The following is a 115,343-nucleotide window of genomic DNA, read 5'->3' as shown; positions in this document are numbered from 1 at the left end:
TTTTATTCCTCCTTAAGTTAAATGAAATTCATAAATAATGGCTAACTTAAATATTAGATTTCTTTAATACATTAAGTTAACTTTTATTTTGTTTTAAGTTATTATATATCTACTTTTAAATAACTACAAAGGATTTTTATTCCAAAAAATGCATATTTATTTTTATATTCTATTTATATTAAATAAATATACTTTATTTAATATTATTTGAACGACTTTCCTTTCATTTATCCCCTTATATATTTACTTTCCTTTAATAAGTAAAATATATATTAATGTATATTTATTATATACATTAATATAATTTATTTTTAATACTATTTCATTAAAACTATAAATATTTATACAATTTTTATAGATATATTCATAATTTATATTAGGAATTTTAGTAACAAAAATATTTAATATTATATATAATGTATTGTTTTTAATATTAAATTGCTTAAAAGAAGGTGTATTATGAATAAGATAAAAAATCGACATATGTTCCTTGGTAATAATACTTCAGAAGGTTTTTACTCTCTTTTTAAATATATTATTTCTCAAGAAGATGCAAATAGAGTAATTTGCTTAAAGGGTGGTCCTGGAACTGGCAAGTCCTCTTTAATGAAAAAGTTATCTTTTTATTTTTCAACTAACTCTTATACAGTAGAGGAATATCATTGCTCTTCTGACGATCAATCCCTTGATGGAATCTTAATTAAAGATTTAAATGTTGCAATATTAGATGGTACATCTCCCCATATGACAGATCCTCTAACTCCTGGAGCAGTTGACAAAATAATAGACTTAGCAACAGCTCTTAATCATAAAAATCTAGTTCCTCATAAAAAAGAAATAATAGAAATAAGCAATGAAATAAGTACTTGCTTTAATAGAGCCTATACATTTTTTAATTGTGCAAGTAAAGTATATTTAGATTGGATTAATATTAATAGAAACTGCATAAATAAAAATTTACTTTCTAAATTTGAAAGTACTTTTAAAGGGATAGTTCTTCAAAAGGAATCTTCATCTACCATTCTTGGAAAGGAAAGACATCTTTTTGCAACAGCCTTCACACCAAATGGAATAGTTTCTTTTGGTAAAGACTTATCTACTTTTACTAAAAACTTATTTGTCCTTAAAGGAGAACCTGGTCTTTATAAAAGTGAAATATTAAAATCTATTGGAAAATCTGCTACAAGGTCAGGTTTATATGTTGAATATTATCATCATCCATTACTTCCAAATGAAATTGAGCACATAATTATTCCAGAGGCTGATTTAGGAGTATTTACTGAAAATGAAATTTCAAAGCTTAACTTTAATGGAACTTTATTTGATATGTCTTCCCTTTGCTATAATAAAAGGCTAAATGATTATAAAGATGAATTGGATTTTAATCGATGTGAATTTGATATTTTATTAAATAAAGGACTTTCATTAATTACACAAGCTAAACTACTTCATGACAAACTTGAAAAATATTATGTAGATAATATGGACTTTAATGTTGTTAATAAAGTTTATGATGAAATAATTTTAGATTTTGAACAATTTAAAAATTAAACTTAAATCACATATAAAAAAAGACTAACTTAAAGTAAACTTTAAATTACTTTAGTTAGTCCTTTTTATTTTAACTTTTATTTTTGTTTTATTACTGATAACCTATGAAGGGCTCTAGTTGCCATAATATACTTAACAAGATTTGGAATCTCTTCCTCATCTTCTAATATTATTACTCCATCAAATTCTAATCCCTTTGCAAAATATGCTGGAATTAAAACTTTTCCACCTTTATAAAGTATATCATTTCTATCAAAGGTAAGTATTTTAACCTTCTCTTTTAAGTTGTGAGAAATATCTTTAAGATCTTCCTTTTTCTTAGTAATAACAGCTATACTTTCAAGTCCTTCTTCTTCATAATCTTCTATTATTGAAGTTATAGTATCTATAGTTTCTTCAATATTTTCAGTTTCTTCTAAAAGAACTTTTTCTCCATTTCTAACTAATGGAATAATTCTTTCTTCATTTAAGAATTTACTTGCATATTCCATTATCTCTTGAGTTGATCTATAACTTTTATTTAATGAGAAATTAATTACCTTATCTCCAAAAACTTCTTCTAAATGAAGCATTGCAGGAGTTTCCTTTGTATCTATAAGTCTTTGGTTGCTATCTCCAACTATTGTTAAACTGTTACAACCTGTTAACTCCTTTAATACAACAAATTGTATATAGCTATAATCTTGGGCTTCATCTATTACAATATGTTTATATTCTTTCTTTGTTTGCTTACCATTTAATTTAATCATTAAATAAAGAACTCCAGCAAGATCCATATGTCCTAACACTTCAGTATTAGTAGCCTTTTTATAAAGGCTTAAAATACTTTCATGAGAAATCCATTCATTTACTCTTTCTCTTGCATTAATTACTTCTCTTACTATTTCTCTTATTCTAATTCTTCTTTGGAAGTCTAAATTATTCTTTTCAAAAATAATTTCATCTTCATTTAATTCACTTAATTTCTTTTCTATTTCCTTGTTTAAATTCCAAACAAGTTCATCTCTTTTATCTTTTATTTTTGAAGTAAGTATTCTCTTAATTTTTTCACTTCTTCTAAATAAAGGCATATAAGCATAGTAGTCATTAAATAAATCTTCTATTTCTTTCTTAGATACTATTTCTTCTCCAAAAAACATAACAGCTTCAGGATTAAAGTAATTAATATCCATATCCTTAATTACATTATCTAACTTCTTAACAAACTCACGAGAGCTTTTTTCCTTATACTCTTTAAGGGCTTTTTCATTCCCTTTCATTGCTTCTTCAATATAATAGGAAAACTCAATAATATCTTCTTTTAAATCTATCTCCCTTTTTGCAAAAGCTTCAAAAGTCATATTATCTATTCCATCTTCTCCTAAAGAAGGTAATACTCCTGCAATATAATCTATAAATATATCATTTGGTCCAAGTATAAGAACTTTATCTCCAAACTGTTTTCTAAAATTATATAGTAAATAGGATACTCTATGAAGAGCTATTGTTGTTTTACCAGAACCTGCAACACCATTTACTACAACAACCTTATCTTTTGGAGCTCTTATAATTTCATCCTGTTCCTCTTGAATTGTCATTACAATATCTTTAAGCTTTTCAGAAGAATTACCTGTTAAAACCATTTGAAGTATATCATCTTTTACATCAACTGCTGAATCAAAAATACCTTTTAGCTTTCCATTTTTAACTATAAGTTGTCTTCTAGCTAAAATATCAGTTTTAATTTCACCAGATGGTGATTCATAAGATGATTTACCAAGACTTCCTTTATAAAATAAAGATGCAATAGGAGCACGCCAGTCTACAATAACTGGCTCAAATGTTCCTTCTTTTGTTAATCCAAATCTTCCTATATAAAGTTCTTCTGGACTACTATCATCTTCAAGAAAATCTATTTTTCCAAAATAAGGTGACTCTTTTAAAATTGCACATTCTTTAAGTTTCCTATCAATACTTTTAAAAGCTTCTTCCTTTACATAGGCTTCATGGTCAAAGTAATCTAATACTTTGTCTTCATCATCCCTATATTCTTCTATAACTTTTTTTCTATATTCAACTATATAGTCTGTTATATATTTTCTCTTATCTATATAACTTAATATTTCTTCATTTATTATATTTAGAGTTTGATCTAAATGTTGTTCTTCCATTAGGAAATCTAGGTTATTACTCAAGTCTCTACATCTCCTCTTAATTTAATTTACTGGTTATTTGACTCATCAACCTTTGAAGAACTCTCATCACTGTTACCGTCTTTATTTTCTTCTTCTTGAGTTTTTGTATCAACAGTTTTAGTAACAACTGCTTCATCTTCACTTTTATTAACGTCTTTATTTGCAGCTGGAAGTGTTCTTATGTTTACTTTATTTTCTTTTCTACTTTCAGCAAGCATTTTTGCTTCTCTTCTAGCTTCTTCTTTTATTCTATCTTCTTCTTCTTTTTTCTTCTTCATTTCAGGATATTTCTCATATACTATATCCATAAATTCATCACCAAAAATAGTTTCTTTTTCAAGAAGTACACCTGCAATCTCATCTAAAAGATCTCTATTTTCATTTAATAATCTTCTTGCCTTTAAATGACATTCTCTTATAATCTTTAAAACTTCTTTATCTATTAAAGTTGAAGTTTCTTCACTACAATTTCTAACAGCTCTTCCATCTAAATATCTATTTTGAACTGATTCAAGTGCCATCATATCAAATTCATCTGTCATACCATACATAGTAACCATACTTCTTGCAGATTGTGTTGCTCTTTCTATATCATTTGAAGCACCTGTTGAAACTAAATTAAATACTTCCTCTTCAGCAGATCTTCCACCAAGCATTACTGTAATCTGATTTATTAATTCTTCTTTAGAAATTAAATACTTTTCCTCTTCTGGCAGCTGCATAGTATATCCTAATGCACCCATAGTTCTTGGTACTATTGTAATTTTATGAACTGGGTCTGCTCCATCTAAAAGTGCTGCAACTAAAGCATGACCAACTTCATGGAATGCAACTGCTTTCTTTTCTTTAGGTGAAAGTATTCTATCTTTCTTTTCCTTACCTGCTATTATATCTTCAACAGCTTCTCTTAAATCATCTTGAATAACTTCTTTTCTTCCTTCTCTAACTGCTCTAAGTGCTGCTTCATTTATTATGTTTGCAAGATCAGCTCCTACAGCTCCTGGAGTACTCTTTGCTATCTCTTCAAAATCTACATCTGAGCCAAGTTTAATGTCTTTTGCATGAACTTTTAAAATAGCTTCTCTTCCTGGGAAATCTGGTCTATCTACTATTACTCTTCTATCAAATCTACCTGGTCTTAATAAGGCTTTATCAAGAATTTCTGGTCTATTTGTAGCTCCAAGTATTACTATACCTTTTGATGAATCAAAACCATCCATTTCAGAAAGTAATTGGTTAAGAGTTTGTTCTCTTTCATCATTACTTTGAAGTTGATTATCTCTACTCTTACCAACAGCATCTATTTCATCTATAAATATTATACAAGGTGCTTTCTCTTGAGCATCCTTAAATAATTCTCTAACTCTCTTTGCACCAGCACCAACAAACATTTCAACGAAACTTGATCCTGAAATTGAGAAAAATGGAACTTTAGCTTCTCCAGCTACTGCCTTTGCAATTAATGTTTTACCTGTTCCTGGAGGTCCAACTAAAAGTACACCCTTTGGCAGCTTAGCTCCTATTTCTGTGTATTTACTTGGATCATTTAAGAAATCAATAACCTCTTCAAGGGATTCCTTAGCTTCTTCTTGGCCTGCAACATCTTTAAATGTTACTCCAATTTCATCTTCCATATAAACTTTAGCATTATTTTTACCCATGGACATCATTCCACCGCCCATTTTACCTGCCATCTTTGAAAATAATAATCTCCAAATGAAGAACATTGCAATGATTGGTAGTCCATAAACTAATAATAAATCTAGAATTGGTGATTGTTTAGGATTTTGTCCTGTAACATCAATTCCTGCTGCATTTAGTTCCTTAAGTAAATTATTGTTTGGTATATTTGCAGTATATAAAGTTTTATCTTTAAATTGATTTTTATCATTTGGTGTTATTATTAAATTATCATTAGTTATTATAACCTTTGATATTTGCTTATCTTTTACCATTTGTTGAAATTGAGTATAACTAACCTCTTTATTCATAGACGTTTCTCTAACATAGTTAAAGGACATAATTATTGCTAAGGCCATTATAAAATAAATAATTCCAGCCTTATTTCTTTTTTTGTTTGGTTGTTCCATTTTATCCACCTCTTTCTTTTGTATAATCCTTTAATTCAAAAATCCAATATTATTAAAAGGATAAATCCTAACTTGTGCTTTTCCTCTTATTTTATCTCCGCTAATATAAGGATTTTTCCAAAAACGCGAGTCATTTGAATTGGCTCTATTATCTCCTAAAAAGAAATATTTACCTTCTGGAACCTTATATATACCATAAGAATCCATTGGATATTTTACATAAGGTTCATCTAACTTTTTACCATTAACATATACAGAAGTTCCATCAATCTTTATTGTATCTCCTGGAAGTCCTATAAGTCTCTTTATAACAGTTTCATTAAGTTCATCAGAATCAAATACAACAATATCTCCCCTATGGAGTTTCTCTGGATTATAAACCCTAGTTACTAAAAGTCTATCTCCAACATTTAAAGTTGGTTCCATTGAAGAACTTGGAATATACACTTTATAAATCAAAAATTTATTTATTAATATAGCAATTACTACTGCTATAAATACTGGTACAATCCAGTCATTAAAAAAATTTTGTTTTTTTGCTTTAACTTTTCTTTTTTCTCTGTCAGATCTTTTCATAGTATAATCAGTTATTTTTATATCATTTTCATCTGTTTTCTTTCTATTTAATGGTTTATTATTACTTTCAGTCATTATTCCACCCACATTTCATTCATTGATTCTCTAATATCCTTTTTTCGTCTTTGGGTTTCATTTTCATCATAATAATATTTATTATTTTTTTTATATATTACGTCGCCCTCTTTTAGTGACCTTTGGATCTCATCTTTATTAACATTTATCATCTTTCCATCTGAAGATTCTAAGACGTAATATTTATCTTCTTTTCTATCCACTATATATATTTCTTTCATAAATATTATCTCCACTTTTAACCTTTCTAAAACTTGATATTATCATTAATTATATCATATTTTACTATGAAAATTCTCTGCACCTATTTAATTTTATTAAAACTTAATTAAGGTTTTGTAATAGACATAATATATTTTGAATATTTCCCTCCTTTTTTAAACTTTATCATTTATTATAACATATATAATTTTAATATGCACATTATATAATATAAAATACCTTATTTAAAAGTTGTATTTATCATTTAGTTATTGTATAATATTGTAAATACTATTTAAGGAGTTTTTTTATGGGTAATGAAATGCTTGGATTCGCATTAATATTTACAATACTAGGATTAGCTATTCATAAATTTAAGTGTTATTGGCTAATTTCAGGTTATAATACTGCTAGTAAAGAGGAGAAAAAAAGTGTAGATATAAAAAGTATAAGTAAAATTCTTGCTAAATCTCTTTATTTTTCATCAATACTTTGCATAATATCTTACTTAATTAATTTAGTCTACCCTCTTCCAAGAAATTTATCTCCACTTATTGCCTTAATTCCAATTATCTTAGGAATATTAAAAATGGGGAATTTAAAATTAACAGATAAATCTGAAAGTATTGCTATTGCAATATTAATAATACTATTTTCTATTTTAGCTTCATTAATTTAACTATTTTAAAATAATAGAAGGCAACTATATTTTCTATATAATTGCCTTCTATTATTTACTTTATACTTCCAAAATTATTAAATGGATATATTCTTAACTGAGCTTTTCCTTTTATATCTTTTTTATCTATATAAGGATTTTTCCATCCTCTAGAATCTAAAGAGTTTGCTCTATTATCTCCTAGAAAGAAGTATTTATTTTCAGGTACTTTAAAAATCCCAAAATAATCATCAGGATATTTTACATAATCTTCATCTATAAGTTTACCATTTACATATAATTTTTTCCCTTGTATATTTATTTCATCCTTTGGAAGACCAACAAGTCTTTTTATCATATTTTGATTTTCTTCCTTATTGTAAAAAACTAAGATATCTCCTCTTTTTAGATTTTCTAAATTGTATATTTTGGTAGCTAAAAACATATCTCCTTCATTTATAGTTGGTTTCATAGAACCTGTTGGAACCTCAACTTTAAATATTAAAAATTTGTTTATTAATATAGCAAGTACAATGGCTATACAAATAGAAATTACCCAATCTTTTATTAAACTGCTGCTCATAAATTTTCCTTTTTATACCCCTTAGCTATTTTAAATTTAAATTACTTCATTCTTTATTATATCATCATAGCTCTCTCTTTTACATATAATTCTAATTTCTCCGTCATTAACCATAACAACAGCTGCCTTTGGTATTTTATTATAATTATTTGACATTGAATATCCATAGGCTCCTGTGGACATTACTGCAAGCAAATCTCCACTTAAAACTGATGGAATTTTTATTGCCTTTAATAATATATCTCCTGATTCGCAGCACTTTCCTGATATTGTTACCTTTTCATTTGAATCATATATTACTCTATTTGCCACTATACATTCATATCTAGCATTATATAAAGCAGGTCTTATATTATCTGTCATACCTCCATCTACTGATACATATTTTCTTATTGATGGAATATTTTTTATTGAACCAATTGTATATAATGTTATTCCTGCATTACCTGCAATTGACCTTCCTGGTTCTATTATAAGAGTTGGCTTTTCTAAATTAATTTCTTTGCAGACTTCATCAACTTTATTTAATATAGCATTACAGTATTCTTCTGTTTCCTTAGGCTTATCTTCATTACTGTAATAAATTCCAAAGCCACCACCTAAATCTAGCTCCTTAATTAAATATCCAGTTTTATCTTTTATTCTTTTAATTAACTTAATCATTATTTCTGCAGCATCTTCATAAGGAGCTATCTCAAATATTTGTGATCCTATATGACAATGTAATCCACATAGATTAACATTTTCTAATTTTATTGCCCTTTTAATAGCATTTATTATATTATCTCCAACAGGTGCAAAACCAAATTTAGAGTCAATTTGTCCAGTTTTTATATATTCATGAGTATGTGCTTCTATTCCTGGTGTAATTCTTAAATATATATTTTGAATTCTGCCCTCTTTTTTTGATATTTGATTTAATTGTTCTATCTCAAACAAATTATCAACTACAAAAGTTCCAACTCCTAATTTTACTCCCATATTAATTTCTTCTAATGTTTTGTTATTTCCATGAAACAACACTCTTTCAAGGGGGAAATCAGCCTTATAAGCTGTGTAAAGTTCTCCACCTGATACAACATCTAAATAAAGACCTTCCTCTTCTACTAATTTGCACATTGCAAGAGTTAAAAAAGCTTTTCCTGCATATGCAACTTTATTTCCCCTTTCTTTACATTTGAAAGAAGTAAAATATTTTCTACAATTATCTCTTAATAATTCCTCATCCATAACATATAAAGGAGTTCCAAACTCCTCTGCTAATTTTGTAGTTTTTACTCCACCAATTACCAATGTATTTTCTTCTGTTTTCATATTACCAAATAGTTTCATAATGATTCCTCCACTCTATTTAAGTAAAACAAAACGCCACAGAAAAATCTGTGACGGGTAATAGCGTGTGATTTAAGGTAAATTACTTACAAAAATATTACCCTCACAAAATTTGTAATAGGTGAATAATCATATGTAACTTTTCCTCCTTGTAGCTCTCCACGTTATGTGACAGTGATGCATATATTATACACACCACCAGCTAAATTATATTTGCTTATAATTTAACTTCGGCCAATTTTCCTTTCATCTTTTATCTTAGTTTGCAAAACTCCAAAAGATTACTCTTAATTTCAGCGCCTCTACCCTAGGTTCGTTTCCTTTTTATTATATTATATTAAGTTTTTTTATTAATGATAACATATTTTTACTAAAAAGCAATACTTTTTTAAAGTTAAACCTCTGTAAAAATAAATATATTTAACTATTAAAATTCTTATATTATATTTTTCTTTCTCTATAAGAATCCATTATATCTCCTAATATTTCAGCAGATGATGGTGGTGTATAGCTTATTGCATTAGCTCCTGCTTCTATAGTTTCCATTATACTTTCTTCACTTGATCCACCTGTTGCTATTATAGGAATTAATGGATAGTCTTTCCTTATTCTTCTTATTATTTTTGCTGTATCTTTTCCACCAGATACATTTATTATTGTTGCACCTGCATTTAATCTTTCTTCTATATTTGCATCTTCTGAAACAATTGTCACTATAACTGGTATATCTATTGTTTTTCTTATTCTAGTAATTATACTATTAGCTGTTGGTGCATTTACAACAATTCCAATAGCTCCTTTAAACTCCGCATCAAGTGCTAAGTTAACAACTCTTCTTCCTTGAGTTATTCCTCCACCTACTCCACAAAATACTGGAACATCTGCAGCTGTTATTATGGCTTCAGTTATTTTTGGCTGGGGGGTAAAAGGATATACTGCCATTATAGCATCTGCATTTGTATTTTTTATCATTGCAACGTCAGTAGAAAACATTATTGATTTAATTCTCTTTCCAAATATTTTTATTCCACTACATTTTCTTATTGCAGCTGGCGCTTCAATTATATGATTTCTTAAAGTTCCTAATATTTCAGGTACATATTTTTCATTATCCTTTTTCATTATTATCCCTCCACGAGTTTATTTACTTTTACACTATATTATAGCTCCAACTTTACTTTGTGAAAACATAATATTTAGAATATTTTTAATTATTTTTATAGCTAAAATTGGCATTTATGTAATATAATATTTAAAAACAATAAATTTTAATAAAAGAGGTGAAAAGACTGTGATTGAAAAGAAAAAACTCTTCTTACCATATAAAATTTTGTTGGTTATTTATTTATTTTTTATAGTTACAGCCTTTATTGTTAATTCACCCCATGAAATATTTAGTGGTTTGAAGAATATAATTTTAACTCCTGATATATTAATTACTGATTATATTGAAATTGGAGGTATTGGTGCTACTTTAATAAACGCTGCACTAACAAGCATAATAAGTATACTTATACTAGTTTTTGTAGGTATAAAACCAAATGGATCAACTATTATGGCTTTATGGCTTATGACTGGTTTCTCTTTCTTTGGAAAGAATATACTTAACATATGGCCTGTTATGTTAGGTGTTTATTTATTCTCAAGATATCAAAAACAACCTTTGTTAAATTACACGTTAGTTATGCTCTTATCTACTACTCTTGCTCCAACTGTAAGTCAACTTAGCTTTACTTCAGATAACTTAACTCTAGGACTATTGTCTGGTTCAATAATTGGAGTTATTATAGGATTTATATTAACCCCAATAGCAACTCACTGCATTTCTTCCCACGCTGGCTATAATCTATACAACATAGGATTTGCCTGTGGACTGCTTGCAACTATATTAATGTCTATATTTAGAGCTTTAGGTATAGATTTTGAGACTCAATTAGTGTGGAATACTGATTATAATAAATTTTTTCTCATATTTATTTTAATAATATGTATCTACTTAATTTGTGTTGGTATTTATTTTGGACAAGATAAGAAAAATAATTTAAATAAAATAAAAAAACAATCTGGAAAACTTGTATCTGATTTTTATATACTATTTGGAGATACTACTTATATAAACATGGGTATTCTAGGAATATTTTCAACTCTATATTTGTTATTAATAGGTGGAGATATAAATGGACCAACTATTGGAGGTATATTTACTATAATAGGCTTTGGATGTTTTGGTAAACATTTAAAAAATATTATTCCTGTTATGATAGGGGCAACTCTTGCTGCTATTTTTAGCGTATATAAACTTTCAGATCCTGGAGTATTACTTGCAATACTTTTTAGTACTTGTTTAGCTCCTATTTCCGGAAAATTTGGTTGGAAAGTTGGAATAATTGCTGGAATGCTCCATGTTGCACTAGTTACAAATGTAGGTTATTTACACGGAGGATTAAATCTTTATAATAACGGTTTAGCAGGTGGATTTGTAGCTATGATCTTAATACCAACTGTAACTACATTTAAGAAAGAGGTTCGTACTGATGAAATTTAAAACTGAAAAAAATCTTAGAATAATAAATGAGTTAATGTCATTTTGTTATCATTTTTCTTCTAGGGATATAAGCGTAAATATAAAAACTGTTAATAATAAATCTACAATAACAGTTGATGCTTTAATTTATAAATTTCCTAAAAATGACTATGACAACTTAATTCAAACATTAAATATCCCTCGGCAACATGAAGTAGAACAATACTATTGGCAGCTTGGTGGAGAAAGTGAATTTGATTGTGAACTTTCTTTAGTTGGGATGATGGTTGATAATGCTAAAGTTCAATATGAAAATAATATCCTTCACATTGAACTTGAAAGAATTGAAACCTCATAATTTCATAAAAATTTTAAACTATATTTTTAAATTGATCTTTTAAGATATAGGGAAAATATAAAAAGAGATGATTAAGCATTTACTTTTAATTTAGTAATTTGCTCAATCATCTCTTAATTATTCTCTTAACTTAATAATTTTTTCAACAACTTTACTGCCTATTTTATCTTCTTTCATTTGTCCTAGGGCATCATTTATTTTAACCCATCCAATACCCTCAACTTCATCAGATTTATTTATTTCACCTTCACTATAATCTGCCATGAAAGTTATCATTAACAATTCTTTACCTTTTACAAAGTCAGAGCCTAAATATTTTATATTTTGAACCTTTATTCCTGTTTCTTCAAGAACTTCCCTATAAACAGTTTCTTCAGCACATTCATCTTGATCTACATATCCAGATATTAGCACTTTAGAATTTTTATATATATAACTTTGCTTTAATAAAAGAATTTCATCACCCTTAATAACACCAACTACAATACAAGGTCTTGGTGTATCAAAATATAATATATCATCTTTAGGACAATATGGTACATATCCCTCATCCCAGCAATTAAACATTTCTAATTTCCTTCCACATTTTGGACAAAATTTATATTTCATATATTTCTCCCTCTTACAAATAACATCAACTGTCTCTATTATAAAATACACTTAAGGTTTTTAGAAGTATATTCTTTAAAAATTAACTTTAACCTCTTTATTTAATGTTATTCCATCTTTTACAACAATACATTCATAAACAAATATATCTACTCCACAATCCCTAGCTTCTCTAAGTGCCATTCCAAATTTCTCATCCCTTTTATCGTTAGGGGCAAAATCCTTCATATTATCCATTTGTAATAAAAATAAAACTCCTGCTCCCCTTCCACTTTTTTTAACTTCAATAAGTTCTAGAAGATGCTTTCTTCCCCTTTCTGTTGGTGCATCTGGAAAGGCAGCATGACCTCCTTCTTCTAAGGTAACTCCCTTAACTTCTAAATAATATTCTTCTCCTTTATCATTTGATAATTTAAAATCAAATCTACTATTCCCAAAAGTTTTTTCTTTTAAAATATTATTATATTCTGCTAATTTCTTTATCTTTTTATTTTTAAGTGCTTCAAAAACAACCTTATTAGGTATTTGAGAATCAATGCTTATAAGCATATCTCCTTTATAGACAGCAACTAAATCATAGGCTGTTTTCCTTGTAGGATTATCTTCTTTTCTCAAAAGAACTTTAACTCCCTCAATTAATATTTCCCTGCATCTGCCTGTATTTGGTACATGTACTGTAATTTCTTCACCATTTAAATTTACTACTGCATTAAATCTATTTGGTCTGCTAATAAAATTAGCTTCTAAGATGTCTTTATTGTATTTCATAATTATTCTCCTTTTATGAATTAATTTCCAAACTAATCACATTATTCACATACTTATCCACAATATTGTTAATTATGTGGAAAAGTTTTATTGCTATTTATTCTTCCTATACAATAGATTTTAATAGATAATAGTTATTTCTACAACATCCTTTATATTGATATTTTTTCTTATAACTTTCCATATCTTGTGCATAAAAAGTTTTCTTAAAACTCTGACAATTTCAACTAAGTTATCCACATTTCACCCTAAGTTATCCACACTATCAACACCAAACCCTTTGAAGCCCTATGTTATAAGGTTTCAACTATTGTGTATTACTTTCCCATTTAATGGAATTTAAACTTTTCTTTCTTATTATTTTTCAAAAAAACTCTCTTATTTTTAGCATAAAAAATCATTTTAATCTAAATAATAGTGTTATAAGATAAGGAGTGATGAATTTGGCAAATGGAAAAACAATGACATTCTTAGATGAAAATAACAACAAAATTGACTATGCTATTTTAGAACAATTATTAATATGTGGTTCTGAATATGTAGCACTAGCTCCAGTTAAATCACCTAATCATATAGAGATATTCAAAATTAAATTTGATAAAGACTGGAATGAATCATTAGAAGAAGTCTCCTCTGAAAAAGAATTAAATATGTTTAAAGAAGTTTCAAAACTAAAAATGTAATTTAGATTACATAAAAAATTACATTAAAGGTAAAAAGGCAAAATGATAAACTTATAATTAAAGTGTTTATCATTTTGTTTTTTATTTTGGAATAGATAATAAAAATTCTGTGAAAAATTAAGCAACTCTCTAATGTCTATCTAAAGTCAACATTGAACTAAAACATCCCATAAATCTTAAAGAAATCTTATGATTTCCTTAAATTATTAATAACATATAATCCACTATATTGTATTATATAGTACTGAATTGTATACTATAGATATGAAATATTTTACAGAAAGGTTCCGATGATATGAATACTCAACTAAAAAAGGGTGTATTAGAACTTTGTGTTCTTTCAGTTCTTTCATCTAAAGACTGTTATGGATATGAATTAATTAATAAAATTTCTAAATATATATCTATTTCTGATGGAACAATTTACCCTATTCTTAGAAGATTAACAAAGGAAGGTTATTTTACTACTTATTTAAAAGAATCAATGGAAGGCCCTCCAAGAAAGTATTACAGACTTACAAATCTTGGATATGAGTACAAAGAAGATTTAGAACGTGAATGGTTAGAATTTCAAAATGCAGTTAACAATATTATAATTGGAGGTTATAAAGGTGAATAAAAACGAATTTTTATCTATACTAGCTGATGGATTAAAAGACTTTCCTGAAAAAGAACTTGCAGATATTATATTTGATTACCAAGAACATTTTACAATTGGCTTATCTAATGGAAAAACAGAACATGAAATTATAGATGAACTTGGAAATCCTTATGAAATAGTAAATCAATATAGAAATGCTTATTTAGAAAAAATTTCTAACTTAGATGATGAATTTAATAATACTTCTGATGATTATCATTATACAAAAGACAATAATAATTTTTATAAAGAAGTAGATTATGAAATAGTAGATACTGATGACAATACTAAAACTGGCTCTAATGATAATACTTCTAAAGATTCTAATGATAATAAAACTTTTAAAAAACATAATTTAACAAGTAAAAGCATATTAAAAATTGTTCTAATAGTAATTTTATGTATAATTTTTAGTCCTTTAATCATAGGTGCTGGATGTGCTTTAATAGGAATATTCATAGGCATAATTGGTATGTTTATAGGATTAATATGTGGTGGTTTTGCTTTTACTGTAGGTGGCCTTATTGTTATTCTTAGTAAATTGGGACTAGTTGTCATAGGTGCTTCTAATATTCCACGATTTATTACTGAGTTTCCAGATAGCGTACTAGTATTATTTACAATAGGTTCTATTGCCATAACAATACTATTTATTATGCTTATTTATTATTTTCTTAAGTGGTTAATAATTTCATTAATTAGCTTATTTAAAAAACTTATAAAGGGGGATAATTAATATGAAAAAACCAATTATAAAAAAGAAATTTAAAATAACAATGTTAGTTCTCCTTCTAGTAGCAATTTTTTCTTATATAGGAGCATTTTTCTCCTTATATCATAGCAATTATAGATTATCTAATTATAAAGATGAAGCCGTTAAGTTATTTGGTGTTAATGGATCAGTTTTTGATTTTTCAACTTGGTTTGAAAATCATAGTTCTACTAATGAATTTATTAGTAAAGACCTAACTAAAGATATTAAAAATATAAATATACACTCAAACGCTTCTATTATAAGAGTTGTTAAAGATGATAAAAACTCTAATAAAATATCAGTAGAATATAGTTTATCTGGACCAGAAAGCGTAGTTAATTCTATCAAAAAAGATAATATAAAATTCAAAAAGGAAGGAGATTCCTTAAACTTTAATCTCTCTAATTTAAATAGTAATTTAAGCAGTTGTTCTATAACATTATATATTCCAACAAATTATAATAACAATATAAATTTAAAAACAAACTCTGGTTCTATTTATGTTGATTCTGTTCATTTAAATGAGTTAAATACAGATGTAGACTCTGGAAATATTGATTTATATAACATAAATTGTAATAAAATTAATATTAAAAATAAATATGGTGATATAACCTGCAATAATATTAAAACTAACAACTCAAAGTTTGAAAATGAATCTGGCAACTTACACATTAATGGCTATTTAGGAGATTCAAAAGTAAAATCAAATAATGGTAATATTGATATAAAATGTACTAAGCTAGGTGAAAATACTGAAATCAATAATGAAAATGGTAATATTTATTTTGGAGATTTAAACACTCTAAATAACTTTGATATTATTGCAAAAACTGAACTTGGAACTATAAGTTCATCAAATTCTAAAATCACTAATGATAAAAAAGTCACCTTTGGAAAGGGAAAAAGTCATATAATTATAAAAAATAAACGTGGTAATATAACATTTTAAAAATTTTTAAATTAATAATATATATATTCCTTCTTTAATAGTAGAATATTAATATAATATTTTACCTTAAAGGAGGTTTATTTTTTTGAAAAAGAAATTTATCATAATATCATTTGATGCTGTTGATACAAATGATTTTAAATATATAAAAGAACTACCTAGTTTTAAAAAACTTATAAATGACGGCTCTTATTCTGATTCTGTTAAATCAGTTTATCCATCTTTAACTTACCCTGCCCATTGTTCCATTGTAACGGGAAAATATCCTTTAAATCATGGAGTAACAAATAATATAAAGCTTCAACCTAATAGAAAAAGTCCAGATTGGTTTTGGAGTCAAAAATATATAAAAGGTAAAACTATATATGATGTTGCTAAAGAAAAAGACCTTAGAACTTGCTCATTACTTTGGCCAGTTACAGCAAAATCCAAAACTCTTAATTTAAATTTACCTGAAATATTTCCAAATAGACCTTGGGAAAATCAAATTTTAACCTCTGCTTTAAATGGAACATTATTTTTTCAATTAAAGGTAAATAAAATGTTTGCTTATCTTAGAGATGGACTTAAACAGCCTAATTTAGATAATTTTACTTTTGAATGCCTAATGTATGTTTTAAAAAATGATTTAGCTGATTTTATATTAGTTCACCTTACAGATGTAGATAGTCATAAACATGAATTTGGAACTAAATCTCCTGAAATTATTAAAGCTTTAAACCGTCAAGATGATAAACTATCTAAAATAATTAAATTTTTAGAGGATAATAATATATATGATTCTAGCACATTAGTAGCCCTTGGAGATCATAGCTTTAAGGATGCAAACTATGTAATTAAACTAAATAAGCTTTTTATTGATAAAGGTTATATAAAAGTTAATAAGGAAAATAAAATAATTTCTTGGGATGTTTATTGTAATTATTGTGATGGCTCAGCTTACATTTATATAAATGACAATATATCTAAGGATTCTATTTATTCCTTAATTAAAGAGTTTTCTAACACTCATAATAATTGCATTAAAACTATATATACTAAAGAAAAAGCTTCTTCACTTGGAGCTTCTAACCAATGTGATTTTATGCTTGAGGCAAATGATGGTTATTATTTCATAAATTCAATTCATGGAGATATTATTGAAAAGACCCTTGGAAATCATGATATTGCAACCCATGGATACTTACCTGATGATTCTAGTTATAAAACTATGTTCATTATAAAAGGGGAAAATATTAAAAAGAATAATTATATAGGAGAAATGAATTTAGTAGATGAAGGAACTACAATCTTTAATATGCTAAATTACCCCACTACCAATTGCGATGGAAAGGTGTTAGATATATTTTTATAATAAATTTTTTGAATAAATTATTTTGAATTACTTAAACTATTAATGTATCAAGTGGAGGTGCATTAATATGAATGATAATATGATTGGTAACTTACCTGAAAATATTAATAAAGAATCAAATTCTCCTAAAGCTGATGCTAAAACTATAACTAAGGTTGTTAAGCACGGAAGTAGAATAGTTGGTTATGAACTAGAAAATGGTCACCAAGTAGATAAATTTGCAGCAGTTGAAATGGCAAAAAACGGTGACATCAAAGGTGTTGGAGTTAGTGTTTCAGCCAAGGGAGAAGAATATTTAAGGAGCCTACCTGATGATAATGAATCTAACAACTTACGTAATTTGCCAACAATAAAAATTCAATCATAATTATAACTTTAACTACTCAAAAAGCTGTTGTATTAAATAATTAGTACAACAGCTTCTTTCATAAAATCATATTATTTCTAAAAAATTCTACCATTTCATCTAAGCATCTTTTTGATTCAGGAAAAGTTTGGTTTAATTGATATACATGCCATAATTTCCTATGACTTTTATCAAAAAAGAGCATTTTATATTTAATTTCCCTTTTAATAAGTTCCTTTTCAATAAGCACACTTTCACAATAAACAGGATCATTTTCTGTAGTTGTTATAAAGGTTTTAGGAAACTTTTCTGTCATATTTTTTATAACAGAAATTTCTTTAATCTTATTAGAATTAACAACATCCTCACAATTATAAAGCATTTTTGCAAATCTTTTTATAAATGGAACTTTTAAATTATAACAAGAGCTAAAATCATTAAGTCCACATAAAATACCTATTGCCCTTAAACTCTCTTTAAAGGAAATCTTTATATTATATTTTTTATTATAAAGATTATACATTTCCTTATTGGAACATAATGCACCTATTAACCCTGTTATGTGGCCACCTGAAGAATCTCCTGCAATAAATATATTATTTATATCTCCACCATAAAGTTCTCCATATTTATATACCCAGTTAGCTCCTCTTACACAATCTATTATTGATGCTGGATGAGGTTTAACTTCTGTTAATTCATAGTTTATATTAAAAACTACAAATCCTTTGCTAGAAAGTATTTTGCAAAATGTACTATATATACTTTTATCACCTACTGCAAAGCCACCTCCATGATAATATATTAATATAGGAAGATGTTTTTTCATATCTTTAGGCTTGTGTATATCAAGTTTGCAGTTTGCTCCAAATAGATTATAAGTAATATCAAATTCTGAAATTATTTCCTTTGGTTCTTCTACTCTTTTATCATTATAAGATACAACTACTTTATTTAAAGCTTTAAAGGTTTTAAATATTATACTATTAGCACACTTTTTGTTAACATCCATAAATATAAGACACCTCCTATATTTATATTGTTCTAGCATAGGATTTTTAATACAGACTTTTTAAATAAATAGATTTGAACTAGAATCTTCAGCTTCTCCTAAATAGTAGCCTACTCCTCCAAGCTTTACTCCATCTATTAACTCCTCTTCCTTAATTCCCATTACATCCATAGACATTGTACATGCAACAATTTCAACTCCATTGTCTATTGCAGCTTCTATAAGTTCTTCTAATGATTGAACATTCTTTTTCTTCATTATTCCTCTAATCATTTTTGAACCCATTCCAAACATATTCATTTTTGATAATCCAAGTTTTTTACTTCCTCTTGGCATCATCTTCCCAAAGACTTTTTCAATGAAATTTTTATTTACATTCATTTTTTCTTCTTTTCTTAAAATATTTAATCCCCAAAAAGTGAAAAACATAGTTACTTTCTTTCCCATTGCAGCTGCTCCATTTGCTATTATAAATGAAGCTATTGCCTTATCTAAATCTCCACTAAATACAACTATTGTTTGTCCATTTTTCTCATTACCCTGTGAATTTGTCTTTTCTAAGGAATTTTCCATTTCATTTTTATTAATTCCTTTTATAAGTGAAGCCTTAATTATTCCCTTATCTTTATTAACACTTACTAAAGTATTTTTTGTTTTCTTAGCCCATGCTTCTATATCTTTAAAGAATCCTGGATCTGATGCAGTTACATTAAGACCTTCACCCTCTTCCATCATATCCATAGTCATTTTAACTTGCATTAATGGTCCTGGACAACAAAGTCCCTCCGCATTAAGTTCTCTAACTTTCCTATCTTTCATCATATCTACAGCAGCTTCTAAACTATTTACATTTTCTTTGTTATCTAGATTTTCATTATTTAATTCCTTAGCCTTGTATCCATAAGTTTTGTAAGATTTATATCCTCCAGATAAATTTTTTGCTTTAAAACCATGTTGTTTTAATATTCTCTCGCCAATCCAACCTCTAAGTCCAACAGCACAATAAACCCATATTTCTTTATCCTTATCAAGTTCTTCTAATCTATCTCTTAAAGTATTAAGTGGAATATGAATTGCACCTTCTATCACTCCATTATCTACTTCAATATCTTCCCTTACATCTAATAATATTTGTTTATCTTTATCAAAGTTTTCTAAGTCTTCTACAAATATTAAATCAGTTAATCCATTTGCTTCATTTTCTGCAATAAATCCTGCCATATTTTCTGGTGACTTAGCTGATAAAAATGGTGGTGCATAAGCAAGTTCTAAATCCTTTAAATCTTCCATAGTTCCCTTTAACTTAATTACAGTTGCCATTACATCAATAAATTTATCTACACCTTCAACTCCAACTACTTGAGCTCCTAGTACCTTACCTTCTAAATCATATAATACCTTTATTGATAATGGTTTAGCTCCTGGATAATATCCTGCATGAGTCATTGGATAAAGATAAACCTTTTTGTATTTAATTCCAAGTCTATTTAAAGTTCTCTCATTATTTCCTGTTGCTGCCCCTACTAAATCAAATACCTTTATTATTGAAGTTCCAATAGTTCCTTTATAAACTGAATCAATACCTGAAATATTATTAGCTATTATTCTTCCTTGCCTATTTGCAGGTCCAGCTAATGGAATATATGCAGTTTTCCCATTTACTAAGTCTGTCACTGCTACTGCATCACCTGCTGCAAATACGCCATCCTTATTAGTCCTCATATGACTATCTACTATAATATGACCTCTTTCACCAAGTTCAATTCCACTATCTCTTAAAAAATTAGTATCAGGAGTAACACCTATAGCAGATATAACAATATCTCCATTTATTTCTTTTCCACTACTTAATATAACATCTATACTATTTTCCTTATCCTTAAATCCTTTAACCATATCATTTAAAATAATAGAAACACCATTATCATTCATTTCCATTTCTAATAGTTCTGATATTTCTGAATCAAAGGGAGCTAAAATATGTGGTGCTGCCTCCACTAAAGTTACATTAATTCCTCTATGAACTAAATTTTCTGCTATTTCAATTCCTATAAATCCGCCGCCAATTACAATAGCATTTTTCACATTTTCATTATCCACTTCTTTTTTTATTCCATCCATATCATTAATATTTCTTAATGTATGTATTCTTTTACTATCTTTTCCTTCTAAATTAGGTTCTATTGGTTTTGCCCCAGGTGATAATACTAAATAATCATATTCTTCTTCATATACTCCACTATCTTTAGAATTAACTTTTACTTTTTTATTTAAAGTATCTATTGAAGTAACTTCACTATTTATTCTTACATCAATTTCAAATCTGTCCTTCATTTTTTCTGGACTTTGAAGTATTAAATTTTCTCTCTCTTTAATAACATTTCCTATATGGTATGGTAATCCACAATTTGCAAAAGAAATATACTCTCCCTTTTCAAAAATTATTATTTCTGCATCTTCATCTAACCTTCTAAGTCTTGCTGCTGTTGATGCTCCTGCTGCAACTCCACCAACAATTAAAACTTTTTTCCTACTCATAAATTTTCCCTCCTTAAAATTTATTTTTTATATATTAAGTAATATTTTTACTATTTCAGCTATTTCTTTGTTCTTAATTTTATAAATAACCTCTAATCCATGTCTTTCCCCTTCTATTATTCCAACACTTCTAAGTTTTTGAAGATGTTGAGAAATTGTTGACTGAGGCATATCTAAACATTCCTGCATAAAGTTTACGTTGCAACTTTCCTTTTCCATTAATCCTCTAACTATACATAATCTAACTGGATGAGCTAGAGCCTTTAAAATTTCTGCTTTATTTTCTAATTCTTTATAATTATTATTCATAAGTTCACCTTCTAAATTATTTATTTATCGTTATATCGTAATATTACGATATAACGATAATAATGTCAATAAAAAAATCATTCTAACATTAATTATTAGAATGATTTTTTATATTAATCTAATATTTGTTCTGGATTTAATCCTCCTAATATAGCTTGTAATACTTCTTTATCATTTTGAATTTTCCACTTGCCATCTTCATTTTTTACCTTTACTACTACTTTGGTAGTACTCATAGGAGTTGTTTGATTTTCTAAAGCACTTATAAATGCTTTATCAAAATTATTTCCTACATCATCTCCATTTAATCCATTACCATTTAAAGTATTTTCATTAAAATTAAATGATTGAACATTTTGCATATAATTATTATAAATATAAGTTCCATTAAGTGCTGTTACTTCTGTTTCAACATCTATTTCTTTTCCATCTTTTTTTGAACTTAATATTTTATATGATATTTTGCTACTCCAATATTTTAAAGCTTCTTGTCTATTTTTATTATAGCTTTCAAACTTAAGTATTGATTTTTTTAGTAATCCACCATCTTCAACATATTCATCAGCCTTCTTTAAATCCATTTTTTCATATGCACTAAAAAAATCTTTAACACTATTTTCAGCCTTTGTTTTACTTCCACAGCCAACTAAAGATACCATCATAAATATCCCAATTAGTGGTAATATAATTTTCTTCATTCTTTAGTATCCTCTTTTCCTTTAATCTAAAAATTTAGTTTTTCAGGATTAAGACCTCCATAAAGAGCCTTCACTAAATCTTTATTCCCTATAATAAACCATTTATCATCTTGTTTTTTTAAATTAATATCAACTTTATTTGTTACAATTTCATTGTTTTTACTTTTTATAAATTCAATTAACTTTTTATCATATTTATTGAAGTATTCTTCCTTCTTATCTTTATCTTTTTCAGATGATGCCTTTATTCTTAATTCTTTTAAATTTTCTACATATCCTTTATATATCTTTTCTCCATCTAATGCAGATATTTTAACTATAACCTTTCCTTCATCTCCATTTTCTTCAGAAGATTTTATTTCATAGCCAGTCTTTTCAATCCAATATTTTATAGCTTCTTTTTCACCATTAGTAAAGTTATTATATCCTTTAGCTTCTATATTCTTATCAACTAATAAATAACTCTTAGCTTTTTCAAAATTGCCTTTTTTAAAATCTGCAAAAAAAGCATTAACAGTATTTTCTGGAATATTTTTATTAGTTTTTTCCTTTACTTCTTTACTTCCACATCCAATTAAAGCAAACATAATTCCTAGCGATAATATTATTGCCGTTAATCTTTTCATATAACTTTCCTCCCCATTTTATTTATCTTAATTATACCAACTATTATTAATATGGTTATATTAGTTATATATTTATTAACATTAATTTTACTTTAATTTGTATGCTTATACTTTTAAAACAATTAATTTGTATTATTCTATTCTTCTAAATTATCTATAATATCGTCTATTTTCTTTATTGCTTTTTCCTCTGCTTCCATTTTTGAATCTCTATCAAAACCAGTTCCATCAATTAATAATTCTTTAAACTTTTTTATTCCTAAAAATTTCATTATATCTTCCACATATTCAACACCTTGGCTAATCTTGCCTCTAAGAATCCAAGGCACTATTCCACCTGATGATTGAACATAAATCATTTTTCTCACTTTATCATCTAATGTACCCTTTATTTTATTTTCATTTAAAATCATAGTTTTTCCTGTTTGAATTATACAATCTATATATTCCTTTAAGGGAGCTGGAAAAGATAAACTCCACATAGGAGCTGAAATTACATAAATATCTGCTGATTTAAACTGATCACATAACTCATTAATTCTATCAACTTCCTTTTTATCCTTTTCATCTAATTTATCATACCCATCTTTGTCTATTATGCAATTCCTATCTTTAAAGTACTTATATTCTAGCCTTGGAATATGATCATCATATAAATTCACCTCTTCTAAAACACATCCTGGATTAACATTTAATAGCTTATTTACTAACCTTCTAGCTACCTTTCTACTTGATGATTCTGATTCTGGCTTAGAATTAACAATTATATATAATAATTTCATAAAAAACACCTCTTTCAAATTTTTTAATATTCTTCATTAAAGTTTGTGTTATTATAAAAATTACTATACTTATTTATTTCGCAATATTTTAAAATAATGCTAATTTTATATATAAAACTAGTAAAATAGATTCTAAGGAGTGATTTAATTTTGAATTATTTATTTAAAATATATTTTATAATTATAAATTTAATAGGATTTTTTTCTATGTTTATTGATAAGGAAAAGGCTAAAAGACATAAATGGAGAATTCCTGAAAACACACTTATTTTTATCTCATTAATTGGAGGTAGTATTGGAAGCCTTATTGGTATGTATTTATTTAGACATAAAACAAAACATTTTAAGTTTAAGATTGGTATTCCTTTTATATTATTTCTTCAATTTATTTTAATATATTATATATTAAAATAAGACTATGTCTTATTATTATATTGATTTTTAGCTAAACTTTTTTGAATTACCCAAACTCACAAAATATTGCTTTAAGGTATTCTTGTAGTTTTAGCTAAAAATCAATATTCAATTAAAACATAGTCTAATCTTTTAATTTAAATTCTTCTATTATTTCTTCTTTTTCTTCATATTTTGGTCCTTTATAGTCATCAATAAAGTATAATGGTCTATCTTTTACTTCAATGAATATTCTACCAAGATATTCTCCAATTACTCCTAGGAATATAAGTTGTATTCCTCCCATTAGAAGCATTACACATATAAGACTTGAATATCCAGGTACATCTGCACCTAATATTAATGTTTTTATAATTATGTATATCATATAAATAAAAGAAAAAAATGCAATTATTACTCCAACAATTGTTGCAAGTCTAAGTGGAGCAGTTGTAAATGATGTTATACCTTCTATTGCTAAGTCTATAAGCTTTAAATAATTCCATTTAGTTTCTCCTGCAATTCTTGGATCTCTGTCAAATTCTATTGCTTTCTTCTTAAATCCAATTAAGCTAAACATTCCCTTTGTATATCTTTGTTTTTCTGGGAAAGCTCTTAAAGCTTCTATTGCTCTTCTGCTTAAAAGTCTAAAGTCACCAGTATCCTCTTGTATTGGTACCTTTGAAACTGATTGAAGTATTTGATAGAATTTTTTAGAAGTAAACTTTTTAAGCCAAGTTTCTCCCTTTCTGCTTCTTCTCTTAGCATAAACATCATCATATCCTTCTTCATAATATTTAAGCATATCAATTATTAATTCTGGTGGATCTTGTAAATCTGCATCAATTATAGCTACAACATCTCCTGTTACATAGTCAAAAGCTGCTCCCATTGCAACCTCTTTACCAAAATTTCTTGAAAGATTTACATAACATACTCTAGGATCTGTATTTCTATATCCTTTCACTATGTCTAAAGAGCTATCTTTACTTCCATCATTAACAAATAAAAATTCTAATTCATAATTAGGAATTTTCTTACCAAGTCCAACAAGTCTCTCATACAAATAAGGGAGAGATTCCTCCTCATTGTACATTGGTATTATTATGGACAATTTTTTCACTATTATAACTTCCTTTCTAAAATAGATAAACTATTATTATGCATATAACTATATTCCTCTAACGATTATATGTTATATTTTTCTATATTTCAATATAAATAATCATATACATTACTTAGATACATATCTAAATTCTTCTCTTATATTTTTAAGATTACCATATACTGTTATATTATCAAAGACCTCAAATACATAATCAGGAGTAGGGAATTTTATAAACTCTCCACCTTTATCAATATTTAAAACTTCTATTTCTAAATCTTTAAGTCCACTTTCTATTATACTCTTTCCAATTATATCTGCATCCTTAGATAAATAAATTTCGTATATTCCATATCCTTTATTATTAGTAATCAATGTAAAGTGTCTATTATTCAGTTTATCCCACAACTTGGATTTTAAAACATTACTTTCTATAGTTGATTCAATTTTTTCAAGAAGTGAAGATTTATGAATATAAAATGCTACTGCAATAAAAAATAATATTACTGCAAAAAATCCTATACTTGTTACTGTATCTGAAAGCATAGTTACAAAAAATGATATAAAAGTTGCAGTACTTACATAACTTATAACCATAAGCCAACTTGCAAGTTTTCTTCTTGTTGGATGCTGTACTATCATTTCGCTTTCTCTAGTTGTAAATCCTGTACTTGAAAGAAGAGATATAACTTGGAATTTTGCCTTTGTAATAGGCATTCCTGTCATTCTAAAAAGTATTGAAAAAAAATCTATAACTAAAAGAAATATTGTCATAAATAATATAAATGTTAATATTAAAACCATAGCATTTCTCCCCTAATCATTTTTTCTAGAATTTAATTATATAATATGTATCTTATTTTTATGTGAACTTCCTGTAAATTAAGGGTTTCTATTTAAAAATAGGCTATGTTTTATTTAAGTTTAAAACATAGCCAAAAATAGAATAAATATATACTTTAATTAATAGTTTTATATTACATAAGAGGTGCAAACACTCTAAATATAGCCGTTAATATTCTATTGCAAAATTTAACGTGCTTACAATCTTCTAAAGTTATTTTAGTACATTCATTTAATATTTTTAAGTAATCATCTTTTATTTCCATAACTGATTTTGTTTTATATAACCAAACTCCACATTCAAAATGAAGGTATAAACTTCTATAATCAAAATTTATTGTTCCAACAGTTCCTACCTTATCATCTGAAACTACTGTTTTTGAATGTATAAAACCTGGGGTATATTCATATATTTTTATTCCTGACTTTATAAGTTGTGGATAATATGCCTTAGTAACTATATGTGCATACCATTTATCCTCTATATGAGGAGTTATTATTTTAACATCCACACCACTTTTAGCTGCTAATGTTAAAGCCGTTACAAGTTCATTATCTATTATAAGATAAGGTGTACTTATATAAACATAATCCTTTGCCTTACTTATTATATTTAAATAAACATTTTCTCCAACAATCTCATCATCTAATGGACTGTCTCCATAAGGCTGAACATATCCATCACTTTTAAAATTCACTTCATCTTCTTTTGTATATTTAAAATCTTCATAATTAACTTTTTCTCCACTATTAAAACTCCATAATTGAAGAAACATTACAGTTAAATTCCATACAGCTTCTCCTTTAATCATTATAGAAGCATCCTTCCAATGACCAAATCTAACTTTTTCGTTTATATATTCATCTGCTAGGTTTGTTCCGCCAGTAAAGGCTGTATGTCCATCTATAACAGTTATCTTTCTATGGTCTCTATTATTTAATATTATTGAAAGAAATGGTACAAAAGGATTAAATACTTGGCACTTAATTCCCTTTCTTTTAAGATGCTCATTATATTTATAAGGTAGAGTTGTTAAACATCCCATATCATCATATATTAGTCTTACATCTACTCCTTCCTTTACTTTTTCTTCTAAAATATTTAGTATTTCGTTCCACATCTTTCCTTCATTAATTATAAAGTATTCCATAAATATGTATTTCTTAGCCTTTTTTAACTCTTCTATGAGTCTTTCAAAAAATCTTTCTCCAGGGGAAAGATATTCTGTCATTGTATTTTTATAAACTGGTGCCATAGCATATTTACTAGTATATTTAGCTTCATTAGCTATAGACTTATCTATTTGTTCTAATTCCTTTATTATACTTTCATCTTGAACTTCTACTTCTTTTGACTGATTGTATACTCTTTTAACTTTTCTTTTGAACCTATTGTTCATTTTCTTTCCACCAAATATTAAATAAAACAATCCTCCAAAAATAGGAAATAACAAAACTGGTATAGCCCAAGCTAATTTATAAGATGGGTTATCTGTTCTACTTACAATATAAATTACTACTAATACACTTATTATAAAAAAGAATACATACAAATATACGAAAGATTCACTAAGCTTCCATATTGCAAATATTAAAACAAGCAATTGAACAAATAATAGGAAGCCAACTATAGCCATTCTACTAAATAAAAAGTCAAATATCTTTCTCATATACTCCTCCTTAAACGCTATTTAAACTTATTTTAATAAAATTTGGTATTTTGTCCAAGAGGAAAAATAATTCTAACCTTTGTTCCTTCACTCTTTATTGATTTTAATTCTAATCCTAAACCTAATTTATCACATAATGTTTTACATAAATAAAGACCTATTCCTGTGGATTTACCAAATATTCTACCATTCTCTCCTGTAAAACCTTTTAAAAATACCTTATTAATTTCTTCTTTTATTATTCCAACTCCATTATCTTCTATAATTAAAATAACTTTATTTTTTTCTTTTTTAGTATATATAGAAATTTTTCCACCTTTATTCGTATACTTTAAAGAGTTAATTATAATTTGATTTATTATAAATTCAACCCACTTTATATCGCTAAATACATAGCTATCAACTTCTGCAATATCTAATGAAATTCTTTTTTCTATAAAATCTCTTGAATTTTTCTTTATAACATTATTTATAGCCTTTTTAATGGAAAATTCTTTTACTATATAATCCTTATTAGCTTCATCACTTTTTGAATAATATAATACCTGCTCTACCATTTCATCTATCTTTTTTAATTCCTTGCCTATATTTTGAGTTACTTCATTTTTATTATTATCTATAATTAATTTAGATGATGCAATTGGAGTTTTTATTTCATGAACCCACATTTCAATATATTCTCTATATTCCCTTTGTTTTGATTTATAATGATTCACATGTTCATGCATATCTTTGTTTGTATCTTTTAAAACATCATACATTATTTTTCCTTCTATAAATGTTGGTTTTTTAACAACTTCTGGAAGTAAGAATTTTCTATCTAAATTTTTTGTTACTTCAGTTATATCATCAAAAAAACTCTTTTCTTTGAAAAATTCAAAAATTATATAAGAACTTAAAGGGGCAAACCAAATAAAAAATAAACCAAAAATTATTCCACTTCCAAAATTAAATAAAATCATAAACAATGTAACTATACCAAAAATGAACACATTCAAAATTAAAATAAGTCCTTTATCTTTTAAATACTCTAAAAACTTCATGGCATTATATACCCTAATCCCCTTCTAGTTTCTATTACATTTTCTACTCCAATTTCTTGAAGCTTCTTTCTTATTCTAGTTACATTAACAGATAAAGTATTATCATCCACATAATAATCTGAATTCCATAAGTGCTCCATTAAATCTTCTCTACTTACAATTTCACCTTTTTTCTCCATAAGATAAGATAAAATCTTCATTTCATTCTTTGTTATTTCTATTGTATTTTCTCCTGATGTTAATGTTCCCTTTGATAAGTCAACTTCAAAATTTTTATAAGATAACTTACTAGTTTTTTCTGACTTTCCATAGGTTCTTCTTAAAATTGCTTCAATACGGGCTAATAATATTTGAGTATTATAAGGTTTTGTTATAAAATCATCTGCACCTAAATTCATACTCATAATTTCATCCATATCACTATCTCTACTTGTAACAATTATTATTGGTATACTTGATTTTTTTCTAATTTCTCTACATATATGATATCCATCAAAATATGGTAAATTTATATCTAATAATATTAAACTTGGATTAGATTCTAATATATCACAAATTATATTTTCAAAATCTGTTGGTGCATAAACATTATAACCATACTTTGAAAGTAATTTTTTTAATTCTTCTCTTATAATCTCATTATCTTCTACAATTGCAATTTTAAACATAAAATCCCTCCCTTTTAAATTATTATATACTATAAAACAAAATAATAAGCTTAACTTTCTGTCAAGCTTACTATTTTTTATAATTATTTTATATTTTTTTCACTATATTCTTATAACTTATATATGTTGTAACAAAATATCCACCATATATAATAATTATTGCTCCCATAGTTATTAATGAAGATTCTACTATACTTCCTCTTCCAAATAGTTCTATAAAATCACTAGCTACACAAATTCCAACAATTGAATGAACTATTCCCAAAACAAGTGGTAACATAAAGTATGCTAAGGTTTGAATAAATATTGATTTATTAATCATACTGTTTGGAGCACCTATTCTTCTTAATGAATTATATCTGTCTGCACTATCACTAGCTTCTGATAATTGTTGAAGTGCAAGTACTGCTGCACTTGATATTAAGAAAATTATTCCAAGGTAAAGTACAACATAAAGTATCATTACTGTTGTTCCCTTCATTGATTCCATTACTTCATTTTTAGTTGCTAACATTAAAAATCCATCTTTTGTTTTTTTAATCTTATTTTTAAAGAAGTTTGTAATATAATCTTCTGATGCTTTTTTATCATTTCCATAATTGATATTTAAAATATATTGTTCTGGAGCTAATCCCTTTATTAAATCATCTGGAACGATAAACTCAAAATCTCCTGAAACTGGCGATGTTTGTAATGATTTATCTATAATTTTTTCATCATAAATCTTATACTCTTTTCCATCAATTTTTATTTTTCCACTTTCTTTTATAAGTTTTTCAAGAGTTGGCTTTAATATAGACATGTTACATTGAATTGCCACTTCATTATCCTTTAAATTTAGAGGTTTTTCTCCCTTTAATTTTCTTACCTTATTGTAATCTGAAATACTTACAGCAGATAAGCTAGAATTAAATCCCTTATCTACATTATTTCTAACCTTTGTATCTCCATATTTATATAAAGTATCTTTTGTTGTATTTTTTAATTTATATACTGTTACATAACCTTCCTTATCACTTTTAGGAAGATTAAATTTATTTTCTTTTAAAACATTCTCTAAAGTTTTACCATTTTTCTCTGCATACATTGTAACTGTGGCATCAAAGGGTGTTGTACTATCTATATTTTGTCTTTTAAAACTTACACCAACTGAAAGTATACTTATTGTTAAAAATAACATTAAACATATAACTGCCATTGAAATAAAGTTTGTATTTATTTTGCTATTCATTTGTCTTAATGTAAATATATTAAGTTTTCTTAAATATATTTTTTTATTTTTTTGAATTATTAAAATTAAAAAGCTAGTTAATCCATAGAAAAATAATATTGTTCCAACAATTCCAAGGGCTATTGATATTTTAAGCTCTAAGCTTGCAAAGTCCAATCCTGTTTTAAGTACTAAGTAATATGCATATCCTATCATTCCAATGGAAATTAAAAATATAACTCCTGAAATTATAGGATTTTTTATTTTTATTTTTTCATTTTTCTTATGAGCAGTTAAAAGATCTATTAACTTATATCTTGAAATAACTATTGTATTAAATATCATTACAAGTAAGAATATTACTCCAAAATAAACTGCTGTTTTTATAACTGAATCCATTGATACTATAAATTTGTATTTATCAAGACTTACTTCAAATAATTTTGCTGTAATTAATGATAAACCTTGAGATAAAATAATTCCTAAAATTAATCCTGCAATTAATGAAAATATACCAATAATAAGTTCTTCAAAAACTAATATCTTTGAAATTTTCCCTTTACTCATACCAAGGTACATATAAATTCCAAGTTCTTTTTTTCTTCTTTTTATTAAGAAATTATTTGCATAAAGTATTAATCCACATAAAATAACAGAAACAAAAATAGATATTATACCCATAATTTGTGATAGTGTTTTCATATAATCTTTTGTGCTTGCATTTATAGCTACCATTGAATTTTGATCACCAAGAGTATTAAAACTATAAAATATTGCAACTGCAAAAGTTAAAGTTAAGAAATAGATTGTATAATCCTTAAAACTCTTTCTAACATTATTTAATGCTATATTAGAATACATCGTTTGTTTCACCTCCTAGAAGAGTTACAACTTCAATTATTTTGTTGAAGAAATCTTTTCTAGAATCATTTCCCTTTAAAACTTCATTAAATATTCTTCCGTCTTTTATAAATAAAATTCTATCTGCATAGCTAGCTGTAAATGGATCGTGAGTTACCATTAATATAGTAGCCTCTAACTCTTTATTTATTTTTTCAAAACTTTCTAAAAGTTGTCTTGCTGATTTAGAATCTAAAGCACCTGTTGGTTCATCTGCTAAAACTAAAGATGGATTTGTAACTATAGCCCTTGCAGAGGCAACTCTTTGTTTTTGACCTCCTGATACTTGATATGGATATTTATTTAGTATTTCATAAATTCCAAGTTTTTTTGCTATTTCCTTAACTAATTTATCTACTTCCTTAGCTTTTCTATCTTGTATTGTTAAAGCTAATGCTATATTTTCATAAACAGTTAGGGTATCTAAAAGATTATAGTCTTGAAATATAAATCCTAATTTATCTCTTCTAAACTTTTCTAATTTCTTTCCTTTTAATTTTGTTTCATCTTCACCTTCTAAAATAATTTCTCCTGTTGTTACATTATCTATTGTAGAAATACAATTTAAAAGGGTTGTTTTACCACTTCCTGAAGCCCCCATTATTCCTACGAACTCCCCCTTTTTTACATCAAAGCTTATTCCATCAATAGCCTTTGTTACATTGTCCTTATTTCCATAATACTTTTCTATATTTTTAACTTCTAATATATTGTTCATTAAAATTTCCTCCTAACAATTACTTATCTTATGTGTTTATTCTACTATGTTAATTTCTTTCATCATATTGAATTACTTTTCATTAATCTTACACTTTTGTAAGATTGGATTTTTATTAATCCTAAATTATATTTTTTTATTATATTTATAGTATGCATCTTTTGATATAAAATAGATATATAAACATATATGAAGAGGTGGTAATGATGCAAAAGACAAAAATGATAGTTACTATAGGTCCTTCTATTAAAGATAAAAATAAATTAAAAAGACTTATTAAGGAAGGAATGAATGTAGCAAGAATAAACTTTTATCATCATTCTTATGATGAAATAGAAAAGTTAGTATCCTCTATAAGAGAGTTAGATGAAGAATTAAATACATCTACAGCTATACTAGGAGATATAAGAGATTGCAAAATTAGAACTAATGAATTTATAAATGGAAGTGCTTTCCTTAAAAGTGGTGATGAATTTTCATTTTTATGTGGCAGTGAAATATTAGGAGATAATACTAGATGTTCTATTACTACTTCTTATCTTCATGAAAACTTAAAAATTGACGATAAACTATATATTGAAAATGGATTAATGTCCTTTAAAGTTACTGAAATAATAGGTAGGGAAATTAAATGTACTGTTATTGATGGAGGAACTATTTCAGCCTATAAACAATTAAATATTCCTAACTTTAAACATCCTTCATCAATATATAAAAGAATAGAAAATGATATAGAATTTGCCTGTAATATATCATTAGATTTTATTTCTGCTTCCTGTGTTGAAAATGGCACTGATGCACTAGCATATAGAGATAAAATTCTTGAATATGGAAACAATAAAACTAAGCTTATTTGTGAAATAGAAAATAGTGACAGTGTTACTAATATAGATTCCATTTTAGATGGCTCCTATGGAGTAATTATTTCAAGAGGGGAACTTGGTATTGATATGCCTGTAGAAAGGATTCCTTTTATACAAAAGGAAATAATTAAAAAATGCAATATAAGAAATAAAGTTTCTATAGTATCAACTCAAGTTTTAAGTTCAATGGCTTATTTTCCAAGACCTACAAGGGCAGAATCTAGTGATGTATTTAATGCAGCTTTAGATGGAGCTGATGCAATAATGTTAACTCGTACTACAGCCATTGGAGATTACCCATTGGAAACATTAACAACTCTTAGGAAAATTTTATGTGACAGTGAAAACCACATGAACTTTGCTAAATACATTAAACCCTTCTCTAATAACATTTCAGACTATGATAATTTAATGGCCTCTTCTGTTGCTGAAATATCAAATAAGTTTCCTATAAAAGCTATTATTATTGGTACAGTTGATGGAAGACTTCCAAAATATATTTCAAAATATAGACCAAAGGCCCCTATTATAGCTGTAACAAACAATAAAAATGTTGCTAGAAGTTTTGGACTTGAATTTGGGGTAATTCCTTTTGTATATACTGATTTTGAAAGTAAAGAAACCTTTATGGAAGAGGCTAGAAACCTAGCATTAAATAAAGGTTTTGCAAAAAAATATGATACTATTTTAGTTCTTACAGCAGATAAAACATTTGCTTGGAAAAGTGATACTTTAGAAATTGTTAATATTTAAAATTAAAGCTATATTTTAGTTAAGTGTTGATTTTAGACAACCTTTAAGACTTCCTTAATTTTGCAAAGAGTTTCTATTATATATTTAAAAATAATAAAACTCTAATTGCTTATTAATGTAATCTTAAATTTATATCTAAAATCAGCACTATTTTAAAATATAGCCAAAATTTTAATTTCTGTAATTGTAACTTGAGAAAAAATATATAAACTTATACTAATTCCTTAGAAACTACTTCACCATCTTTTAAAAGAATAATATGGGTTCCATAATCTGCTGATTCCTTTGAGTGAGTAACATTTACTATAGACATTCCTCTTTCCACATTTATTCTTTGAAATAATTTCATTATTTCAGTTCCTGTTTTTGAATCTAAATTTCCTATAGGTTCATCTGCCAAAATTATTTCTGGTTTATTTATTAAAGCTCTAGCTATTGCAACCCTTTGTTGCTGTCCACCTGAAAGTTCCCTTGGAGTTACTTTTCTTTTATTAGATAATTCTATTATATCTAAAATTTCGTCCAAATCCTTTTTATGATCCTTTAACCTTCCACCATCTAATGCTATTGGAAGAAGAATATTATCTTCAACAGTAAGATTTTGAACTAAATTATAAAATTGAAATACAAACCCAAAATCCTTTCTTCTAAGTTTACTCATTTCTCTATCATTAAGCTTATTAAGATTTTTACCATTTAAAAGCACTTCTCCACTACTTGGAGAATCTAATCCTCCAAGTAAATATAATAATGTACTCTTCCCACATCCAGAAGGGCCCATTATTGATACGAATTCACCTTTTTTTACCTCTAAATTTATATTTTTTAATATATCAATTTTTTCATTGCCAACTTTAAAACTTTTACACAAATTTTTAGTTTCAATTATCCTCTCCATAAACTTCACCCTTTTACTCATACTTTATTTCTTTAACTACTGATATTTTTGAAGCTTTAAATACTGGGGCAAGGGATGCAAAAAGCATAAGTATAATTCCAAATAAGCATAAACCTATAAGCTCCTTATATGGAATTATTATTTTTAAATAACTATCTAAAGATAAGGTTATCTCTGGCACAAATCTACATATAGCTACCCCTGTAATAACTCCAAGTATGCTACCAAAAATCCCTATTGTCATTCCTTCAATAAATATCATACCGTTTCTTTGTAATTTACTCATTCCAACTGATGCTAATACTGCAAGTTCCTTTTTCCTTTGCATAAAGCTTACCATTAAGTTGTTCATTATTCCAAGAGAACCTATCACTAATGCCATTATTGAAAAACTTTCTAAAGAACTCATAAGTCCTCCATTATTTTTAAGTTCTGTATCTTCTAATTGTTTTTTTGTTTTTATTGCTACACCGTAATCTTCAAGTTTTTTCTTTAATTTTTTATCTAGTGCAGATTGTGAAATTTTATTTCCTTTAACTAAAATCTCATTTGGAACCCTTCTATTAAAATCTTTCTTAAAGTTTTTTTCACTAATTAAACAATTTCTTTTATTAGCACTTATTGGAGATGCTAAAAATCCAACTATCTTGTATTCATAACTTTTACCATCAATTATAATATTTATTTTGTCACCACTTTTAAATTTATATTTTTTATTATATATATCAGCTAAAATGATATATTTCCCATCACTTAACTTATTCAAAATTTCCTTATTAGAATCTGAATTACTATTAAATATTTTTTCACCGCTAAAGTACTCATTATATTTTTTAGGATTAAACCCTTTAAGCACTCCTATATGAGTTTTATTACCTTTAATTTCCACGTTATGTTCACTATATATTTTCTCATAGCTTTTAACTTCTTTTCCCTTTAGATCTTTTAATTCACTTAAAATATTTTCATAATTAGTTTTTGAAAGACCTGATATAGAAACTTCATAATCTTCTCCAGAATAAGAATTTGTTATTAAACTCTTTACACTATATGAAGCTACATATATAGCAGTAACTGCAGCTAAAGCGGTACATATTAAAACACCATTATTCATTAAGTTTTTTGAAGTAGAAATATTTTTTAAAGCTAAAACTCCAACATTTCCAAATAGTAATTTATAAACACCCTGTAATACTTTTGATAAAACTTTAAATATTATAGGTATAATCATAACCATTCCAATTAATACTGAAAAAGCACAGCCAATACTTATTAAAAAACTTCCAGTATTCTCAAATTTATTTATATAAATAAATGGCCAAATTATAAGTATAAATCCAATAATCCATAATAGAGGATGTTCCTTATTACTTACTGAATACTCTCCTAATATTATTTCTTTTACAGAAAACTTTGAAACACTTAATATTGGAATAAGAGAACTTACTAAACATAATGCTAGTGATATGCAGTATGCCATTATTAAATTTTTCAAGTCAAAATTTACTGTTGTGTTTATTCCAAAATCCTTAAATTGATTAGCACTATCAGATAGTAAATATAATATTGGGAATCCAAGTCCTGTTCCAATTAAACATCCAATTACTCCATATATTAAACTTTCAAGTACTATAAGAAAATCTGTTTCTAACTTAGTTGCTCCAACACTTCTAAAGGTTCCTATAACTCCCATTCTTTCTATTATAGTAACCTTAAAGGATGAGTAAATTATAAATGCAGCCATTAATATTACAACTGAAAGCATTACGTAAAATGGTATTGTAAATTGTTTAACCATATTATCTAATGAATCTTTACTTAAAGTTTCTTTTATTAAATAATCTTTTAAATTACCTTTCCTTAAGTCCTTTACACTTTTATTTGTTTTAATTAATGCTGAAGTTAATAGCTCTTTCCTATCTAACATTTTAGATAACCCACTATTACTCATTACAATTGTAATTTCTCCTGGTTTCTCTGTAAAAAAACCTGATGGAAGGGACACCTCTTCTATTTTTAATTTTAAATTTTTTCCTTCACTTTTTACTTTAAAATCATTTCCCTTTTTCAAATTGAAATCTTTAATAAATTTTTCTGAAACTATAACTTTATTTTTACTTATATTATCTTCATTTTTATCTTTTTCATAAAAATCAATGGGGTTTATACTTTGAAGATTTTTTATACTATCAACTGCTAATATATTAACCTTTAATGACTTACCCTTATCTTTAAATAGACCAACTCCATTATATATATAAACCTTTTCATTATCTTTAAAATTTTTATTTAATACTTTCTTATCTATAAAAGGATCATTAGAACTTTCCTTTGGAGTTATTATTATATTTGCATTCCCAAACTCTGCTTTATTTTTATTAGTTACCATTTCCTTAAAGTTATCTGAAGTTCCAAAGGATGCAAAGGTCATTGCAGTAGTTATTGCAACTGCAAGTAATATTAATATACTTCTTAATTTCTTTTCCCATATATTTTTAAATAAATATGTAAACAATATTCTCAATATTTTCTCACCCCAAACATAAACCATTTTATTTTTATTTCTTTTATTTATAATACCACATATAAAACATAGTTGATGTATTTATTAGTTATTTTAAAATATAGCTTTATTATTTTATGATATAATTTTTATATAAATTTAAGGAGGATATTCTATGGTTATTTTAACTAAAAAAGATACAAGATCTCCCCAAAATATAAAAAAAATTATTGATGAATATATAAATAATAGAAAACATAAAAGTATACTAAATAGTTGTTTATACATTGCAATTTTAATTTTTTGCTTTGGACTATTTATAAATAAAGTTTTAGGAACTGGCATTTTTAATATGATGGTTTTAATGTGTATACTTGTAGCTTTATTTTTATTTTTTGATTCTATTAAGGAATTTTTTAATTTAAGAAAAGCAGAAAAATCTTCATATAGATATAAAATAATTAATGGTACATTAGAAGCTAAAAGAAATAGTAATAATAAAGGAAGTAAAATAAATTATTTTGTTAATGATACAAAAATTTATATAGCAGATAAATTTAATATGAATGACTTAAATCCATATTTAAATAAAAGAGTTAATGGCTATTTTATAGGAGATTATCTTATCCTTTTAGAAATAATTTAAAATTTTTATAATATTATATACAATAAATTTATGCAAAATTAAAGTAGACAAAAACTAAACTGCTTCCTACCCTATTTGGCATGAAGCAGTTTAAATTAACTTATCCACTTTAATTAATATTATTATGCAAATTACTTTAATGCTCTACTATTATTTCTACTCCATAATGATCTGATACAATGGCTTCATTAACTCCATTAAATATAACTGAACTCCTTGAAACATCTAATAACTTATTTGTAAAAATTATATCTAATCTCATCTTTTCTTTGTTTTCTTCCCAGCCATCAATTTTTTCTGTAACTGTGTATTCTGATCCCTTTTTAGCAGCTAAATTATAGGTATCATAAAGACCCATATCCTTTATAAAATCATATCCTTCATTTCTTACTAAAGCATCATTGTTAAAATCTCCCATAACAAAGGCTAAATTATTACTTTCACATATTTTCTTATATAAATTTTTTCCTTGATAAATAAAATCTTCCTCTTTATCATTCCACCAACCTAGGTGACAGGAATAAATATCTATATTTTCATTGTTGTATTTTATTGTTCCCTTTACTATCTTTCTTGTTTTCCAAAAATTTATATCCTTACTTTTTGAAATAAAGAAACTTTCCTTATTTATAATTTCATGTTTTGAAAGTATTGCTAATCCCTCTTCATATTTCCCATATCCTATATGAGAAAAGTCCCATGAAAAGTTATAATTAAATCCACCAAGATTTTTTATTTCATTAATTAAAACTAAAGCATAATTGTCTTCCTTTATATTATCAAATACTATTTTTGAGTCTATACTCTGACTAACTTCCTGTAGTGCTATTACATCATAATTATTTTTTACTATAGTTTTTGCTAAATATTTTATTTTATCTAATTGATTATCCTCTTGCCATGAATGACAGTTTAATGTAAGTAATTTCATTTTTCTAAACTCCTAAAATATCTTGAACATTAGACTTTAATATATCAGCCTTTGGTCCATAAACAGCTTGTACCCCTTTATCCTTCACTATTAATCCAAGAGCTCCATTTTCTCTCCATGCCTTTTCATCTCCAACTAAACTTAAGTCTTTAACAGTAACACGAAGACGAGTCATACAAGCATCTACATCTGCTATATTATCTTTTCCTCCTAATAATTCAATTGCTCTTTCTGCAATTTTATCATTTGAGGCATTATTATTTTTACTGCTTTCAGTATTTCCATTATCATTACTATCTTCACTATCTATGTAATTTCCTGCACGTCCTGGAGTTGCTATATTGAATTTCTTTATTAAGAAAGTAAATACTCCAAAGTTTACAAAGAAGAATATTATCGCAACTATAACAAAGTTTATTAAATCTCCAGTTAAACCTGCATTTACTAGTAATGGTGAACGAGTAAGTAATTCAATAAATCCAAAGGCATGTACTCTTAAATTAAGTAAATCTGCTAATGCAAAACCTATACCTGTTATAACAGCATATACTCCATATAAAATTGGTGATATAAACATAAACATAAATTCTAAAGGTTCTGTTACTCCAGTTAAAAATACTGCAATTGCAGCTGAGAAAAATACTGATTTGTACTTTTTCTTTTTGTCTGGGTCAACATTTCTATACATTGCAAAGGCAATCCCAATAAGAGATGCACTTGATAAAATTACTTGTCCTGCTTTAAAACGTGCTGGTGTAACAGTTGCTAATAAGTGGTTGTATTGTGCCATATCTCCAGCTTGTTTTAAATTATTTAAATCAGTAATCCATGCAAGCCATAATGGATCTTGTCCTGCAACTACTGAACCTGCTGTAGGTCCTGTAAGTACGTGATATACTCCACCAAGTTCTGTATAGTTTATAGGTACAGTTAACATATGGTGTAATCCAAATGGTAATAATAAACGTTCTAATGTTCCATATAAAAATGGTGCTATTACTGGTGCTGAATCTTTAGATGTTGCAATCCATTGACCAAAAGAATTTAATCCATATTGTATAAATGGCCATATAATAGCTAATATTATTGCAGTAATTGTTGAACCTATTATAACTACAAAAGGTACAAAACGTTTACCATTGAAAAATGCTAATGCATTTGGTAACTTATTAAAATTATAATACTTATTATATAAAGCTGCTCCTAAAAATCCTGAAATAATACCAATAAATACACCCATATTTAATGCTGGTGCTCCAAGAACTGATATAAAGTAATCCTTAGCTAAAAGTGTTTGTCCAGTAAGTGAATGAACTGTAGCAGTTGAAGTTTTACTTAGCATTTCTGCTGTTACTCCAAATATTACTCCTGTTATTCTATTAGTAAGTACAAATGCTAAAGCCCCTGCAAATGCTCCTCCAGCACGTTCCTTTGCCCAAGAACCACCAATTGCTACTGCAAATAGTAAATTAAGATTACCAATTATTGCCCAACCTATATCCTCCATAACTCTTGCAATAGTTTTTACAAAATCTACATCTACATATATTCCTATAAGTTTTCCTATTGAAATCATAAGGCCGGCAGCTGGCATAACTGCAACAACTACCAATAAAGCCTTACCAAATTTTTGCCAAAAATCAAATGATCCAATCCTAAATTTCTTCATCCCATTATACCTCCAAATATTTATTAGAAACTTTTATATATTCTGCATTCATAAGGTTTTAAAGTAAATTCTGTTATATCTTTGTGGTCTTCAACCTTATAATTACTTAAAATTAAGTTTTTACTACTAAGTTTCTCTTTTTGGTAACTATACTTAGCTTCTTCTTTTGCTAAATTACTTATTATAATATATTTTTCTTTTCCTAAAGTTCTTATGTAAGCATAAATCTTCTCATCCTCTTCTAATATTAAATCATAACTTCCATATATTAATGTTTCACTTGATTTTCTAAGGGATATAAGATTTTTATAAAAATTAAGAACTGAATCCTTATCCTTCTCTTCCATTTCTACATTTATATATTTATAATTATCATTTACCTTTATCCATGGATTTCCTTCTGTAAACCCTGCATTTTCACTTGAATTCCACTGCATTGGAGTACGTGCATTATCCCTTGAAGTTGCCCATACCTCCTTCATGGCTTTTTCCTTTGAAACTCCCTCTTTAATTTTTTCATTATAATTATTTATACACTTTATATCTTGATATTCTTCTATAGTTTCAAATTTTACATTAGTCATTCCTATTTCTTGACCTTGATATATAAAAGGTGTTCCTTGCTGAAGAAAATATGTTGCTGCAAAAGCCTTTGCTGATTCTTTTAAATATTTTCCATCATCTCCACAAGTTGAAGTGCATCTTGGTATATCATGGTTTTCAATAAATAATGCATTCCATCCATTACCATCTAAATCCTTTTGCCATCTAGTTAATACATCTTTATACTTTTTAATGTTAAAGCCTTCATTTTCATCATAATCCCATAGATGTAAATGCTCGAACTGGAATATCATATTAAATTTACCTTTATCTTCACTAACCCATTCTTCAGCTTCATCTGAATTTACTCCATTAGCTTCTCCAACAGTCATTATATTGTACTTATCAAAGGTTTCTTCTTTTAGCTCTTTTAAATATTTTTGTATTCCTTCTACATTCATATGCTTATCAAAGGAAGATACATATTTTAAATCTTTTGGATTTTCCATATCCTTAAGTCCATCTTCCTTTTTTATATGACTTATAGCATCTACTCTAAATCCATCTATTCCTTTATCAAGCCACCAATTAATCATTTTATATATTTCTTTTCTCATATTTTCATTTTCCCAATTTAAATCTGGCTGCTTCTTAGTAAATAAATGCATATAATATTGCTTTCTATCCTCACAATATTCCCAAGCTGATCCTTTAAAAATACTTTCCCAGTTATTTGGTTCTTTTTTATCTTTACCATCTCTCCAAATATACCAATCACTTTTTTCATTATCCCTAGAAGATTTTGACTCTTTAAACCACTTATGTTCATCACTTGTATGATTTATAACTAAATCAATAATAAGCTTCATTCCTCTATTATGAACTTCTTTAAGTAATTCATTAAAATCTTCCATACTTCCAAACTCATTAAGTATTTCTTCATAATCACTTATGTCATATCCATTATCATCATTTGGTGATTTGTACATTGGACAAACCCATATAACATCTATTCCTAAATCTTTTAAATAATCTAGCTTAGATATTATCCCTTTAATATCTCCAATTCCATCTCCATTAGAATCTTTAAAACTTTTAGTATATATCTGATAACCAATTAATTCTTTCCACCATTTTTTCTTCATATAAATCTATCACCTTTTCTATTTAAAGATTTCAGGCAAACGTTTGCCCAAAATACAAAAATTTTTATAGCTGCTATTTAACAACTATATTATCTTAATTTTTCTAAATATATTACTATTAAATTTTTTAGTTTTATTTCTAATTTCACTAGTCCTTTATAAACTTTAGTTTTTTCTTTGCAATTTTATGTAAAGCTTTTCTTTAGTTTATAAATTTATATTATCAAATTTTTTAAATGTTATCAAAGGTGGTTATAATAAAATTTCTTAATATTTCCTATAGATATCTCTTAATTACTTCCTATTACTCTTTATTTTGTGCAAACGTTTGCCTTAAAGAGTAATAAAAAACAATCTCTTTCAAATAAAGATTGTTTTTTATCTTTCAATAAATTTTGTTTCTACTATATGATAATTAGTTTTATTTTTTCTTTTTCCATTTAATGTACTAATAAGTAAGTTTGTTGCCTCATAACCAAGTTCAGTAGCATTTATATCAATTGAAGCTATTGGTGGATTTTGATATTTAGTCATTGGCGTGTTGTTAAATCCAATAACCTTTATATTTTTAATTTTATTTTCTAAAAGAAACTTATTAGCTCCAATTGCTAAAAGATCCTCTGTTGTAACAACAGCATCTAAAGATTTATCTTTTAAAATTTTCTTCATTGCATCATAGCCACATTCTTCTGTAAAATCTATTCCTTCCATTACAATATCTTTATTAAAAGGAATTTTATTTTTTCTTAATGCATCCTTATATCCATTCAATCTATATTTTGAAACTTTCCAGTCCTTTTTAGCACCTATAAATCCAATTTTATTATGACCTTCTTTTATTAACTTATTTACTAAATTATACATAGCTTTAAAGTTATCATTATCTACCCAAAGTATATTTTTATCATCATCTGGTCTTCCTACTACTACAAAAGGAAAGTTTATTTCTTTTAAATAATTTATACATTTATCATTTTCTCTTGCTGTTAGAAGGCATATTCCATCTAATAAGTTGCTAGATGTAAATTCTTTAACACCTTTTAATTCATCTTCCTCATTTTTACTAAAGGCATACATTATATAATAACCATTTTCTTCAGCCCCAATACTCATTCCTTTCATAGCTTCAACAAAGAATGGATTTGAAAATAAGTCTGCAGCTTCGTTAGGAAGAACAACTCCTAATATTCTAGTTTTGTTACTAACTAACCCTCTAGCCATAACATTTGGAGTATAATTTAACTTTTTTATTGCCTTATTTACTTTTGCTTTTGTTTCTTCGCTTATTTTATGACTATTTGATATAACTCTTGAAACGGTAGAAGGTGCAACATTTGCTTCCTTTGCCACATCTTTTATAGTTACTTTCAAGTTATCACCTCCAAAATATTAAACGTTTAATTTAATATATCATATTTTTTATAATTATTCTATTATGATAAATTACAAACTCATTTTAAGAATAATTAACCTCCATATCATTTGCTGATATGAAGGTTAATTACTAAATAGCTATTTAAATTATACTGGTATTTTTAATACTATTTTTCTTATATTTTCATTTTTATTAACTTTTAATCCTGGCATATGAGCATCCTGTGGATAAAATAATGCAAAACTTCCTTCATTTAATAGAATTTCACATTCTCCTTCCCCTTTTAAGCTACAGAAATCTCCTTCTTCATTATACTTTACTATTTCCATATCATTAAAATATCCATATCCTATTTTTTCTTGTCCTTTTACCATATATTGAATATCTATGTATCTTTTATGTGATTCCCATTTTCCATCTAAAGGATCTTTAGTAGTATATTCTGATATTGCATAGAAGAAATCTTCTCCTTCTATTTTATGTGCTCCTTTTTCATCCTTTGAAAAATCATGAGTTTTTAAAAACTTACATGCTTTCTTCATAATTTCATTGTTACAATACATCTCTAAATTTTCTACTCTGTCTAATATCATTTTTCTTCCCCCATTAAAAAAAGCTATGCAGAAAAATAATTCATCTTACATAACTTTAAGTTATTACTATTAATTTCCTAATTTAATTATATTTATTCAAGAAAACATTTTCAAGTAAATTTTAACATTTTTATTATTAATATCCTTATTTAAAATAAAAAATAGCAGTTTAATATACCCATTTTATTAAACTGCTTATACTTTAAATTATTTGTTTAACCAATCCCCACTATTAACCTTTATAAGTTTATCTTCAATATTCTTCTTAGAATCTTTATTATACTTATAAAAGTATGCTTTTTCTTTAGTCCCATCTTCTAAAGAAACCTCTACTTCTTCTCTTATATACTCCGAATTTTTATCTCCCTCAATATAACTCTCAAGTTCATCTAATTCAATTAATGTACTATTAAAATCTTTAAATTCCATTAATTCTCCAACAACTTCTTTGTCCCCACAAATTACTGCTGGATATCCCTTATTTTCTATATGGAATAACTCTCCATTAATCTTTCCTAATTTTAACCCTTTAACCTTACCCTTTAATAACTTATCATAGTTGAACATCCCACTTCTAAGACTTCCATAAACAAATACCTTATTAACTAACATATTTCTCCACCTACTGCCTTTATATCTTCACTGTATATAGTACAAGCTTCTATAGCTAATTCTATACCTTTAATAATCTCTTCTAATGACATAAATGGTGTATTTTTTTTATTAATTACTTGAGATGTTGCATATGGAATGTGAATAAATCCACCTTTAATATTTGGATATTTTTTATCAATCATGTATAAAACCCCATACATTACATGATTGCATACAAATGTTCCTGCTGTATTTGATAATGTACTTGGAACTCCATTTTCATTTAAATGTTTAACAATCCCCTTCACTGGTAAACTTGAAAAATAAGCTCCTTCTCCGTCTTCCCTTATAACTTCATCTACTGGTTGGTTGCCTTCGTTATCTTTAATTCTAAAATCATTAACATTTATTGCTACCCTTTCTGGAGTTATTTCAAATCTTCCTCCAGCTTGTCCTATTGATATTACTATGTCCGGTCTATTTTCTATAATAGCTTTCTCAATTTTCTCTAAAGATTTTTCATAAACAGTTGGTATTATAAGCTTTATAACTTCAGCTCCATTTATATTTTCTGAAACTCTCATTACAGCTTCCTCAGCTGGATTTATTTTTTCTCCTCCAAAAGGATCAAAACCTGTTAATAATACTTTCATTTGTTAATTCCTCCCTCTTTTGTATATTTTATATTAAAGCATTTACTTAAAATGCTAAGAAATACATTGCAAATATGTGCATAACTAATAAGATTATAGCTGTTGGTGCCTGATGTTTTATTACTTCATATTGATTTTTACAATCTAATAGTGCTGATGGCACTATATTAAAGTTTGCTGCCATTGGTGTTAAAAGTGTTCCACAATATCCTGCTGTAAGAGCTAATGCTCCAACTATTGCTGGATTTCCTCCTTGTGCAAGTACAAATGGAACTCCAATTCCTGCTGTAATTACTGAAAATGCCGCAAAACCATTTCCCATAACCATTGTAAATAACGCCATTCCAAGTACATAAGCTACTACCCCTAAAAATCTACTATCCTGAGGTACTATACCTGAAATTTGATTTGATATAACATCTCCAACTCCAGCTTTTGTAAATAATGCTCCAAGTGCAACTAATAATTGTGGTAACATACTTGTTGGTCCCATTTGATTGAAAAGTCTTGCTCCATCATTAATTGCTTCTTTTGGCTTAGCCTTTGTAATTGAAAATACTGCAATCATAGCTGCCATTGCACCTATTCCAATAGCAAATTGTGATGAATTTTTATAGTCAGTTAATGCCATTGCAACTACAACTGATGCTATTGCTAAAACTAATGAAGGTAAAAAAATCTTATTTTTAAATTTTTGTGAAGCTTTTAGTCCTTCTTCTTCAGTTGCAACATCATATTTTGCAAAAACAACTTGCTTTGAAAGAGTTAATAAACTTGATAATATAAGTATCCCACCAATTATATTTGCAGGCAATACCTTACCTAAAATAAATGGTAGAGCCATCATAGTCCAAAATAGTGCAGTAAAATATCTTTTGTTTGAATCTATAGTTTTATATGCCTTATATGCTATAACTAGCATAAGCAATCCCATTGTTATATAAAAAATCTCTAAAGATACATTTATGAATTCTTGCATATACTCTCCTCCCATCCTTTGTAAAACTATTTTTTATACTTCTTCTCTAATTTCTTATCATATAGGTAATTTTGAAGTACAGAAATTATAAGGGCTACTATTGCCATAATAAAGCTTGCCTTTGCAATACTTAAAGCTGTAACACCATATCCAAACTCTGTTAAAGTACTTGATATTAAAAGTACCCCTGAACTTCCTGCAAAAAGATTTTGTCCAAAAAAGTTTCCAATATTTTCAGATGATGCTGATAAAGCTTTTATTTTCTCTTCGTCTGCTTCATCTATTTCTCCATATTTATTATGTGCTGCTGCCTGAGCCATTGGATTAACTAAAGGTCTAACAAACTGAGGATGTCCACTTATTCTTATTGAAAGAGCACCCATAAACTCTCTAATTAATGTATAAACACTTAATACTCCTCCAGTTGTAAGTTTTCCTAATCTCTTTATTAAATATATTGCTCTTTGTCTTAAACCATATCTTTCTAATACTCCAATTACAGGTAAAGTTAAAACGAATAAAGAAACTGCTCTGTTAGCTACAAAAGATTCTCCAAGTACAGTTAGAATTTCATTTATGTCCATTCCTGCAACTAATCCAGTTGCAAGCCCCGCTACTAGTACTGTAAATAAAGTTTCTATTTTAAATACAAATCCTAATATTACAATTAAAATTCCAATCAACTTAATCATTAGTTACTTTCACTCCTATCTTCCCTAATATTTAGATTAAACAATCTTAGTTTTTTATGTTTTTTTAATTAATTTATATCTTGTTTAAAATAATATAATATTTTATTTACATTTTCAATATATTTTTAACACTTTATTCATATTTGTAATATTTTATTACACCTTCTATCAAATTTATAGTTTTTTTTAATTTTAAAATATATTTAATTATAAAATTTTCAATTTTTTAATAATATAAGTCTATTTTCAATTAAAATATTACATAAAAAAATGGATTATTAAACTAAATATTTAGTTTAATAATCCATTTTTTATTCTTCATCTTTATTTTCTATATTTTTATATTTATTTAATCTTTCCTTACAAATTTCTATATCTTCCTCATTAAATAAATACCTATATTTTTCATCTAATATTAAATTTTCTAATGACAAATCTAATCTTCCACATTTAGCTAAAACTTCTAATTCATTATTATCTAATTCTCTAATAACCTCTTTAACTGTGGTAATTGTTCCTTTGTTATTGATTTTCTTAAGTACATCATCTAGTTTAAGATTGCATTCTAAATCTACTTCTCTATATAAGTTTATAATATCCTTATATAATTCAAAACTATTCATATCTTCCTCCGTATTATCTGTAATTATTATGCTACTTATTAGTATACTCCATAACAAAATTTCTTCAACAAAGACAATCTAAAATAGATATATTTTAATTAAATATTAATTTTAATAAATAAAATTTTAAAACATAACTTAAAATAAAAGAATTATCTAAAAGCGTAGATTTCATATACTTTTTAGATAATTCTTCATTATATTAAAAATTTTTAATTTTATATACTTTCTTTAGCCCTTTGAGAATTCATAGTTACCTGTTCCATTAAATTCCTCTTTAAAGGCTTCTTCTGCTGGTCCACTAAAATCTTCCGCCAATTTATCTAATTTATCCATAAACTCTTTATCAGTAACCATTAAATTAGCACTAGGATGAGTAGGTTTTGCACCTGTAACTTTAACTATTTCTCTTATTTTTTCTGGATTATCAACCATAGGACAAGGTCTTAATAAATTGTTGTTATATGGTTGTCTCTTCCTTAATTCTTTAAAATAAGGAGTTTGGAATACTTCTATAAGAGGTCTTCCCTTTACATTATCAGTTGAAAAATGTGAGAAAATACAAGGTTCTACATCTTCTTTTGAATTTATATGGCAATAGAATTTTCCTGCAATACAACCTCCAACATAAGGAGCATCATTAAAGAAATCTATTGAGAATATTTTTTTAGTTTTTCTTATTTTTCTAGATCTTTTTCCAAGCATTAATCTTTGCTCTGGAGTTAACATAAGTTCCATATCTTTAATAGGATCCTCTCCTACTGGCATAAACATGAAGTACCAAATCATTCTAGCACCTTTTTCTATTATCATGTCTATAAATTTATCTGAAGTAACTGTATCTACATTCATTCTTCCAGTAGCTGAAGAAACTCCAAAAGGTATTCCCTTTTCTCTTAATAAATCCATGCCCTTCATAACAGCATCAAATACACCTTCGCCTCTTCTGCCATCAGTTTCTTCTTTAAATCCTTCTAATGAAAACATAGGCATAACATTACCTAACTTTGCAAGTCTATCTGCTAATTTTTCATCAAATAATGTTCCATTTGTAAATGGAGTAAAATATACATCATTATATTTTTCATATATGTCTAACATATATTCATTAAAAAATGGTTCTCCACCTAATATTATAATATAATAAATTCCAAGATCTCTAGCTTCCTTTACCAGTCTATCAACTTCTTCAAAAGGAATATCATCCTTTTTACTATAATTTGCAGCATAACAACCTGTACACCTTAAATTGCATCTCATTGATGGACTTATTAATATTGTATAAGGTACTTTAGTGTCATATAATTTTCCCATTTTAGCTCTCTTTGGTACACCATACCAAGTAGCATTACCAACAAAATTCGCAAAAAATTTGCTTAAACAATTTTTGTTTGTATGTATAAGAATGTCCTGAATAAAATCATGTATTGATGGTACTTCGTTATAATACTTCTGTATATCATCAATTCCTTGCTTAGAATACTCATCTCTTATACCCTTACGTATTACATTAAATATTTTGTCAACATTATCTTCAGGATTCTTTTCCAGTAATTTAATTCCAGCCTTTATAATAGACTCTTTTGTACTTTTCTCTATGGTATCTTTAATATCCATAAAATCACCTCTTCAATAAATAATAATATTGAGTAATACTAAGTTTCGGAATAATTATTAGAGAATATTTAATAAAATTAAATTCTCCTCCAATATATTCCATTATATTTCTTTTTTGGCTTTTTATCAACAATTAGCCATAATCGTTAATAGTAAATTTACTTTATTGACTAAAAGTCATATTTTTTCAAAATAATTACTTCTTATTTTTAAATTTAATTATTTTATAACTAAAATAGGAACTTTACATTCATGAATTATTCTATGACTAACACTTCCAAAAAAATGTTTTATTCCACCTATACCACTTTGTCCAATAATAACTAAATCTATATTAGTATTCTTAATGTGGTTTAATATAACTTCAGATGGATATCCAAATTTTTTTGTAATCTTACTATTAGCAAATTGACTAATTTTATAAGAAACCTTAGCAAAAATTTTTTCTTCTCTTTCATTTAATTTTTCACTTATTTCATTATAAGTATCTTCATCTAAAAATTGACTTTCTGGCATATACCTTACATAAATTACTTCAAGAGTTATGCCTTCATCAGCTTTTGTTAATTGTATAGCATCATTTAATGCTTTTTCTGATTGAATAGATCCATCATAAGGAACTAAAATATGATGATAAAACATTATTCTCACCTTTCTTCTTCCATAATTACATTAATTTCATTATTTTTTGATGTTTTTAAATTGGCCATAAATGTTATTACAGAACCAATTAAAATTATTACTATTCCAATAATAGTATTTAAATGAATAACTTCATTAAGTATCATAAGGGCAAATATTGGAGCTAATGCTGGTTTTATAAAGAAAATCAGTGAAGAAAGTGAAACTCCAACCTCATCCATTGCTAAGAAGTAGCAACAAAATCCTATACCTGTTACTCCTATTCCTAAATATAAAAGCATAGGTAATGAACCAGTATTGATTCCTTTAAATACTGGAATATTAGCAAATTGACTTAAATTCATGCTAATTAAAAATCTTGATACACTTTGAATATGAGATATTAAAATCAATCCAAGTAATTCCAAACTTCCTATTATAAATGTGAAAACTGTAAGTACTATCCCATCATAAAAATATTTTTTTGTACCATAACGGCAAACAACGCTATATGCAGCAAAACTAATAGCTGACATTAAAGCAAGAACTATTCCTAAAGGATGAGATAGTTCAAATGGATTAATAATAAAAACTACTCCTAATAAACTTACAAGTATTGAAATAACTATAGAAGTTGATAACTTTTCTTTAAGAAATATAGCTGTTAATATAAGAAGCACTACAGGATTGCAACTAAATAAAATAGCTACAATTGAAGCCTTTGTATAACTTATAGCAAGTTGAAAGAAAGTCATACTGATTATTATGCATAAAAAACCTGTAAGGGCAAAAAACGGTATATCTCTTTTCATCAACCAAGTATTTTCTTTTCTAAGCCTTGAAATTGCTATAGGTAGAAGTATTATTCCACCAATAAAAAATCTTAAAAAATTCATTTGTACTGGATTAAACATTGATCCAGATAATTTAATGCTAATCTCCATTGAACTAAATAATATAGTTGAGACAATAATTAAGAAGCATCCCTTTTTCATAACAAATAACACCTTATCTCTTTTTTTATTTTATTTCTTATCTTTTTTTATTGTATAATTTAATATATAGATAAACAAATCATAAATTCGAATATTATAATGCATTTTATACATTAAAAGGAGATGCTAATATGGATTTTAATCAATTAAAATATTTTATAGTTACTGCTAAAATTCAACATATAACAAAATCTGCTGAAAAACTTTCATTATCTCAATCTGCATTAAGTCGATCAATTTCAAATTTAGAAGATGAATTAGGTGTTCCTCTTTTTGATAGGGTCAATAGAAATGTGCAGCTTAATAAATTTGGAGAAATTTTCTTAGATACTGCAAATGATTTAGTTAACAAACTAGAAAAAACTAAAAAACATTTAAATAATATAGCTAATCCTGATAAGGGTGAAATAACAGTTTCCTTTGTTCCTACTTTAGGTCTTCAATATATACCTAAACTATTAAAAGCTTATAAATCAATTTATCCTAATAATCATTTATATTTAAAAGAATCTGATAGTAAGGTAATTCATAAAGAGTTAGTTAGAGGAACTACTGATATTGGTATTTCTCCTGTATTTAAAAAAGATTCTGATTTAATATACAGTCCTCTATTTACAGAGGAACTTGTATTTATAGTTTCCAACAAACATCATTTATCAAAAAAGAATCATATTACCTTTGATGATATTTCTGGAGAAACATTTTTTCACTTTGCAAAACAAACCTATTCAAGAGATTTAATTGAAAATGCTCTATCTTCAGCTGGAATAACTTTATCTTCTTATGATGGTTTAGAAATTGCAAGTATTATTGGACTTGTAGAGGCAAATTTAGGAATAGCAATTGTTCCAAAATCTGCAACTGAACATGTTGAAAATATAAAAACTTTTCCTCTTCCAGGAAATGCTAAAAAATGGGAGCGAAAAATCTATTTAATTCAAAAAAAGTCTGCTTTTATAACTCCTGTTATTAAGCAATTCATTGATTTTTGCTTAAAATCTAAAATGGATTTATCTTAAAAATATTAATTAAAAATTATCCTTTGTAAAATTTAATTTAGATAGCTATTTAGTAGCAATTAAATTAACAGAGAATTTACACTATAAAAATGTACAATAATAAAGCCATAAATCTCTGAAAATGGCTTTGTTATTGTAATTATTTTTAAAATATTACCATAGGACCTTTATCTGTATAATGTAATTGAAACTTTCTTTCATATACCTTTTCAATTAAGTGTATAAATTTCTTTTCATATCCTTCTTTATTACATTCAACAACATCTACTATTTTATTATTATTTAAAATTACAATTCTATCTCCATACCTTAAAGCCAAATTAATATCATGAAGTGTAATTAAGGTAATTAAATTTTTCCTTTTTATAAAATCCTTTATAAATATAAAAAAGTCATGCTGTTTTACATAATCTAAAAAAGTATTTGGTTCATCTAGAAGTAAAATACTACATTTTTGAATTAAAATTCTTCCTAAATAAACCATTCTTCTTTCGCCACCACTTAATTCTCCAATTTCCTTATTTTTTAAATGGCTGATATTTAATTCCTTTAATATTTCATTTACTAATTCATAATGTTCCTTACTTGGCATTTGAAAAGTCCCTAAATAAGGAGTTATCCCCATTAAAATAATATCTTCCACAGTATAGTTTTGATTTGTGTGAATGTGCTGTGGAATGTATGCTATTAACTTTCCTTTATCCTTACTTTTTAGTTTTAAAATATTTTTATTATCATAAACTATCTCTCCATTGTCTATATGAGTTAATCCTGAAATAGACTTTAAAAGAGTTGTTTTACCTGCACCATTTAAGCCTAAAAGTATAGTGACTTCCCCTTTATTTAATTGTAAATTAACATTATCAAGTACAGTTTTCTCTCCATAAGATACCTTTAAATTTGATACTTCTAAGTGCTCCATTATCTCATAACACTTCCTTTTTTATTAAATATATAAACTAAAAATGGAGCTCCAACTAATGATGTAAGTATACTTATTGGAATTTCAGTTGTTGTTATACTTCTTGCAAGAGTATCTGCAATTAGCATTATTATAGCTCCCACCATCATAGTTAATGGAATTATTTTTGTTATATCATCCTTTGCAATGGATTTAACTATATGAGGTGATAAAAGTCCTATCCAGCTTATTACACCTGCCACTGAAACAACTGAAGAAACTAATAAAGTTGATGCAAATATAGAAATAATTCTAACTACTTTAACATTAACTCCTAAAAGGGTTGCTTGATCATCCCCCATAGTTAATACCTTTAATCTCCACCTAAATAAAAATAAAACTATTGTTGATAATGCCACTAGTGGAATTACACTTTTTAAATTACTCCAACTACTGTTATAAAAACCACCCATTAACCAAAATTCTATGGCTGGAAGGTCTTTATAAGGATCTGCAAAATACTTTATTATCATAATAAGTGATGATGTAAGTGCCCCTGTAACAATTCCTGAAATAACTAAAGCTAAAATCCTATTACTTCTCATCTTCCTTGATAATATTAAGGAAAATATAACTGAACCTATTCCAAATAAAAAAGATAGCATTTGAATTATTGAACTAGAGGCTGCTAGGAATACTATTCCTATTGCAGCCCCTAATGAACACCCTGAAGTAACTCCTAAAACATCTGGAGATATTAATGGGTTTTGAAATATGCTCTGAAAAACCATTCCTGACAAAGCTAATGCAGCACCACTAACTACAACTAATATTACCCTTGGTAATCTTATGTTAAATAAAAGATTATATTCAATTGCATCCTTTGCATTTCCAAATAATATTCTTATTGCATCCTTTATTCCAAGGTCATATCTTCCTATGCATAATGATATTATTGCTAATATAATTAAAATAATTATACTTAATATTGTCAGTTTCTTTATTTTCATACTCTTATTTTCCTATTCCTATTTCCTTATTTGTTACATCTATATTGTAAAATTTCTTATAGAATTCTTTAGCATCCTTTTCAAACTGTTCAGTTGATAATTTATCACTATGAAGATTATTAACTATCCAAAGTATTCCTAAAATTGAAGATGGTGTTGGATAATCCCATGGCTCTAATTTTGATGGGAAAACATATACCTTTTTATCTTTAATTGCTTTTACACCCTTTAGTCTTGAATCATTTAATACATCTTTTACTGTGTACTTTGCATATCCTACTATATAGATAACATCTGGATTATATTTTATTAATTGCTCTGCTGATATATTAGTCCAATAACCTTCATTTATATTTTCTGTTACGTTCTTACCTCCAGCAATATCAATCATATAATTTTGATACATTTTTGATGTGCAAGTTCTTAGTATATTATTACTTCCACCTACATAAACTTTAGGTTTACTTTTAATATCCTTTGTCATGTCTTTAACTCTATTAAGAGTATCATCATAATACTTTAAAAGTTCCTTACTTCTTGCTTCTTTTCCTGAAACTTTTCCAATTAGCTCTACTGATTTGTTAAAAGCATCTAATGTTTCTGGTTCTATTGCAATAACTGGTATATTTAATTTTTCAAACTGTGGTATAAATCTCTTTAGCCTAGTAGGAATAATAACTACATCTGGTTTTAGCTTCATACATTCCTCTACATTTATTTCTTTTCCTGAACCAACAGCTGGTAATTTTAAAAATTCCTTAGCTGCTTTTTTATATAATTCTCTAGTTTTTGCCTTTCCTTCAATACCAACTACTTGATCTTGTGCACCTAAACTTACAAGAATTGAAGTTGAAATATAATAACTTGAAATTATTCTTTTAGCATCACTTTTTACCTTTACTTTTCTTCCTAATTGGTCCTCAACCTCTATTGTTTTATTATTACTACTTGCCTTGTCTTTATTAAAGCACCCTGTAAAAAGAGTAAGTGACATCATTATGGCTATCATAATGGCAGTAAACTTTTTCATTCTCCTCATTGTTATTCCCCCTATTTAATATTTAATTATTTTTATCCTTTAATAATCTAACTAATTCTTCTTTTAAAATATCTCTATCATCATAAGAAATATTTTCTATGTTTATTACTAGTGTATCTTGTCTATCTTTTATACCATTTAAAAATTCAGTATCTTTTTTCTTTAAAACTCCTAAAACAAACTTTTTAGAGCTTAAACAATTATATATTTCATTTTTAAATTTTTCTGATTTATTTTCTAAAAATCCTATTTCATCTAAAATTATAATATTAGAATTTTTATCCTCTATACTTTTTCTTAATATATAAGTTCCCATAAAATCAAAAGTATCTATAATTGGTACTACCTTATTTTCTTTAACCTTTACTGATATAACTCCTTTTAAATTTTCATCTTTAAAAAGACCTCTTAAATAGTATCCCATCTCATCATTATCTATGTAATATGGTAATGTCTTATACCCTCTATACTCTAATTTTATTTCACTTAAAATATTATTTATTAAAGTACTTTTACCACAATTTCTTTCTCCTGTTAAAAAAATATTTTTATAAATCATTCTATTACCTTATAACGCAATAAAGAAGTAGGGATTTTATAAACTCTCTACTTCTTTACTGGTATCCCTTTATATTGTAGCAATCAATTCAATTTCAATAGGTGCATCCTTTGGTAATTTTGCTATTTGTACACAGCTTCTTGCTGGTGCATCTTCTTTAAAATATGTTCCATAAACTTCATTAACAGCTGAAAAATCATTTAAATCTTTTACAAAAACAGTTGCTTTAATAACATTTTCCATCTTTGCTCCTGCTTCTTCTAATATAGCCTTACAGTTTTCTAAACTTTGCTTAGTAGCTTTTTTTATTTCTGTTTCAAGTACTCCTGTTTCAGGATTTAATGGTAATTGTCCTGAAGTATATACTAGATTTCCAACAGCTATTCCTTGAGAATATGGTCCTATTGCTGCTGGTGCTTTCTTTGTGCTAATTGTTTTTTTCATATTAATTCCTCTTTTCTTAACTAATGTTATTTATTAATATTATTTTTAATATTCTTATTTTTTATAAAAGGTATGTTTTAGTGGTAATTCTGTTCTGAAATTACCATCAAATTTATAGTAAGCCCCTTGAGCTGCTGGTGCTGTTGGTATACATGTAATTTCACCAATTCCCTTTGCTCCAAAAGAAAGGTCCTGAGTATTTTTTTCTATTATAATACATTCTATTTCTGGAACTTGATTTGCTCTTAAAAGACCTAATGTACCAAATTTAACCTTTGGAACACCATTTTCTATTTTATAATCTTCTGTTAAGCCATAACCTAGTCCCATAACAACTCCACCCTCAATTTGTCCTTCAATACTTCTTGGATTAATTGCTCTTCCAACATCATGAGCTGCTATAACTTTTTCTACTTTTCCTTTATCATCAAGAATTACAACTTGAGTTGCAAAACCATAAGCAACGTGACTTACAGGATTTTCTTTAGTGCTTCCCATCTTATCAGTTACTCCTAAATACTCTCCATAAAATTCAATACCTTCTACCTCTTCTAATTCTCTACCCTTTAATGCTTCCTTTAACTTTAATGCAGCTATCTTTGTAGCTTCTCCAGTAAATACTGTTTGTCTTGAAGCTGTTGAAGTTCCTGAATCTGGTGTTACCTTAGTATCTGGAGTTTCATAAACTATTTTTGTTCTTGGAATTTGTAAAATCTCTCCAACTATTTGAACTACTACTGTTCCAACTCCTTGTCCCATACAAGCTGCTGATGTTCTAATATGAACTTTTCCATCTATAACTTTCACTTTACATCTACCTGTATCTGGTAATCCAACTCCAATTCCTGAATTTTTGAAACAACAAGCAATACCTGCATGCTTATTATTTTTATAATATTCATCCTTAACAGCTTCTAAAGTTTCTACTAATGCTGTCCCTTCATCTGCTATTTGACCATTTGGTAGAACTTCCCCTGGTCTTATAGCATTTCTCATTCTAATTTCAAATGGATCTATTCCAACTAATTCTGCAAGTTTATTTAAATTACACTCTGTTGCAAAAGCTGATTGAGTTACTCCAAATCCCCTAAAGGCTCCTCCTGGAGTATTATTTGTATAAAGAGCCTTACCATCTATATCAATATTTTGATAGTTATATGGACCAGCTGCATGAGTACATGCTCTTTGAAGTACTGGACCACCAAGGGATGCATAGGCTCCAGTATCAGCTAATATTACAGCCTTCATTGCAGTTAACATTCCATTTTCATCACAAGCTGTTGTAAATTCCATATCCATAGCATGTCTTTTTGTATCAACTGTAATACTTTCTTGTCTTGTAAGTCGCATTTTAACAGGTTTCTTTGTAAGATATGCAAGTAAAGCTGTGTGATGCTGACAACTCATATCTTCTTTACCACCAAAGCCCCCTCCAACATACTTTGAAATAACTCTAAGTTTATCCTCATCAATACCTAATAAAGATTTTATTTCCCTATAATCATCATAAATACTTTGAGTTCCAGTATAAACTACTAACTCATCACCTTCTGGAACTGCCACAGCACATTCTGGCTCTAAGAAAGCATGTTCTGTAAAGGGAACTTTATATTTATAACTAACTACATATTTTGAATTTTTAAAGGCCTCTTCTACATCTCCTCTTATTAAATGTTCATGAGTTAATAAATTACCATTTTCATGAATTTTAGGTGCATCTTCCTTTAATGCCTCCTCAGGAGATGTTACAGGTTTTAATTCTTCATACTGAACCTTTATATGTTTTATTGCTTCTCTTCCAATTTCCTCTGTTTCAGCTGCAACTAATGCTAAGGCATCTCCAAGATATCTTGTTTCTTCACCTACTTTTATTAAGGCTGGCCAATCCTTTTGAATATGACCTAAATATCTGTTTCCTGGAATATCGTCAGCTGTTACTATTTTTACTACCCCTTTAATCTTTTCAGCCTCACTTATATCAATATCCTTTACTAAAGCTCTTGGATATTTACTTCTAAGTGCCACTCCATGAAGCATTCCCTCTATTCTCATATCATCAGAATACTCTCCAATTCCTAATGTTTTTTCCATTGCATCAACTCTTGCCATTCGCTCTCCAACTCTTGCAGTATCTATCTCTTCTTCAATTATTCCTTTGCAAGAAACTTTAGGAACTTCTAAGTTTTCTCTAAAAATTTTAGCTGCCATCATAATTGCTTTTTCAATTTTTACATATCCTGTACATCTACATACATTTCCAATTAAAGCTTTTTTTACTTCTTCAATAGTTGGATCTAAAGTTCTATTAAAAAGTCCCTTTGCACTAATAACCATTCCTGGTATACAAAATCCACATTGTACTGCTCCAGCCTCTGTAAATGCATATGCAAATACATCCTTTTCTCTCTCTGTAAATCCTTCTATTGTAATTATTTCTTTCCCATTTACTTTTTCAGTAGTAAGTATACAAGCTTTTATTGCTTTTCCATCTACTAAGACCATGCAAGTTCCACAAGCACCTTCTGAACATCCATTTTTAACAGAAGTTATATCACAATCATCTCTAATATAAGTTAAAAGTTTTTTATTCTCACTAACACACTTTTTCTCTCCGTTAAGAATAAATTCAAACATATATTAACACCTCTCATAATCAAATTTATTTCTTGAAATATATTTCCCTGTAGGTTCCTTTACTAAAAACTTTTCATTACAAATTAGTTTTTCTCCCCTTAAAATTACATACCTTATGTTGCAATTATTTTTAAAACCCTCATAAGGTGTATAATCAACCTCTTCAATACTATTTTCATTTGTTATATGTTCATCTTTTTTATCATCTATTACTATTAAATCAGCATAACTCCCTACAGCAATATTTCCTTTCATAGGATACATTCCAAATATTTTTGATGGGTTAGTTGACGTAACTTCAACCATTTTGTTGAGAGATATTTTATTCCTTTTAACTCCATAGGTATAAAGAAGTTCTATTCTATGTTCTACCCCTGGAACTCCATTTGGAACTTTTGAAAAATCACAAGGACCTTCTCCTTTTTTATCTTTATAATTAAAAGAACAGTGGTCTGTAGAAATTACGTTTATATCACCATTATTTATCCCATTCCATAAAGCATTATTATCTGATTTATTTCTAAGAGGAGGAGACATAATAAATTTTGAAGCTTCATATCCATTATCCTTTTCAGATTCATATACACTTTTATCTAATAACAGATAATGAGGACATGTTTCTACAATTATTTTTGCTCCATCCATCCTAGCTTTTTTAACTGCATCTAAACAAACTTTTGAGCTTAAATGCACTATATATACAGGTTCATCAACTTCTTTTGATATTTTTATAAGAGTATTAACAGCTTTAAGTTCAACATCATCTCCCCTTGAGACAACATGATATTTCATAGCAGTCTTTCCTTCAGATTTTAGCTTATTAATATTTCTAGTTACACAATCTCCATCTTCACAGTGAAATAGCATAAGAACTTTAAGTTCCTTAGCTTTTTTAAGAGCAGCTTTTATTTCCTCTTCACTTACTTGAAGTCCCCCATTGTAAGCCATATACATCTTAAAGGAAGTTACCCCTTCTTTAACCACATATTCCATTTCTTTCGAAACTCTTTCATTCCATTCTGGCAAAGTCATATGAAATCCAAAATCTGAATAACATTTATTTTTTGTCTTCTTCTTATATCTTTCCAAAGCATCTTTTAATGATTGTCCTTTTTGACAATCTACAAAATCTACTATTGTAGTTGATCCTCCCTTAATTGCTGCTTTTGTACCACTTTTAAAATCATCAGAAGTTTTTAAATTTCTATAATCTAAGTCAAAATGAGTATGGGCATCTATACCACTTGGAAGGATGTAGCTTCCACTTACATCTATTATTTCATCTCCTTCTTTTTCTAAGGAAAATCCTATAGCTTCAATTTTTTCTCCATCTATTCTAATATCACTTATAAATGTTTTCTTATCTGTTACAATATAAGCTCCTTTTAAAATTTTTCCCATTACTCATCATCCCTTTTGTTAATTATTTATATTGAATTGTTAATGCATGTTTTGGACATCTTGTTACACATAATCCACAACCAAAGCATTTATCTTCATCTATTATTAAATTATCTTTTATTTCAATAGCATCATATACACAGCTAGTTATACATTGACCACATTTAATACATTCATCTAAATTAACTTTTGGTGGAATTGATTTTGTTCTAAAATCTCTTTCATCAGCCTTTTTATGTGCAAGTCCTATAATTTCATTAACATCTTTATATCCATGACTATCTAAAAATTCATTTAATTCTTTTGCTATCTTTCCATATATCTTAGGTCCCTTTAATATTGCTTCTGTACAAACTTGTACTGCTGAAGCTCCAGCCATTAACATTTCAGCTGCATCTCTTCCACAAGTAACCCCGCCAACACCTATTATAGGAATTTTAACTACTCGTGAAGCATCATATATATTTCTTATAGCAACTGGTCTTACTGGAGAACCTGATAACCATCCATATCCTTTTTCACTACCCATTATTGGATAACCTGATTCAACATCTATTGCCATACAAGGTCCTAAAGAATTTATCATTACAAGTCCATCAGCACCTGCATCTTCTAGAGCCTTTGCAATTTTTTGAATATCAGTATGTGGACTCATTTTCATAAATACAGGACAATCTAATGCAGACTTTGCTGCTTTCATAGCTTCAACAATTGGAGCTACATCTGTTCCTACATAATGAGTTGATAATTCAACTGCATCTGCAAAAGGTTTAACAAGTGGTGCTACCTCTCTAATTTGTTCTGGTCTATATCCCATACTTACTATTACTGGAGCACCTGTTGATTTTGCTTTTTTATATTCACTTTCTATCCATTGTTCCTTTGGAAGTTCTGACCAAAGTTCTGTATTTAAAAACCCTGAATTTGTTTTTCCCATACATGGTCTTGGAACTGGTGCTGGATCTACAGAAATAGTTTTTGTTACTATTCCACCAGCTCCTCCCTCTACTGCCTTAATACAAAGATTTCCGTCTTTAGCTCCCGGTCCTGCTGCTGTAAAAATTGGGTTTTTAAATTTCATCCCTAATATGTTAACGTTTAAATTTGCCATATAAATCTCTCCTCTTAAATTAAACTATATATTTCTTTAAATCCTATTCCATAACTTTTGACTAACTTCTCTAGATTTAGCTAGTATTTCTTTTTCATTTACATTTAAAATTTTTCCATCTTTAACTACTATTTTTCCATTAACTATAGTTGTATCCACAGATTTACCCATAACTCCAAATAAAATATGAGCATTACAGTTATTTCCATTCATTGGTGTTAAAGGATCATAATCTACTACTATAACATCAGCATTAGCTCCCTTTTCAAGAACTCCAATTTTTCCTTCAAAATACTTTTCAGCTATTTTCCTATTATTTTCAAATAACATTACAGGTACTTCTCCCCATGCTACTGAAGGATCTTTTAAATTATGTTTATGAATTATATTTGCAACTTTCATAGACTCAAACATATCTTGAGTATATCCATCTGTTCCAAGTCCTACAGTTATTCCTCTATTCATAAAATCTATAATTGGACACACACCTACAGCATTTCCCATATTAGACTCTGGATTATGAACTATCATAGTATTGGATTTAGCTAATATATCCTTTTCTTTCTCATCTGTATGTATACAATGAACTGCAATAGTATCATCTTTTAATATTCCAAACTTATTAAGTCTTTCAACTACCCTCATACCATGTTCTTCTAAACACTTCTCTTCATCTGCAATTCCTTCTGCCACATGAATGTGATATCCGCAATTTGAATTTTTATTTGCTTCTACACATTTTCTTAATGATTCATCTGAAAGAGTGAAACTTGCATGCATTCCAAACATTGCTGATTTCATATTAGAATTGTCTTCCTTACAATGATTTATATAATCAATATTTTCTTTAATACCCTTTTCTAATATTTCTTCTCCATCTCTATCTGATACCTCATAACAAAGACAGGCTCTTATACCAAGATCTTCAGCAACTTTACCTATTGTAAAAAGACTTCCTTCTACAGCATTTGGACTTGCATGATGGTCAAAAAATGTAGTTACTCCAAATTTTAGACTATCCATTAAAGTATCATAAGCACTATACTTAATATCTTCTAAATTAAGGCTCTTATCTAACCTCCACCATAAATTATTTAATATATCTAAAAAATCCTTTGAAACTGGTCCATCTAAATTCATTCCTCTTGCAAAGGCACTGTATATATGTCCATGAGTATTTATAAGCCCTGGCATTATTAACTTTCCTTCTGCATCAATGAATTCATAGTTTTTATATTTTGATTTTATTTCTTCTGTATTTCCTATATCTTTTATAATATTTCCTTCTATAGCTATACATCCATTTTCTATGAAAGGATTATTACAATCTTGAGTTATTACATTTCCATTTCCAACCAAAATCACATTATCATCTCCTTTATTTAAAGAAAATTGCAAATAAAGGTGTTAGTAAAAATTTAAAATTCTCTTTAATTTTAAACTAACACCCCTACTATATTTTTGTATTATTATTTAGCTAAATTCTATTTCCCAAATTTACCTTCCCATACAATTTCTCTATATCTTGCTGGGTCTGTATCTCCTTCAGTACTAAATACTAATACTTTTGAATTTTCATCTAATTCTAAGCTATCCTTTAATTCTTTATATTCAGGATTTTTCATAATTTCATATAATAATCCAAGTGAAACAGATCCTGATTCTCCTGAAGTTACCTTCTTGTCATCTCCCATAGGGTTTCCTAATATTCTCATACCATTTGATGAAACCCAATCTGGACAAGATACGAATACCTTAGAATAATTTTTAAGAACTTCCCATCCTATTATGTTTGCTTCTCCACAAGCAAGTCCAGCCATAATAGTTGGCATATCTCCATCTACTTTTCTTAATTCACCATCATTAGCTACTGCTGATTTATATAAGCAATCTGCAAGATTAGCTTCAACTATTACAGTTTTAGGACAATTTTCTTTAAATATTGAAGCAAATACACCTTGTACAGCTCCTGCTAAAGAACCTACTCCAGCTTGAACAAATACATGAGTTGGTCTATCAATTCCTTGTGCTTTTAATTGATTTATTGCTTCTAAAGCCATAGTTCCATATCCTTGCATTATCCATGCTGGTATATCTTCATAACCTTCCCAAGCAGTATCTTGAATTACTACACCATTATTTTCCTTTGCATATTGTACTGCAATCCTTACAGCATCATCATAATTTACATCAGTAATTGAAGCTTCTGCTCCTTCTTTTCTTATATTTTCTAATCTTGTTTTTGAAGATCCCTTTGGCATATAAACTACTGCTTTTTGTTGTAATTTATTTGCAGTCCAAGCTACTCCTCTTCCATGATTTCCATCTGTAGCTGTTACGAAAAGTATATCTCCTAACTTTTCCTTAGTTTCTGGTGATACTAATTTTTCATAAGTTAAATCTGCTATATCCATATTTAACTTATTAGCTAAATATTTTGCCATAGCAAAAGATCCACCTAAAACCTTAAAGGCATTTAATCCAAATCTAAAAGATTCATCCTTTACAAAAACATTTTCAAGTCCTAAGTACTTTCCTAAATTATCTAGAGAAACTAATGGTGTTTCTTTATATTGAGGAAAGCTTGAATGAAAGTTTTTAACTTTATTTATTTCTTCTTCACTTAAAAATTGTAAATCCGCACTTTCTTTATTTTTAGGAAGTGTATTCTCTTTCCATTTAATCTTTTCCATTGCGCTCTCTCCCTTAATATGTTTATTTTTCACTATTTTCATTTACATCTACATCTAATTTTTCTACCTTCATTTCTTCTTTATCCTTTGGCAATATTAAATTTAATAAAATGGCAACTAATGTTGTTACGACAATTGATGATTTTCCAAATATTGAAACAGCCCAACTTGGGAATAATGCTAATGCATTTGGAACCTCTACAATTCCTACTCCTAAAGCTACTGATAAACCTACAATTGTTACATTTCTATTAGTAAGTTTGCTTTTACAAATCATTCTAATTCCTGTCATTGTAATAGTTGCAAATACTGATATAGTAGCTCCTCCAAGAACACATTGAGGAATACTTGTTAGTACTGCTGCAAATTTAGGAACTATTCCTGCTATAATTATTACTATTGAAGCAAAGGCAAATACCCATTTATTTATAACTTTATTTAAAGTTACAATACCAACATTTTGGCTAAATGTTGCAGTTGGCATACATCCAAAGAATGATCCTAGTATACTTGAAATACCATTACCTATAATCCCACCAGAAAGTTCTGTATCAGTTGGAACTCTATCCATACCTCCGCTTGTTGTTGCTGATAAATCTCCAATTGCTTGAACTGAATTTACAATATGCATTATAACCATAGATATAATTGCCGTAGCATTAAAGCTCATTCCAAAATGCATAAATTTAGGCATTTGAATAAATCCTGCTGAAACAACTGAATCAAAGGAAACCATACCTAAAAATAATGAAATAATATATCCAACTATTATTCCCATTAATATTGAAGCAAGTTTTAAAGTTCCGTCAGTAAAGTGATTTAAGAATATTACAACTGCTAATGTTATAATTGCAACAGCCCAGTTTTTAGGTGAACCGAAAGTAGGACTTCCAACTCCTCCAGCCATATATTTAATAGCTACAGAGTATAGTGATAATCCTATTGAAAATATAACAGTACCTGTTACTATAAGTGGGAAAAATTTTATTAATTTTTTAACAAATATACCAAATAAAATAGCAACTGCACCACCTATTAACTGTGCCCCAAAAATAGTTGCAATATTAAATTCTCCTGCAATAGCTGTTAGTGTTGGTACATAAGCAAAACTTACCCCCATAATTATTGGTAGTCCTGAACCTATATTCCTAAATATAGGGAATATCTGTATAAGTGTTGCCATCCCTGAAAATATCAGAGAAGTTTGAATTAATAAAATTTTATCTGAAGGTCCTAGATTTGCAACTCCTGCAACTATTATAGCTGGTGTAACACAACCAATTATCATAGCTACAACATGTTGTAATCCTAGAGGTAATATCTCTTTGAATGTAGGTTTTCCATTAAAATTAAACAGTAAAGATTTGTCGTCTAATTTCATATTAGCTCCCCCTTTTAATAAATTCTTTACTTGCCATAAACTAATATAAAAGATTTATCTAGACTCTTATTAAAGGGTTAGCTATTCATTAGATGTAAATTAAAAATTAATAAGAGTCTATAAAAAATTGTTATTTAATTACTCTTTCTTTATGATCCTTTTCTAATTTTGCTAAAACTTCTTGTGGATTCTTAACTTTGCTTAAGAATATCATTGCTGCTATTACATAAGGTTTAAAGCTTGCTTGTTTGTATAGTGATTCTCTATATCTATCAAATACTGAAGCTTCAACTTCTCCAGCTTCACAGCTTACTCCTGTAATATCAGCTGGTAGGCAATGTAAGTAGATGGCTTTTCCATCTTTAGTTGTCTTCATTAATTCTTCTGTACATTCCCAATCTTTATGTTTAGCATTTTGTTTAAGTAACTCTTCTTCTAATTTATCTATTCCTTCTTGATCATTTTGTGCATATAATTCAGTACGTTTTTCCATAGCTACAAATGGAGCCCAGCTCTTTGGATAAACTATGTCTGCATCTTTAAATGCTTCTTCCATAGAATTTGTCTTTGTAAATGATCCACCTGATAACTTAGCATTTTTCTTAGCTACTTCTTCTACTTCTTCCATTACTTCATATCCTTCTGGATGAGCTAAAACAACGTCCATACCAAATCTAGTTAATAATCCAATAACTCCTTGTGGAACTGATAGTGGTTTACCATAAGATGGAGAATAAGCCCAAGTCATAGCAACTTTCTTTCCCTTTAAGTTTTCAATTCCTCCAAATTCATTTATTAAATGAAGAGTATCTGCCATAAGTTGAGTTGGATGGTCGATATCACATTGTAAATCAACAAGAGTTGGTCTTTGTTCTAGTACTCCTTCTTCATAACCTTCCTTTACTGATTTAGCAACATTTCTCATGTAAGTATTACCTTTTCCAATATACATGTCATCACGTATACCTATAACATCAGCCATAAAAGAAATCATATTTGCAGTTTCTCTTACTGTTTCACCATGAGATATTTGAGATTTCTTTTCATCTAAATCTTGAACTTCTAATCCTAGTAAGTTACAAGCTGAAGCAAAACTGAATCTTGTACGAGTTGAATTATCTCTAAATAATGAAATTCCAAGACCACTATCAAATATTTTTGATGAAATATTATTTTCTCTTAAATTTCTAAGAGCTTCTGCTACAGTAAAAACAGCTTTTAATTCATCTTCTGATTTTTCCCATGTTTGGAAAAAATCGTTGTTATACATTTCCTCGAAATTTAAGTTGTTTAATTCTTTTACATATTTGTCCATTAAAGTCATAAGTATTTCTCCTTCCAATTCCCTCTTATTAATTATTTATTATCTCTACAATATATTGTTGGTACTGCTGCATAAACTGCTGCACATCTTACTAAGTCTTCTTTCCATGTCTTTTCATTTGGAGCATGTGCTTCTTCTTCTCTACCTGGTCCAAATCCTATACATGGTATTCCATATCTTCCCATTATTGAAACTCCATTTGTTGAGAATGTCCACTTATCAACCTTTGGTGTTCCATACATTCCTTCATATGCTTCAACCATTGCTTTTGTTTGTGGTGCATCTTCTGGAATTACCCATGTTGGGAAGTAACATTCTGTTGGGTAAACTAATTCTGTCCAGCTTGGTCTTTCATATTTATACATTGTTACTTTTGCATTATATTTTTTAGCAAATGGTAAATTTCTAACTTCTTCTAATGCACTTTCAAATGTTTCACCATCTGTTAAACGACGGTCTAATGAAATTGCACACATATCAGCTACTGCACAACGTGATGGTGAGTTATAAAATATTTCTGATACTGTAATTGTTCCTTTTCCTAAGAATGGATCATAGTGTAAGTTATCATTTAACACTCTAACTTCTTGAAGAATATCTGCCATCTTGTAAATTGCATTATCTCCTCTTTCTGGAGCTGAACCGTGACAAGATACTCCTTTAACTTCTACTCTTATTTCCATACGTCCACGATGTCCTCTGTAAATGTTTCCATTTGTAGGTTCTGTAATTACTACAAATTCTGGTTTTACCTTATCTTCATTGTAAATATATTGCCAACATAATCCATCACAATCTTCTTCTTGAACTGTTCCAGTTACTAAAACTGTATATTTATCTGATAAAAGACCCATATCTTTCATTATTTTAGCACCATAAGTTGCTGAAACTATTCCACCTAATTGGTCTGATGCTCCACGACCACCTATTTCTTCATCATTTTCATATCCTTCATATGGATCGAATTCCCAGTTACTTAATTCTCCAAGACCAACTGTATCTATATGAGCATCGTAAGCTATTAATTTTTCTCCTGTTCCCATATATCCTAAAACATTTCCCATTTTGTCTATTTCTACTTTATTGAATCCTAGACTTTCCATTTCTTTTGCTATTCTTTTAATTACTCCCTCTTCACCAGCACTTTCTCCTGGTATAGCAATTAAATCCCTTAAAAACTTTGTCATTTGAGGTTCATATTCTTTTGCTCTTAATTTTATTCCTTCAAAATTCATTTTTCTTATCCCCCTTGATTCTTATTAAATTTATAATTTTTATCTTACTTTATTTTAAAGCAATATCTATGCCAAAAATATTTGACCTAATTTGAAATATTATGTCTTTTTTCACTATTTTTATGATAAAAATATTAAATATAAAACCTTTTACATAATAAATTTAATAAACATATGCTATAAATTAACTTAATGTAAATATGATTATCAAAACGATAAAAAGTTATCATTTTGATAATCATCCATTGTTATAGTTTTAATAATATTTTCCTTATGATAAAAAGAAACAATTATCAAAGTGATAATTGTTTCTTTTTTTATCATTTATTTTCTATTTTTCTATAAAGAGTTGCAATTCCTATTCCTAACTTTTCTGCTGCCATCTTTTTACCTATTGTATCTCTACCATAAATATCAAGAGCTTTATTTATATATTCTTTTTCAATCTCTCTTAAGTTTTTAATTTCATTAACTTCTTCTTTATTGCTATCATTACCATTATTTTTTTTATAATCTAATATACTTTTAGGTAACATATCCATAGTTATTATTCCATCTTCACCACATAAATTAACCATAAGTTCTACTGCATTTTCTAACTCTCTTACATTTCCACTCCATTTATATGTATTTAACCTTTCCAAAACCTCATCTTGAACAGTATGAACATATTTATTAAATATCTTATTATATTTTTTTATTAATTCATAAGTAACTATTTCAATATCACCTCCTCTTTCTCTAAGTGGTGGCACTTCAATAGGTATAACATTTAATCTGTAATATAAATCTTCTCTAAATTTTCCTTCAGCAACTAATTTTTTTAAATCCTTATTAGTAGCTGCAATAATTCTTATATCAAGATTTATTAATTTATTTGATCCTATTCTTACAACAGTTCTTTCCTGTAATACTCTAAGTAATTTAACTTGAAGATATAAAGGCATATCCCCTATCTCATCTAAAAATATTACACCAGTATTAGCTAACTCAAATTTACCAACTCGTCCACTAGAACTTGCTCCTGAAAAAGCCCCTTTAACATATCCAAAAAGTTCACTTTCTAAAAGGCTCTCTGGAATTGCTCCACAGTTAATTGCTATAAAAGGCTTATTTTTTCTATTACCTTCTGAATGTATAGCTCTAGCTACAAGTTCTTTACCTGTTCCACTTTCTCCTGTAATTAATACAGTTGATCTTGAATAAGATATTTTCTTTATTTTCTTTTTAAGCTGTTTCATTGCTGTAGAATTTCCAACTATTTCATTACAATTAATTTTATTATTTCCATGAGTTAAAATAACAGCATCATCTTTTAAACGTTTTAATCCATTAAAAATTAATATCTTTTCACATTCATTTTTATTAAAGAAATTATATACTAACTTACCAACAACCTTATATTTATTTTCTTTAATACTTATTTCAAAAATATCTCTATTTGGAAAATAATCATCTAATTTTTCTATATGTATATGCTCCCCAACAATTTCTGGTTTTAACTTAAGTATTTTTAAGGCAACATTATTAATAATTTTTATACTATTTATATTATCTATTGTTATTATTCCATCATCAATTGAGTTAATTATTTGTCTTAAAAATTTCAAGCTATTTTTATTTTTTAAAACTTCATTTTGTTCCATTAGTTTTATGGAAATAAATTCAGCTATCTGCTCTAAAAAACTCATCATAGTTTTAAAGTTATTTAATAAATGTTTCTTCTGATTTTCTGTTGAACATACTAAACCTATTACTCCAAAAGTTATATCTTCATATATTATAGGAACACAAATTTCCATATGCTCTTTGCAATTTCCATTAAATTTGCATTCCATGCAAATACTATCCTTACCTGGATTCTCTATTATTTTTGCTTGTCCTGTATTAATACATTCCTTATATACATAACCTGCAGATTCAATATTTTCTCCTATTCCATTTTTATATATTCCTGTTCCTGCAATCCTTTGCATATTGTAATCAACTATTTCTACATCTAACTTTAATATACTTGATAATAAAATAGCATATTTGTTTACTACATCTGAAATATCTTTTAAATTTATCTGCAACATTATATATCTCCTTCTTAACGATAATTTTTTAACATATATACTATTATAATCCATTTTTGACTTCTTTCATATGTTTTAAATTACCATTATTTTTCACCAGTAATATTTCAGATAAAATACTAACTGCTATTTCAGGTGGAGTTCCATCTGCTATATCAAGACCTATTGGAGTATATAACTTTTTAATTAAATCTTCTTCAACACCTTCTTCTTTTAATATTTCCTTTAACTTTTGGCTTTTTTTCTTACTTCCAACAATTCCAAGATATTTATAATCTTCATTAATTACTTCCCTTAGCCATTTTGCATCACTTTTATGCCCTCTAGTTACAATAACAATATAACTATCTTTAAAATTTATTTTTCTAACCCTTTCTGGATCTTCAGTTACTATAAATTCTTCTACATTTTTAAAGGCATCATATTCCTTAAATTCCTCTCTATCCTCAATTACAGTTCTTCTAAAATTCATTCCATCAGTTAATTTACATAAGCTTTGTGATAGATGTCCTCCTCCAAAAATTATTAGATTTGGTTTTGGATTAAATACCTTTATATATCCACTTACTGCCCCTCCGCAAACCATTTGTGTTTTTCCAGCTTCACTTAAATCATAGGAGAAATTTTCTCCTTTTCCATTATTAATGCACTTAATTGCTTCATTTATAACTATTGCTTCAACAGAACCTCCACCTATTGATCCCACAATATTTCCTTCACTATTTACACTCATTATTGACCCATTTTTTCTAGGAGTTGAGCCACTAGCTTCTGTTAAAGTAACAAGTGCTATAGCTCCTCCCTTTGACAATTCATCTATAATACTTTGTAATACCTTCTCATCCATAATTATCTCTTCCCCCTATTTTTTAATATTAATATACTCTCTAAAGTAGCTCCACCTATACATCTTGCCTTATCAGATATTAAATCACAATTTCTTTTTTGTTCTATTCTTGGATCTATATCTGCAATTTTAAGACCCTTTTTAACATAGTAACCATTTCTAATCATTCCTCTAATTACTCCAGTTAAAGTTGCCTTTATATAATTTCCTGAAACTTTACATATATTTTCTCCTTTTTCAACTATAGAGCCAATATCTTTAATTATTTCAAGATTTCCATCATATTCTGAATAAACAACTCTCTCCTTGCCATAACCTTGGATTATTCCTGGAATCCCTGTATTTTTTTGGGCTGGTCCATTAAATATTATTCTTCCTAAATCATGTCCTCTATTTGTCTCAATAACTATATCTACATCTTTACCAGCTATATAACCTGGTCCTAATGCAACTGTTATATCTGCCATACTTCTATTTGTACCTATATTTTTTTTGCAAAGTGTTGCGTCAACTACAGCCATTGGTTTTATCTTAGATATTATGTCTCCTTTTTCATCATTTAAAATGCATACTTTGTCCTCATCTAAAATTTGAAAAATTTCATCATAAGAATCTGCTCTCTTAGCTGTAACATCCTCAACTTTAAACTCTTTCTCATATATAGCTTCACTTAAACATACCTTTCTTCTTATAGAACTTGGCTTTTTAATTTCAATAGCTACCACCTTAAATCCTGATCTATAAAGCTTTTGTATTGCACCAGTTGCAATATCGCCAGCACCTCTAACAACTATTATCTCCCTCATAACTTCTATCTCCCTCTTAAATGTCTAACTTTTTAAAATCTTCTTTTGTATCTATATCACAAAATTTCGAAGGTGAATCAAAATCTACAAAGGTAACCTTTTCAATGTTATTAGTAATAATTCCTTTACCTCCAACATCTCCTTTAAGCTCCATTAACTCATCCTTAAATTCCTTTGAAAATATTACAGGACTACTATTACTTCCATTAATTCTTGGCACTATTATTCCATTTTTCTTATTAAATTCTTCTAATAATATATTTATAATTTCTTCACTTATTAAAGGCTGATCACCTGTAAAAAACATATATCCTTCATTATCTAAAATAGAATTTTTTAAAGAAACTTTAATAGAGGCACTCTGACCTAAGTAATTATTCTTATTATATACAGTTTTTATATTGTATTTTTCACCTATATTTTTAACATCTAAATCTTTATAAACAAGAATTATTTCATTAAACCCAATATTTTTAACAGTTAAAATAACCCACTCAACTAATGGTTTACCTTTAAAATTTAGTAAAAGCTTATTTTCTCCCATTCTTTTGCTTAATCCTGATGCCATTATTACTGCTAATATATCCATCACCTCCATTAAAAAAGCCATAATATATTTTTTTCTTTAAACTTCCTCCTAAAACTTTGGATAAAGATATCTTTTTTGTCATTAATTTTTCAAGCAATCTCCATGCCATTTCTAAATCTTTACTATTTTCTATTTTATTTAAAAATAATATTTTTTCACCTTTAGAATTTTTAAATAAACCTTTTTCATTACATATAATTTTTGCTAATACATCTACTGTTATTTCATCACCAATTTCCTTTTTACATAAACCTTTAAATATATCAATTCTATGTATGTTACTTTCTGAAATTTTATCTCCTATTAAATTTATAGGTATTATTCCAATAGTTTTTGTTGTATCTTCTATTATTACAGGCTCCTTTTCATTCCAACCTTTAAGTGGCTTTCTCTTAGAACCATCACCTTCTAATAATACATAATCAAAATACTTACTATATCTTTTTATTTTATCTATAGAACATCCTACCTTATTTTTTTCATGACTCTCTTCTCCAATAAAAGTTATACCATTATGTATTTTTATATTTTCCTCTTCATTTAATAGACAAAATCTATCTACTTCATCTTTATTTGGATAAAACATTTTCGTAGTAGTTGAAACCATAACCTTACTAGTTCTAATTTCTTCTGCCAAAGTATATATAAAAGTAGTTTTCCCTCCAGAACCTACTACTGAAATAATATCCTTTTCCTCTAAATCAATTAATTCACTTAAATTTTGCTCCATTACATTCTCCTTTTTTTCACTAAAACATAGCTTAATAATTAAATTATAACTGTTATTATTTTCAAAATACATAATTTTTTATCCATATTTAACCTAATATTGATTTTATTGTAAATAAAAAGCAGATTAAAATAAAAATCTGCTTTTTGTAAAATATTCACATGATATTTTAATATTTAGTTTTAGAATTATCTTCAACCCAATATTTAAATGCTTCCATACAAGATTTCTTGTCAATAGATTCTAAATCCACTATATTTTTATCTTTACATCCATCTCTTAAAAACTTTAATATATGTTCATCTCTAAATCCAATATTTCTTGCATCCTCTACTGTGCATCCATAATACACCTTTGATATATTTGCCCAAATAATTGCAGACATACACATAGGGCATGGTTCTGATGTAGTATATAATTCACAACCACTTAAATCAAATGTATTAAGTTTTTTGCAAGCTTCTCTTATAACATTTACTTCACCATGAGCCGTTGGATCATTAGTGGCTATTACAGTATTATGTGCTACTGCTATTACTTTTCCATCCTTAACTATGGCTGAACCAAAAGGTCCTCCTTCATGATTTTTCATACCATCCATACAACTTTTTACACATAAATTCATTATTTCATTCTTATTCATCTCAATAACCTCATAAATTAATTTTAGATTTTACACTCTTATTATACCAAAAAATTCCTTGATATGAATTTTATTAAATTAATTTATTATTTTCTTCTTAATATAGCTTTTTTAGTAGCATTAAATATTTTATTATATCCAGTACATCTACATAAATGACCTGATATTTCTCTTCTTATTTCTTCATCAGTATAATCTTTTCCACTTTCTACTAAAGCTGTTGTTGTTAATACTAAACCTGGTGTACAAAATCCACATTGGACAGCACCTTCATCTATAAAAGCTTTTTGAACATCTGAAAGCTGTCCATTTTTTTCTACTCCTTCAATAGTTTTTATTGTTTTACCATTAGCCCAAGCAGCTAAATAAATGCAAGAATCTGTTGGAACTCCATCTATTAATACTGTACATGCTCCACATTCCCCTACAAGACAACCCTGTTTAACTCCAGTTAAATGTAATCGACTTCTTAGCACCTCTGATAAAGATTCTCTAACATCTATTTCTATTTCATATTTTTTATCATTAACTGTAAGTTTTATTTTTTTCTTTAAACCCATAATATTTCACCTATCCAATCTATATCTATATATCTTTAGCTCTCTTAACAGATTCCTTAAGTCCTCTATAAGTTAATTCTTCTATTAAATGCTCTTTATATTCCTTTGATGCATTCCAGAAATCTATTGCCCTTGAAGATTTTAAAGCTAGTTTTCCAATTAACTTCATATTTTCATCAGTTACTTCCATATTTTTTCCTTCAACTTCTGCTACTTCACATCTTAAAGGAGTTGGTCCTGAAACTCCTAATGCTACTCTTACATCTTCAAATTTTCCATCTTTAACTTCTACAAGAACTGAAACTCCCATTAAGGCTATATCCATTGCATTTCTACTAGCAAATTTAATATAGTTTCCATATTTGTTTTTATAATCTTTTTTCTCAATTATTATACTTACTAATATCTCATTTTTCTCTATATTAACTATTCCAGGTCCTGCATAAAAATCTTTTATTTTAACTATTCTTTCTCTATCTTTAGATTTAAGTTTTAATTTACTATTTAAAGCAAATAAACTTGGTGCACTATCTCCAGAAACCGCTCCATTGCAAACGTTTCCTCCAATAGTTGCAATATTTCTAATTTGAGGTCCACCCATTGAAACTGCTGCCTCTGCAAGTATTCCTATATTTTCATTTATTATGTCACTTCTAAATATTTCTGAAAAAGTTGCCATAGCTCCTATTTCTATTGATTCATCCTCAAGTACTTTTATTTCATTTAATCCTTCTATATCCCTTATACTTATTAAATTTAAAGATTTAAATCTTTCTTCGTGAAGCTTTACAAGTACATCTGTTCCTCCAGCTATTACTGTTAAATCATTACGTTTTGACAATAATTCTAATGCTTCTTCTAATGTTTTAGGTTCCAAAATTTCATTTATATCATACATATTAGTTACCTCCTATATAAGTCCAACTTCCTTAAATTTTTCAAAAACAGATTGAGCATCCATTGGTAATTTATTAAATGCTACTCCTGTTGCATTTAATACTGCATTACGTATAGCTGGTGCTGGAGAAATTGTTGTATTTTCTCCTAAAGATTTTTGACCATAACTAGATGTTGGATCATAGGTATCTACAAATTCACATTTTATTTCTGGAGTATCCATAATTGTTGGAAGTTTATAATGTAAAAGATTATTATTTATAATTGCTCCTGTTTTTTCATCTATTATAAATTTTTCTGATAAAGCAAAACCTAAAGCCATACTAACTCCACCATGAACTTGTCCTTCTGCTAATTTTTTATTTAATATTTTTCCTGAATCATGTAAATTATAAAGATCTAGAATTTTTATTTTTCCTGTTCTTATATCAACCTCTACTTCAACAAAAGTTGCTCCATAAGCTATTGCATTATTTTTAACCTTAACAGTTAAATCACTTGTTATAGGTGCATATTTTTCCTTATTGTAATATGCCTCTAATGCAATTTCTTCTAGTGGACAAATTTCTCTCTTTATTCCTTTTTCTATTACCTTTGCATCTTTAATATCTAAAAGTTCTGCATCTAATCCACACTTATCACTTGCAATTTCTAAAGCTTTTCTTTTAACTTCTAATGCAGCTTTTTTTATTGCTTGTCCTGCTATAAATGACTGTCTTGATGCATATGAACCTGTATCAAAAGGAGTAACATCTGTATCTTGTTCTGAAACTAAAGTAACCATATCAAAAGGTATTCCAATAGTTTCTGCTGCCATTTGACTAAATACTGTATCACTACCTTGTCCTATTTCTGTAGCACCAACTTGAACCTGTACAGAACCATCTTGATTCATTACTATTCTTGTACCTGCTGCTTCAAGTGCTACTGGCCATGTTCCTGAGAAATAACTAAAACAAGCCATTCCTACTCCTCTTCTTATAGGACCATCTTGATTTTTATATAATTCTCTCTTTTTATCCCAATCAATTAATTCTCTTCCTCTTTCTAAACATTTAGGTAATCCAAATGTACGAACTACAAGACCTGAAGCTTTGTCTATATGACCTTCCTTTATAAAACTATTAAGTCTAAAGTCTACTGGATCTATATCTAAATCTTTACAAATATCATCAATCATAGATTCCATAACAAAACACATTTGTGGAATACCATAAGCTCGCATTGCACCTGCAACAGGAAGATTAGTATATATAGTTTTTGGACGATATTTTTCTGCCTTTATATCATAAAGAGGTCTAATTTTACTTCCAGCACTCATAGCAATTGAATGACCATGAGAAGCATAAGCTCCATTATTTACAAGGTTTTCTATATCATATCCTTCTAATTTATTATCCTTTGATAATGCCATTTTAATATTTACTCTCATGGCATGTCTTGTTCTTGTTGCAACAATTGCTTCTTCTCTTTCTAATTGTAATCTTACAGGTCTTCCATTAACTGCAAGAGACATAGCTGCTGTTATTGGTTCAATTATAACGTCTTGTTTTCCACCAAAACCACCACCAACATAAGGTTTTATTACTCTTACTTTACCAATTGGTAAATTACATGCCTTTGCAACAATTCTTCTTACTATGTGAGGTATTTGTGTTGATGTTATAACTAACAACCTACCCTTTTCATCAAGCTTTGCTATAGCATTATGTGTTTCCATCTGACAATGGTGAACTATTTGTGTTTCATATTTTTTATTATATATTTTATCTGCATTTTTAAAAACTTCTTCTGGATCTCCAACAGTTATTCCAAAGTCACTAATTACATTATTAGGTCTTTCTTCATGAATTACTGGAGCTCCCTCTTTTATTGCTTCTTCTTGATCTATAACAAAAGGTAAAACCTCATAATCTACTTTTATTAATTTTAAAGCTTTTTTTGCTGTAAGTTCATCAGTTGCTACAACTGCAGCAACTGCATCCCCAACAAAACGTGCCTTATCTGTAAGTAATGCATAATCCTCTATATCTGCATGACTTGGATCTAAAGAATATGGATGGCCTGCTGTACCAAACTTTGTATTTGGAACATTCTTATATGTTAATACTGCTTCAACTCCATCTAAATTTTCAGCTTCTTTAGTATCTATATCTTTTATTTTTGCATGAGCATAAGGACTTCTTAAAACCTTTCCTACAAGTACATCCCTTTCAAAATAATCTGAGCAGTACTTAGCTTTTCCTGTAACCTTAGCTATTGCATCAACTCTGTTTATTCCTTTTCCTATTAAATCATAAGAATTCTCCATGTATAGCCACTCCTTTAATACTTAATCTCTTATAATAACTATCAATATATTATTTATTTTATGAATTCCTTTTTTCTTTTACTTCTTTTTTATATTTACTAGCTAAAAATAAAACTATTAATGCTAAAACTACATTTAGCCATTGAGTTATTTGAATAAATATATTTACTTTGCTTATTGTTAAATTTACTGCTATACATGCCACACCAATTGTTAATATAGCCCAATACTGAAGATTTATTCCTTCTGAATTTTTTAGCTTTATCAATTTGTATATTTGTGGGAAAAATGAATATATTAAAGTACAACTTCCTAAAAGTTGGGCAACATTCCCCCAAAAATGTAAATTATTCATAATAAACATCTCCTATCATCAAATCTTTTTATTTTTCTTTTCTTTTTGAGCATAATGAATTATTAGTATAGTTGTAAAAATAGCAAATACAACATTTATAGATTGAATAATTAATTGAACCTTTGGTACATTACATATAAATTGATTTATACAAATACAACATATACCAAATGTCATTATTATCCAATATTGTTTACTATTATTTCCTGGACTCTTAGTTTTTAAAATAGTATAGATTTGTGGTAGGAAAGAATATATTACTAAAACTCCTCCTATAATATTTATAATTGTTCCAAATTTTATTAAACCACTCATAGCACCCTCACTCCTCGTTTAAACCTTTACATAAAACTTTAAAAATTTAGTTTTGTAATTTAGAAGTGAGTCCCTCCCTTCTTTATTTTAATTTTTTTTATCTGTGATATAAGTTGCGGTATGAATTTTTTGATTTATACTTTTTTATATGTACCTTTATTATAACCAGATCCATATTTTCGCCTCCCTTTAATTAGATTAAAGACATCGATCTTTATATTATATAAATAGCAACATTTATGCCACTTATTTTTGAAAAATATATCATATAATACCTTATTTAATTATATTTTACAGTAAAATATTACAAGATGCATAATTTCTAAAATTTTTATTATCAATATGATATTATATTATCAAAACGATAATATAATAATATTCTATATATTTTTTTAAAACTTATTATAGTTATGTTAATTTAATATTATATTTTTAACAAATTAATAAATTTATCCTATTAATATTTTTATAAATTTAATATTAAAAACTTTATCGAAAATAAATTTTATCAAATTGATAATGATATTGTTATTATTTTATCTTTTTCAATTTTAGAATATAAAAAAAATAGATAATTTCAATAAGTTATTGAAATTATCTATTTTTATTTTATAGTAATTTACCATATTTTCTTATATATATTTTCTTTACTACAGTAACTAATATCATATATGCACATATTGTTATTACCAAATATACGAAGTATATAGATGGCATTTGATCCATTTCAACCATTCTTCCAAGTGGTGTATATGGAAGTATAGTTCCAACCAGTATTGCAAGTCCTGTAAAGAAGAATACTGATTTTGATGCTCTACTTTGTATAAATGGAATCTTTGGTGTTCTTATCATATGAATTACTAGTGTTTGTGTCCATAATGATTCAACAAACCATCCTGCATTAAATAATCCTACAAATAATAATTTATTAACACCTGTCTCACCATAATATCCTCCACATACTGATGGACATATAACAAAGTATAATAATATATAAGTTGTTACATCAAATATTGAACTTGTTGGTCCAAACCATACCATAAAGCTTCCAATTGATGATGCATCCCATTTACGTGGTTTCATTAAATATTCTTTATCTACATTATCCCATGGAATTGAAATACATGAAATATCATATATAAGATTTAAAATTAAAATTTGAATTGGTAGCATTGGTAAAAATGGTAAAAATGCACTTGCTATTAATACGCTAAACATGTTTCCAAAATTAGAACTTGCAGTCATCTTTATATATTTAATAATATTTGCGAAAGTCTTACGTCCTTCAACTACACCTCTTGCAAGTACCATTAAATCTTTTTCTAATAATATAATATCTGCTGATTCCTTTGCAATATCCACTGCTGTATCAACTGAAATACCAACATCAGATTTTTTCATGGCAGGAGCATCATTAATTCCATCTCCCATAAATCCTACAACGTGATTATTACTCTTTAATGTTGAAACAACTCTTGCCTTTTGATTTGGTGATAATTTTGCAAATATATTTGTGTGTTTAACAGCTTCTTTTAAATCTTCATCACTCATATCTTCAATTTCTGATCCTAAAAGGATGTTTCTTGAATCTATTCCAACTTGTTTACATACATACTTTGTTACCTTTTCATTATCTCCAGTTAAAACCTTAACTTCTACACCATAATCATGTAATGCTCTTATTGCATCAGCTGATGATTCCTTTGGTGGATCTAAGAAACTTATATATCCTATAAGAACCATGTTACTTTCATCTTTAACAGAAAAACTTTCTGCTGGTGATGGATTATCTTTTTTAGAAATTCCAATTACCCTCATACCTTTTGCATTAAGATCTGCAACTGTTTTTAATATTTCTTTTTTAAGTTCATCAGTTAAAGTAACTATTTCCCCATTATACTCTGCAAAGGATGATATCTCAAGCATTTCTTCTACTGCACCCTTTGTTATAACTTGAGTTTTACCAACTTCATCTTTTAAAACAACTGACATTCTACGACGAGCAAAATCAAATGGAATTTCATCTACCTTTTCATATTTTTTATCTAAATCTTCAAAACCTTCTTTTTGTCCATACTCAAGTACTGCAACATCTAGTAAGTTTTTAAGTCCTGTTTGAAAATAGCTATTTAAAAATCCATACATTAATACTCTTAAATCTTCATTGCCATGAATATCTAAATGATTTTCTAATATTATTTTATCTTCAGTAAGAGTTCCTGTTTTATCTGTACAAAGTACATCCATAGCACCAAAATTTTGTATTGAATTTAAATTTTTAACTATAGTTTTATACTTTGACATTTTAACTGCACCTTTTGCAAGGTTTGTTGTAACTATCATTGGAAGCATTTCTGGAGTTAATCCTACTGCAACTGATAATGCAAATAAAAATGCTTCTAACCAATCTCCCTTTGTAAATCCATTTACAAAGAAAACTACTGGAACCATAATTAACATAAATCTTATTAAAACCCAGCTTACAGAATTAACACCTTTATCAAAGCTTGTCATTTCTCTTTTTTGAGTTATTGTATCAGCCATACTTCCAAGTACTGTACTATTGCCAGTAGATAAAACAACAGCTTTTGCTGTACCACTTATAACGTTTGTTCCCATAAAAGCTAAGTTATTTAATTCAAAATGACTTTTTATCTTTTTATTTTTTATTTCTTCTGGTAAATCTCCAAACTTTTCAACAGCCTCTGATTCTCCAGTCATTGATGATTCACTTACAAATAAGTCCTTAGCAAAAAGAATTCTTACATCAGCTGGAATCATATCCCCAGCATTAAGCTTTATTATATCTCCTTGTACTATTTCATTCATTGGAATTTCAAAAACTTCACCATCACGTACAACTGTTGCTGTAGTTGTAATCATTGCCTTAAGTTTTTCTCCAGCTTTACTTGATCTACCCTCTTGTACGAAACGAAGAACTCCACTTAAAGTTACCATTATTGTAATTATAATTACTGTAGTTAAATCCTTTTGACCTGGTGCTGGAATTACATAATCTGTAAAAAATGATACTATTGCAAGTATTATTAACACCACTGAAAATGGATTTATAAATGAATCAAAAAGTCTTTTGTACCATGTTATTCCATCACTATAACTTATTTCGTTATATCCGTAATTTTCTATTCTTCTTTCTGATTCTTCCTTTGTTATACCTTCAACCTTTGTTTCTAACTTTTCAAATAAATCTTCCTTTTTAAGTAATCCAAATTTAATTAATTTATTATTTATTTCTGTTCTTCTTAATTCTTTTTCTGCTTTATTTTTTAAAACACTTTTTTTCATTTTTAACCCTCCTCATTTTTCAATAGAATATGAGAATTCTGGGCAAAGAAAAACCTGCATACTACACATAATACATTTGTAGTAAACAGGCTCCATTAAATTTCTATATTTTTAGGCAAATCAAACAAGCCTTGAAACTGGCTGTAATTTAAAATTAATTTTTAATTTTGCCTTTAAAAATATAGACTCCCTCAGGTGCCCGTCTATTCCCATAAAACTACTTCCAGCTTCCACTCGCATTCACCTCACTAATTTCTAAATCTAAAAATAAAAAAATCCTCATTTAAGCACAAACTTAAACGAGGATATATAAATTTCATCATATAACCTGACCCCGTTCAAGCTTCAACTCCGTAGGGCAATGAAATTGCATTAGAATACGCCTTAAAAAAATCGACGTACTCTGCTGACCTTCTAATAGTGTCTCCACTATTTCGCGGCAGCAACCCGTATCCCTATGGTAGCCTCACCTACCGAGAATATTTACTTATATAAAAAAATACCTTTGATAACTTTATTATATTAAAGCAAAGATCTATTGTCAACTTATACACAAAAGGTTAATCTATTGTTCAAAAATCAATTGTCTTTTTAAACTTTACTACAACCTTTATTAACATTGTACATAATTATTAATATGATTTTTTGTATTTCAATCTATTATTAGTTAATATTAGTGTTAAATTAATAAATATTATTGATAGTGTCTATCTATAGTGCTATATTAAATTTATAGTACATAGAAAATTCTGGATATAAAAAAATTTAACTAAAGGAGGAAAATTTATGAATTATCAATTAAACTTTAAAGATAATGTAGTTCTTATAACAGGTGGAAACGGTGGTATTGGAAAAGAAATTGCAAAAGGTTTTGCTTCACTAGGTGCTACAACAATTCTTGTTGGAAGAAATACAGAAAAATTAAAGTCAACAGAAAAAGAAATACTAGATGCTAATGGAAAATGTAAAATAATACAGGCTGATTTAAATATTCCAGAAGAAATAGATACTCTAATAAGTAAAATTAAAAAAGATTTTGGTAGAGTAGATATTTTAATAAATAATGCTGGAATTGGTCATAGAATTCCATCAGTTGATGTTACAGAAAAGGAATGGAATTCTGTATTAAATATTAATTTAACTGTACCATTTATTTTATCTAGTAAAATTGCTAAAGAATTTATGATTCCTCAAAAGTCTGGAAAAATTATAAACACTGCATCAATGGGTGGTTTTGCTGGAATACCAGCAGCTGCTGCATATAGTTCTAGCAAAGGAGGAATTCTTCAATTAACACGTTCTTTAGCAACTGAATGGGCAAAATATAATATTCAAGTTAATGCTATATGTCCAGGTTATATTGCTACTAACTTAATAAGTGCTGCTATGTCAAATGAGCAATGGATGCAAATTGTAAAACTTAGAACTCCTGCAGGTAGAGTTGGAAAACCAGAAGAAGTTGTAGGTGCTGCATTATTTCTTTCATCTCAAATGGCAAACTATATTACAGGAACATATATTCAAATTGATGGTGGAGGTTATGCAGCTGGATTCTAAAATAATCCTATTAATGAATTAACTTAATTTGCATATACACTTTAAAATAACAAATAAAAAATAGCTGTTACTTTAGAAATTTTATTTATCTAAAAGTAACAGCTATTTTTATATTATGTTATTTAGTTATAGTTTACAAAAACATCATTTACTGATATTTTATTTTTTATAAATTTCTTACTATAAAGCCAATCTATATTTTTTTGCCAAACCTCTTTATTTTGTGAAAGAAACTCTGCATTTTTAGTTTGCATTTTTGGTAGTAATATTTTCATACTTTTCTCTTCTACACTTTTTGTTAATGGGAAACTATCCTTTTCTTGATGCTTTAATAATAAATCTAATGATTTACCTGGGTTATTTTTCATATCTTCAAATCCCTTTTTAGATGCACTTAAAAATTTCTTTATAAGTTCTGGATTTTCATTTATTGTTTTATTATTTGCCACAAATACTAATTCATATGAGTTTGGAATTCCATAATCTGAAGGATAAAAATAATTTACAGGAATACCCTTATTCTCCATTACAGGTACCTCATGATTTACCATTCCACCAGTAGTTGCATTAACTCTATTAGTTACCATAGCTGAAATTATATCAAATCCAACATCTACTAGTTTCATTTTATTTGGATTTCCTTTATCATTTTTAATCATCTCTTTAATTATTGCTTCACTTAATGGATCTCCTGAATATCCAACTGTTTTATTAACAAGATCTCTTGGTCTTGTTATATATTCATCCTTCTTAGATATTACAACATTTAATTCTGATTGAAGTATTGCTCCAACTGATTTTACTGGAACATCCTCATTTGCTATTGCATTTATTAACTGCTGTGGATAATATATTCCAAAGGTAGCTTTACCTGCTCCAACTAAAGATAAGGGATCTGATGCATTAGTTGGAAATTTAATATTAACCTTTAAACCTTCTTTTTCATAATAGCCCTTTTCTATTGCATCATATATAAAACTATGTACTGCATTAGGATACCAATCTAAAACTAAATCTACCTCTTGTAATTTTTTGCTAGAACTTTTATCATTTTCTTTATTACCACCGCAGGATACAAGAGTTAATACTAAAGATAATATAATTAATGATGATATTATTTTAAATTTTTTCATCATAATTCACTCCTCCACTTTATAATTCTTTTTTCTAATATATTTACTATTGCTACTAAAATTATTGCTAATAATGAAAGTATTAAAATAGGAGCAAAAACTCCAGCACCATTTAATTGTGTCATCATTCTTTTGCTAAAATAACCAAGTCCAGCTTGTGCACCAAGCCATTCTCCAATGGCTGCACCAATTAAACTAATAGGCACTGCCATTTTTAATGCTGAAAAGAAATAAGGTAAGGCTGATGGTATTTTTAATTTTATAAATATATCCTTTTTAGAAGCTCCAAAGGTTAATAAAAGCTCCTCCATTTCTCTTTTAGTTGATTTAAATCCATCATATACATTTACTGTAATTGGGAAAAAAGTCATTAACACTGTAACTACAACCTTACTTGAAAGTCCATAGCCAAACCATAATATAAATAATGGTGCTAAAGCTGTAATTGGTATAGTTTGCGTAATTACAACTAATGGATATAAGGCTCTTTCCACAGTTTCATTTAAGTTCATAACTATTGCTAAAGAAACTCCTAAAAATATAGATATAACTAATCCTATTATTGTTACTTCTAATGTTGCCTTTAAGTGAACTGTAAATAAAACATCTCTAAGTTTCCAAGTTTCTTCAAGTATTTTTGATGGAGAAGGCAATATGTACATAGCATTAATATATCTTGCAGCCCCCTCCCATATTAATAACAATATTATGGCTATTATTGCTGAGGGTATATACTTTTTCATATTTTCACCTTCTGTCTTAACTCTTCTATAAGATTATCTTTTAATAACAATAACTCTTCTACCTCTAACATTTTTCTACTTCTTGGATATTCAAGATTAATATTTATCTCCTTTAAATTTGTTATTGGATTTTTGTTTACAACAAATATTTTATTAGATAAAAACATTGCCTCTTCCACGTCATGGGTTATAAATAAAATTGTTTTTTTATACTTTTTCCACTGATCTAATATCCATTCTTGAAGAGAAAGTCTTGTTATAGCATCTAATGCACTAAAGGGTTCATCTAAAAGTAATAGTTCTGAACCAGTTAATAAAGTTCTTATAAAGGAAATTCTCTGTTTCATTCCTCCAGATAAATCCTTTGGATATTTATCCTTATAACTATAAAGATTAAATTTACTTAAAAGTTCCTCTCCCTGACTTTTTGCACTAGAACTAGAAACACCTTGTATTTCTAATGGAAGACAAATATTCTCTAAAATTGTTCTCCAAGGTAAAAGTAAATCTTTTTGGGGCATATATCCTATTTGTGATTTTAAATTCTTTATATTTTCACCTTTAATACAAATAGTTCCTGTTGAAGGTTTTTCTAAAGATGCAATTAACCTAAAAATTGTACTTTTTCCACAACCACTAGCTCCTATAATGCTAACAAAATCCCCTTTATTTACGTTAAAGCTTAAATCTTCAATTATATTTTCATTACTATTTGAATACTTAAAGGTAACTTCATTAAATTTTAGCATATTAATTTACATCTCCTTGTTATAAGCCATATCCCAAAACATATACTCATATTTACTTGTTGTTATAAATATATCTTTTAATTTTTCAATTTCTTCTTTAGATGAATCCTTTGTTATTTCATCAAGTAATTTTATATTCCAAGTTACTGTGTCTTTATATCCTTGTGATGTATATCCTTTTATCCAATCACCATAAAATTCATCTTCTAAGGAGTTAGGAATTTCACTAAGTTTTTCTCCTATAATTTGATAGCTCCAGCCACAAGCTAAAACAGCTACTGTTATTTCTTCTAATGAACCTTTAGCTGCTTCTGCTAACATATAGCTTGTATATGATTTATTTGTTAAAGTAGCCTTTGCACTTTTAAGTTCTTCCTTTGTTATATTTAATTTTTTCATATATCCATTATGTATACTCATTTCATTATTCAATATATCATTTACCATATTTGAATATTCCCTCATTGTTTCTTCATTATTAGCCTTTACAATACCTAGCGCAAAAACTTTAGCGTAATCTAAAAGATAAAGATAATCTTGAATTGTATAGAAACGAAATTTATCAATTTCTAAGGTGCCATGTCCAATTCCTTGAACAAAGGGATGATTAACACAATCCTCCCAAATATCCTTTACACTTTCATATAAATACTCTGAAACTTTCATAATAAAAACCTCCTAAATTTTAAAAACAAAAAAACCACCTTCAAAAGAAAGTGGTTCCTATACATAAATTATTAGTATTTCATATTAATATACTACAATTAAATTTATTCTAAATAAATATAACTATATAAAATATATTATGCACGTCCACTTCCCTACGCTAGTATTATCTAGATCAGGTTAAAGGGTATTTCTCAGCTTTACGCACCCCTAGTGTGTTTTTCTATTTTATTTTCGTTATCATTATAGCATAACTTTTTAATATATAACAAAATTTTTAAATTTATATTTCAAAAATATCATCTTTATTTAATGTTTTATCTACATATAATCTGTACCATATTATAAAGACTATTATGCTCCAAACTTTTCTGCTATAATCACCTTTTCCTGCTTTGTGATCCTTTAGCATAGTTAAAACTTCTTCTTTATTTATCTCTTTAACTGGGTTGTTATCTATTATATTAAATGCCCAATTATAAAGTTCATTTTTAAGCCAAACTCTCATTGGAACTGGATATCCTAATTTTCTCTTTGCATATAAATAATCAGGTAATTCATCTTTAAAAGCTTCTCTTAAAGCATATTTTGTAGTGAATTTTTGAACCTTTTCATCCTTTGTAAGAGTTGATGCTAATTTAAATACTTCCTTATCGACAAATGGAACTCTAATTTCTAAAGAGTTTGCCATAGACATTCTATCTGCCTTAGTTAATATGTCTCCAACAAGCCATGTATTTATATCAATATATTGTCTTTTTATTACATTATCATAATCTTTAACATCTTTAAATAAATTTTCTGTTAGTTCTAAATCATTTCTTGATGAACTATAATTTTTAAATACCTTAGCTTTTTCTCTTTCATTAAATATGTTTGCATTACCTACATATCTTTTTTCTAAAGGAGTTGTACCTCTTACAATGAAGCTTTTTCCTCTAACTGTATCAGGTATTGCCCCTACCATTGATTTTAATAAACTTTTCATTCCACTTGGCATATAATTAAACATTTTTAATGATTCATCTTCAGTATAAATATTATATCCACCAAAAAATTCATCTGAACCTTCTCCAGATAAAATTACTTTATAATCTTTACTAACTTCCTTACAAATATGATATAAAGGAATTATTGAAGGGTCTCCTATTGGACTATCCATATGATAAACTATTTTAGGTAACTCCTTAACATAGTCCTTATAATTTAATCTTATACTTACATTTTTTATTCCTATATCATCTGCAAATCTTTTAGCACTAGTTGTTTCATCATAACCATCAATATCAAAACCTATTGTATAAGATACTATGTTTGGATTTATTTCACTTGCAAGTTTAGTTATTATTGATGAATCTATTCCACTTGATAAGAAAGTTGCAACAGGTACATCACTTTCTAAATGCTTACTTACTGTATCTCTCATTACAGCTTTTATTTGAGCCTTCAACTCTTCTTTATCATGATTTTTTTCATTAAATTCAACATTAAAATATCTTTCTATCTTTATGTCACCATTTAAATCTTTTTCTAATAAATGACCTGGTGGAAGTATTTTTATTTCTTTAAAGATACTATCATTTGAAGGGATATATTGGAAAGTTGCATATTGACCAATTACGTCACTTCTATAAGTTAAGTTTTCATTTATTTCATGAAGTGCTTTTAATTCTGATGAAAAATAAAGTCCTCCATCTTTTTTCATATAATATAATGGTTTTATGCCAAAATTATCTCTTAAAGCAGTTATTTTTTCTCTCTCTTTATCATAAATAACAATTGCAAACATTCCTCTTAATTTATTAACTAACTCTTTTCCCATACAATCATAAAGAGTCGCTATTACTTCAATTTCAGAATGTGTTTCAAATTCATATCCATCTTTTATTAATTCTTCTCTAAGTTCTTTATAGTTATATATTTCGCCATTAAAAACAATTGTATATTTTTCTTTATAAGTAAAAGGTTGTGCTCCATTTTCTATATCTATAATACTTAATCTATTAAATACAAATAATGCATTATCATGTAGAACTTGCTTAGTATCATTTGGTCCCCTATGTATAATACTTTCTGCACATTTTCTGCATATGTTAACATCTTTTTCAGTTAAATGTCCCTTAAATAGTTGTAAAAATCCACACATAATTATTTTTATCCCCTTTTTTTGAATATTTAGCTTTATTTTATTTTTCTATATAAATATTGTATTTTTTTTCTTATGTTCATAAATTACAAAAACCTGAGTTAATTATTACAATAACGTTAAAATTGTATTAAATACGTTAATTATATATATATTAATATTTTTCTTAATATTTTCCTCTTTTATATTATGTTTTTTAATTTTACCATTATTTTTTATAATTTTGTATATATTTTTTTATTTTTGTACTAGAAGTTACCATTTTATTTATTTTATATAATATATTTTTTGTTAATATTTTCTTCATTTTGTTTTAAATTTATATAGAAATAATAGTTAATTGTAAAAACAAAGCAATTTCTGTATAATAATTTAGTAATTTAAATAATAAACTTAATTACAAAAGGAGAGAAAGATTTGAATATTTTAGTAGTTGATGATGAAATCAGCATATTACAACTTATAAAAATGAATCTAGAACTTCACAATTACAAGGTAAATACAGCAACTTGTGGAAATGATGCAATAGAATCAATTATAAAGGAAAGACCTGACATAATAATTTTAGATGCAATGCTTCCTGACATTAGCGGCTTTGAACTTATAAATAAAATTAAACTTATTTCAGATATACCTATTGTAATGCTTACAGCTAAAGGTGATATTAATGATAAACTTCTAGGACTTCAATTAGGTGCTGAAGATTATATAACTAAGCCCTTTAATAGCACTGAACTTCTTCTTAGAATTAAAGTAATTTCAAAAAGAATAACTAAAAACACAGAGGATTTAAGTAATTCCATTTCATTAGGTAAAATTAAAATATTAATTAATGAAAGAAAAGTTTTAGTAGATTCAAATTATATAGATTTAACCTTTAAAGAATTCGAAGTTTTAAAATGTTTATGTAAAAATAAAAGTAGAGTTTTTAGTAGAGAAGAACTTTTAAATAAAGTTTGGGGATATGATTTTCAAGGAACTACTAGGGCAGTTGATATATTAGTTCAAAGGCTTAGGAAAAAATTAGGTCCTTGTCAAAGTTATATAAAAACTCTTTATAAGGCAGGATATAAAATAGATGTTGAAGATTAAATTAACTCTTAAACAAAAAATTATATTAACATATATAGCTATTTTAGTGCCAATTATAACTTTTATATATATTGTTAATTTTAATACTTTATCTAAAAATTTATTAGATAACTCTCTTGAGTATTTATTAAAAGAAAGTAACACTATGGGAGGATATATTGAAAACTTACTAGAAGCTAATAAAAATCCAAATAAAGAGGAAGTTTTTAAATCTATCTCCCCATTTATTGCAACTAATTTAAGTAATAGGTTTAATATTAGAGTTCAAACAATAAGTAACTCTGGTCAAATAACCTATGATTCCGATAAAAATCAAATTAGTTTATACAACAAAGATATTGATAAGGCTATTGATGGTTCTCAATCTTACATTATAAAAAAAGTAGATAGAGTTCCTTATATTTTTCTATCAACTCCTATATTTTATAAAAATACTCACTGTGGAGTTTTTAGACTAATATTAAAAAATTCATCATCAGTTTCCATATTAAATAATACTCTTACTATAATGATAATTGTTGGAATTATAGCTCTTTTCATAGGAGTAATTTTAATACTTGCCTTTTCAAAAGAAATTGTAACACCAATTTTAACTCTAAAGAACCAGTCAAAAAGAATATCTAAAGGTAACTTTGGAGAAAAGGTTGAAATTAATAGTGGTGATGAAATTGAAGATTTAGCTAATACCTTTAATTTAATGAGTGAAAATATTGAAAATTATATAAGTGAACTCAAGGAAGCTAAGGTTAAGCAAAAAAAATTCTTTGATAATATATCTCATGAATTTAAAACTCCTCTTACTGCAATAATCGGCTTTTCTGAAATAATTCCACAATTAAAGGATGAAGAAAAAATAATAAAAAGTTCTTCTTTAATTGAAAAAGAGGGCCGTAGATTATTAACTTTAGTAGAAGAAATTTTAATTTTAGCAAAATCTAATAATGAAAATTTTGCTATTTATGCCACTTATATAAATCTTAAAGACTTAATTGATGAATGTTTAAATATATTGCACATAAAACTTAATAACTATCATATAAATGTAATCAAAAATTATGATCATATATTTACTTATGGTGATTATGATAAAACAAAACAAATATTTATAAATGTTATTGATAACGCTATAAAATATAGTGGCTGTGAAAATATAGAAATTGTATCAAAGGTTTATGATAATAAAATAGAGATTTCTATTACTGATGATGGTATTGGTTTTGATACTTCAAATATAAAAAGTACACAAGGAAATGGTTTAGGCTTAAACATATGTAAAAATATATTATCTAGTCAAAATGGGGACTTTAAAATTCAAAGTACTTTAGATGAAGGTACCACTATAACTATTACCTTCTTTAAGAAAAAAGAATAACCTCTATGATAATTTTGAAAGGAACTTTTTATGAAAAAGAATCTTAAAAATATAATAGTATTATATTTTCTATTTGTAATTGCATGCTTAATATTTTACTTTTATTCTACAAGAATTGTATATAACAACTTAAAAGTTATTGATAATTTTGAATCAACAAAAAAATCCTTCACAATTAAAGTACCAAGTAAAATATTAATTCACAACAAATATTTAGGTGATGTGAAAATCGATAATAACTTAGTAATGAATGATATACTAAAATATTTTTCTAACATAACTTCATCTAATTCTAAAAATAATAATCCTATAAAAAATGATAATGTTGTAACTCTTTCAGGTAAAATTTATTATTCAAATGGTAATACAGAAAATTTTACTGTAAACAATGCTTTAACCTTAGAAAATAAAACTTATTATAATGATTCATATTACATTAATACTTTAAGAAACACACTATTTAATTGTTTATATAATTATTCACATATAATAAACATAATAAATAATCCAAAATCTAAAATAACTTGTATAAAAGACAATAAATCTCATACTTTAAATAAAAATGAAAAGATAAACCTACTTTCATCTTTAAAGGGCTTTAAAACTATGGAGGATAATAAGGACTTTTTAAATATTAATTTAAATGAGAATCCAAGATTTGTCTTTAATATTTTTATTGATGGTCATAATAATTCTATTGCAAATAATACAATATATCTTATTGTTTATAAAAATTATTTAGTTCTTCAATACTTAGGAGATGAAAATGGTAAAAATATTTATATAAAAGGTGATCTTAATGAAAATTGTTTTACATAAAAAAATATTTCTAATTGTTATTTTACTTATTATTTTAGTGCCAATTATTTATTGTTTATCTCCTAGAAAAAAAGAAAATAGCTATCCAAATCTTAAAGGAAAACATCTAACTGTTTATGTAGCCTTAAGAGAGGAAGAAGCCAAAAGTTTATTAGAAAAATTCAAAAAAGAAACTGGATGCACCTATGAATATATAAAACTCCCTACTGAAGAAGCAGTTAAACGAATATTAGATGAAAAAAACAGTCCTAATGGAGATATATTTATAGGAGGTACCTGTGATGCTTATGAACTTTTAAAATCAAAAAATGCTCTAGCTAAGTATAAATCACCAAATTCCTATGATATTCCTTCAAAATATAAGGACTCTCAAGATTATTGGACTGGTTTTCAACTAGATACATTGGCTATAGGTATTAATAAATCCATTTGGAATAAAGAATTTGCTTCAAAAGGATTTAAATTACCTGAAAGCTTTGAAGATTTACTAGCTCCTGAGTACAAAGGAAAAATAATAATGCCAAGTCCTGAAACTTCTGGTACTGGATATACACTTTTAGCTTGTCTTTATCAGCAATTAGGCGAATCAGGTTATAAAAATTTTATAAAAAAACTGAAAAATAATATATCATCTTATACTGTTAGTGGATTTAATTCAATTCAAAGAGTTTCTTCAGGTGAATATGCCTTTACAGTAGACTTTTTAGGAGATCAACTTATTTGTAATAAATCTAATCCAAACATTATAAGTATTACCCCTAAAAATACTGGATGGAATGTAGATTCTATTGCTGAAATTAATAATTGTGCAAATAAAAAAGTAGCTGAAGCTTTTATAGATTTTATACTTTCTAATGATACAGCTAATAATCTTTCTGTATTTTCTAAAGCTATATCAACAAAAAAGACTAATTCTGTTACTCAAAATATATATGAAGGATATAGTTTTAAAAAGGCAGCTTTAGAAAGAAATAATATTATGAATATTTTCAATAATACCTACAATTAAAAAAATACAAAATATTTTAAAATCTCTTAAATGTTACATTTATGAAACACTTAAGAGATTTTCTTGTATATTAATTATTTTATTATATTAATGTAACCAAATACAGAAAACGTAATCAGATAGATTTGTATTTTTAGGGAGGACTTGTAATGTTTAATTTTTTTAAGCCGGCACCTACTATAGAAAGGTTGCCAAAAGATAAAATACCTTCAGCCTATAGGGCTTATCGTACTCGTATGTTTCTTATGATGTTTGTTGGATATGCAGGTTATTACTTAGTAAGAAAAAACTTTGCAATAGCATCACCATTTTTAATTAATAATTACCATTTTACTAAAACAGATATCGGATTAATAAGTACTGGACTTGCTGTTGCTTATGGTTTAGGTAAATTCGTTTTAGGAAGTTTAGCTGATAGATCAAATGTTAAATATTTTCTTGGCTTTGGACTTTTAGCTTCTTCAATAGTTAGTATTTTTATGGGCTTTACAACTGGAGTTTGGGCTTTCTTAATCCTTATGATTATTAATGGATTATTCCAAGCAATGGGTGCCCCACCATGTTCTATAATAATAGGTAAATGGTTCTCTCAAAATGAAAGAGGACTAAAAATGGGAATATGGAATACATCTCACAATGTTGGTGGTGGACTTATAGCTCCTATAGCTACATTAGCATTAATTATGTTTGGAGCAAATAACTTTCAAAGTATATTCTTCTTACCAGCTGCTATTTGTATTGTAATTGCTATTTTTGTGTTTATTATAGGAGCAGATACTCCTGAATCAGTTGGATTACCTCCAATTGAAGAATATAGAAATGATTATCCTGAAGTTAAAGTTGATGAACCAGTAAACTTAACTTCAAAAGAAATAATAGTAAAATATGTTTTAAAAAATAAATATGTTTGGTACCTATGCTTAGCTAATATATTCGTATATTTAATAAGACAAGGTGTTGTTAACTGGATTCCAATATACCTTCAACAAGATAAAGGATTCTCAGTTGCTGACTCAAACTGGGCAATGTTCTTATTTGAATATGCTGCAATTCCAGCTTCTATATTACTTGGATGGCTTTCAGATGTTTTATTTAAAGGTAAGCGTGCTCCACTTAGTATAATATGTATGATTGGTGTTATATTTGCAGTAATTGCTTATTGGACAACTGCAAGTTATATGGTAACTATGGTTTCAGTTGCTGTAATAGGTTGCTTCATATATGGACCACAATTATTAATTGGTATGAGCTTAATTGATATTGTTCCAAACTTTGCTGTTGGTTCTGCTGTTGGTCTATCAGGTCTTTGTGCATACCTTCTAGGTGAACTTATGGCTGACTTAGTTATAGGATTTATAGCAGATCACTTTGGATGGAATGGAGCCTTCATATTTATAATAGTTGGTGCCGTAATTGCATTACTATTATTATGTTTAACTTTAGGTATTAAAAAACCTACTGCTGAAGAAAACTAATTAATTTTATAATTAATTTAGTATATATGGGAACTTTATTAAGTAATACATTTTAAATTATGCATTCTTAATAAGGTTCTCTTTTTTATAGTTAACCTATATTTTAGTTAAGTTTTTAAAACATAGCCTATAATTTAAAGTAAAATTTTATTTTTCCTTTTTCCATATAAAAAAACGGATTCAAGTAAGAATCCGTTTTAATCTTTTTAATGTGTTCCATAAATGACTTTAAAGCCTTCCTTTTCAAGAATTCTTCCATGTCTTTTATAATCATCGCACTTACTCATAATGCAATGTGATATATGTATTGTTGTTACATTATTCTTTTTTAATTGACTTATTTTATGTTTCCAATTTTCATTTGGAGATAAGGTTTCATTACATCCTGAACAATAAAAGAAACTAACAAGTTCCTCTTTATTATCCCCATATATTTCAAAAGCAGCTGTGGATTTATTATATGCCTTAAAACATCCTGTAGCTGAACATTTTCCCATTGCTTTTCTACATGCCATTATAGCTATACTCATTTTTTCCATCCTTTATGTAATATTTTTTATGTAATTATTTAATCTGTATCCTTTTTAAATCTTCTATATAATAATAAACCTCCTATATCAGATAAGTGGCCAAGTATTCCTCCACATATTAATGCAATTATAACAGCCTTCCAGTTTCCCCCTGTTCCAAAAGTACAACAAGCACCACAAAATGCTCCTGGAATAAATCCTAAGATTTTTGATTTAGCTTGTATACACATAACAAAGGAAAATATTCCAGTAAGAATATAAGAAATATATGGTGAACTAAATGCACTTGATCCAAGTATTATACACATAGCCCAAATTACACCTGATATATTAGAAATAATAGATTTCTTAAATCCATCAATCTTACCTCCTGATGCAAAATAACTTGTACACCCTATAAAACCAACCCAAGTTATTAAGCCTAAAGAATCACTAATGAAAGCCCAGAGACCTGATAATATCCCTACGCTTATAGCCACTGCTGTTAGTAAATCCAAAAGATCCCTCCTTTTATTATAAGATATAACTTAAATTAATCTTTTTATAAATATTTTTCCTAATCTTATTACAATTATACCATCTCCATTAACATTAAAATAGTTATTATAATCTATATTTTATATTCCTTATATGTATATATTTTTAGTAAATAATATTTTTATTTTATGATGAATTTTAAATAAATTTAAACTTTAACCGGAATGTATGAAAACGTTTAATTTTTGTTGTACAATTAATTTATGAAAAATAATTAATCCTTCTCCATTATTTTTTAATAATGACATATTTAATAAAAACTTATACATACAAAGGAGGAGTAATTATGAATGATATTAAAAATACAAAAGAAGAAAATTTTAACAATTCAACTAAAGGTAACTTAATTGATTTTGTTACAAGTAATGACCCTAATTGGGATAGACGTTGGAAATACAATTGTGTAATTTTTATACTTAGTTATATTTTTATGGGAGCTGTAACTGGAATAACAAATGATGCCTTTGTTTCTTACTTAGATTTAACAGTACCAGATGTTGTTAAGGCTCTTCCAACTTACGCTTCTATTGGTACTCTAATAATAGCTATAATTATTTTATTAATTCATAAACTAGGTTATAAAAAAATAATTATTTCTGCACCTATTATTTTAATAGTAGCTCTATTATCTTGCATATATTCTAGAAATACTGTAATTATTATGATTGCAAATATATTAGTTAATGTAGGTGCTGCACTATTTGATTTTATTTATCCACTTATGTTTACTTCCTATACACCTAGTAATAAAAGAGTTTCTATGTTCTCAAAAGTTATGTACTCTAATTTAATTAGCCAATCTCTTTTAACATTTTTTGATGGTAAAATAGTTGTTTGGAAATTCAGTAAACTACTAAAGGTAAGTTATGATAAAGCTGCAGTTTTATCTGAACATCAAAATACTATGAGTCCATTTCAATTAAATGCATATACATCATCTTATACATTTGTTTTATGGATTGCAATTATATTTACTGTCTTAGCATTAGTTTCTTTATTCTTCTTAAGAGAAAAGGTTGAAGATTATAGAGAAACAGAGGAAGAACTTAGAGAAAGAAAAGCTAGTAAAAAATTTGATATTAAAATATTCTTTAATAAATATATTATTATGTGGATTGTAATATTTAGCATAATAAGATTTGGTGCTTTACTTGTAACACCTTACTTCCCTATTTACTTAAATGATTTTCTACACATTAGTAGAGGAACTGTATCTACAATAATTACATTGCAAACAATAGCTATGGTACTAGGTTTCTTAGTAGCACCTTATTTAGAAAAAAAATTAGGTTCTATAGTAACTATTGTTGTTACCCTTTTAGGTTGTGTACCACTTATGTTCTTAATGGCAAAAGGTGCAATGTTTGGATCTAACGTAGCTTGGATAATTGGTGCAATATTATTTTTAAGATCTGGACTTGCAAATGCTTCAAACCCAATTCAACAATCATTGCCACTTACATTTGTACCTAAAAATTTAAAACCAACTTTCAGCTCAGTTCTTCTTCTTGCAAATTCAATAGTTGGTATTTTTGCAGGAATATATACTAAAAATTCTTTATTAGTGCATAATTCAGGCTATTCAACAGCATATTATATAGCTGGTGCACTTTATGCAATTGCTATGATAATGTTATTAATTATATTCTTTAAAAAATATAATAGATCATTTAGTGATGAAAATGCGAAAAAAGATAATTAACACCTACTAAAAATAATAAATATAAATTAAAAGGCACAATAAATAAAACCATAATAAAATTTTTATAAGGTTTATTATTGTGCTTTTTTATTTATTTCTTTAAAAACTTTATTATTCCTAAAAGAATTTGATTATACTAATATAAAATTAAATATATACAATTAGTTTTTACAGCTTCATTTAATATTCTATATAATTAATTAGCATATTCTAATTGACAATTTGAATTAAAAGTATTATAAATAATATATAGTATATTATATAAAAGAGTATATTATATATTAATTTATTAGATATAGTATATTCTATTTAAAAATAATACGAGGTGGTATACAAATGAAAATAAAAGTAGGTATTAATGGTTTTGGAAGAATAGGCAGAACAGTTCTTAGAATTGCTACAGAAACATTAAATGATGATGTTGAAATAGTAGCTATAAATGCTAGAGCAGATGAAGAAACATTAGCTCATCTTTTTAAATATGATTCATGCTTTGGAAGATTTAATGGAGATGTAAAGGTTAACCCAAATTCTTTAGTTATAAATAATAAAGAAATAAAAATTTTACATGAAAATGAACCTAAAGATTTGCCTTGGAAAGAGTTAGGGGTAGATGTAGTTATTGAATCTACTGGTAAGTTTAAAACAAGAAAAGAACTTGATGGTCATCTAAATGCGGGAGCAAAAAAAGTTATTCTAACTGCACCAGCTAAAGAAGATGCTGATGATATAACAATAGTTATGGGAGTTAATGAAAATGCTTATGATAATAATACCCATAATATAATTTCTAATGCTTCATGTACAACTAATTGTTTAGCTCCAGTAGTTAAAGTAATCGATGAAAAGTTTGGAATAGAAAAAGGTTTAATTACAACTATTCATTCATACACTAATGACCAAAAAATATTAGATAAAACTCATAAAGATTTAAGAAGAGCAAGAGCTGCTGGTGAATCAATAATACCTACCACTACAGGTGCTGCAAAAGCTGTAGCAAAAGTTTTGCCAAATCTTAAAGGTAAATTAAATGGATTTGCATTAAGAGTTCCAACTCCAACTGTATCTATTACAGATTTAGTTTGTGAAATTAATGGAACAGTTACAAAAGAAGAAATAAATAAGGTTCTTGAAGATGCATCAAAAAATGAATTAAAAGGAATATTAGGTTACTCTGAAGAACCTCTTGTTTCTGTAGATTATAAAGGTGACGATAGGTCTACTATAGTAGATGCTCTTTCAACTATGGTTATTGATGGAAATATGATTAAAGTGGCTGCTTGGTATGACAATGAATGGGGATATTCTTCTAGAGTTGTAGACTTAACTAATTATGTTGCAGAAGAATTAAAAAAATCTCAACTACTTTCTGAAAAAGTAGAAAATAAAATAGCCTAAAAATACCTAAAAATAGCTTAAATAAAAGAAAAACTGTAGATAAATTTAATTTCATATAAGTTTACCTACAGTTTTTTCTTATATTTAATTTAATATTTTAAATTTATTTGCTTGTTATAAGAAGCATTTCTCTTAAAACTTTGCAAGCTACAGCAGTTGATGCTCCTGTATTATCATATTGAGGTGATAATTCATTTATATCAAAACCTACAATATTTAACTTACGTAATTTTAATATTCCATTTAGCATTTCCTTAAAGGAAACTCCACCAGGTTCTGGTGTTCCTGTTCCTGGAAATACTGATGGATCTAATACATCTAAATCTATTGTTATATATACTGGATATTCTTTCACTTTTTCTACTATAAATTCTAAATTATTTAAATCAAATTTATTTATATATAAATTTTTTTTACTAAATTCAAATTCTTCTTTAGTGCCAGAACGTATTCCAAACTGAAAAATTTTATTATCTCCGACTAAATCATAAACTCTTTTAATAACTGTGGCATGGGATAACTTTTGTCCTAAATATTCCTCTCTTAAATCCGTATGAGCATCAAAATGAATAATTCTAACTTCTGGATATTTATTGAAAATAGCTTTAAAACTTCCAAGTGTAACTAAATGTTCTCCACCTATCATAGCTGGAATTTTATTATCATTTAATATCTTAAAGGAAAATTCCTCTATTTGCTTAATTGCTTCAAAACTATCACCAAAGGGAAGTTCTAAATCTCCACCATCAAAAACCTTTATATCATAAAGATCTTTATCTTGATACGGACTATAACTTTCAAGTCCCCATGAATCCAATCTCATAGTTTGACTTGCAAATCTTGTACCTGGTCTAAAGGAAGTTGTTGAATCAAAGGGTGCTCCAAATACTACAATTTTTGATTCTTCATATCCTGCTTCACAACCTATAAATGTACTTATATTTTTATTCATCTGCATTTTCAAGCATTTCCTTTACATAGTTTGGAAGTGCAAAGGAACCCTTATGAAGCTCTGTATTATAATATTTAGTTTTTAAACCAAGTTCATTCCATTTTTCAATTTTATCATTGTTTATTGGATCATATTTTTTTGATGCAAATCCAAATAACCAATGTCCTGATGGATATGTTGGAATATGAGCTTGATATACTCTACATATTGGAAAACTTTCTCTTATTCTCTTATGTGCTCTTTTCATTGACTTTGCATACTCTTTATAATATGGACTTTCATGTTGGTTTACTAAAATTCCATCCTCTTTTAAAGCTTTAAAGCAGTTTCCATAAAACTCCTTTGTAAATAATCCTTCTCCAGGCCCAAATGGATCTGTTGAATCTACAATTATTAAATCATATTCATTTTCAACTGATCTTACAAATTTTAAACCATCTTCAAAATATAAATTTACTCTTTCATCATTTAATTTTGATGATGTCTTAGGCAAATACTTTTTACAAACATCAACAACCATTTTATCAATTTCAACCATATCAATCTTTTCTATAGTTTTATATCTTGTAAGTTCTCTTACAGTTCCTCCATCTCCAGCACCTATTACTAAAACCTTTTTAATATTAGGATTTGTAGCCATTGGTACATGAACTATCATGTCATGATATATAAATTCATCTTTTTCTGTAACCATCATTAAACCATCTAAAGTAAAAAATGTTCCAAATTCTTGTGATTTAAATACATCTATTCTTTGAAAATCACTTTGTCCTTTGAATAATTGTTCTTCTACCTTTATTGAAAATCTAACTTTATCAGTATGTTCTTCTGTATACCATAATTCCATCTTTTCTAAATACCTCCTAATACTTTAATACCTTAATATTTTTTATATCCATATCCTCAGGTCCTGTTACTAAACAGCCTTTTTCTTTTGAATAAACTATACAATCTATAGCCTCTTTTGTAATAAGTTCACCTGGTGCTAAAATGGGAATTCCAGGTGGATAACACATAACAAATTCTCCTGATATTTTTCCTCTGCTCTCTTTTATAGTCATAGATTCTTTTTCTCTATAAAAGGCCTCCTTTGGTGTAACTTTAATAATTGGATTAATATATTCATGATCAAAAGAAAGTCTTTCTTTTTTTGAATATTTTCTTTTTATTTCACTTAATGCAGAAACTAATCTTTCAATATTATATTTAGTATCCCCAACTGATATTATTGCAAGAATATTCCCTATATCTCCAAGTTCTATTTGAATTCCATATTCATCTCTTAATATGTCATAAACTTCAATTCCTGCAAGTCCAATTCCTAAAGTATTTATAGTAAGTTTTGTTATATCAAAATCATATATATTATGGTTATTTATAATCTCCTTTGAATAAGCATAATATCCTTCTATCTTGTTTATCTCATCTCTTGCATATTCAGAAAGTTCTACTACTTCTTTAAAAATCATCCTGCCATTTAAAGCAAGATTTTTTCTTGCAATATCTAAAGATGACAATAACAAATATGAAGCACTTGTTGTTTGAGTAAGATTTATAATAGTTCTTACATAATCAGGACTTATTCCGCTACATTTCATAAGAAGAATTGAACTTTGTGTAAGAGAACCTCCTGTTTTATGAATACTAACTGCTGCCATATCTGCTCCTGCATCCATTGCTGAAACTGGTAGATTTTCACCAAAATAAAGATGTGTTCCATGTGCTTCATCAACTAATACATACATATTATTTTCATGAGCTAATTTAACTATTTCTCTTAAAGGGGAACAAATTCCATAATAAGTAGGATTATTCACAAAAATAGCCTTAGCATCTTTATTGTTTTTTATTGCATCTTTTATATCTTCTAGAGACATACCTAAAGATATTCCAAGTTCATTATGTATACCTGGATTTATATAAACAGGATTTATTCCAGCTAATATTAATGCATTTATAGCTGATTTATGCACATTTCTAGGCATAATTATTTTGTCTCCATCTTTACATACACTAAGTATCATAGCTTGTACAGCTGATGTTGTTCCGTTTACCATAAAAAATGCTCTATCTGCATTAAAAGCTTTTGCTGCAAGTTCTTCTGAATCTTTAATTACTGAAGTTGGATGTATAAGATTATCCAAAGGCTTCATAGAATTTACATCTACAGATAAACAACTTTCTCCTAAAAATTCTCTAAGTTCTGTATTTCCTCTTCCTTGCTTATGTCCTGGTACATCAAAAGGAACGATTCTTTGATTTCTATACCATCTTAAAGCTTCATAAACAGGAGCACTATCTTGATATAGTTTTTTCAATAACCTAGCCACCTTTCCTAATAAATATTAACTCCTTCATAAATCTCTATCATTTCTTTTGTAAGTCTATCTCTTATATCTCGTCTTTCTTCTGGTGATAATTCATAAGGATCTGCATTAAACAAATAGTTATTAAGGTTTACATCTCTAACCATCATTTTTGTATGGAATATATTTGCTTTGTACATATTAGTATCCATAGCATCATACCTTTTTAAGATTCCTCTATCTATAAAATCTTGTATTGATTTTATATCATGATCTAAATAACATTTGCATCCGTCTATATCTCTTGTAAAACCTCTAACTCTATAATCCATAGTTATTACATCTGAATCGAAGCTATTTATTAAATAATCTAATGCATTTAATGGGGATATTTTTCCACAAGTTGAAACATCTATATCTACTCTAAAAGATATTATATCGTTGTTTGGATGAAATTCTGGATAAGTATGTACAGTTAAATGGCTTTTATCTAAATGTCCAACTATACTATCTCTTAAATCTGCATAAAAAAGCTCACCCTTATTACAAGAAGGATCAACATTTATAACTGGAAGTGCTTCCTCTGTTATAAGTATATTTACACTAGCCCCTTGAGGTTCATAATCCTGTCTTGATATGTTTAAAACATGTGCTCCTATTATATCTGTTACATCGCATAATATTTTTGTTAAACGCTCAGAGTTATATTGTTCATCAATATATTTTATATAATCTTCTTTTTCTCTTTCTGTTTTTGCATAACAAACATCATAAATATTAAAACTCAATGTTTTTGTTAAATTATTAAAACCATAAAGTTTAATTTTTTCAGTCATTTCACACATCATTCTCCATTTAAATAATTTAAAATTTTCTTCCGGAATAAATTTTAAATTAATTATATATGACTATTTTATACATTTCCATAACTGTATTTTGTAAAATATATATTTTATTTATATATATAGAATATTATTGAAGTTGTACAATAAATACTAAGTTAAAAATTTAGTATTTCTAAACTCCATCTATGTAACTTCATTTTACTAAAGCATTGAAAATACTTTATTTTTTTATTTAGCTAAAAAATCTTAAAATTTTAGTTATTTTATTAAAAATATTTTGTTAATTTTTTATGAATAAATTTTATTTTATAGAAAATATTATATTATTATTCCATTTTATATATTGTTTAACTTAAAATTATTATTATATAATAAGCTATATCTTTTATTTTTACTGTAATAATATAGTTAATAATAGTACAATATATTTATAAATTTTATTTTAATATGAAAGGATTAAATCGTATGATAAAATTAGGATGCCACGTTGGAATGAGTGGAAAAGAAATGTTTTTAGGCTCAGCAAAAGAAGCTGTTTCTTACGGAGCAAATACTTTTATGGTATATACTGGAGCTCCACAAAATACTAGACGTAAAGATATTAGTGAACTTAGAATAGATGAAGGTTGGAGTTATATGAAAGAGCATGGAATAGATGATATAGTTATTCATGCACCTTATATTATAAATTTAGGAAATACCGTAAAACCTGAAACCTTTAACCTTGCAGTTGAATTTTTGGCACTTGAACTTGAAAGAACTGAAGCTATGGGAAGTAAAACTTTAGTCCTTCACCCTGGTGCTCATGTTGGTGCTGGTGTAGATGCTGGAATTAATCAAATTATTAAAGGGCTTAATGAAGTATTAACTAAAGATACTAAATGTAATATAGCCCTTGAAACTATGGCTGGAAAAGGTACTGAAATTGGAAGAACCTTTGAAGAAATTGCTAGAATTTATGATGGTGTAACTTACAATGATAAACTTAGAGTTTGCTTTGATACTTGTCATACTAGTGATAGTGGATATGACATTATTAATGATTTTGATGGAGTTATTAATGACTTTGACAAACTTATTGGAAAGGATAAAATTGCAGTATTTCATTTAAATGACAGTAAAAATGTTCCTGGAGCTAAAAAGGATCGTCACGAAAATATTGGTATTGGTAATATTGGATTTGAAGCTTTAAGATATGTTGTTTGGCATAAAGACTTCTTAAATGTTCCAAAGATTTTAGAAACTCCTTACATTACTATTCCAGGAGAAAAGAAAAAATCTGTTCCACCTTATAAATATGAAATTGAACTTTTAAGAGCAAACAAACCTATTTCTATGTCTAATGAAGAATTTATAGAAAATGTTCTAAAAAATAGATAAATTTAAAAGGGCTATATAAAAATTTAATATAGCCCTTTAATTTTTATTTGTAAAATATGGCCATGAATAATGCTGCAACTATAATTATTCCAAGTATTATATATACTGCCATTCCTGTTTTTGTTGCTGCATTTACTGTATATCCCATACCAAATCTTTTTTCCACATTAACATGTGGATCATCTTTATTGTAATATATAAATCCAAATATCCATTTATCATCATCATCTTTTGAAACTACATCATTATTTTCTATTTTGTAGTCATTTCTTATTTTATAGGCTTTAACCATAAATATTACAAGAATTATAAATAATAATACTGTCAGAATACCTATAATTCCAGTTAGAATACTATTCATAGGTATTATCTGAAGGACTTGAAGATTTCCTATTACTAGCATAGCTATACTAATCGTTCCAGTAAAAAACATCATCTTTGATAAAATATTTCTATATTTTAAGTTTCCCTCCCTTGATTTTTCTGGATTTCTTGGGTCTATCTTAAGCTTTTGTTTTTGAATTAAATAATCAACAAATATGAATACACAAACTAATATAATCATACTTAAAATAACACCAAATACTGTAAAGAAATTTTTATTAGAATATCCAATAATATTTCCCCTAAAATCAAAATTACTTGGAAATTTGTTTGGTAGCATACTGTACCTAGTTATACATAAATATAAATTTATTAAAATCACTGGAATTGATATAACTAAATAAGAAAATAATATTTTTTTATTATATTTATAATCTTCAAGTTCATATACAACAACTTGTTTTTTGCCATTTAATCCTCCAAGTTCTCTCTTTATACCTTTAAGTTTTTCATTATAAATTCCAAAGGAGATCATTGTTCCAAATATTGCAAAGAAAATTGAAACTACACTTATTGGTATACTTAAAATAAAATAGCTTAATATAATCCCAATTTCTGCAATTATTGAAATTACAATATTACTTGTAACATATCTTTTCAATAATTTTTTAATTTTCTCATTGTTTTTCATTTCTTCTGTTACTACACAACCTAATAGTAATTGTTTTTTCCCTCTTATAGAAAGTATTGTAACTGTATAAAATTGAATAAAAATTACTAAAGACATTATAATCAAATAACTAATATCAAACATAATTATTTACCTCCTTCATAACAATCTAAAACTTTATTTAATAAATAAATTATCTCTTCTCTATTCATACCCTTTGCAGTTCCCTCTGCTGCTATTTCATTAAGTTTTATTTTATATTTTTCTTTAAATTCTATGTCATCCTTTGCTCTTTTAATATTTACTATAACTCCCTTTCTTCTATCTACAGTTACAAAGCCCTCCTCCTTTAATAAATTATATGCTTTGTTTACAGTGTGAAGATTAACTTCCACTCCTGATGCTAATTCCCTTACTGATGGAAGTTTATCCCCTTCCTTTATTTCATCCTTTGCTATCCCTTCAATAATTTTATTTCTTATTTGAAGATATATTGGCACTTCACTATCAAATTCTAATACTAGAAACATATTTATCTCTCCTTATTAATTATTTAATTAATAAATTATTCTATCTGTTATATATAATATATAACAGATAGAATAATTATGCAATATAAAAATAAATATTTTTATATATGAAATAATTGTTAATTATTTCAAAAAACTTCAACTTAATATTTTTTAAGTTATATAATATAAAACAATAATATAAGGGGGAAAACTATATTGAAAAGACATTTAAGAAACTTTCTATTCATATTATTTTTATCTTTAATTATTTTACCAACAACTTCAGCCTTTGCTATAGCAGGTGGTGGTCATGGTGGTGGCGGACATAGTAGTAGTGGAGGTCACAGCAGCAGTAGTCATAGTAGCTCATCCTCTGGTTCTTCTAGTCATAGTCACTCATCTTATGGTGAATCAAACTTTCCAGGTAGTTCTAGAAGATATACCTCTTCAGGATATTATGGTGGTGGTTATGCAAGTAGTAATAAATTTGATTTATCAGATATGTTATTTTTAGGTTTTATCCTTTTAACCTTTGGAGGGGGAATTGCTGCATTAAAATATAAACTAAACCTACAAAATAAAAAGTATAAATGTTTATCAGCTATGAGAGAATTTAAAAGAGATGATTCAGCTTGGGATTATAATACTCTTGAAAAAGATGTTACAAGAGCTTTTTATCTTGTTCAGGAAGCTTGGACAAAAAGAGATCAAGACATAGCAAAAGATTATATGAGTAAAGAAATTTATAAATTACATAAATGTAAAACAGAATGGATGAAAATTAGAGGAGAAAAAAACATATTAAAGGATATTAAACTATTAAGTATTACTCCAGTTGATGCTTTAGATTCAGAAAATAATCTTAAAGATATGCTTTGGGTTAATATAAAATGTTCAATGATAGATTATACAATAAATGAAAAAACAAATGAAATTATTGAAGGTAACAGGTGGAAAAGTAAAAAGTACGAGCAATTTTGGAAATTTAAAAGAAATGAAAATCACTGGATATTAGATACAATAAAATGGCCTGATGAAATTGAAGATTTAGATGGCTTTTATAACATAAAAAATAATCAGCTTTAAAATTTAAAGCTGATTATTTTTATATTTTTTATATCTTATAATACTTAAAATTACTGATACAAAGCACATAATTGCTGCTACTTTAAATACAGAATTCATAGCTGAAATAAATACAAAATCTTTTCCAACTATATAATTTGAAACTTTATATCCTAACATTTTACTCATTCTATCATATAAAAGAGTTGTTGCTAATGTAAATCCAAAAGTCATTCCTATATTTCTAAATAATGAATTTACACTTCCTGCAATCCCAAGTTTTTCTTTTGGTATTCTTGCCATAACAAGTGAATTATTTGAAGATTTAAACATACCATTTCCAAGACCCATAATTGCATTATAAACACCTACATACCAAAGAGGTGTACCTTCTTTTATTGTTCCCATAAGTAAAAATCCTAAAGCTAAAAATATAGTTCCTATTGTTGATATTAATTCTGGATTTAATCTATCAGCTAAATCTCCACTTATTGGTGATGCAATACCTAAAACTAAAGGATATATTATAAGAAATAATCCTGAATAAAAGGGGCTGATATTTAGTGAATCCTGTAAATAAAATGGTAGTAATATTGTTTGACAACTTACTGCTATAAAAGTAAAAAATCCACATCCTACACTTAATAAGAATAATTTATTTTTAAATAAAGTTAAATCTAAAACTGGAGATTTAACTGTTTTTTGAAGATATATAAACAAAGAAAGTGATAAAATTGCAATTAAAAATCCAAGTAAAATAATTTTATTTGTATATCCTAAAAACTCCCCTTCTGTTACTGATAATATAAGTGAAACTATAAATATTCCAAAAACTATAGTTCCTCTAAAATCTATTTTTTCATTAGTACTATTATCATTTTTAGGTAAAACCTTAACTGAACTTATAAAAGCTATTATTCCTATTGGTACATTAATCCAAAATATAAGATCCCATCTTATTGCTGCAATCATCCCTCCAAGTGCTGGTCCAATCATTGTACCTAAGGCAACTGCACTAGAAGATATCCCCATAGCCTTTGCCCTTCCTTTACTTGAATAAGTTTTGCTTATTATACCCATACTAACTGCCATAGTACAAGAAGCTCCCATTCCTTGAATTACCCTTGAACATATAAGTAATGGTAAAACCTTTGATAATCCACTTAAAACAGAACCAACTGTAAATATTAAAATACCTGTTTTAAATACTTTGCACTTTCCCTTTATATCTCCAATTCTTCCACATAACAATATTAAAACTGCAATTGTCATTAAATAGCTAGTAACAATCCATTGAACTCCTGCCATAGTTGAATGTAAATCATGAGCTATTAATGGCAATGCAACATTTACAATACTACTATCTATACAAGACATAAATGTCATAGCCACTGTACACATTAATATTTTAAATTTTTTATTTTCGCTTAAGTCTTCATATACATCTTCCACACTATCATCTCCTAAGCTATACTATTTAATTTCTATTAAAACATTTATAACTATTATAGGAGAAATTTATTAACTTTTTAGCTAATTAGAATGTCTATTATTTTAATTTAATATGTTTTTAATTAATATTCATCTATTAAACTAAAATTTAAGGACAGCTAACTATAGCTGTCCTTAAATTCATTTATTTTTGGAATTATTAATTAGCAATAACTTTACTTCCTTCTTTAATGGATATTGCAATTACCCCTACTGCAATACCTTGTAAAGCAAATCCTGCTCCTTTAGTTACTTGTCCAACTTCTTGATAATATACCTCAGCTAATGATGTTCCACTTTTTGATCTTAATTTGCTCATATCATTTCCAGTATTTTTTAAGTTGATTCCAGCAATAAATATTATTATTCCACTAACAATTCCTAAAATAAATGCTACCATTTTTAATTTTTTTTGCATTATTATCCACTTCCTTCCTTTATAATTTTAACCTTATTTTACATATAAATCAAAATTTTTGTATAAAAAAATGCACCTATAAATGTTAAACATATTTTGTATAACATTTAAGGTGCATTTTATCTTTATAAACTCTTATTAAATTTCATTCATTCTCTTCTATTTCATTAATTTACATATATCATTTGTAAATTCCACAGGATCACTTATAGTTAATCCTTCCACAAGTAATGCTTCGTTATATAATAATTTTGTGTATAAATTAAACTTATCTTTATCATTTTCGTAGGCTTCTTTTAATGCCTTAAATACATCATGATTTATATTTATTTCTAAAACTTTATCAGCCTTTATCTTTTCATTATTAGGCATAGCATTTAATATTTTTTCCATTTCAATAGTTATATCGCCACTATTTGATAAGCATACTGGATGATTTTTTAATCTCTTTGATGCCTTAACTTCTTTAACTTTATCCTTTAAAGTTTCCTTCATAGCATCAAAAATTTCTTTGTTTTCTTTAATATCAGACTCTGATTCTTCTTTATTTTCATCATTTTCTATACCTAAATCGCTGCTAGATACTGATTTAAATTCCTTTTCTTTGTAAGACATCATAACTTTTATAGCAAACTCATCTACATCTTCTGTAAAGTATAATATTTCATATCCTTTATCTAAAACAAGTTCTGTTTGTGGAAGTTTTTCTATTCTATCTCTAGATTCTCCAACAGCATAATAAATATATTTTTGCTCTTCTTTCATTCTTTCAACATATTCATCTAAAGTTACCATTTTCTTTTCCTTTGATGAATAGAACATTAATAAGTCTTGTAAGTCTTCTTTATTAACTCCATAATCACTATAAACACCATATTTTAATTGTCTACCAAAGGCTTCATAGAATTTTTCATAAGTTTCTCTATCATTTTTAAGCATATTTTTTAATTCATTTTTGATTTTATTTTTTATATTTTTAGCAATACGTCTTAATTGTCTATCATGTTGAAGAATTTCTCTTGATATGTTAAGTGATAAATCTGGAGAATCAACAACCCCTTTAACAAAACCAAAATAATCTGGAAGTAAGTCGCTACACTTTTCCATAATTAAAACACCATTTGAATATAATTCTAAACCTTTTTCATATTCTTTAGTGTAAAAATCAAAAGGCATTCTTTCAGGAATATATAATATAGCATTGTAACTTACAACTCCATCAACACTTATATGAATATGTTTTAATGGCTTATCAAATCCAAAATGTTTTTCTTGATAGAAGTTATTATAGTCATCATCAGTAAGTTCGCTTTTATTCTTTTTCCATATAGGAATCATACTATTTATAACTTCTTCCTCTTTATACTCTTCATATTCTTTGTCTTTATCTTCTTTATCCTTACTATCTTCTTTTACTCTTGTTTTAGTTACTTCCATCTTTATTGGATATCTAATAAAATCAGAATACTTTTTAATCATTGATCTTAACTTATATTCTTCTAAGTATTGATCATAATCTTCCTCTTCTGTATTTTCCTTTATTTTAAGTATAATTTCTGTACCTACAGAATCTTTTTCACAAGGTTCAATAGTATATCCATCAGCCCCTTCTGACTCCCATCTATAAGCTTCATTACTTCCAAGTGCTTTACTTATAACTGTAACTTTATCAGCAACTAGGAAAGATGAATAAAATCCTACACCAAATTGACCAATTATATCATGTTCATCCTTTGATTCATTGTCTTTTTTAAATTGTAAAGAACCACTTTGTGCTATTATACCAAGATTATTTTCAAGTTCTTCCTTTGTCATTCCAATACCAGTGTCACAAACCTTTAATATTCTATTATCCTTATCAACAGATATTTTAATAAAATATTTATCTTTATCAAAACTTAAAGAGTCATCTGATAAAGTTTTATAATAAATTTTATCTATTGCATCACTTGCATTAGAAATAAGTTCTCTTAAAAAAATCTCCCTATTAGTATAAATTGAATTAATCATAAGGTCTAATACTCTCTTAGACTCCGCTTTAAATTGTTTCTTTTCCACTTAAAATCTCTCCTTCCAAATAAACAATACCATTTCATTAGCACTCCATACCTTAGAGTGCTAATTTCTCATTAATTATGATATATCACAAGTTTATTTTTTTGTCAAAATTTTTATAAGTTTATTTTTTATTTTATTATTTATATAAATTCATCTAATCTTCCATTTAAATATTTTTCTTCAAATTCATGGGGAGTTAAGGGTTTGCTCCATATATATCCTTGAACTTCATCACAACCTAATTCTTTTAATATATTAAGTTGCTTCTCATCTTCAACTCCTTCAGCAATAGTTTTAACATCCATTCCCTTTGCCATCATAATTATTGCCTTAACTACTTGAAAATCTCCTTTATCTGATGAAATATTATCTACTAATACTTTATCTATTTTCAATTTATCAATACTAAATCTTTTTATATAACTTAAAGATGAATAGCCAGTACCAAAATCATCAATAGAAACTGATACACCAATCTCATCTAAATGTTTTAAAGTATTTAATATTATTTTTTCCTCATTAACTTTAATATTTTCAGTAATCTCTATATCTATTAATTTAGGATTTATATTATTATCACTAATAACACTTCTTAGACTATCTAAAAAATCCATACTATTCATTTGTTTTGGAGAAACATTAATTCCAATTACTAAATTCATATTATATTTCTTATTCCAATAACTTACCTGCTTAATTGCATTTTTCATTACCCAATATCCTATTTTTATAATCATTCCGCATTCTTCTGCAATATCTATAAACTCTACTGGTGATATAGTCCCTATTATAGGATTATTCCATCTTATAAGAGCCTCTATTCCTATAATTTCCTTTGTATCTATTTTAAATTGAGGTTGATAGCATATTGAAAACTCTTCATCAAAATCTATATTTTTTAATAATTGTTCTATACCACTTTTTCTTTTAACCTTATTTTCCAGCTTTTCATCGTAAAATGAATACATTAATCCTATGTTTTCTTTTGTATGATACATTGCAATATCAGCATTTTTTAATAATGAAGTTATATCACAATTATCCTTTGAAATATCAATACCAATATTAATAGAAACATGTAACTTATATTCATCAATTATTACAGGCTCCTCACATAGTTTAATTATTTTTATAGCAAATTTTTTAATTTCTTTTTTCGTGAAATTTCCAACTATAGCAAAAGTAAATTCATCTCCACCAACCCTTGCTGCTATAATATTATCAGATAAAAATGGGATAAATCTATTTGATAATTCTATTAATGTTTTATCTCCTATGTCATGACCATAGGAATCATTTATAAATTTAAATCTATTTAAATCCATACATAATACTGCAATCTTTTCATCTTCTTTTTTTTGCAAAATCATCTCTTCTAACTTTTCCATAAAATATCTTCTATTAAAAAGATTAGAGAGTACATCTTTTTGAGATAATATTTTAAGTTTTTTATTAGCTACTGATAACTCTTTAGTTCTTTCCTCAACTCTTTTTTCAAGTAATGCATTCATTTCTCTTTCTTTATCTAACATATATTTATTATAATTTGAAATTGTTATATAATAGCTTAGGAATTTATGCAAGAAAATTACTATTATAAAAAATATTATCCAATAAACGCCTAACTTTCCTATAAAAAATAATGCAATTAAAGGAGTAAATAAAATCCAAGTATTTTTTTTATTTAACATTGAATTATATGATATATTTATCTTTTCTATTTCCTTATCCTCTTCAGTACTTGCATATAAACATCCTAATGAAAACATTATAAACGGAACTATACTAAGCGAATCAATAGGTAAACTTGATAATGTTAAATCATTTATTATTTCATATATATAAAATAAATCTGTTATAGAATAAACTATTACTCCTATTGCTAAAAAAGCAAAAGATTTTTTACTTCTTATTCTAGCCATATATATGTATATAATATATATAACGCTTAATGAAATAATATCTGTTATTACATATATTAGAGCCATAAGATAATCTGCATCTGTAATTATATATTTAAACTTAGTATCAAAAATAACTGTCCATGAAAAACTAACCATTACTACTACAATTGTTGCTATATCTATTATTAATTGTGCTGATTCAAACTTTTCTATATTTTTCATAAAATATCTTATTATTGAAAAAGTAATTAATACATTTACTATTGTATATATGTACTGAAATAACTCTAAATTTGATGGATCTATATTATAAACATATCTATATATAAGCCATATAACATCACTAAATCCATAAATACAAAAACAAGAAAATAGTGATATCCAAATTAATTTATATTTTTTAATATTTTTTATTGCGCTAATAAAATAGTAAAATACTATACTAAATATAGCAATTGACGTAGCATTATATAAAAATTCATCATTTAGTATTAATGATACTAAATATATTAAATAAGCAATAATTATAAATATAATCTTATTATTTATTCTTATATTATTTCTTTCCATATCATCCCCCTCTTTCCATCATTTATTTTTAACAAATATAAAAATTTTAAAATAATTTCTTTAATATTTTTATTGTATCAGTAAAAAATATCATAAAAATGAATAAATAACCAATCATTATAAAATACTTTTAAACTTTATTTTAACAGCTATTTACATATCAACATAAAAATGGACTTAGTCAAAAAATATATAAAAATCATAAAAATTTTTCATACTTTTTTGATTAAGTCCACCTATCTAAAAAAAATAAAATATTATCATAATAAATTTCTACTTTATATTAAATCATTTCTATATTTACAATTATATTATAATATATATAATCAAATAATTGAAGCTAACCATAAAATTAAGCAACATGCTATAAATAGAATGACTAATAATTTCCATACAAACTTTAACCATGTTCCATATTTTATATGTGCAACAGCTAAATTTCCCATAACTATTACAGAGGTTGGTACAAAAATATTTGCAAAACCTGAAGCTGATTGAAAAGATGTAACTATAAGACTTGATGGTACATGTGCAAAGGATCCTAAAGGTCCCATAATCCCCATAGTTGCAGCTGCAAGTCCTGATGATGATGGAATTAAAAGTGACATAGGAATATAAAATATAAAACTAAAAATTGAAAAAGCTGGTGCTGATAATCCACTTAAATGCATTTCTCCAAAATGTAATATAGTTGCTGTTATATGTCCATCATTCATAACAACTTGAATTCCTCTTGCTACAGCTACTATAAATGCATAAGTATAGTAATTTCTCTTTAATTTTTTTGATTTTTAATTTTTAAAAGAAATTTCTTCTTTAACTTAATATTTTTCATAGCTAGTAAAATATATGTTAACGTATATTCTTACATAAAATACCTTATATATTAATAAAAATAATCTAAGCAAATTTTATATAATTTATAAAATATTCTTTTTAAAAAATCTAACAAAAAACCTTGAATTTTTTACTAAAACTATTATTATTTTAAAATAATTTCAAAATATAAAGGAAAATATTGCTTTTTTATTAATTTTTTTTATATAATTATATTGTAAAACAAAATAAGGGGGAATTTATAATGTTAAAATCAAAAAAACTAATATTTGTATTAGCTTTAGGCTTATTCATTGCATTTTTTAAGGTGAATCTTGTTAATGCGGCAGATTTTAAAAAACATTCATCGGAAAAATTAGGTGAAGAAACTCTTTTAACTATTAATGTTGATGCTAAGGATGCAGAAACAGGAGAACACTTATTGTATGTGCCATTTATAGATTCAAATGTTAAAATAGGTGATACTCTAAATTATAAAGATGTAATAAAACTTATTGAAAATAAGATTAATGAAAAATTAAGATACCCTGAATATAAAGTTGAAGGCTTTTCAGATGACGTCTATTTAAAAGAAGGTTACAGTGAGACAGATATAAAATTATTATCAAATAAAGACATTAAATTACCTATAATTAAAGGTTTAAAGGAAAAAGAAGCTTACTCAATAACTGGTAATGTTTTAATTTCTAAATATCCAAAACCTGAAATACCAAAGGATGTAGAAGAAAATATTCGAGTTATATATGGATCACATTATTATGAAAAAACAAATAATGGTGTACTACATAAATTAGGATTTTTTGATGAAAAAGAATTTGAAGGTTCTAATGCAGGATCAATACTGAATTCAGATGAATTAAAGTATTTAGCTCAAAAATCCCTAGACAACCATTATGGTATTAATAAATATAAAATTAAATCTAGAAGAATGACTACTGCTAGAAATATGACAGCAAGTATTTATAACAATGATGAAGATGAAATATTATCAGATATGAATACTAATAATAGTTTCTCTTATATGATTAAACCTCAAATTAAAGACCCAAAAGTAAAAGATTATAAATTATACATACGTGATACTTTCTACGTTGAAAAAACTAATTCTAAAGAAGATGTAGAAAACCCAGAAATTAATTCAGATAATTCCTATAATGAAAATAATACTAGTTTAGAATCTGAATCTAACGTTAAACCTTATTCTAAACCAGACATTAAACCAATAACTAAACCTCAAACTAAGCCAACGGAAACAAATGTATCAATAAAACCTGCTATTAAACCAGTATTTAATACACCAGTTAATCCTTATTTAAATACTTATTATAGCTATACTTACACATATAATTATAATGATTCTAATCTAATTAGTCTTTTAAATGAATTTGAAAACTTTATGACGCCTTCATTTAACGGCCAATTTAAACCTGTACAAAATAATTTTAATAACAATGTTTAC

The 115,343-nt window shown here is 27.0% G+C and carries 105 protein-coding genes and 3 riboswitches (1 of these 108 only partly in view); of the genes, 25 read left to right on the top strand and 80 right to left on the bottom strand.

All coding sequences use genetic code 11. The features are described from left to right. Nucleotides 1-459: 459 nt before the first annotated feature. A complete protein-coding gene (locus J2S18_RS07010; protein WP_307485017.1) occupies nucleotides 460-1,551 on the top strand; it encodes an ATPase in 1,092 nt (363 codons plus the stop codon). A gap of 77 nt (nucleotides 1,552-1,628) precedes the next feature. Here the strand turns inward: J2S18_RS07010 and J2S18_RS07005 are convergent, their stop codons facing one another. The 4 genes from J2S18_RS07005 to J2S18_RS06990 form a co-directional block, all read right to left on the bottom strand. Then, the gene (locus J2S18_RS07005) at nucleotides 1,629-3,725 is read right to left on the bottom strand and encodes a HelD family protein (protein ID WP_307485015.1); all 2,097 of its coding nucleotides are present in this window, start codon (nucleotides 3,723-3,725) and stop codon (nucleotides 1,629-1,631) included. A gap of 26 nt (nucleotides 3,726-3,751) precedes the next feature. Then, the gene (gene ftsH / locus J2S18_RS07000; protein WP_307485013.1) at nucleotides 3,752-5,815 is read right to left on the bottom strand and encodes an ATP-dependent zinc metalloprotease FtsH; all 2,064 of its coding nucleotides are present in this window, start codon (nucleotides 5,813-5,815) and stop codon (nucleotides 3,752-3,754) included. A 30-nt stretch (nucleotides 5,816-5,845) separates the two neighbouring features. Continuing rightward, nucleotides 5,846-6,391 carry a signal peptidase I gene (gene lepB / locus J2S18_RS06995; RefSeq protein WP_307485168.1) on the bottom strand — a complete coding sequence of 182 codons (546 nt, stop codon included), beginning with the start codon at nucleotides 6,389-6,391 and terminating at the stop codon, nucleotides 5,846-5,848. Nucleotides 6,392-6,465: 74 nt separating this feature from the next. Then, nucleotides 6,466-6,687 (bottom strand): DUF3006 domain-containing protein, encoded by a 222-nt coding sequence (locus tag J2S18_RS06990; protein ID WP_307485010.1) that lies wholly within the window; start codon nucleotides 6,685-6,687, stop codon nucleotides 6,466-6,468. Between the two features lie 290 nt (nucleotides 6,688-6,977). On the opposite strand from J2S18_RS06990, the gene J2S18_RS06985 reads away from it, so the two are divergent. Beyond that, nucleotides 6,978-7,346, top strand: a complete 369-nt coding sequence (locus J2S18_RS06985; protein ID WP_307485007.1) for a DUF3784 domain-containing protein — start codon at nucleotides 6,978-6,980, stop codon at nucleotides 7,344-7,346. Between the two features lie 55 nt (nucleotides 7,347-7,401). Here J2S18_RS06985 and lepB (J2S18_RS06980) read toward each other — a convergent pair whose 3' ends face one another. The 3 genes from lepB (J2S18_RS06980) to J2S18_RS06970 all read right to left on the bottom strand — a co-directional run bounded on the left by lepB (J2S18_RS06980) (nucleotide 7,402) and on the right by J2S18_RS06970 (nucleotide 10,362). After that, nucleotides 7,402-7,908 carry a signal peptidase I gene (lepB, locus tag J2S18_RS06980; RefSeq protein ID WP_307485004.1) on the bottom strand — a complete coding sequence of 169 codons (507 nt, stop codon included), beginning with the start codon at nucleotides 7,906-7,908 and terminating at the stop codon, nucleotides 7,402-7,404. 36 nt (nucleotides 7,909-7,944) lie between these two features. Continuing rightward, nucleotides 7,945-9,240 (bottom strand): diaminopimelate decarboxylase, encoded by a 1,296-nt coding sequence (lysA, locus tag J2S18_RS06975; protein ID WP_307485002.1) that lies wholly within the window; start codon nucleotides 9,238-9,240, stop codon nucleotides 7,945-7,947. A gap of 144 nt (nucleotides 9,241-9,384) precedes the next feature. After that, nucleotides 9,385-9,553: riboswitch (Lysine riboswitch) on the bottom strand. Between the two features lie 128 nt (nucleotides 9,554-9,681). Continuing rightward, the gene (locus J2S18_RS06970; protein WP_307485001.1) at nucleotides 9,682-10,362 is read right to left on the bottom strand and encodes a beta/alpha barrel domain-containing protein; all 681 of its coding nucleotides are present in this window, start codon (nucleotides 10,360-10,362) and stop codon (nucleotides 9,682-9,684) included. 169 nt (nucleotides 10,363-10,531) lie between these two features. On the opposite strand from J2S18_RS06970, the gene J2S18_RS06965 reads away from it, so the two are divergent. Together J2S18_RS06965 and J2S18_RS06960 are read left to right on the top strand one after the other, a co-directional pair. Continuing rightward, nucleotides 10,532-11,785 (top strand): DUF1576 domain-containing protein, encoded by a 1,254-nt coding sequence (locus J2S18_RS06965; RefSeq protein WP_307484999.1) that lies wholly within the window; start codon nucleotides 10,532-10,534, stop codon nucleotides 11,783-11,785. Then, nucleotides 11,775-12,122 carry a hypothetical protein gene (locus J2S18_RS06960; protein WP_307484996.1) on the top strand — a complete coding sequence of 116 codons (348 nt, stop codon included), beginning with the start codon at nucleotides 11,775-11,777 and terminating at the stop codon, nucleotides 12,120-12,122. The genes J2S18_RS06965 and J2S18_RS06960 overlap by 11 nt, the downstream gene beginning before the upstream one ends. Nucleotides 12,123-12,239: 117 nt before the next feature. Here J2S18_RS06960 and J2S18_RS06955 read toward each other — a convergent pair whose 3' ends face one another. Together J2S18_RS06955 and sfsA are read right to left on the bottom strand one after the other, a co-directional pair. Beyond that, nucleotides 12,240-12,731: an NAD(+) diphosphatase gene (locus J2S18_RS06955; protein WP_307484994.1), complete on the bottom strand. Its 492-nt coding sequence runs from the start codon at nucleotides 12,729-12,731 to the stop codon at nucleotides 12,240-12,242. Between the two features lie 75 nt (nucleotides 12,732-12,806). Next, the gene (gene sfsA, locus J2S18_RS06950; protein ID WP_307484991.1) at nucleotides 12,807-13,499 is read right to left on the bottom strand and encodes a DNA/RNA nuclease SfsA; all 693 of its coding nucleotides are present in this window, start codon (nucleotides 13,497-13,499) and stop codon (nucleotides 12,807-12,809) included. Between the two features lie 443 nt (nucleotides 13,500-13,942). Here sfsA and J2S18_RS06945 point away from each other — a divergent pair, with 443 nt between their 5' ends. The 6 genes from J2S18_RS06945 to J2S18_RS06920 all read left to right on the top strand — a co-directional run bounded on the left by J2S18_RS06945 (nucleotide 13,943) and on the right by J2S18_RS06920 (nucleotide 18,249). After that, complete coding sequence (locus J2S18_RS06945; RefSeq protein ID WP_307484989.1) at nucleotides 13,943-14,182, top strand: DUF1292 domain-containing protein; 240 nt, start codon at nucleotides 13,943-13,945, stop codon at nucleotides 14,180-14,182. Between the two features lie 295 nt (nucleotides 14,183-14,477). Further along, nucleotides 14,478-14,801, top strand: a complete 324-nt coding sequence (locus J2S18_RS06940; RefSeq protein WP_307484987.1) for a PadR family transcriptional regulator — start codon at nucleotides 14,478-14,480, stop codon at nucleotides 14,799-14,801. Further along, nucleotides 14,794-15,558: a DUF1700 domain-containing protein gene (locus tag J2S18_RS06935; RefSeq protein WP_307484985.1), complete on the top strand. Its 765-nt coding sequence runs from the start codon at nucleotides 14,794-14,796 to the stop codon at nucleotides 15,556-15,558. The genes J2S18_RS06940 and J2S18_RS06935 overlap by 8 nt, the downstream gene beginning before the upstream one ends. A gap of 1 nt (nucleotide 15,559) precedes the next feature. After that, nucleotides 15,560-16,528 (top strand): DUF4097 family beta strand repeat-containing protein, encoded by a 969-nt coding sequence (locus J2S18_RS06930; protein WP_307484983.1) that lies wholly within the window; start codon nucleotides 15,560-15,562, stop codon nucleotides 16,526-16,528. Nucleotides 16,529-16,613: 85 nt separating this feature from the next. Further along, nucleotides 16,614-17,882: an alkaline phosphatase family protein gene (locus J2S18_RS06925; RefSeq protein WP_307484980.1), complete on the top strand. Its 1,269-nt coding sequence runs from the start codon at nucleotides 16,614-16,616 to the stop codon at nucleotides 17,880-17,882. Between the two features lie 67 nt (nucleotides 17,883-17,949). Further along, a complete protein-coding gene (locus J2S18_RS06920; RefSeq protein ID WP_307484977.1) occupies nucleotides 17,950-18,249 on the top strand; it encodes a DUF3892 domain-containing protein in 300 nt (99 codons plus the stop codon). Nucleotides 18,250-18,307: 58 nt separating this feature from the next. On the opposite strand, the gene J2S18_RS06915 is transcribed toward J2S18_RS06920, so the two are convergent. From J2S18_RS06915 to J2S18_RS06890, 6 genes are all read right to left on the bottom strand, one after another. Then, nucleotides 18,308-19,240 carry an alpha/beta hydrolase gene (locus tag J2S18_RS06915; protein ID WP_307484976.1) on the bottom strand — a complete coding sequence of 311 codons (933 nt, stop codon included), beginning with the start codon at nucleotides 19,238-19,240 and terminating at the stop codon, nucleotides 18,308-18,310. A gap of 60 nt (nucleotides 19,241-19,300) precedes the next feature. Beyond that, nucleotides 19,301-21,778 carry a DsrE/DsrF/DrsH-like family protein gene (locus J2S18_RS06910; RefSeq protein WP_307484973.1) on the bottom strand — a complete coding sequence of 826 codons (2,478 nt, stop codon included), beginning with the start codon at nucleotides 21,776-21,778 and terminating at the stop codon, nucleotides 19,301-19,303. A 27-nt stretch (nucleotides 21,779-21,805) separates the two neighbouring features. Then, nucleotides 21,806-22,087 (bottom strand): ArsR/SmtB family transcription factor, encoded by a 282-nt coding sequence (locus tag J2S18_RS06905; RefSeq protein ID WP_307484970.1) that lies wholly within the window; start codon nucleotides 22,085-22,087, stop codon nucleotides 21,806-21,808. Nucleotides 22,088-22,200: 113 nt separating this feature from the next. After that, a complete protein-coding gene (locus J2S18_RS06900; RefSeq protein WP_307484968.1) occupies nucleotides 22,201-22,785 on the bottom strand; it encodes an LptM family lipoprotein in 585 nt (194 codons plus the stop codon). Between the two features lie 26 nt (nucleotides 22,786-22,811). Beyond that, the gene (locus tag J2S18_RS06895) at nucleotides 22,812-23,411 is read right to left on the bottom strand and encodes a DUF4878 domain-containing protein (RefSeq protein WP_307484965.1); all 600 of its coding nucleotides are present in this window, start codon (nucleotides 23,409-23,411) and stop codon (nucleotides 22,812-22,814) included. A gap of 137 nt (nucleotides 23,412-23,548) precedes the next feature. After that, the gene (locus J2S18_RS06890) at nucleotides 23,549-24,193 is read right to left on the bottom strand and encodes an FMN-dependent NADH-azoreductase (protein ID WP_307484963.1); all 645 of its coding nucleotides are present in this window, start codon (nucleotides 24,191-24,193) and stop codon (nucleotides 23,549-23,551) included. 150 nt (nucleotides 24,194-24,343) lie between these two features. On the opposite strand from J2S18_RS06890, the gene J2S18_RS06885 reads away from it, so the two are divergent. Then, nucleotides 24,344-24,607 carry a DUF1294 domain-containing protein gene (locus tag J2S18_RS06885; protein WP_370873772.1) on the top strand — a complete coding sequence of 88 codons (264 nt, stop codon included), beginning with the start codon at nucleotides 24,344-24,346 and terminating at the stop codon, nucleotides 24,605-24,607. 124 nt (nucleotides 24,608-24,731) lie between these two features. On the opposite strand, the gene J2S18_RS06880 is transcribed toward J2S18_RS06885, so the two are convergent. The 7 genes from J2S18_RS06880 to J2S18_RS06850 form a co-directional block, all read right to left on the bottom strand. Further along, nucleotides 24,732-25,709, bottom strand: coding sequence for a glycosyltransferase family 2 protein (locus J2S18_RS06880; protein WP_307484961.1), 978 nt, complete (start codon nucleotides 25,707-25,709; stop codon nucleotides 24,732-24,734). 111 nt (nucleotides 25,710-25,820) lie between these two features. Beyond that, a complete protein-coding gene (locus J2S18_RS06875; RefSeq protein ID WP_307484959.1) occupies nucleotides 25,821-26,495 on the bottom strand; it encodes a cation:proton antiporter regulatory subunit in 675 nt (224 codons plus the stop codon). Between the two features lie 173 nt (nucleotides 26,496-26,668). Then, a complete protein-coding gene (gene cls, locus J2S18_RS06870) occupies nucleotides 26,669-28,204 on the bottom strand; it encodes a cardiolipin synthase (protein WP_307484956.1) in 1,536 nt (511 codons plus the stop codon). Between the two features lie 32 nt (nucleotides 28,205-28,236). Continuing rightward, nucleotides 28,237-29,247, bottom strand: a complete 1,011-nt coding sequence (locus J2S18_RS06865) for a sensor histidine kinase (RefSeq protein WP_307484955.1) — start codon at nucleotides 29,245-29,247, stop codon at nucleotides 28,237-28,239. Then, nucleotides 29,244-29,915: a response regulator transcription factor gene (locus J2S18_RS06860; RefSeq protein ID WP_307484952.1), complete on the bottom strand. Its 672-nt coding sequence runs from the start codon at nucleotides 29,913-29,915 to the stop codon at nucleotides 29,244-29,246. The genes J2S18_RS06865 and J2S18_RS06860 overlap by 4 nt, the downstream gene beginning before the upstream one ends. A gap of 88 nt (nucleotides 29,916-30,003) precedes the next feature. After that, the gene (locus J2S18_RS06855; RefSeq protein WP_307484950.1) at nucleotides 30,004-31,986 is read right to left on the bottom strand and encodes an ABC transporter permease; all 1,983 of its coding nucleotides are present in this window, start codon (nucleotides 31,984-31,986) and stop codon (nucleotides 30,004-30,006) included. After that, nucleotides 31,976-32,743, bottom strand: a complete 768-nt coding sequence (locus J2S18_RS06850) for an ABC transporter ATP-binding protein (protein WP_307484947.1) — start codon at nucleotides 32,741-32,743, stop codon at nucleotides 31,976-31,978. The genes J2S18_RS06855 and J2S18_RS06850 overlap by 11 nt, the downstream gene beginning before the upstream one ends. 206 nt (nucleotides 32,744-32,949) lie before the next feature. Here J2S18_RS06850 and pyk point away from each other — a divergent pair, with 206 nt between their 5' ends. Continuing rightward, on the top strand, nucleotides 32,950-34,359 hold the full coding sequence (pyk, locus tag J2S18_RS06845; protein ID WP_307484945.1) for a pyruvate kinase: 1,410 nt from the start codon (nucleotides 32,950-32,952) through the stop codon (nucleotides 34,357-34,359). 211 nt (nucleotides 34,360-34,570) lie between these two features. On the opposite strand, the gene J2S18_RS06840 is transcribed toward pyk, so the two are convergent. Both J2S18_RS06840 and J2S18_RS06835 read right to left on the bottom strand, forming a co-directional pair. Beyond that, the gene (locus J2S18_RS06840) at nucleotides 34,571-35,257 is read right to left on the bottom strand and encodes an ABC transporter ATP-binding protein (RefSeq protein WP_307484944.1); all 687 of its coding nucleotides are present in this window, start codon (nucleotides 35,255-35,257) and stop codon (nucleotides 34,571-34,573) included. Between the two features lie 13 nt (nucleotides 35,258-35,270). Beyond that, nucleotides 35,271-37,781 carry an ABC transporter permease gene (locus J2S18_RS06835; RefSeq protein WP_307484943.1) on the bottom strand — a complete coding sequence of 837 codons (2,511 nt, stop codon included), beginning with the start codon at nucleotides 37,779-37,781 and terminating at the stop codon, nucleotides 35,271-35,273. 154 nt (nucleotides 37,782-37,935) lie between these two features. Here J2S18_RS06835 and J2S18_RS06830 point away from each other — a divergent pair, with 154 nt between their 5' ends. Further along, on the top strand, nucleotides 37,936-38,406 hold the full coding sequence (locus tag J2S18_RS06830; protein ID WP_307484941.1) for a hypothetical protein: 471 nt from the start codon (nucleotides 37,936-37,938) through the stop codon (nucleotides 38,404-38,406). A 136-nt stretch (nucleotides 38,407-38,542) separates the two neighbouring features. On the opposite strand, the gene J2S18_RS06825 is transcribed toward J2S18_RS06830, so the two are convergent. The 13 genes from J2S18_RS06825 to J2S18_RS06765 all read right to left on the bottom strand — a co-directional run bounded on the left by J2S18_RS06825 (nucleotide 38,543) and on the right by J2S18_RS06765 (nucleotide 51,436). Further along, on the bottom strand, nucleotides 38,543-39,337 hold the full coding sequence (locus J2S18_RS06825) for an endonuclease/exonuclease/phosphatase family protein (RefSeq protein ID WP_307484938.1): 795 nt from the start codon (nucleotides 39,335-39,337) through the stop codon (nucleotides 38,543-38,545). A gap of 4 nt (nucleotides 39,338-39,341) precedes the next feature. Further along, nucleotides 39,342-41,006, bottom strand: coding sequence for a PTS transporter subunit IIBC (locus J2S18_RS06820; protein WP_307484936.1), 1,665 nt, complete (start codon nucleotides 41,004-41,006; stop codon nucleotides 39,342-39,344). Nucleotides 41,007-41,029: 23 nt separating this feature from the next. Further along, nucleotides 41,030-42,694 (bottom strand): glycoside hydrolase family 13 protein, encoded by a 1,665-nt coding sequence (locus J2S18_RS06815; RefSeq protein ID WP_307484933.1) that lies wholly within the window; start codon nucleotides 42,692-42,694, stop codon nucleotides 41,030-41,032. Between the two features lie 378 nt (nucleotides 42,695-43,072). After that, a complete protein-coding gene (locus J2S18_RS06810; RefSeq protein ID WP_307484931.1) occupies nucleotides 43,073-44,065 on the bottom strand; it encodes a LacI family DNA-binding transcriptional regulator in 993 nt (330 codons plus the stop codon). Nucleotides 44,066-44,215: 150 nt separating this feature from the next. Beyond that, nucleotides 44,216-44,662 carry a NanQ anomerase/TabA/YiaL family protein gene (locus J2S18_RS06805; protein ID WP_307484929.1) on the bottom strand — a complete coding sequence of 149 codons (447 nt, stop codon included), beginning with the start codon at nucleotides 44,660-44,662 and terminating at the stop codon, nucleotides 44,216-44,218. A 207-nt stretch (nucleotides 44,663-44,869) separates the two neighbouring features. Next, nucleotides 44,870-45,274: a gamma-glutamylcyclotransferase family protein gene (locus J2S18_RS06800; RefSeq protein WP_307484928.1), complete on the bottom strand. Its 405-nt coding sequence runs from the start codon at nucleotides 45,272-45,274 to the stop codon at nucleotides 44,870-44,872. Continuing rightward, nucleotides 45,268-45,909 (bottom strand): pyroglutamyl-peptidase I, encoded by a 642-nt coding sequence (gene pcp, locus J2S18_RS06795; RefSeq protein ID WP_307484925.1) that lies wholly within the window; start codon nucleotides 45,907-45,909, stop codon nucleotides 45,268-45,270. Before pcp ends, J2S18_RS06800 begins: the two co-directional genes overlap by 7 nt. A gap of 46 nt (nucleotides 45,910-45,955) precedes the next feature. Then, complete coding sequence (locus J2S18_RS06790; protein WP_307484922.1) at nucleotides 45,956-46,888, bottom strand: DUF979 domain-containing protein; 933 nt, start codon at nucleotides 46,886-46,888, stop codon at nucleotides 45,956-45,958. A 26-nt stretch (nucleotides 46,889-46,914) separates the two neighbouring features. Beyond that, on the bottom strand, nucleotides 46,915-47,577 hold the full coding sequence (locus J2S18_RS06785; protein ID WP_307485164.1) for a DUF969 domain-containing protein: 663 nt from the start codon (nucleotides 47,575-47,577) through the stop codon (nucleotides 46,915-46,917). A 314-nt stretch (nucleotides 47,578-47,891) separates the two neighbouring features. After that, nucleotides 47,892-48,203 carry a hypothetical protein gene (locus tag J2S18_RS06780; RefSeq protein WP_307484920.1) on the bottom strand — a complete coding sequence of 104 codons (312 nt, stop codon included), beginning with the start codon at nucleotides 48,201-48,203 and terminating at the stop codon, nucleotides 47,892-47,894. 231 nt (nucleotides 48,204-48,434) lie between these two features. Continuing rightward, nucleotides 48,435-49,820, bottom strand: a complete 1,386-nt coding sequence (locus tag J2S18_RS06775) for a radical SAM protein (protein WP_307484919.1) — start codon at nucleotides 49,818-49,820, stop codon at nucleotides 48,435-48,437. Nucleotides 49,821-50,039: 219 nt separating this feature from the next. Then, on the bottom strand, nucleotides 50,040-50,462 hold the full coding sequence (locus J2S18_RS06770) for a universal stress protein (protein ID WP_307485161.1): 423 nt from the start codon (nucleotides 50,460-50,462) through the stop codon (nucleotides 50,040-50,042). A gap of 5 nt (nucleotides 50,463-50,467) precedes the next feature. Then, nucleotides 50,468-51,436, bottom strand: coding sequence for a DMT family transporter (locus J2S18_RS06765; protein WP_307484916.1), 969 nt, complete (start codon nucleotides 51,434-51,436; stop codon nucleotides 50,468-50,470). 131 nt (nucleotides 51,437-51,567) lie between these two features. Here J2S18_RS06765 and J2S18_RS06760 point away from each other — a divergent pair, with 131 nt between their 5' ends. Continuing rightward, entirely contained in the window at nucleotides 51,568-52,455 is an 888-nt protein-coding gene (locus tag J2S18_RS06760) for a LysR family transcriptional regulator (RefSeq protein WP_307484915.1), read from the top strand. Nucleotides 52,456-52,600: 145 nt separating this feature from the next. On the opposite strand, the gene J2S18_RS06755 is transcribed toward J2S18_RS06760, so the two are convergent. From J2S18_RS06755 to mgtA, 25 genes are all read right to left on the bottom strand, one after another. Then, nucleotides 52,601-53,377: an ABC transporter ATP-binding protein gene (locus J2S18_RS06755; protein WP_307484913.1), complete on the bottom strand. Its 777-nt coding sequence runs from the start codon at nucleotides 53,375-53,377 to the stop codon at nucleotides 52,601-52,603. Continuing rightward, nucleotides 53,377-54,366, bottom strand: coding sequence for a FecCD family ABC transporter permease (locus tag J2S18_RS06750; protein ID WP_307484909.1), 990 nt, complete (start codon nucleotides 54,364-54,366; stop codon nucleotides 53,377-53,379). Before J2S18_RS06750 ends, J2S18_RS06755 begins: the two co-directional genes overlap by 1 nt. A gap of 4 nt (nucleotides 54,367-54,370) precedes the next feature. Then, complete coding sequence (locus tag J2S18_RS06745) at nucleotides 54,371-55,405, bottom strand: ABC transporter substrate-binding protein (RefSeq protein WP_307484906.1); 1,035 nt, start codon at nucleotides 55,403-55,405, stop codon at nucleotides 54,371-54,373. Nucleotides 55,406-55,427: 22 nt separating this feature from the next. Further along, entirely contained in the window at nucleotides 55,428-55,964 is a 537-nt protein-coding gene (locus J2S18_RS06740) for a nucleoside-triphosphatase (protein WP_307484903.1), read from the bottom strand. A gap of 69 nt (nucleotides 55,965-56,033) precedes the next feature. Continuing rightward, a complete protein-coding gene (locus J2S18_RS06735) occupies nucleotides 56,034-56,408 on the bottom strand; it encodes a RidA family protein (protein WP_307484900.1) in 375 nt (124 codons plus the stop codon). Nucleotides 56,409-56,462: 54 nt separating this feature from the next. Continuing rightward, nucleotides 56,463-59,042: a selenium-dependent xanthine dehydrogenase gene (gene xdh / locus J2S18_RS06730; RefSeq protein WP_307484897.1), complete on the bottom strand. Its 2,580-nt coding sequence runs from the start codon at nucleotides 59,040-59,042 to the stop codon at nucleotides 56,463-56,465. 3 nt (nucleotides 59,043-59,045) lie between these two features. Next, nucleotides 59,046-60,443 (bottom strand): dihydropyrimidinase, encoded by a 1,398-nt coding sequence (gene hydA, locus J2S18_RS06725; protein WP_307484895.1) that lies wholly within the window; start codon nucleotides 60,441-60,443, stop codon nucleotides 59,046-59,048. Between the two features lie 22 nt (nucleotides 60,444-60,465). Beyond that, nucleotides 60,466-61,554, bottom strand: coding sequence for a 4Fe-4S binding protein (locus tag J2S18_RS06720; protein WP_307484892.1), 1,089 nt, complete (start codon nucleotides 61,552-61,554; stop codon nucleotides 60,466-60,468). Between the two features lie 36 nt (nucleotides 61,555-61,590). Continuing rightward, nucleotides 61,591-62,919: a putative aminohydrolase SsnA gene (ssnA, locus tag J2S18_RS06715; RefSeq protein WP_307484890.1), complete on the bottom strand. Its 1,329-nt coding sequence runs from the start codon at nucleotides 62,917-62,919 to the stop codon at nucleotides 61,591-61,593. A gap of 119 nt (nucleotides 62,920-63,038) precedes the next feature. After that, entirely contained in the window at nucleotides 63,039-64,247 is a 1,209-nt protein-coding gene (gene dpaL / locus J2S18_RS06710; protein WP_307484887.1) for a diaminopropionate ammonia-lyase, read from the bottom strand. Nucleotides 64,248-64,269: 22 nt separating this feature from the next. Further along, on the bottom strand, nucleotides 64,270-65,628 hold the full coding sequence (locus tag J2S18_RS06705; protein ID WP_307484885.1) for a uracil-xanthine permease family protein: 1,359 nt from the start codon (nucleotides 65,626-65,628) through the stop codon (nucleotides 64,270-64,272). 130 nt (nucleotides 65,629-65,758) lie between these two features. Beyond that, nucleotides 65,759-66,952, bottom strand: coding sequence for a knotted carbamoyltransferase YgeW (ygeW, locus tag J2S18_RS06700; RefSeq protein WP_307484881.1), 1,194 nt, complete (start codon nucleotides 66,950-66,952; stop codon nucleotides 65,759-65,761). A gap of 32 nt (nucleotides 66,953-66,984) precedes the next feature. Then, nucleotides 66,985-68,187 carry a YgeY family selenium metabolism-linked hydrolase gene (locus J2S18_RS06695; protein ID WP_307484878.1) on the bottom strand — a complete coding sequence of 401 codons (1,203 nt, stop codon included), beginning with the start codon at nucleotides 68,185-68,187 and terminating at the stop codon, nucleotides 66,985-66,987. Nucleotides 68,188-68,507: 320 nt separating this feature from the next. After that, nucleotides 68,508-70,265, bottom strand: a complete 1,758-nt coding sequence (locus tag J2S18_RS06690; RefSeq protein ID WP_307484875.1) for a sigma-54-dependent Fis family transcriptional regulator — start codon at nucleotides 70,263-70,265, stop codon at nucleotides 68,508-68,510. Between the two features lie 43 nt (nucleotides 70,266-70,308). After that, on the bottom strand, nucleotides 70,309-71,112 hold the full coding sequence (locus J2S18_RS06685; protein ID WP_307484873.1) for an XdhC family protein: 804 nt from the start codon (nucleotides 71,110-71,112) through the stop codon (nucleotides 70,309-70,311). Between the two features lie 2 nt (nucleotides 71,113-71,114). Then, the gene (gene yqeB, locus J2S18_RS06680) at nucleotides 71,115-71,918 is read right to left on the bottom strand and encodes a selenium-dependent molybdenum cofactor biosynthesis protein YqeB (RefSeq protein ID WP_307484870.1); all 804 of its coding nucleotides are present in this window, start codon (nucleotides 71,916-71,918) and stop codon (nucleotides 71,115-71,117) included. Between the two features lie 16 nt (nucleotides 71,919-71,934). Then, entirely contained in the window at nucleotides 71,935-72,507 is a 573-nt protein-coding gene (gene mocA / locus J2S18_RS06675) for a molybdenum cofactor cytidylyltransferase (RefSeq protein ID WP_307484869.1), read from the bottom strand. Further along, nucleotides 72,449-73,237 carry a selenium cofactor biosynthesis protein YqeC gene (gene yqeC, locus J2S18_RS06670; RefSeq protein ID WP_307484867.1) on the bottom strand — a complete coding sequence of 263 codons (789 nt, stop codon included), beginning with the start codon at nucleotides 73,235-73,237 and terminating at the stop codon, nucleotides 72,449-72,451. The genes mocA and yqeC overlap by 59 nt, the downstream gene beginning before the upstream one ends. Nucleotides 73,238-73,406: 169 nt before the next feature. Continuing rightward, on the bottom strand, nucleotides 73,407-73,880 hold the full coding sequence (locus tag J2S18_RS06665; protein WP_307484866.1) for a nucleoside deaminase: 474 nt from the start codon (nucleotides 73,878-73,880) through the stop codon (nucleotides 73,407-73,409). An 86-nt stretch (nucleotides 73,881-73,966) separates the two neighbouring features. Further along, complete coding sequence (xdhC, locus tag J2S18_RS06660) at nucleotides 73,967-74,440, bottom strand: xanthine dehydrogenase subunit XdhC (RefSeq protein ID WP_307484863.1); 474 nt, start codon at nucleotides 74,438-74,440, stop codon at nucleotides 73,967-73,969. A 25-nt stretch (nucleotides 74,441-74,465) separates the two neighbouring features. Next, on the bottom strand, nucleotides 74,466-75,338 hold the full coding sequence (gene xdhB / locus J2S18_RS06655; protein ID WP_307484860.1) for a xanthine dehydrogenase FAD-binding subunit XdhB: 873 nt from the start codon (nucleotides 75,336-75,338) through the stop codon (nucleotides 74,466-74,468). Nucleotides 75,339-75,350: 12 nt separating this feature from the next. After that, nucleotides 75,351-77,648, bottom strand: coding sequence for a xanthine dehydrogenase molybdenum-binding subunit XdhA (gene xdhA, locus J2S18_RS06650; RefSeq protein ID WP_307484857.1), 2,298 nt, complete (start codon nucleotides 77,646-77,648; stop codon nucleotides 75,351-75,353). A gap of 58 nt (nucleotides 77,649-77,706) precedes the next feature. After that, nucleotides 77,707-78,003, bottom strand: a complete 297-nt coding sequence (locus tag J2S18_RS06645; protein WP_307484856.1) for a PQ-loop domain-containing transporter — start codon at nucleotides 78,001-78,003, stop codon at nucleotides 77,707-77,709. Nucleotides 78,004-78,021: 18 nt separating this feature from the next. Further along, on the bottom strand, nucleotides 78,022-78,318 hold the full coding sequence (locus J2S18_RS06640) for a hypothetical protein (protein ID WP_307484855.1): 297 nt from the start codon (nucleotides 78,316-78,318) through the stop codon (nucleotides 78,022-78,024). A gap of 609 nt (nucleotides 78,319-78,927) precedes the next feature. Next, entirely contained in the window at nucleotides 78,928-81,624 is a 2,697-nt protein-coding gene (gene mgtA / locus J2S18_RS06635) for a magnesium-translocating P-type ATPase (protein WP_307484854.1), read from the bottom strand. A 321-nt stretch (nucleotides 81,625-81,945) separates the two neighbouring features. Further along, a riboswitch (M-box (ykoK) riboswitch) is annotated at nucleotides 81,946-82,109 on the bottom strand. Between the two features lie 301 nt (nucleotides 82,110-82,410). Here mgtA and J2S18_RS06630 point away from each other — a divergent pair. Beyond that, complete coding sequence (locus J2S18_RS06630) at nucleotides 82,411-83,181, top strand: SDR family NAD(P)-dependent oxidoreductase (protein WP_307484852.1); 771 nt, start codon at nucleotides 82,411-82,413, stop codon at nucleotides 83,179-83,181. 122 nt (nucleotides 83,182-83,303) lie between these two features. Here the strand turns inward: J2S18_RS06630 and J2S18_RS06625 are convergent, their stop codons facing one another. The 5 genes from J2S18_RS06625 to asnB all read right to left on the bottom strand — a co-directional run bounded on the left by J2S18_RS06625 (nucleotide 83,304) and on the right by asnB (nucleotide 88,618). Continuing rightward, nucleotides 83,304-84,317: an ABC transporter substrate-binding protein gene (locus tag J2S18_RS06625; protein ID WP_307484850.1), complete on the bottom strand. Its 1,014-nt coding sequence runs from the start codon at nucleotides 84,315-84,317 to the stop codon at nucleotides 83,304-83,306. Continuing rightward, nucleotides 84,314-85,057: an ABC transporter permease gene (locus J2S18_RS06620; RefSeq protein WP_307484849.1), complete on the bottom strand. Its 744-nt coding sequence runs from the start codon at nucleotides 85,055-85,057 to the stop codon at nucleotides 84,314-84,316. Before J2S18_RS06620 ends, J2S18_RS06625 begins: the two co-directional genes overlap by 4 nt. Further along, nucleotides 85,054-85,806 (bottom strand): ABC transporter ATP-binding protein, encoded by a 753-nt coding sequence (locus J2S18_RS06615; protein WP_307484848.1) that lies wholly within the window; start codon nucleotides 85,804-85,806, stop codon nucleotides 85,054-85,056. Before J2S18_RS06615 ends, J2S18_RS06620 begins: the two co-directional genes overlap by 4 nt. A 6-nt stretch (nucleotides 85,807-85,812) precedes the next feature. After that, nucleotides 85,813-86,472, bottom strand: a complete 660-nt coding sequence (gene tenA, locus J2S18_RS06610; protein ID WP_307484847.1) for a thiaminase II — start codon at nucleotides 86,470-86,472, stop codon at nucleotides 85,813-85,815. Nucleotides 86,473-86,607: 135 nt separating this feature from the next. Then, nucleotides 86,608-86,694: riboswitch (TPP riboswitch) on the bottom strand. A gap of 61 nt (nucleotides 86,695-86,755) precedes the next feature. Beyond that, nucleotides 86,756-88,618, bottom strand: a complete 1,863-nt coding sequence (gene asnB, locus J2S18_RS06605; protein ID WP_307484844.1) for an asparagine synthase (glutamine-hydrolyzing) — start codon at nucleotides 88,616-88,618, stop codon at nucleotides 86,756-86,758. Nucleotides 88,619-89,035: 417 nt separating this feature from the next. On the opposite strand from asnB, the gene J2S18_RS06600 reads away from it, so the two are divergent. The 5 genes from J2S18_RS06600 to J2S18_RS06580 all read left to right on the top strand — a co-directional run bounded on the left by J2S18_RS06600 (nucleotide 89,036) and on the right by J2S18_RS06580 (nucleotide 94,385). Then, on the top strand, nucleotides 89,036-89,710 hold the full coding sequence (locus tag J2S18_RS06600; protein ID WP_307484842.1) for a response regulator transcription factor: 675 nt from the start codon (nucleotides 89,036-89,038) through the stop codon (nucleotides 89,708-89,710). After that, a complete protein-coding gene (locus J2S18_RS06595; RefSeq protein ID WP_307484840.1) occupies nucleotides 89,697-91,082 on the top strand; it encodes a HAMP domain-containing sensor histidine kinase in 1,386 nt (461 codons plus the stop codon). Before J2S18_RS06600 ends, J2S18_RS06595 begins: the two co-directional genes overlap by 14 nt. A gap of 30 nt (nucleotides 91,083-91,112) precedes the next feature. Further along, nucleotides 91,113-91,901, top strand: coding sequence for a DUF3919 family protein (locus tag J2S18_RS06590; RefSeq protein ID WP_307484837.1), 789 nt, complete (start codon nucleotides 91,113-91,115; stop codon nucleotides 91,899-91,901). After that, nucleotides 91,882-92,910: an ABC transporter substrate-binding protein gene (locus J2S18_RS06585; RefSeq protein WP_307484834.1), complete on the top strand. Its 1,029-nt coding sequence runs from the start codon at nucleotides 91,882-91,884 to the stop codon at nucleotides 92,908-92,910. The genes J2S18_RS06590 and J2S18_RS06585 overlap by 20 nt, the downstream gene beginning before the upstream one ends. Nucleotides 92,911-93,059: 149 nt before the next feature. Further along, nucleotides 93,060-94,385 (top strand): MFS transporter, encoded by a 1,326-nt coding sequence (locus J2S18_RS06580; RefSeq protein ID WP_307484833.1) that lies wholly within the window; start codon nucleotides 93,060-93,062, stop codon nucleotides 94,383-94,385. Between the two features lie 206 nt (nucleotides 94,386-94,591). On the opposite strand, the gene J2S18_RS06575 is transcribed toward J2S18_RS06580, so the two are convergent. Together J2S18_RS06575 and J2S18_RS06570 are read right to left on the bottom strand one after the other, a co-directional pair. Further along, nucleotides 94,592-94,915 (bottom strand): CGGC domain-containing protein, encoded by a 324-nt coding sequence (locus J2S18_RS06575; RefSeq protein WP_307484831.1) that lies wholly within the window; start codon nucleotides 94,913-94,915, stop codon nucleotides 94,592-94,594. 38 nt (nucleotides 94,916-94,953) lie between these two features. After that, nucleotides 94,954-95,412, bottom strand: coding sequence for a DUF1097 domain-containing protein (locus J2S18_RS06570; RefSeq protein WP_307484830.1), 459 nt, complete (start codon nucleotides 95,410-95,412; stop codon nucleotides 94,954-94,956). Between the two features lie 326 nt (nucleotides 95,413-95,738). Here J2S18_RS06570 and J2S18_RS06565 point away from each other — a divergent pair, with 326 nt between their 5' ends. Then, on the top strand, nucleotides 95,739-97,154 hold the full coding sequence (locus J2S18_RS06565; protein WP_307484828.1) for an MFS transporter: 1,416 nt from the start codon (nucleotides 95,739-95,741) through the stop codon (nucleotides 97,152-97,154). Between the two features lie 336 nt (nucleotides 97,155-97,490). Then, nucleotides 97,491-98,552, top strand: a complete 1,062-nt coding sequence (gene gap / locus J2S18_RS06560; RefSeq protein WP_307484826.1) for a type I glyceraldehyde-3-phosphate dehydrogenase — start codon at nucleotides 97,491-97,493, stop codon at nucleotides 98,550-98,552. Nucleotides 98,553-98,655: 103 nt separating this feature from the next. Here the strand turns inward: gap and speB are convergent, their stop codons facing one another. From speB to speD, 4 genes are read right to left on the bottom strand one after another with little or no spacing between them, the layout of a single operon-like run. Next, nucleotides 98,656-99,510 (bottom strand): agmatinase, encoded by an 855-nt coding sequence (gene speB / locus J2S18_RS06555; protein ID WP_307484825.1) that lies wholly within the window; start codon nucleotides 99,508-99,510, stop codon nucleotides 98,656-98,658. Then, nucleotides 99,497-100,351, bottom strand: a complete 855-nt coding sequence (speE, locus tag J2S18_RS06550) for a polyamine aminopropyltransferase (protein ID WP_307484822.1) — start codon at nucleotides 100,349-100,351, stop codon at nucleotides 99,497-99,499. Before speE ends, speB begins: the two co-directional genes overlap by 14 nt. Before the next feature lie 16 nt (nucleotides 100,352-100,367). After that, the gene (locus J2S18_RS06545) at nucleotides 100,368-101,822 is read right to left on the bottom strand and encodes an aminotransferase class I/II-fold pyridoxal phosphate-dependent enzyme (protein WP_307484820.1); all 1,455 of its coding nucleotides are present in this window, start codon (nucleotides 101,820-101,822) and stop codon (nucleotides 100,368-100,370) included. 17 nt (nucleotides 101,823-101,839) lie between these two features. Next, nucleotides 101,840-102,655: an adenosylmethionine decarboxylase gene (gene speD / locus J2S18_RS06540; RefSeq protein ID WP_307485159.1), complete on the bottom strand. Its 816-nt coding sequence runs from the start codon at nucleotides 102,653-102,655 to the stop codon at nucleotides 101,840-101,842. A gap of 465 nt (nucleotides 102,656-103,120) precedes the next feature. Here speD and J2S18_RS06535 point away from each other — a divergent pair, with 465 nt between their 5' ends. Beyond that, entirely contained in the window at nucleotides 103,121-104,035 is a 915-nt protein-coding gene (locus J2S18_RS06535) for a deoxyribonuclease IV (protein WP_370873769.1), read from the top strand. Between the two features lie 43 nt (nucleotides 104,036-104,078). Here J2S18_RS06535 and J2S18_RS06530 read toward each other — a convergent pair whose 3' ends face one another. Next, on the bottom strand, nucleotides 104,079-105,173 hold the full coding sequence (locus tag J2S18_RS06530; protein ID WP_307484817.1) for a DUF5808 domain-containing protein: 1,095 nt from the start codon (nucleotides 105,171-105,173) through the stop codon (nucleotides 104,079-104,081). Nucleotides 105,174-105,175: 2 nt separating this feature from the next. Further along, the gene (locus J2S18_RS06525) at nucleotides 105,176-105,559 is read right to left on the bottom strand and encodes a GntR family transcriptional regulator (protein ID WP_307484816.1); all 384 of its coding nucleotides are present in this window, start codon (nucleotides 105,557-105,559) and stop codon (nucleotides 105,176-105,178) included. Between the two features lie 198 nt (nucleotides 105,560-105,757). On the opposite strand from J2S18_RS06525, the gene J2S18_RS06520 reads away from it, so the two are divergent. Further along, nucleotides 105,758-106,627: a Tim44 domain-containing protein gene (locus J2S18_RS06520; protein WP_307484814.1), complete on the top strand. Its 870-nt coding sequence runs from the start codon at nucleotides 105,758-105,760 to the stop codon at nucleotides 106,625-106,627. Nucleotides 106,628-106,630: 3 nt separating this feature from the next. Here J2S18_RS06520 and J2S18_RS06515 read toward each other — a convergent pair whose 3' ends face one another. From J2S18_RS06515 to J2S18_RS06495, 5 genes are all read right to left on the bottom strand, one after another. Next, on the bottom strand, nucleotides 106,631-108,058 hold the full coding sequence (locus J2S18_RS06515) for an MFS transporter (RefSeq protein ID WP_307484813.1): 1,428 nt from the start codon (nucleotides 108,056-108,058) through the stop codon (nucleotides 106,631-106,633). A 199-nt stretch (nucleotides 108,059-108,257) separates the two neighbouring features. Then, complete coding sequence (locus J2S18_RS06510; protein ID WP_307484811.1) at nucleotides 108,258-108,515, bottom strand: hypothetical protein; 258 nt, start codon at nucleotides 108,513-108,515, stop codon at nucleotides 108,258-108,260. A 159-nt stretch (nucleotides 108,516-108,674) separates the two neighbouring features. Beyond that, nucleotides 108,675-110,573 carry a molecular chaperone HtpG gene (htpG, locus tag J2S18_RS06505; RefSeq protein WP_307484809.1) on the bottom strand — a complete coding sequence of 633 codons (1,899 nt, stop codon included), beginning with the start codon at nucleotides 110,571-110,573 and terminating at the stop codon, nucleotides 108,675-108,677. Between the two features lie 140 nt (nucleotides 110,574-110,713). Beyond that, nucleotides 110,714-113,047 carry a putative bifunctional diguanylate cyclase/phosphodiesterase gene (locus tag J2S18_RS06500; RefSeq protein WP_307484807.1) on the bottom strand — a complete coding sequence of 778 codons (2,334 nt, stop codon included), beginning with the start codon at nucleotides 113,045-113,047 and terminating at the stop codon, nucleotides 110,714-110,716. 326 nt (nucleotides 113,048-113,373) lie between these two features. Further along, nucleotides 113,374-113,796 (bottom strand): hypothetical protein, encoded by a 423-nt coding sequence (locus J2S18_RS06495; RefSeq protein ID WP_307485154.1) that lies wholly within the window; start codon nucleotides 113,794-113,796, stop codon nucleotides 113,374-113,376. A gap of 332 nt (nucleotides 113,797-114,128) precedes the next feature. On the opposite strand from J2S18_RS06495, the gene J2S18_RS06490 reads away from it, so the two are divergent. Beyond that, nucleotides 114,129-115,343, top strand: partial view of a hypothetical protein gene (locus J2S18_RS06490; protein ID WP_307484805.1) — the 5' portion only. The gene runs 57 nt beyond the window's last position; 1,215 of the gene's 1,272 nt are visible here — the first part of the coding sequence; the start codon lies at nucleotides 114,129-114,131; the stop codon falls past the right edge of the window.

The sequence above is a fragment of the Eubacterium multiforme genome (assembly GCF_030813415.1).
GTDB lineage: Bacteria > Bacillota > Clostridia > Clostridiales > Clostridiaceae > Clostridium > Clostridium multiforme.
The sequence above is the reverse complement of the archived record's forward strand: the minus strand, read 5'-3'. Positions and strand labels throughout refer to the sequence as shown.

What these genes read in the sequence shown, in the direction of transcription:
- J2S18_RS07010 (WP_307485017.1), top strand. Translation starts at nt 460, where the DNA reads ATGAATAAGATAAAAAATCGACATATGTTCCTTGGTAATAATACTTCA.
- ftsH (WP_307485013.1), bottom strand. Translation starts at nt 5,815, where the DNA reads ATGGAACAACCAAACAAAAAAAGAAATAAGGCTGGAATTATTTATTTT.
- lepB (WP_307485168.1), bottom strand. Translation starts at nt 6,391, where the DNA reads ATGAAAAGATCTGACAGAGAAAAAAGAAAAGTTAAAGCAAAAAAACAA.
- J2S18_RS06990 (WP_307485010.1), bottom strand. Translation starts at nt 6,687, where the DNA reads ATGAAAGAAATATATATAGTGGATAGAAAAGAAGATAAATATTACGTC.
- J2S18_RS06985 (WP_307485007.1), top strand. Translation starts at nt 6,978, where the DNA reads ATGGGTAATGAAATGCTTGGATTCGCATTAATATTTACAATACTAGGA.
- lepB (WP_307485004.1), bottom strand. Translation starts at nt 7,908, where the DNA reads ATGAGCAGCAGTTTAATAAAAGATTGGGTAATTTCTATTTGTATAGCC.
- lysA (WP_307485002.1), bottom strand. Translation starts at nt 9,240, where the DNA reads ATGAAACTATTTGGTAATATGAAAACAGAAGAAAATACATTGGTAATT.
- J2S18_RS06970 (WP_307485001.1), bottom strand. Translation starts at nt 10,362, where the DNA reads ATGAAAAAGGATAATGAAAAATATGTACCTGAAATATTAGGAACTTTA.
- J2S18_RS06960 (WP_307484996.1), top strand. Translation starts at nt 11,775, where the DNA reads ATGAAATTTAAAACTGAAAAAAATCTTAGAATAATAAATGAGTTAATG.
- J2S18_RS06955 (WP_307484994.1), bottom strand. Translation starts at nt 12,731, where the DNA reads ATGAAATATAAATTTTGTCCAAAATGTGGAAGGAAATTAGAAATGTTT.
- sfsA (WP_307484991.1), bottom strand. Translation starts at nt 13,499, where the DNA reads ATGAAATACAATAAAGACATCTTAGAAGCTAATTTTATTAGCAGACCA.
- J2S18_RS06940 (WP_307484987.1), top strand. Translation starts at nt 14,478, where the DNA reads ATGAATACTCAACTAAAAAAGGGTGTATTAGAACTTTGTGTTCTTTCA.
- J2S18_RS06930 (WP_307484983.1), top strand. Translation starts at nt 15,560, where the DNA reads ATGAAAAAACCAATTATAAAAAAGAAATTTAAAATAACAATGTTAGTT.
- J2S18_RS06920 (WP_307484977.1), top strand. Translation starts at nt 17,950, where the DNA reads ATGAATGATAATATGATTGGTAACTTACCTGAAAATATTAATAAAGAA.
- J2S18_RS06915 (WP_307484976.1), bottom strand. Translation starts at nt 19,240, where the DNA reads ATGGATGTTAACAAAAAGTGTGCTAATAGTATAATATTTAAAACCTTT.
- J2S18_RS06910 (WP_307484973.1), bottom strand. Translation starts at nt 21,778, where the DNA reads ATGAGTAGGAAAAAAGTTTTAATTGTTGGTGGAGTTGCAGCAGGAGCA.
- J2S18_RS06905 (WP_307484970.1), bottom strand. Translation starts at nt 22,087, where the DNA reads ATGAATAATAATTATAAAGAATTAGAAAATAAAGCAGAAATTTTAAAG.
- J2S18_RS06900 (WP_307484968.1), bottom strand. Translation starts at nt 22,785, where the DNA reads ATGAAGAAAATTATATTACCACTAATTGGGATATTTATGATGGTATCT.
- J2S18_RS06895 (WP_307484965.1), bottom strand. Translation starts at nt 23,411, where the DNA reads ATGAAAAGATTAACGGCAATAATATTATCGCTAGGAATTATGTTTGCT.
- J2S18_RS06890 (WP_307484963.1), bottom strand. Translation starts at nt 24,193, where the DNA reads ATGAAATTATTATATATAATTGTTAATTCTAAGCCAGAATCAGAATCA.
- J2S18_RS06875 (WP_307484959.1), bottom strand. Translation starts at nt 26,495, where the DNA reads ATGGTTTTAATATTAACATTTATATTATTTATGACAATATTTCTTTTA.
- cls (WP_307484956.1), bottom strand. Translation starts at nt 28,204, where the DNA reads ATGAGAAAGATATTTGACTTTTTATTTAGTAGAATGGCTATAGTTGGC.
- J2S18_RS06865 (WP_307484955.1), bottom strand. Translation starts at nt 29,247, where the DNA reads ATGAAGTTTTTAGAGTATTTAAAAGATAAAGGACTTATTTTAATTTTG.
- J2S18_RS06860 (WP_307484952.1), bottom strand. Translation starts at nt 29,915, where the DNA reads ATGTTTAAAATTGCAATTGTAGAAGATAATGAGATTATAAGAGAAGAA.
- J2S18_RS06855 (WP_307484950.1), bottom strand. Translation starts at nt 31,986, where the DNA reads ATGTATTCTAATATAGCATTAAATAATGTTAGAAAGAGTTTTAAGGAT.
- J2S18_RS06850 (WP_307484947.1), bottom strand. Translation starts at nt 32,743, where the DNA reads ATGAACAATATATTAGAAGTTAAAAATATAGAAAAGTATTATGGAAAT.
- pyk (WP_307484945.1), top strand. Translation starts at nt 32,950, where the DNA reads ATGCAAAAGACAAAAATGATAGTTACTATAGGTCCTTCTATTAAAGAT.
- J2S18_RS06840 (WP_307484944.1), bottom strand. Translation starts at nt 35,257, where the DNA reads ATGGAGAGGATAATTGAAACTAAAAATTTGTGTAAAAGTTTTAAAGTT.
- J2S18_RS06830 (WP_307484941.1), top strand. Translation starts at nt 37,936, where the DNA reads ATGGTTATTTTAACTAAAAAAGATACAAGATCTCCCCAAAATATAAAA.
- J2S18_RS06825 (WP_307484938.1), bottom strand. Translation starts at nt 39,337, where the DNA reads ATGAAATTACTTACATTAAACTGTCATTCATGGCAAGAGGATAATCAA.
- J2S18_RS06820 (WP_307484936.1), bottom strand. Translation starts at nt 41,006, where the DNA reads ATGAAGAAATTTAGGATTGGATCATTTGATTTTTGGCAAAAATTTGGT.
- J2S18_RS06815 (WP_307484933.1), bottom strand. Translation starts at nt 42,694, where the DNA reads ATGAAGAAAAAATGGTGGAAAGAATTAATTGGTTATCAGATATATACT.
- J2S18_RS06805 (WP_307484929.1), bottom strand. Translation starts at nt 44,662, where the DNA reads ATGATATTAGACAGAGTAGAAAATTTAGAGATGTATTGTAACAATGAA.
- J2S18_RS06800 (WP_307484928.1), bottom strand. Translation starts at nt 45,274, where the DNA reads ATGTTAGTTAATAAGGTATTTGTTTATGGAAGTCTTAGAAGTGGGATG.
- pcp (WP_307484925.1), bottom strand. Translation starts at nt 45,909, where the DNA reads ATGAAAGTATTATTAACAGGTTTTGATCCTTTTGGAGGAGAAAAAATA.
- J2S18_RS06790 (WP_307484922.1), bottom strand. Translation starts at nt 46,888, where the DNA reads ATGCAAGAATTCATAAATGTATCTTTAGAGATTTTTTATATAACAATG.
- J2S18_RS06780 (WP_307484920.1), bottom strand. Translation starts at nt 48,203, where the DNA reads ATGAATAGTTTTGAATTATATAAGGATATTATAAACTTATATAGAGAA.
- J2S18_RS06775 (WP_307484919.1), bottom strand. Translation starts at nt 49,820, where the DNA reads ATGGATATTAAAGATACCATAGAGAAAAGTACAAAAGAGTCTATTATA.
- J2S18_RS06770 (WP_307485161.1), bottom strand. Translation starts at nt 50,462, where the DNA reads ATGTTTTATCATCATATTTTAGTTCCTTATGATGGATCTATTCAATCA.
- J2S18_RS06765 (WP_307484916.1), bottom strand. Translation starts at nt 51,436, where the DNA reads ATGAAAAAGGGATGCTTCTTAATTATTGTCTCAACTATATTATTTAGT.
- J2S18_RS06760 (WP_307484915.1), top strand. Translation starts at nt 51,568, where the DNA reads ATGGATTTTAATCAATTAAAATATTTTATAGTTACTGCTAAAATTCAA.
- J2S18_RS06755 (WP_307484913.1), bottom strand. Translation starts at nt 53,377, where the DNA reads ATGGAGCACTTAGAAGTATCAAATTTAAAGGTATCTTATGGAGAGAAA.
- J2S18_RS06750 (WP_307484909.1), bottom strand. Translation starts at nt 54,366, where the DNA reads ATGAAAATAAAGAAACTGACAATATTAAGTATAATTATTTTAATTATA.
- J2S18_RS06745 (WP_307484906.1), bottom strand. Translation starts at nt 55,405, where the DNA reads ATGAGGAGAATGAAAAAGTTTACTGCCATTATGATAGCCATAATGATG.
- J2S18_RS06740 (WP_307484903.1), bottom strand. Translation starts at nt 55,964, where the DNA reads ATGATTTATAAAAATATTTTTTTAACAGGAGAAAGAAATTGTGGTAAA.
- J2S18_RS06735 (WP_307484900.1), bottom strand. Translation starts at nt 56,408, where the DNA reads ATGAAAAAAACAATTAGCACAAAGAAAGCACCAGCAGCAATAGGACCA.
- xdh (WP_307484897.1), bottom strand. Translation starts at nt 59,042, where the DNA reads ATGTTTGAATTTATTCTTAACGGAGAGAAAAAGTGTGTTAGTGAGAAT.
- hydA (WP_307484895.1), bottom strand. Translation starts at nt 60,443, where the DNA reads ATGGGAAAAATTTTAAAAGGAGCTTATATTGTAACAGATAAGAAAACA.
- J2S18_RS06720 (WP_307484892.1), bottom strand. Translation starts at nt 61,554, where the DNA reads ATGGCAAATTTAAACGTTAACATATTAGGGATGAAATTTAAAAACCCA.
- dpaL (WP_307484887.1), bottom strand. Translation starts at nt 64,247, where the DNA reads ATGGAAAAGATTAAATGGAAAGAGAATACACTTCCTAAAAATAAAGAA.
- J2S18_RS06705 (WP_307484885.1), bottom strand. Translation starts at nt 65,628, where the DNA reads ATGAAATTAGACGACAAATCTTTACTGTTTAATTTTAATGGAAAACCT.
- ygeW (WP_307484881.1), bottom strand. Translation starts at nt 66,952, where the DNA reads ATGACTTTAATGGACAAATATGTAAAAGAATTAAACAACTTAAATTTC.
- J2S18_RS06695 (WP_307484878.1), bottom strand. Translation starts at nt 68,187, where the DNA reads ATGAATTTTGAAGGAATAAAATTAAGAGCAAAAGAATATGAACCTCAA.
- J2S18_RS06690 (WP_307484875.1), bottom strand. Translation starts at nt 70,265, where the DNA reads ATGTTGCAGATAAATTTAAAAGATATTTCAGATGTAGTAAACAAATAT.
- J2S18_RS06685 (WP_307484873.1), bottom strand. Translation starts at nt 71,112, where the DNA reads ATGGATGAGAAGGTATTACAAAGTATTATAGATGAATTGTCAAAGGGA.
- yqeB (WP_307484870.1), bottom strand. Translation starts at nt 71,918, where the DNA reads ATGAGGGAGATAATAGTTGTTAGAGGTGCTGGCGATATTGCAACTGGT.
- mocA (WP_307484869.1), bottom strand. Translation starts at nt 72,507, where the DNA reads ATGGATATATTAGCAGTAATAATGGCATCAGGATTAAGCAAAAGAATG.
- yqeC (WP_307484867.1), bottom strand. Translation starts at nt 73,237, where the DNA reads ATGGAGCAAAATTTAAGTGAATTAATTGATTTAGAGGAAAAGGATATT.
- J2S18_RS06665 (WP_307484866.1), bottom strand. Translation starts at nt 73,880, where the DNA reads ATGAATAAGAATGAAATAATGAATTTATGTGTAAAAAGTTGTATGGAT.
- xdhC (WP_307484863.1), bottom strand. Translation starts at nt 74,440, where the DNA reads ATGGGTTTAAAGAAAAAAATAAAACTTACAGTTAATGATAAAAAATAT.
- xdhB (WP_307484860.1), bottom strand. Translation starts at nt 75,338, where the DNA reads ATGTATGATATAAATGAAATTTTGGAACCTAAAACATTAGAAGAAGCA.
- xdhA (WP_307484857.1), bottom strand. Translation starts at nt 77,648, where the DNA reads ATGGAGAATTCTTATGATTTAATAGGAAAAGGAATAAACAGAGTTGAT.
- J2S18_RS06645 (WP_307484856.1), bottom strand. Translation starts at nt 78,003, where the DNA reads ATGAATAATTTACATTTTTGGGGGAATGTTGCCCAACTTTTAGGAAGT.
- J2S18_RS06640 (WP_307484855.1), bottom strand. Translation starts at nt 78,318, where the DNA reads ATGAGTGGTTTAATAAAATTTGGAACAATTATAAATATTATAGGAGGA.
- mgtA (WP_307484854.1), bottom strand. Translation starts at nt 81,624, where the DNA reads ATGAAAAAAAGTGTTTTAAAAAATAAAGCAGAAAAAGAATTAAGAAGA.
- J2S18_RS06630 (WP_307484852.1), top strand. Translation starts at nt 82,411, where the DNA reads ATGAATTATCAATTAAACTTTAAAGATAATGTAGTTCTTATAACAGGT.
- J2S18_RS06625 (WP_307484850.1), bottom strand. Translation starts at nt 84,317, where the DNA reads ATGATGAAAAAATTTAAAATAATATCATCATTAATTATATTATCTTTA.
- J2S18_RS06620 (WP_307484849.1), bottom strand. Translation starts at nt 85,057, where the DNA reads ATGAAAAAGTATATACCCTCAGCAATAATAGCCATAATATTGTTATTA.
- J2S18_RS06615 (WP_307484848.1), bottom strand. Translation starts at nt 85,806, where the DNA reads ATGCTAAAATTTAATGAAGTTACCTTTAAGTATTCAAATAGTAATGAA.
- tenA (WP_307484847.1), bottom strand. Translation starts at nt 86,472, where the DNA reads ATGAAAGTTTCAGAGTATTTATATGAAAGTGTAAAGGATATTTGGGAG.
- asnB (WP_307484844.1), bottom strand. Translation starts at nt 88,618, where the DNA reads ATGTGTGGATTTTTACAACTATTTAAGGGACATTTAACTGAAAAAGAT.
- J2S18_RS06595 (WP_307484840.1), top strand. Translation starts at nt 89,697, where the DNA reads ATGTTGAAGATTAAATTAACTCTTAAACAAAAAATTATATTAACATAT.
- J2S18_RS06590 (WP_307484837.1), top strand. Translation starts at nt 91,113, where the DNA reads ATGAAAAAGAATCTTAAAAATATAATAGTATTATATTTTCTATTTGTA.
- J2S18_RS06585 (WP_307484834.1), top strand. Translation starts at nt 91,882, where the DNA reads ATGAAAATTGTTTTACATAAAAAAATATTTCTAATTGTTATTTTACTT.
- J2S18_RS06580 (WP_307484833.1), top strand. Translation starts at nt 93,060, where the DNA reads ATGTTTAATTTTTTTAAGCCGGCACCTACTATAGAAAGGTTGCCAAAA.
- J2S18_RS06575 (WP_307484831.1), bottom strand. Translation starts at nt 94,915, where the DNA reads ATGAGTATAGCTATAATGGCATGTAGAAAAGCAATGGGAAAATGTTCA.
- J2S18_RS06565 (WP_307484828.1), top strand. Translation starts at nt 95,739, where the DNA reads ATGAATGATATTAAAAATACAAAAGAAGAAAATTTTAACAATTCAACT.
- gap (WP_307484826.1), top strand. Translation starts at nt 97,491, where the DNA reads ATGAAAATAAAAGTAGGTATTAATGGTTTTGGAAGAATAGGCAGAACA.
- speB (WP_307484825.1), bottom strand. Translation starts at nt 99,510, where the DNA reads ATGCAGATGAATAAAAATATAAGTACATTTATAGGTTGTGAAGCAGGA.
- speE (WP_307484822.1), bottom strand. Translation starts at nt 100,351, where the DNA reads ATGGAATTATGGTATACAGAAGAACATACTGATAAAGTTAGATTTTCA.
- speD (WP_307485159.1), bottom strand. Translation starts at nt 102,655, where the DNA reads ATGTGTGAAATGACTGAAAAAATTAAACTTTATGGTTTTAATAATTTA.
- J2S18_RS06535 (WP_370873769.1), top strand. Translation starts at nt 103,121, where the DNA reads ATGATAAAATTAGGATGCCACGTTGGAATGAGTGGAAAAGAAATGTTT.
- J2S18_RS06530 (WP_307484817.1), bottom strand. Translation starts at nt 105,173, where the DNA reads ATGTTTGATATTAGTTATTTGATTATAATGTCTTTAGTAATTTTTATT.
- J2S18_RS06525 (WP_307484816.1), bottom strand. Translation starts at nt 105,559, where the DNA reads ATGTTTCTAGTATTAGAATTTGATAGTGAAGTGCCAATATATCTTCAA.
- J2S18_RS06510 (WP_307484811.1), bottom strand. Translation starts at nt 108,515, where the DNA reads ATGCAAAAAAAATTAAAAATGGTAGCATTTATTTTAGGAATTGTTAGT.
- J2S18_RS06500 (WP_307484807.1), bottom strand. Translation starts at nt 113,047, where the DNA reads ATGGAAAGAAATAATATAAGAATAAATAATAAGATTATATTTATAATT.